Below are 98,941 nucleotides of genomic sequence, written 5' to 3' on the forward strand. Positions count from 1 at the left end.
CAATTAGTTTGCAGCCGATAATTCCGAGATTGTTCTGCCTTTCGGCGAAAGCCAAAATCTTTGTAAAAGTATCTTCTGCAACAACGGTATCAGGATTTAAAATGCAGACGTACTTCCCTTTCGCTTGACGAACACCAATATTATTGCCTTTTGGAAAACCAAAATTTTCTTTATTTTCAATTAGTTTAACGTCAGGAAATTTTTCTTTCAGCATCAAAACACTTCCGTCTGATGAATTATTATCGATTACCATAATTTCTGCATCGATTGCCGCAATCGCTTCCTGAACGCTTAAAAGGCATTGTTCGAGAAAGTAACGTACATTGTAATTGAGAATAACAACCGATAACTGCATGAAAAATGGTTCTGTAGATTTTGGCCGAAGTTAGAAATTTTCAGACAATCCCAAACGCAGCGACCAATCGTTTTTACTAATTCCGTAATCTAGTGCCAAATTACTGCCGTTTCTTTTATTCCATTTTACACGGATTCCGGTTCCAACTGCGGGATTCCATTTTTTAAATTGATAAGTATCTAACTTAGAAACCGAGGAAATATTAGTAAAAAATACGGCGCCGAAGAATCCGTTACGGCTGATATCGGTTCTGTATTCGGTTTCAAAATAAATTAAAGCATTGCTTCGATATCTGTTTTTTGTAAATCCGCGTCCTGTTTTCCCTTCACGATCCCAGCCAATACTTGGTAAATCTAAATAGTGCGGTTTTCCGCCAAATGTTGACCAGTAAAAAGCTCTAGAAGCCCAAACACGATGTTTGGTTTTACTAAAAGAATGGTATTTTCGGGCATCAAAATACAAAGACTGCCATTTATCTCCTTCTACTCCGCTGGTATTTATTCGTAAATCGGCTTCAACATACAAGCCTTCTTTTGGGTTTATTATATTTTTTCTAGAATCGTACAATCCCTGAATAGCAAATCCAAACGAAGTTTCGTTTGAAAAATCGCCATTCATATATTTGTAATAATCGGTTTCTCCGTCAATATAAGATTCTTCAGAAATATTTTGATAATTATCTAAAAGAAAACCAACTCCCAAACGATAATTTCCAACAATCTGCCTCGTAATAAACTGATAAAAACGCCACTGCTGGTAATCGAGTGTTGACATTTCTTTTTCGGAGTTATCTACTCCCAATCCATAAGTATCCTGAGGATAAATCATATAGCGATAATCTCCAATTAAATTCCATTTATTATCCTTAGAATAAATATAAGACTGAATCGGAAATACAAATTGTTTGCTAAAACTAAAATAAGGTGAAAAAGTGACCTGAGACATTTTGGTGGTTTCGGCATCACCTAAATAAAATGTAGTCAGAAAAGAAACAACTAAACCTGTGCTTGAATTAACGCCGACAGGAACTGGCAATAATGAAAAAGTTAGTTTTCTCTTTCTTTCGGGACGAATAGTATCTTGCTTGTCAAAAATTTTATGAATTACATCTAAAATATCTCGTGTACCCACGGCTGTACTATCATTTTGAGCCTGGCAAAACGATCCTATTAAAAGTAAAACGAAGATGTATTTAATTTTTAAACTATTCACTCACAATATCTTAAAAACCTTCTCTTACAAATTTAAATATTTTTAAATGAATTAAGCAGCATTTTTAATTTCTTAAAAAACTATATTTGATTATATGGTAAAAACTCAATTCATGAAGAATTTTTCAATTGTAATGGTCCTAGTATTTGTTTCTGTGCTTAAAATTGAAGGACAAAACAGAACCGATCTTATTAAATCGAACAAATGGTTTATTGCCGGACCGTCGGTTGAAAATGAAGAAGCAATAAATGCTTTACGCTTGAAAAAAGGAATTGTTTTGGTGACAGCAAAAGAAAATCCAAAACGAGAAATAGAGCTAAACGTAATGATTACAAATTCTGAAACCAACGACGGAGTTCCGACGAATATTTCAAACAAATCTAAATATGTAGAGATTACCTATCAGTCGACACAAATTATAAAACTGCAGGCGAGAGAAGGAAATGCCGAAGGAACAGGCTGTGTACACGGAGGTTCGCACCCGAGAGTAAGTCTTCCTGCGTCTCCAAAACATTTTTCTACGATAAAAATTCCTTGGACCGATTTCAAACAAGATGAACTTCCAAACGGAAAAACACTAAACCTCAACAATATTTGTAAGCTTAATTTTGTGAATTACAATCCCGTTTCAGGCTCATTATTAAAGATAAAAAAGGTTGTTTTTTAGTGTTCAGAATCAACAAAACTGATTACTAAAAAACGGAACACTGACCACTAAATTAAAGTTGCATCTGAATTTTATATCTGTTCAAAATTTTCATTACAAAAAGCATAATCGTAGAGAATACCAAAGACCAGATAATTCCTGGAACTCCTTCTGAAAAATATTCTGGCAGAATATGAATGTTAAGTGCTTTATTGAAATAATAAATAACACCTGGCAAAATATAAATCAGTAACGGATTTGCGGCGGCAGGCATAAAAAATTCGCTCCATTTGGTTTGCTTCTTAACTTCCATCAGCCAATACAAAAAGTAAAATAAAACGGTGCAAATTGCTGCCGATAACATTGTCCAAGAAGGTGTTCCTTTTATTTTTGAAATTCCGAAATACGGACGAAGTAAAATAGCAGTCAAAGTGAATAAAACTATAAAACCAATTACAGGCCAATTATTTTTGGAAATTATTTTTCGATCAAAAAACAACAACGAAATTATAACTCCAGCAGTTGCAAGCGATGCATGTGTAAGATGCCCAGCGATAAAACTTATCCAAGAAGTATTTTGGACAAAAGAGTTTTCGGTTAAGTTTAAAGAATTCATTGCAACAGAAAAAATCAAAAATCCGATCATTGCCCAAAGATTTCCATTTACTAGCCAATAATAAATTACAGTAAAGAGATATGCCCATCCGATCAAACCGAGAATTCCCCACCATTTTGGCGTAATGCCAATTTCTCCTGTCTCTTCTTGAACATATAAAAAGTATAAAGCAATTAGAACGAGTATCCCGCCATATTGAAGTACATTTTTTAACCAAAGCGGAAAATTTTTCGGGTATTTATTCCAAATCGGAATTGGCATCAAGTAAGCCAAAAGTCCCCAAAATGCGGGTTCAATTATCATTTTAGAAGCATCGTAACCATATTCGGCATTGACCATAAAAACACCAATTACAATAAGCGCAATTGCCCTCTTTAAAGTATGTGTCCAGATTGTTTTCGGACTGTCTCCTTTTATCAATCTAGCATTAAAAGCAAACGGAATAGACATTCCGACAATAAATAAAAAAGCAGGAAAAACTAAATCAACAAAAGTCATAGCATCTGCATCTGCGGGCATGTGTTTCATCCATTGCGGTACGTTTTTGACACTTGCCAGTTCATTTACAAAAATCATTACAAAAATGGTGATTCCACGCAAAGCATCAATAGAAATAATACGCTGATTAAACAGATTCTCTTTTATTTTCATAATTTTTTACTTTTTTACTAAAAATCAAATATAACATAATTCTAAAATGTCTTATTACAAATTCTAGATTAATTTTGCTCTCTATAAAATTGATTAATACTCATTTGTCCCATGTTATCATTTTTCAAATCAAAACCTGTTTTAAAAGAACTTCTCGACGGTAGTTTTGTAGATATTCATTCGCATGTTTTGTCTGGAATTGATGATGGTGCAAATGACATTACAAAATCAACTGCTCTTGCTAAATCTTTACAAGATCTTGGTGTTTCACAACTTGTTACAACTCCCCATATTAATTACCATATCTGGAATAATTCTCCAGAAGCGATCCAATTAAAACTTGAGGAAACTCAAAAAGCACTAAAAGAAAATAAAATTGAAATCCCGATTCGGGCGGCGGCAGAATATTTTATTGATAATTGGTTCGAAAATCTTTTTAGAGAGCAAAAACTGCTGACTTTAAAAGACAATTATGTCTTGGTCGAAATGTCTTATATCAATGCGCCTATCCAACTTTATAAGGTTTTATTCGAATTGCAAGTCGCAGGTTATATTCCAGTCCTTGCTCATCCTGAAAGGTATTTATTTTATCATAAAAACTTCGCTGAATACGAAAAGTTAAAAAATGCAGGCTGTTTGTTTCAGCTAAATTTATTAGCAACAGTTGGTTATTATGGAGAAAAAATCACAAAAGTTGCAGACGAACTTCTAAAAAAGGGATTATATAATTTTGCAGGTTCTGATGTGCACCATAAAAATCATATTGCAGCTTTCGATCAAAAAATTAAAATCAAAAATGAAACCGCTTTAAGAGAAGTTATTAAGAATAATACGTTTTTTAAGTTTTAAGACTTATGATCTTAGTAAGCGTTATCATCACCTTTTAGAACATTAATAAGAGTACGAACGATAATTTTTATATCTAAGAGTAAGCTCCAATTTTCGATATACCAAATATCACACTCTACTCTATTTTCCATATCTTTTAATTTCTTCGTTTCTCCTCTGTAGCCATTAACCTGCGCCCAACCAGTTATTCCAGGCTTTGCAAAATGCCTTACAGAATAATTATCAATCAATTCGCCATATTCTTTGGCTAGATTAATCATATGTGGTCTTGGTCCAACAACAGACATACTGCCCCAAAGAACATTAAAAAACTGCGGCAGCTCGTCGATACTGGTCTTTCTCATAAAAGAACCAAATTTAGTAACCCTGCTATCACCCTTTTTAGCCTGCTGATCATGAGCTTTATCGTTGAGATACATGCTTCTAAACTTAAAACAAACAAACGATTTATTGTCACGACCCGAACGAGCTTGCTTAAAAAATATCGGCCCCTTAGATTCTAATTTAATAATTAGCATTACAATGGGAAAAAGCCATGGAAAAATAAGCAGTATAACTAATATTGAAAAACAGACATCAAAAACTTTTTTTATAATTCTATTCACCGCTAATTCAAGAGGTTCAGAACGAAGCATTAAAACTGGAGTGTTTTCGTAAAAAGCGATTTCGACCTTACTCGATTTTGTATACAACTGAAAATCTGGAATAATTTTAATACGCACCATATTTTGCTCACATATTTTTATAAGCTTAGTTATAATATCTACCTTATCTATATGCAAAGCCACATAAACCTCATCTACTTTTTCTGTAATAATAAATTCCTGGACTTCATCAAAACCTCCTCGAATGGTCAATGGATTTAGATTTCCTGTTTGGTTTTCATCAAAAAAGCCCAAAAATTTATAGCCATACGTCAGATCCTTAGCTAATATTTTATGTATTTTTTCTCCTGTATTATTTGCTCCAACAATGATAATTTTTTTAAAATTATACCCTTTTGCGCGCATATATTTTAAAACCTTCATTAATACATATCGGGAGATCACTAAAAAGGTAAAGAAAAAAAGATAGAAGCATAATAATCTGAGCCTCGATATATCGTAGTATTTTAAAATAACAACAAAAAAAACTACGAATGCTATATGTATAAAAATTTTCTTTATTGTTCTTTGAAGTATTGTTTCAATATATTCGATTCTGATAATCCTGTGAGAATCTTTGTGCAGTAAAAGTCCTATCCAAATTAAATTTGTAAACAATGAAATTGTTCTTTCGTCTTTTGTCAAAAGATTATCTATAGTTCCAAATCGAACTATAAATGAGAGATAAATTGCAATATTCAGTATAATCAAATCCCAACAAACAAAGAGGACTTTGGAGTAACGCGAAAATCGATAATCTGACAATTTTTGTAAAAATCTCATTACTTTCTTCTTCTGGAAATTGATTGTTTTTGTACTGGCGACGAAAATAAGATTTTAATCACACTTTAATCTTATCTTTAGAACAATTTTCTTAAACTTTTAATTAAGATTTTTCGCAAAAAGAATTCGATCAAAACAAAAAAAGCGACCTATAGCAATAGACCGCTTTAATAACTTTTTAATTTTTAGTTATATTTTTAAAACCATTTCTTTTTCTTTTTTACTTCATTGTACCCATAACCATATCCGTAACCTTTTGAGGAAACCGTGTCATTTAATACAATACACATATTAGGAAGTTTCTTTTCTTTATAAAGGGAATTAGCAAACGAAAGCATTCGTTTATCTAGCTTATTTGCTCGTATAACATAGGCAAATGCATCTGCATTTTTTGCAATAAGCAATGTATCTGCCACTAAAGCAACCGGAGCAGTGTCTACAATAATGTAATCATATTTCTTTTTCAATTGAATAAAAAGCTCATCAATTTTACTGCTCATTAACAATTCTGCAGGATTTGGTGGAATTACCCCTGCTGGTAAAACATATAAGTCTTTGTAGTCTTTATGTTTAACGATATACTCTTGAATATTTTGTTCATTAGAAGACAAATAATTTGTTAATCCAATATTAGTCACAGCCATAAGTTCATTAATTTTTGGGCTTCTAATATCCATACCAATTAATAAAACTCGTTTTCCAGATAAAGCAAAAGTAGCTGCTAAATTTGCAGATAATAGTGTTTTTCCTTCTCCAGCAAAAGTTGAAGTAACAAAAATTGTTTTCGCAACATTTTGAGGGACACTATTTAACATAAACTCCAAATTAGTACGAACAATCCTCAGAGCTTCTGAAGAACTATCTCTGCTTTCCGATTTAATAAGTTCCTTAACATTATCAAAAGTAGGTATGTCTCCTATAAATGGAATTTGTGTATTGCCATCTAAATCTAATTTGCTCTTTATTTTTGTATCGAATAAATCCCTCGTATAAATTATTCCATACGGAATTATAAGTCCCAATAAGATTCCTGCCAGATATACTATTTTTTTCTTAGGACTTATAGGATTTTTTTCTTCTTTCGCAACATCAATTACACGAGCATTGGGTTCTGTTGCTGCTAGAGAAATTGTTGTTTCCTCTCTTTTTTGAAGTAAATAGATATAAAGTTCTTCTTTTACTTTCTGCTGTCTTTCTATTACTCTAAACTGGCGTTCCTGCAACGGAATTTTTTCGATTTTATTTTTTAAAATACCTTCTTGTCCTTTTAAATCGCGAATTTTAATCTGAAGATTAGATTGTGCTTGTTTTAAACTTTGAGAGATATTTGATTTTAAAGACGAAATTTGCTCGTTAAGTTTTAAAACAGCAGGGTTTTCAGCGGTAGCAGATTTTAAAATCCTATTGCGGTCAAGAACAAGCTGATTATACGAATTCATCAGAGAACTTGATTCTCCTTGATCTGAAATTAGGTTTGTTGGAAGTAAATCCGAATTATTGCTTTTTTTTAGAAAATCTAAAAGAGAAGAAACCACATTCAATTGAATTTCAGTTTCTACACCTTTTTTATTATATTCATTAGAGCCATCAATAAACAGCTTAGCTTGAGATTCTATATCAGCCAATTGGTTTATTTTTTTAAAACTTTCAACATGCTGTTCAACTCCGCTCAATTCCTCCGAGATTAAGATTAAACGGTTTGTAATAAAAGTTGAAGTATTTTCAGAAATTAAATTTCTATCCTCTGCAGCATCTCTATTATAAATTTGAACCATTGTATTCAAGAAATCTTTTGCTTTTTGAGAAACAGGATCAGAGACTGATAGACTAACCACGCTGCTCGTCTTGCTTACAGGTTCTACCCTAAGAGATTTTTGAAATGTCATGGCAATATCATCCAATGGCTTGACAGCAATATAAATGGGTTTAAATTTATCGGAAGATTTTTTTTCAAAAAAAACAGTTTTCTCAACAATGAAAGTTCCAATCGAAGTAAGTATTTTTTCACCATATTTATATTCTTTTTTATTAGAAACAAGCATGCTTTCGTCTTCATTTGCCACATCTTCTAAAGTAAATGTATTTGGGCTTAAAAACTTTAACTTTAAGCCCATCTCAGATTCATCAAAAAGATTTGACTTATTTACAAAAAATACTTTTATGGGAGCTTCTCCATAAATATCTTGGTCATTTAAAGTTCTTTTAATATATAGGGTTACATTAAGATTTAATTTTTGAATTGTCTTTTCAACTAATGTTCTAGATTTTAAAATTTCAATTTCGTTGTCTACATTACTTTTCATATTTGATCCAAAACCTAAATCTGAAAACATTGATAATTGAGAAAGCATACTTCCCTTTTTTTCATCTTTTACTAATATAGTAGTAGTAGCCTCATACCGCGATGTTGCATATTGCAAGTACACAAAAGAGCATAAAAGTCCCAATACCACACTCAATAAAAACCACTTCCAGTAAATAATATATTTTTCAAACTGCTCACGGAAATTTAAGCCTTCATTATCTTCGTTTGTAAAATCATCATAGAAATCTTGATTTTGCATTTTTTCTTATTTAAATATTAAAACTGAAAGTGAAACTAAAATGGAAACCGCAGATATTATTACTGAGGTATTTGGTCCTACTGCAGACGAATTCACTTTTGTTTTATTTGGCTCAACATAAACTACATCGTTTTGAGCTAAATAATAAAATGGAGAATTAATAAAATCAGACTTGGTAATATTTACTCTGTTATAAGATTTCTTGCCGTTAGTTTCTCTTATAATTAAGATGTTGTTTCTTTTCCCGTAAACAGTTAAATCTTTTCCCATACTCAATGCTTCTATTAAAGTAATCCTTTCAGAAGCAACAGAATAGGTTCCAGGCATATTGACCTCACCTTGTAAAGAAATTTTAAAGTTGGTAATACGAAGATTGATAATTGGATTTTTGATGTAGCCACTAATTTTATTTTGCAGTAAATGAAGTACTTCAGTACGAGACAATCCTCCTACTTTAATTTTTCCTAAAACTGGAAACTCAATATTTCCCTCAAAATCAACTAGATATTGCTGTACAGTTTCCTGTCCACGTGTTATGTCTAATCTATTTCCAGAAGTACTGTAGGTTTTTAAATTAAATGGTAAAGCCGCTTCGACATCATCTGCAGAAACTATAATCATTAATAAGTCATCAGGCTGTATTTTAACTTCATAGGATTCTCCTCCCTTATCGGTAATTTTATCAATATCCTGATAATAAACAATATTTTTCCGTGAAGCACAGGAGAACAAGAATAATAGTGATAAAAAAACAACGCTTTTTATCCAAAACATTTTAGATTTCATTTTATTAAAAATTTTAATAATCGCATTGCAATTATTTTTTGAAAGTATTTATAAGAAGCTGTACTACACTCAATACGCATTTTTCTCACCATGGAAAATATTTAGAACTGTTTTAATAATGATTCTAAAATCTAGCAGTAAACTCCAGTTTTCGATATACCAAATATCATAATCAACTCTGTTTTTCATATCTACAAGCTCCTTGGTTTCACCTCTATAGCCATTTACCTGAGCCCACCCAGTAATACCCGGTTTTGCATAATGACGAACTAAATAATTATTGATTAGCTCCCGATATTGATTAGTATGATTTACCATGTGTGGTCTAGGCCCGACAACTGACATATCTCCAATTAAGACATTAAAAAACTGAGGAAGTTCATCTATACTAGTCTTACGCATAAAGGCACCAAACTTTGTAACTCTGCAATCCCCTTTGTGAGCCTGCTTAGTGTCTGACGCATTATTTATTTTCATACTTCTAAACTTTAAACATTTAAAAGATTGATTATCTCTTCCAGAACGTTCTTGCTTAAAAAATACTGGCCCACGAGATTCTATTTTTATAATAAACATTACAACGGGAAACAGCCAAGGAAATATTAACAGGATTACAAGTGCAGAGAAACATAGATCGAATACTTTTTTTATAAATCGATTGACTGCGTATTCTAAAGGTTCGGGGTGAAAAATTAAAATCGGAGTATTTTGATAATATGAAACTTGAACTCTATTAGATTTTGTGTACTGCTGAAAATCGGGAACAAATTTGATTCGAACCATATTCTGATCGCAAATTTGTGTCAATTTATTTATTACAGAAATTTGGTTAATGTGAAGTGCAATATACATTTCATCGACTTTTTCGCTTTTAATGAATTCTTCAATTTCATCAAAACCTCCAATGTAAGTCTCCTCTTTTTCAAGTGTTATTGGACTGTCATCAAAAAAACCTAAAAACCGATATCCATTTGTTAAATCCTTAGCTAGAGTTTTTCTAATCTGTTTTCCCGCTACATTTGCTCCAACAATGACAAAATTTCTAAAATTATAGCCTTTAGCCCTAATGCATTTTAATAATTTCATCGATGTATATCTGGAAAACATCAGGAGTATAAAAAAGAATATATAGAAATAACCTAACCTAAATCTAGATATATCAGAATAGTTTAAAAAGAAAACAAATGCTATAATTATTGATGCATGAATTACAATCTTTTTAATTGTTCTTGTTAGCATCGACTCTATAGGTTCGATTCGAATTATTCTATACGAATCATTAAAGAGCAATAAGGAAATCCATACTAAATTACCTAATAATGATATGGTCTGTACTTCTTTTAAATGCAATCTTCCTACATTACCATATCTTGCAATAATAGATAATACAATGCATAAATTGAAAATTGCTAAATCTGAAAGAATAAAAATTAGTTTGAAATAACGGGAAAAGCGATATTGGGCTAATCCTTGCAAAATATTCATGATAATTACTTTAAAATATCTTTAAAATGATTGGCATACTGATCTATAATTATCTTCCAATCATAAAAATCAATTATTTTTCTTTTGTTATTCGCTAACATTTCCTGAAACCATTCTAAATGATAGTCTGTACTTATCAAATGATTTGCGACATCATCTGCATCTAAAAAATAAATTGCATCATCACCTAATATATATTTGTTGAAATCATTGTAATTTGCACATATTAGACTATTAGATGCCATTGCTTCAAGCAAAGATGGATTTGTACCTCCGACGGTATGCCCATGAAAATAAATTCGTGAATAAAACCTCAAATTGTTTAAGATATCTATATCGTAAATACTTCCTAAAAATTGAATTTGTGAATAATTTGAAAATTTAGTTTTTAGATATGTCCCATAAGATGTTTCATAATTCCCTATAACTAGAAAAGGATTTTTTAAGTCTGATTTAGAAACACCCTCTAAAATAATTTCAATACTATTTTCAGGTTCTAATCTTGCAATTAGCATATCAAAATTAAAAGCAGATAACTTGTATTTTTCAAGTACATCTGTCCTATTATTTTCAAAAAGAGTGGCTCCATAAGCAATATAGGTAGACGATACATTATATTTGTTTTTTAGATAATTTTGTATTCCAATTGAATCAGAAATTAAATGATCACTACATTTAACAGCAAGATATTCAGCATACTCTAGAAACTTTTTAACTAGTTTCGAGTACTTGGTTCTTTTCCATTCTAGACCATCCATATTTGTAGTAATCACAGCCTTTCTAGGCATTAACCAACTCCAAATAGAACTACTTGTGTATCCTAACTGCAATACGATATCGCAATTTTGCTTTCTGACATCTAAAATGCAATTTAAATCATAGATAAACTGTCCTGCTGTACCAAGTCTATCTTCTGGATCATAGCAATGGACAATTTGTACACCATTCCATTGTTTTTCCTGATAAGGATGATTATGGGAATTATAAACAATAACTTCAAATCCTTGCTTTATTAAACCTAAAGCAAGATATTCTGCACATTGTTCAAAACCTCCATAATAATTAGGAATCCCTCTAGTTCCTATTATTGAGATTTTCATTTATTTAAAACTAAATTATAAGCCTTTAATGTCTTTTGTGCCGTTTTTTCCCAAACATATTCAGCTAATATTAAATCCTTTAAAGAGTTGTTCTTTTCTTTACTATAAGCAAGCAAAACTGCATTTTTAATAGAGCGAACATCATCAGGTTCACAATAAAAAGCAAAATCCTTAAAATATTCTTCTGTATCACCTTTTCGAGTAATAACAATATTACAATCCATAACAGCAGCTTCTATCGAAATTAATCCAGTGGTTTCGAACCAACTAGGAAGAACATGTACCTTTGACGCTTTCAAAATTGCTGCTAATTCTTTGTGACTAACATGGTCAATCATTTGCATATTTTCATTTTCTTCAACTATTTTTTTACACTCTTTATAATAATCTAAGTGATTGGGCGCAGGCTTTCCTATTATTGTCAAATACAAATCTGATCCCCGTAGTGCTTTTATTAAATTCAATTGGTTTTTTAGTCCTTCAATTCTTCCAACGCAAAGAATATGATTTTTAAAATTTTCGTTTGGAATAATTCCGTCGTTAAAAACTTTTAGATCTATTGAATTTGGTATTTTTAGATATGGTGTCTTAACATTATATTTTTTGACAAATCGTATATATTCGCTATGTGAGTTTGGAAGCAGAAGACTTGCTTTGTCAGCAATATATTTAACTGATTTTCTATGGCCATTTAACAGATAGAATTTGGAATTTATTTTATCCCCATTTTTTAAAAATCTTGCAATAGTTTTTGCATACTCTAATGTATCACTGCTAAATAATTTTGTCAATAGCCCAATAGCACCACTTCGATTTCTTTCAAATTCACTATAATCAACAAATATTGTAGAAACTATAAATGGGAGTCTAGATTTTAAAATGTGGGGCAAAATGTCATCTGGTCGAATGATATTAAAGAAATGTATTAAATCATAAGTAGAATAATCAATAGTGTCAGAGCCAATACATAAGTCTACTATAATACCAAACTCTCTTAGATATTTAGCCGTATTATTTATTTGAACCGTATCGCCACCAGGCACTGTGTTTAGTGTCTTTCTGGCAACCATTAAAACTTTCATTCAATCAATTAGTCAATAACCAGTCTCTTTTAACAGCAAACTGATATTAATTTATAGCTTAATATTTTTATGTTTATTTAAATAACCATCTGCAAATTCACTGATTATGCTTAAATAAACTTTTGTTTTTTTTTGTTTAATAAATTCAAAAAAAAGTCTGTAAATTAAAATTGCAATATGTGATTTTAGAATTTTCACTTTTACTTTTAAACTTGAAACAGAATTATCAATTATTCTTTCGGACCTGCCTAACTCTTTTGCATAATCCAAAACATAATTTTCATTTAACTTGTCATTTATTTTATGGAGAATATTTTGATTAGGATGATAAAACATTTTATACCCTTTTTTATGTGCTCTATTTTGATAATCTATCTCCTCACCTCCGGCAAGTTTTTTCTTCGTACGTCCTAATTCATTATCATAAAAGCCAATATTTAAGGCATCTTTTTTTCTTATAGCAAAATTCCCTCCCATCAAATGTTTAACATATTTTGGCTGATCACCTAAATCAAAAACACTTACCAAAAAATAATATTTTCTTGGAAGCCAATCAGGAATCTTGATTTTAAAAGGTAAAACTTTACCCCCAGCTACAATAATATTGTTATTCGAAAAAATTTCATCACAAGTATTGAAATAATCTTTTACTAGTTCTATATCATCATCTAGATAAACTAGAATTTCTCCCTTAGATTCCTTAATTCCTCGATTTCTAGCATTTGACAAACCTTGGTTAACCTCTAAAAAATACTTTATAAAGCTATGTTTTTCATATTTATACTTAAGACTACTTGTACTATCCGTCGAATTATTGTCTACTATGAGAATTTCTGTATCATTTCTATGTTTTACATCTTTTAAAATAGACTCAATTGTTTCTTCTAGTAAATAAAATCTATTGTATGAGCATATAATTATACTATATTTAATCATGATAGAATATAAATTGTATTGGTGCAACTTCTGCGGCATTATTATAGATACCTCTGTAATAAAACAAAAGCATCGCTATGCAAACTAAAAGCGCAATAGGTTTAATAATTTTTGTTTCAGATTTTTTTAAAACCTTAAAGATGTAAAGCATCAGGAAGGATAATATGATTAGTCTGAAAAATATAAAGTAATCAGAAATTCTTTCAAGTATAAAGTTGCCCTTGAACATTCTCGAAAGTATAACTCCTATAAAAAATAGATTATAATATTGTATAAAATAATATTTTTTAAAACTTTCTTTTAATCTATTATAGAATATGATAATCATAAAATCAATAAAAAAAAACAGAAAAACAGATAAACCTTCACCAACCATATGTTCCTCAGTATAATCACGAAGCATATCTAAATTTTCCATATAATAATTATAACCTAGTAGATTAATCAAAGGGTTTAAGTAATTTAAAAGAATCATAAAAAACTTTGGAAGAATAAAAACTGCTGATAAAAAAAAAACAATTTGCTTTTTTACATTTTTAAACCACTCAATCTTTATTACTGGCAGTAAGATAAATAGTAAGGAAACTGTTTTGTGTATAGACAAGGCTAATATTGCCATCAAAAAAAGCGTGTAGTAATTCTTTTTATTTAATAATTGTATGCAATACATAGATATTAAAAATGCTAATGTCTGTCTCATTGCATTCATGCTTACAAAAAAAAGAAGACTAGTAAAAAAAAAATAAAGATACCAATACCTTATAAAAGGAATACTTTTTAAAAAGAGCATCAAAAAAAGTATTTGTAAAAAAGCAATAACAATGAATAATGAGTAACTCTCAAATCCAAAATTAACAAGAAATTTGTTCAGAAAAACAAATCCAAAATCATTATCAACAGGGAAATTGCCAGTATATTTCAGTTCTTTATACCACTGTGTGTAACCTGCATAATCTCTACCGACATTATACCTTAAACCAATAATTAATGTGTAAAAAAGTACAGGAATAATAAAACCTGGCACATTTAAATCTAGTTCAACCCTATTGTTAATCCTCTTTTCTTTAACGAAAATTTTAAAAAAAACAATTACTAATATTGGAAACAAAGTATAAAATACATATGTAGCTGTATCTTCCAAAATATTTTATTAGTTTAATAAAATTTGTTTTATTAACGAATTTGATCCAAAATTTTAATCTTATTGGAATGATTTACACGCTTTTCCCTTGAAGGTAACGCCATAAAATCTCCATATTCATCTATCAAATATTGATCTACGTCATTAGGTGCATTAAATTCAAAGTCTTCGAACTTGATTTTTCGTACTGGAAAGCATGTCGCTAATTTGTGTGGAGCATAAAAACCAGTTCCATATGCATGAGAAAATCTATTTACAATAAATAATCCAATAAACCTTAATCCAAAAACTACCAACGAAGAGATATAATAAACTAATTTTGAAATTAATTGCCAAAGAATGCCTTTTTTAAACTTGTATTTTAATTCACTATATCTACAATCTAAAGGCTTTTTAATTTTTTCATTTATACAAATTTGTTCAAATGGAAAAATGTCTATAAAAAGACCATTGAATTTATAGCCGAATTCTATAGTGCAATTTTCTTCAATCTCAGAATTTAAATCTCGTATTTTAGCAAAACAATGTTTATAATTAGAATCCGTTTTTCTAGTTTGCAACTTATAATTTTCTGGAAGTTCTTTTTCAAGACAATTTAATAATCTTTGATAATCTTTTTTCTCTACCCCCACATCAAAATCATCATCCCAAGGGATAAATCCTCCATGACGTCTTGCACCCAACAATGTACCAGACATTAACCAATATGTTACATTATGTTTGTGGCAGATACTATCAAATTCTTTCGCAATTTCTAAAATACGTAATTGTCCTTTTCGCAAATCAGACCCAATTGGGTTATATTCAGATAAATCTTCCATCTTAATTTAATCCTAATTTTTTTATTCCTTTAATTCTTAGAGACAATACTGTAAATTCTGTTAAAAAGACCAATACAGCCACCGTTATTACTGTAATATTATTAGTTAAAAACAAAATGGTTAGTCCAGATATATGAAATATAGAAGATATGATCACAGTTTTATTTGTATATTTTGAATGCCCAAAAGCCCCTAGTAAAGGATACCCAAGCAAAATAGACGGTATAGTGACCAAGCACACTCCTAATAAAACTTGGAATACTGTGATACTAATAGATGCCACATTTTTATATATTAATAACATAATAAAATCTGCATAATAAATTGCTATTGGCAAAACAATACTATTAAGTAAGACTACTGCTTTAAAAATTTTACTAAACATCTTCAAATCTTTATGCTTAACCATATAGGGATATATTGCACCATTTAGCGGGCTATATACATTCTGGATCGTACTATATAATTTTTCTGCTGCAGAATAATACCCTGCTGCCATATTTCCTCCAACAAGACCTAAAACAAAAGTATTACTAACTGTATATAGAGATACCGAAATTCGAGACATAAAAAACTGCGAGCTATTTCTTAAATATTCCTCTATTCGTGAAATGGACACGAGCGAATATTTCAAACTTACATTAAACTTTTTCTTTACGATATAAATAGCAATCATCCCTGACGTTATTGAGCCTAACCCATAAAAAAAAGGAACTAATAGATAATCGGAATCAGATTTTACGAGAAAAAAAATTGGAATGATAGCTAGAGTGCGTGTTACAATATTTATTTTAGTGATATATTTCATCTGTTCCATCCCTTGAAAAAACCAAGCTGGCATTAATACTGTTCCAAATACAGTAGTGTATGATAATAAATAAAGCCAGCAATTATGATAAAACTTATCGAAAGAAAAGATTACTAAGACTAAGATTACAAGACCAATTACAAAGAGCAAGATTTGGCTAATTAAAACATTTACAAAAAAAACATCTCTCGCTTGCTTTTCATCTCTATTAGCAGAAATAAACTGTACTCCATATAAATTAAATCCAAAATCGGTTAAAACAATAAAGTACTGTGAAAAAGCAGTTGCAAAACTCGTTAGTCCGAAAACTTCAACACCTAATGTTCTAAATAAATAAGGCACTGTGAGTAAAGGAAAAATATAATTAGCCCCTTGTAAGATTACTAACGAAAAGAAGTTAGAGACTAAGGATGATTTAAAATTGATTAACTTAAAAAACATTTTTTATAATCTATGACATTGCGTATGCACCATCAACAACCAGAATTTCTCCATTTACATAAGTATTCGTAATTAAAAACCAATAAGCATCTGTCAACTCAGTTGGCTCACAAAAACGCCCTAAAGCTATTTTTTTGCGGATATTTTTTTTCTGACTTTCAGGTTTTGATTTTTGCCATCCTGTATTGACAAAACCAGGTGCAATTGCATTAATTCTTATTTCTTGTGGTGCAAAAACTTTTACTAAATTTTTAACTAATGCATGAACTGAAGCCTTGGTCACTCCATAAGATAAAGAAAGAGAATGTGGATAAATCCCCATTAAAGAGCCTGTAAAGATTATTGAACCTCTATATTTTATTTTTTTTGTAATTGCTTGCAACAAAAATGTTGGAAAATGTATATTAACATTAAATACTCTTTGCCAGTTTTCTTGTGTAATATTTTCAAAATCTGACCTACAAGTCAGTCCTGTATTAAAAATTAGTACATCAAGGTAGATATCATTATTAAATAAATATTGAGAAATAATATCTATTTCTTGTAGGTTTCCGCAATCGACTTTTAATAAATTTATTTTACTTTTAGGGAATAAATTCTCAAATTCATCTTTAGTTTTACAAGCCGTTTTATTATCAGATAGATAAATTAAAACTAAATTATAGCCTTCCGCTAACAAACGCATTGCCACTGATTTTCCTATTCCTTTTGTACCGCCTGTTATTAATGCTGTCTTCATTTTACTTTAATTTCAGGATTGCTATGTTTGTCAGTAACGTTTTTTAACTCCTTATATTTATAAAAGATATCTTCTTTCAATTTAGAAGAAGACACACCATCTCCATAAGGAAAATAAAAAACTTCGATTCCTAAATCTCTTAAATAATCATATTTCCCTACCCAATCATCGCCTACCACAAAAGCATCAATATTTAAATTTTTAACAAGTTCTGTATGATCTAATGAGCGTTGCGGAATAACTATATCTGGATATTTCAAAGCTTCTAAAATAGATAAACGCTCTTCAAAAGGAATAATTGGTGCTTTTTTATAAGAACAAACCAATTCATCAGAACTTACACCCACAATTAAAACTTCGCCTAATCCTCGAGCGTATTTAATCATTTTCAAATGATTTGAGTGAAACATATCAAACGTTCCAGATGTATAAATAATTTTTTTCTTTCTATTTGCCATCATATCAATAGATTTTAATTTTAGAATCCTGTTTGCAAATAATAATTCAAGCTGATTGTTTCTTGAAAATCAAATTCTCTAACAATTACAGCACACTCTTCGTATGCTAATCATTTCAATATTTGATATTCTAGAATTAACCCTATTAAAAAATTATTTATCGCAAGCAATATTCCTTAACCGCAGCCCACTACTCCCTGTCATCACTTCTTTTCTTAAACCACTACTAGAAAAACGATGATCACGAGTATTAAAATATATTTCTATACCTTTCTCTTCACAATATTCTCTTCCTGTAAAATTTTTGTTCTTATATTCATCCCCAACTATTCTGATATCAATTTTATAAGAACGTAAAATATCTTCTAAATCCTGTTCTGTAGTGTATGGAATAACTTCATCGACAAATTTGCAACCTTTAAGTTGGATGTATCTTTCTACAACGGTTTGTGTTGGTTTATTTTTTTCGGGTCTATCAATTGTTGGATCGGTTTGTAATCCTGCAATTAAATAATCGCATTTTTGCTTAGCTTCTTCCAACATTTTAATATGCCCTGCATGGAGCAGATCAAAAGCACTAAAAGTTATTCCTATTTTCATAATTATAAATGGCAGATTTCTCATTTCATGGTACAGCTCCGCATCTCCAAGTCACATGAAATTGGAAATTTAGAACCTATTTTTCTCGGTCAACATAAAATAGAGAACTTTCGTTTTTTCTATTTTTTGCAAAAGTATTTAGCATACAGATTAAATAAAAGTTAAAAAGTGAGAATTACCTTATTCTATCACAATTATGGCTTCATGTGTATCCGCTAAAATAGGTCGTAGGAGATATTAAAGTCTTAACTTTACGGTGTCTAAGCAGTATAAAATGAAAGTTGCTCTATTGTTTTTATTAATAAGTATAACCGCACAAAGTCAGGTTTTGGGGTGTACTGATAGTATCTCAAAAAATTTTGATTCGAAAGCTATAATAAATGACGGCAGTTGTTTTTATGAAAATGTAAAATTAAAACCCGAATATTCTTTTCGCTTAAGTGATTCATTAAAAGAAACTTCAGGATTAATTTCCTTTGAGAATTTATTATGGACGCATAACGACGATCACGATACTACAATTTATGGTTTGGATTCATTAGGGAAAATCAAGAAAAAAATTGTTCTTCCTGAAGTTATCAATCATGATTGGGAAGAAATCGCTCAAGACAACACACATATTTACATTGGAGATTTTGGAAATAATTATTCTGGAAACAGAACTGACTTGAAAATACTTAAAATTGAAAAAAAATCATTTTTACACGAAAACCCAAAAATTGAGACTATCTCATTTTCTTATTCCGATCAGACTGATTTTTCTCCTTCAAAACCTAATAAAACTAATTTTGACTGCGAAGCTTTTATTGTTTCCAAAGACAGTATTTATTTGTTTACCAAACAATGGAAATCTTCTAAAACCTCCATTTATTCGCTTCCAAATCAGTCAGGAATGCAGATTGCGAAATTAAATGCGACTTTAGATAGTAAAGGGTTAGTAACTAGCGCCACATATTTGAAAGAGAAAAAACTAATTGCTTTGTGCGGTTACACCAAAGCTGGAAAACCATTTCTATACCTTCTATACGATTTTAAAAATCCGGATTTTTTATCAGGAAATAAAAGACGAATCGATTTAAAACTTCCTTTTCATCAAGTGGAAGGAATTGCAACAAAAGATGGACTTCATTATTTTATTACAAATGAATCTCTTGTTCGAAAACCTATTTTAAACAATCCGCAGCAAATTCATTATTTAGATTTGAGTTCGCTGCTTGGTTTGTATCTTCATAAATAATTCGCAAATGCAAGATAATAGTTTACTTTTGCAGAAAGTTATGTTTTAGAAAATATTCATAACCCATAATTTATAACTTACAATTACAAAGTGAATTACTTATCTGTAGAAAATATATCGAAGTCATTTGGCGAAAGAGTCCTTTTTGACAACATTTCTTTTGGAATCAATAAAGACCAAAAAATCGCTTTTATTGCCAAAAATGGTTCAGGAAAAACAACTATAATGAGCATTATTAATGGTTTGGAAGAGCCTGATACTGGACAAGTTGTCTTACGAAAAGGAATTAGAATGGCATTTCTTTCGCAGGATAATAATCTTCAGGATGAATTGACTATTGAAGAAAGTATTTTTGCTTCAGATAATGAAACGCTTAAAGTTATTGAAGCTTACGAAAAAGCTTTAGAAAATCCTGCTGACGAAGAAGCCTACCAAAAAGCTTTTGATGCTATGGATCAGCATAATGCATGGGATTTTGAAACGCAGTACAAGCAAATTCTTTTTAAATTAAAGCTGGAAGATTTTAAACTTAAAGTAAAAAATCTTTCTGGAGGACAGAAAAAACGTCTTTCATTAGCTATAATTCTAATTAACCGTCCAGATTTATTAATTCTAGATGAGCCGACTAACCACTTAGATCTTGAAATGATCGAGTGGCTTGAAAGCTATTTTGCTAAGGAAAATATTACGCTATTTATGGTAACGCACGACCGTTTCTTTTTGGAGCGCGTTTGCAACGAAATCATCGAATTAGACAACGGAAAACTATATCAATACAAAGGAAATTATTCTTATTATCTTCAGAAAAAGGAAGAACGAATCACTTCTGAAAATGCGAGTATAGATAAAGCGAAAAACTTATTTGTAAAAGAATTAGAATGGATGCGCCGCCAGCCAAAAGCGAGAACGACCAAATCTAAATCTCGTCAGGACGATTTTTATGTTATTAAAGAAAAAGCACAAAGCCGACGTAAAGAAAATAAGGTGGAGCTTGAAATAAATATGGAAAGAATGGGAAGCAAAATTATCGAGCTTCACAAACTTTCTAAAAAGTTCAAAGACCGTGTTATTTTAGACAACTTCAGTTTTGATTTTCAGCGTGGAGAAAGAATTGGAATTATCGGTAAAAACGGGACTGGAAAATCGACTTTCTTAAATCTTTTGACTGGAACAATTCCGCCTGACAGCGGGCGCGTTGTAAAAGGCGACACCATAAAAGTGGGCTACTACACGCAATCTGGAATTAATCCGAAACCGGGACAGCGTGTTATTGATATTATAAAAGAATACGGAGAGTATATTCCATTGACAAAAGGAAAAATTATTTCGGCTTCACAATTATTGGAGCGTTTTCTTTTTGATGCGAAAAAACAATACGATTATGTTGAAAAATTAAGCGGTGGTGAATTAAAACGTTTGTATTTATGTACCGTTTTAATTCAGAATCCGAACTTCTTGATTCTTGATGAGCCAACAAACGATTTGGACATTGTGACTTTGAATGTCTTAGAAAGTTTCCTTTTAGATTATCCTGGATGTTTATTGGTAGTTTCTCACGACCGTTATTTTATGGACAAGATTGTCGATTATTTATTTGTCTTTAGAGGAGAAGGAGAAATCGAAAATTTCCCAGGAAACTATTCTGATTTCAGAGCTTATGAAGATAGTGCTGATGTCGCTCAAAAAGAAGAAAACAAAGCTGAAAAAAAAGATTGGAAACAAAATAATCCAACAGGAAATTTAAGTTTCAATGAGCAAAAAGAATATCAAAAAATAGAAAGGGAAATTAAAGATTTAGAAATTGAAAAAACTAAGATCGAACAATTATTCTCTGACGGAAAAGTAGCCGATGCAGATATCGAGAAAAAAGCCAATGAACTTCAAAATATAATCAATAAAATAGACGCAAAAGAAGAACGCTGGTTTGAGCTTTCTGCTAAACTTGAGGGTTAATTTCCTAAAGACTCACAAAAAACACGGATATACGTCAAGCTTTTTTATGCCTTTTTGAGCATCCTTTGCGAAACAAACATTTTTTTATATATTTCAACACATTAAAACAAATACCACATGAAAAAATTATTAGCTGCTTTATTTACTTTAACGCTTTTTGTTTCATGCTCAAGCTCTAGTCCTGATGATATATTACCACCACCAAAGGACTACACGGAGCAGAATGAAAAAGAGATCGCAGATTATCTTGCTAAAAACAATTTAACCGCAAAACGAACAAGTACGGGATTATACTACATAGTTAATGAAGAAGGCACGGGAAAACAGCCAAGTATATTATCTACTGTAACTGTTAAATACAAAGGATATTTTACATCTGGAAAAACATTTGATCAAAGTAAAGATGCTGGAGCAACTTTCCCTTTAAATAAAGTAATTAAAGGTTGGCAAGAAGGAATTCCATTTTTTAAGGAAGGCGGAAAAGGAGTTTTACTAATACCATCGCATTTAGGATATGGAAGTTATGACGATCCAAGAGGCATTCCAGCAGGTTCTGTACTTCTTTTTGACATCGAACTAATTTCAGTAAACTAATTTTGTAATCTGGAAAGTAGAAAATGCTGTTTCAAATCAAAGCTTATCTAAAATTTCTCTGGTATTCTAAAAACGAACATGCGGTTCATTCGCCCTTTGTTTTTAATTTACTGACAAAATGCTTCTATGATAAGAAGACAAAACCAGAATATGCAATTCTAAAAAAATATAGAAAATCGCTTTTAGGAAACAAAAACTTCATTGAAGTGACCGATTTTGGAGCTGGTTCAAGAGTTTTCAAATCAAATAGAAGGCAAATTTCTAAAATTGCACAAACAGCTGGAATTTCGCCAAAACGAGCTGAATTATTATTTCGTGTAACGAATTATTTTCAGCCTCAAAATATTCTGGAAATTGGAACTTCTTTAGGTTTGGCAACTTCTGCTTTAGCATTAGGCAATCCAAAAGCAAAAGTCATTACTATTGAAGGCTGTCCAAATACGGCAGGAATTGCACAAAATCAGTTAAATGATTTTGATTGTAAAAATGTTGAAAATGTAGTTTCTGAGTTTGAATCTTTTTTAATATCTGAAAACATTCAAGCTACAAATTACAATCTGATTTATTTTGACGGAAATCATTCTAAAAAAGCGACTTTAGAATATTTTGAACTCTTGTTGCCAACTATAGATAATGATTCGATTTGGATTTTTGATGATATTCACTGGTCTGAAGATATGGAAGAAGCTTGGGAAATTATAAAAAACCATTCACAAGTAAAAGTCACGATTGATACTTTCCAATGGGGATTTGTATTTTTCAGATATGAACAGCCAAAACAGCATTTTATTATAAGAACATAAAAAAAGACGATCATTAGTGATCGTCTTTTTTTTTACTAATTCAAAATTTTAAAAGTCTTATTTTTTAGCATCTTTATTTTCTTCAGATTTAGCTCCCATTCTGTTTACAGTATACATTGGTGCAAATTTAACTTTCAAACCAGCGATTTTACGGTTATCCTCTGCAGACAAACCTTCTTTTTCTACTGTATTTTTACGGCTGTCAAGAGCTTCATACATTAATTTGATTTCATCCCAGTCTTCTCTAGAATAACTATCTTTATTGTTTTCTACTGTATGAACAAACTGCTGATAAACGCTATGAATATTCTGAGCATTTACCCAGCTAAAATTCATATCATCACCAATTTTTCCTGCACCAAACAAAGCATCTCTCAATGATTGTTTCGGACTAGAAGCTGGAGGGGCAAATTGGGCGGTAATTTCATTTTTAAATTCCTCGTATTTAATTTTACTTGCATTTACTTTCTCAGTCGCAGCAGCATTGTCTTTAATATCTGCCAAAGCTGCTTGAGCTTCTTGAGATCTTCTATCATACTCTGCTTCAATACTTTGCCAATTATCTTTCAGATCAGCCGTTGCCACATTTTTAACAGAGTCAACATAAACAACATAGCTGTCTACTGTTTTTTGAGCTTTCTCTTGTTTTTCATCTTTACACGATGTAAAACCTAATGCAATTAATGCGATAACGATAGTTATTTTGATATTTTTCATAATTCTGATTATTTAATTAATTATATAACCAAATTTACTCAATAACCAAGTTAATAAATTACATTATTATCATGTTTTTAAAATTAAAAATGTTTTAAAACTATAAAAACCATAAAATAATGATAATTAAATAAAAATTAAACAAAATTATATAACAATATTTGTTCGGGTTTATGAAATTCTATTAACTTAAAAAAGTACTCTACCATTATATGTAACAAAATCCAATTCTGAACTACTTATGGTTTTATTGAAAAGTGTTTTGTACTTTTAAATCCAAAATTGTAAAACGAAATGGCTGAACCATTAATTAAGATAACCGACATTAAACGAAATTTTATTTTGGGCAATGAAACGGTTTATGTTTTAAAAGGAATAGATTTAGAAATCAACAAGGGCGAATATGTCGCTTTGATGGGACCTTCTGGATCTGGAAAATCTACATTAATGAATTTATTGGGCTGTTTAGATACGCCCACTTCTGGCCATTATGTTTTAAACGGAAAAGATGTCAGCAAGATGAGAGATGATGAATTGGCTGAAATTCGAAACAAAGAAATCGGTTTTGTTTTTCAGACTTTTAATCTTTTGCCAAGAACTACTGCTCTAGATAATGTTGCATTGCCAATGATTTATGCAGGTTACGGAAAATCGGAACGAATTGCCCGTGCCACTGAAGTTCTAAAACAAGTAAATCTAGCCGATAGAATGGATCACCAACCCAATCAGCTTTCTGGAGGACAGCGTCAGCGTGTTGCTGTTGCCCGAGCATTGGTCAACAAACCTTCTATTATTCTTGCCGATGAACCAACTGGAAACTTAGACAGTAAAACTTCTGTAGAAATAATGAAGCTTTTTGGTGATATTCATGCGCAAGGAAACACTGTAATTCTAGTAACTCACGAAGAAGATATTGCGGCTTACGCGCATCGTGTAATTCGTTTACGTGACGGTTTGATAGAAAGTGACACAACTAAATAATTTTATATTTCTGATTTTAGACTTTAGATTATTTTTCTAAATCTAAAAATTTTAGACAACAGCTTTTCAATCTAAAATCATAAATCTACAATCTAGAATAAAAAATGAAAGTATATACCAAAACAGGCGACAAAGGAACCACAGCACTTTTTGGTGGCACCCGCGTTCCAAAAGATCATATTCGCATTGACAGTTACGGCACTGTTGACGAATTAAATTCTTATATCGGATTAATTCGCGATCAGGAAATCGATTCGCACTATAAAACCATTTTAATAGAAATTCAAGACCGTCTTTTTACTGTTGGTGCCATTTTGGCAACTCCACAAGAAAAAGAAGTTTTAAAAAATGGAAAACTTCGCTTAGAAAATCTAGGCATAATTGATTCTGATATTGAATTGCTCGAAAATGAAATAGATAAAATGGACGAAAGCCTTCCTCCAATGACACATTTCGTTTTACCAGGCGGTCATCCAACCGTGTCACATTGTCATATAGCACGCTGTATTTGCCGACGAGCAGAGCGTTTAGCTGTACATTTAAGCCATAATGAACACGTTCCAGAAATCGCTATTACATACTTAAACCGACTTTCTGACTACCTTTTTGTCTTGGCACGAAAGTTGTCCTCAGACTTAAAAGCGGAGGAAGTAAAATGGATTCCCAGAAAATAAATTTCTGCAAATTTCAATTTTTCTAAACCCCAAATTCCAACAAAAATCGAAGTTTTACGGGCTGTTTTTGGAATTTGGAATTTGATTTTTGGAATTTTACAAGTGACGTTCTTAATTTTTATTAAAATAAATCAAAATTTACTTGTCTTTTTCAGTAAAAAATTTATTTTTGCACAAACTAAATAGATAACAGATGTATTGGACATTAGAATTAGCATCTTATTTAAGTGATGCGCCATGGCCTGCTAACAAAGACGAACTTATAGACTACGCTATTAGAGCTGGTGCTCCATTAGAAGTAGTAGAAAACCTTCAATCAATCGAAGATGAAGGTGAGATATATGAATCAATGGAAGAAATTTGGCCTGATTATCCAACAGACGAAGATTATCTTTGGAATGAGGATGAATATTAAAAAATAAACCAAATGAAAAAGTCTCTCATCATAGAGACTTTTTTTTTGGTTCAAATACATATATATAATAAAGAAATACAATAAATCATGAGTTTCATAAACAGTATTATTAAAGTCTTTGTCGGCGATAAGTCGCAGAAAGATGTCAAAGCTTTACAACCTTACTTAAATAAAATTAAAACATTCGAAGCTCCTTTAATGAGTCTGTCAAACGACGAATTAAGAGGAAGAACCGTTTTTTTTAAAGACAGAATAAAAGAAGCTAGAGCTGATAAAGATGCTAAAATTGCTTCGCTTAAAGCTGAAGTAGAAAACATCGAAGACATCGATAAAAGAGAAGACATTTATGATGCTATAGATGCTCTTGAAAAAGAAGCTTATGAAATCTCTGAAAAAACTTTATTGGAAATTCTTCCAGAAGCGTTTTCTGTAGTTAAAGAAACGGCTCGCCGTTTTAAAGAAAACTCTCATATTGAAGTTACTGCAACTGCAAAAGACCGCGAATTCTCAGCTGCAAAATCATATATTACTATTGAAGGCGATAAAGCAATCTGGGCTAACAAATGGAATGCTGCTGGAAAAGATATCACTTGGGACATGATTCACTACGATGTTCAGTTAATCGGTGGTATGGTATTGCACGAAGGTAAAGTTGCCGAAATGCAAACTGGAGAAGGTAAAACTTTGGTTGCTACTCTTCCACTTTACTTAAACGCTTTGACAGGAAATGGAGTTCACTTAGTAACGGTGAATGACTACTTAGCAAAACGTGATAGTACTTGGAAAGCGCCTTTATTTGAATTCCATGGTTTATCTGTAGATTGTATCGATAACCACCAGCCAAGTACAGAACAAAGAAAAAAAGCTTACGACGCCGATATCACTTACGGAACCAACAACGAATTTGGTTTTGACTACTTAAGAGATAATATGGCACACTCTCCTAGCGATTTAGTGCAGAGAAAACACAATTTTGCGATTGTCGACGAGGTTGACTCGGTATTAATTGATGATGCTAGAACACCGCTTATCATTTCTGGACCAGTTCCTCAAGGAGATCGTCACGAATTCAACGAATTGAAACCAAAAATTGAAAACTTAGTTGCGCAACAACGTCAGTTAGCGAATGGTTTCTTAGCTGAAGCTAAAAAATTAATCAAAGAAGGAAATACTAAAGATGGAGGTTTCTTATTATTAAGAGCTTACAGAAGTTTACCTAAAAATAAGGCATTAATTAAATTTTTAAGTGAAGAAGGAATTAAACAATTGCTTCAAAAAACTGAAAATCAATACATGCAAGACAACAATCGTGAAATGCATAAAGTTGACGAAGCTTTGTATTTTGTGATTGAAGAAAAAAATAATCAGGTTGAATTAACAGATAATGGTATTAAATACCTTTCTGGAGATACAGATGCAGATTTCTTCGTGTTACCAGATATTGGGACAGAAATCGCTGCGATCGAAAAACAAAAATTAGACAAAGACGCTGAAGCTGAAGCCAGAGAAAGATTATTCCAAGATTTTGGTGTAAAAAGCGAGCGTATCCATACTCTTACTCAGCTTTTAAAAGCATACGCTTTATTCGAAAAAGATGTAGAGTATGTTATCATGGACAACAAAATTATGATTGTCGATGAGCAAACAGGTCGTATCATGGATGGACGTCGTTATTCTGACGGTCTTCACCAAGCGATCGAAGCTAAAGAAAATGTAAAAATTGAAGCTGCTACTCAGACTTTTGCTACTGTTACATTACAGAATTACTTCAGAATGTACAATAAATTGGCTGGTATGACTGGTACAGCGGTTACAGAAGCTGGAGAGTTATGGCAAATCTACAAACTGGATGTTGTTGAAATTCCGACAAACCGCGGAATTGCAAGAATCGACAAAGAAGATTACATCTATAAAACAACACGTGAGAAATTCAATGCTGTTATTGAAGACGTTACTGAATTATCTCAAGCTGGAAGACCAGTATTGATCGGAACAACTTCTGTAGAGATTTCAGAATTATTAAGCCGTATGCTTAAAATGAGAGGAATCACGCACAACGTATTGAACGCTAAAATGCACAAGCAAGAGGCGCAAATCGTTGAAGAAGCTGGTAAAGCTGGAGTTGTAACTATTGCAACAAATATGGCTGGTCGTGGTACCGATATTAAATTATCTCCAGAAGTAAAAGCTGCGGGAGGTTTAGCAATCGTGGGTACTGAGCGTCATGATTCTCGTCGTGTAGACAGACAGTTACGTGGTCGTTCTGGTCGTCAGGGAGATCCAGGAAGTTCTCAGTTCTACGTTTCTCTTGAAGATAACTTAATGCGTTTATTCGGTTCTGAAAGAGTTGCGAAAGTAATGGACAGAATGGGACTTAAAGAAGGTGAAGTTATTCAACATTCTATGATGACTAAATCTATCGAACGTGCTCAGAAAAAAGTAGAAGAAAACAACTTTGGTGTTCGTAAACGTTTATTAGAATATGATGACGTAATGAACTCTCAGCGTGAAGTAGTTTACAAACGTCGTCGCCACGCATTGTTTGGTGAGCGTTTGAAATTGGATATCGCGAATATGCTTTATGATACTTGCGAGTTAATCGTAAGCAACAATAAAGTAACAAACGATTTCAAAGGATTTGAATTTGATTTAATTCGTTATTTCGGAATTACATCTCCAATTTCTGAGGCTGATTTTGCTAAATTATCAGATATCGAAGTTACTGGAAAAGTATACAAAGAAGCTTTAGCTTTCTACACTGAAAAAACAGAAAGAAGCGCAAGAGAAGCTTTCCCAATTATAAAAGGCGTTTTTGAAGAGCCAAATAACCATTTCGAAAGAATTGTAGTTCCATTTACAGACGGAATCAAAACTTTGAATGTGGTTACTGACTTGAAAAAAGCTTACGAAAGCGAAGGTGCTCAATTGATTGCTGATTTTGAGAAAAACATCACACTTTCTATTGTTGATGAAGCTTGGAAAAAACATTTACGCAAAATGGACGAATTGAAACAATCTGTTCAATTGGCTGTTCACGAACAAAAAGATCCATTGCTTATCTACAAATTAGAAGCTTTCAACTTGTTTAGAGGAATGTTGGACAACGTGAACAAAGAAGTAATTTCATTCTTATTTAAAGGTGATTTACCTGCTCAAAACGTACCAGAAATTCACGAAGCAAGAGAAGTTCGTCAAAAAGAAAACTTACAGTTAAGTAAAGACGAAATTCCAAACAGCGAAAGCATCAACCGTGAAGCTGGAGAAACACAACAGCGTCAGGTTACAGAAACTATCGTTAGAGATATGCCAAAAATCAACAGAAATGACACTGTTACGGTTCAAGAAGTTGCAACTGGCAAAACTGAAGAAATGAAGTTTAAAAAAGCAGAGAGCTTAATCGCTTCTGGCGAATGGGTTTTAGTAAAATAATAAACTCTCAATAAATACAAAATCCCCGATTACTGAAGTAGTCGGGGATTTTTTTTATGAGTTTTTTTGCCACGAATTACACGAATTTGCACTAATTTTTTATTTGACAGATTTTAAAAGAAATTCGCGGAAATTCGTGTAATTCGTGGCAAAAAAATTATCTAGGATTATCTTCGTAATAACGAGCTTCGATTCTTTTAATATCTTTTATAGAGTTTTTAGCCCAAAGCAATCGCTTTTCTAAAATTTCTTCCTCAGAAAGATGCCAATTAATATCTGATCTTCTCAATCTATTGGTTATGTTTTGAATAACAATTGCCGCAGAAACCGAAATATTCAAACTTTCTGTAAAACCAACCATTGGGATTTTCAAGAAACCATCGGCATTATCCATAATTTCTTGTGACAAACCTTCTTTTTCTGTTCCGAAGAACAACGCACTTGGTTTTGTAATATCGAAATCTTCCAGCATGCAATCTTTTTCGTGCGGAGTAGTTGCAATAATCTGATATCCTTTATTTCTTAAATCAGAAAGACATCCAGAAACCGAATCAAAACGATTTATGTCAACCCATTTTTGAGCTCCTAAAGCAATTTCTTTATCGATTCGTTTTCCAAAACGCTGTTCGATTACATTCAATTCCTGAATTCCAAAAACTTCACAGCTTCTCATTACTGCGCTTGTGTTATGCATTTGAAAAACATCTTCAACAGCAACAGTAAAATGTTTGGTACGATTCGTCAGTACTTCTAAAAATCTTTCTTTTCGGTTTTCTGTCAATATGTTTTCTAAGAATGCGAGGTAATCTAAATCAATCATTTTTATTTCTATTTGGCGCAAAAATAATAAATTAAAGAGAAAGAAGTCTTCTCGCTAATTTTCATCCTGCCAAATCTTTAATAAAATTGGCGCGAAGCTTTTGGTGCAGTACCTCGACCCGAACTAAATCAACTGGCAAAACATCATCTTTATAGGAATCTCCCATAAAAACGGCGCTTTCATTTTTAGAATGTTTTTTGAGTCGATCCAACATCGCTTTCAATTCACTTTCAGAAAAATTAATACTTATAAAAGTTATAAATCTTTCCATAACATTTTTCATTCCATCATTATAATTCAGCATTATAACGTTGTCATCCGTTTCATAATAATCAAGAAAAGCTTGAAAATATTTTTCCAGAACCAAAGCTTGATACTGTTGAAAACTTACTTGCTCTATTTCATCAGAAGTAATTCCGAAAACACTCGACGGAATTAAATTAGGAACCATGTGCATCCCAGCCATCTTTTGGTGCGATCTTAAAACTTCTCCCGGATTTCGAAACAATAACGCAAAAGGAACTTTCGGAAAAACCGCTCTTAAATAAGAAGCTTTAAAAACACTCCAAGCATCTAATTTTATAATTAAATGCTTCTGTTCTGAAAATCTCTTTTGTCCTAATAATCTCAAAACCGATTTCAGCAAATCTGTTTTGAGATTTTTGTCGAAAGCATCACTTCTCAAAATCTGATCGATAATAGGGGCTTCAGAAACCATAATATTTTCAGACGAAGTGGCCAAAGACTGACTCAACATCGTAGATCCGCATCTTGAAACATGAAAAACCAATCCTTTTAATTCTACACAATCGAGTTCTTTAGACCAATCTATTAGGTTTTCTGCCGTACTTGTAAATTTAAAACGCTTCAAATTATAATTATGGCTTATGCATTTTACAATTGTTTCTTCAAAAAAAGGCTCTGCAAAAGGAATATCCGCGAAATACATCCATTCAAAATAAACTTCATTTTCCTTTTCAATCAACTTAATTGGAATCCAATTTGCAATAAGATTTTTTATATTTTCCATTTTATGAGTTCATTTGTGATTGAAGTTCGGCAATAAGACGAGCATTAATTTCAGACGGATTTCTAGAAAGTTCTGCAATTACTTGCTTTTTTACTTCATCAGAATATTCATTTTTGTGCACATAATTTACATCAAAACCCATTTTAAAAAACAATTCGTCAGACCAATCATTTCTTATACAATCAATAGTTAAGTGAATTCTAGGTTCTAAACTTTTATTCTGCACACTATGAGGTAATTGAAAGTTGGCATACCAGCACTCCCCCATTTTCATCGGAACTAATTTGTGATCTACATAAAAATACACTTCAGAATTGGTGATAATAGGAACATGAATCCTAAAAAATCCATCTTCATACGAAGTATCATTATCAACATGCTCTTTAATCTCGCTTTCAGGTCCGAGTCTTAATAATCGTACCGCTTCTTTTTCGCATTCAAACCAATCCATTACTTCTTTAAAATAAGGACAGCTATCAAGCAAAGGCGTGTTTTTATATTCTTTATCTGGGAAAGAAAAAATATCATTTTCTAAACCCGATTGTGACCGTAAAGAAACGCTTGTCCATTTTCCTTCATACCGATTGGTATTAAAATGCGGTGTCCACAAATTGGTTTCGCAAGTCACTAAATCATTTTGCAATTTTTCTATCGAAAAAGAAATTGGAAGCTGGCAGGAAGAAGGATTCATAAGCCTTAAGAATTTAAATTGCTAATTATAAAGTTGTACAGTTTATGGGCCGAAACAGAAACTGTTTCTGAATCTGTTTGTAATATCAAATCTGCTTTTTCTGGAATTTCAAAAACGTCGCTTATTCCTGTAAATTTTCCAATTTTATTCTGATCATCATCTGGCAATAAAGCTCTTTTGTACAATCCTTTTGGGTCTCTTTCAATCAAATTTTGAATGGCACAATCCAGAAATACTGTTTTTACAAATTCATAAGACCTCAACTCATTTCTCAGATTTTCGTACGGATTGATGACCGACATCAAAACAATTTTCTTTTCTCCAATCAAATCTCGGCCAACATTAAAAAGACGTCTTACATTTTCACAGCGGTCTTCTTTAGAAAATCCCAAATCTTTACAGATTGTCTGACGGTAAACATCGCCATCGACTACTTCGGCTTCATAATTATTTTGAAGCAAAAGATGCCTGACATTTTCTGCCAAAGTCGTTTTTCCAGAACCAGATAAACCTGTAAATTGAATTAAAATCATTTGGAATCGCTTTTATAAAACGCAGCATTAAAACTAACTAATTTAAAAAGAGAGGCAAAGAGTATAAATACCCATTTATTTTCTTTAAAAAACATAGTTAATCCTTACTATTTGCAAGTTATTTGAATCAAGAAATCACTATTTTTATCTTTTAATAAAACTAAGAATGAAAAAGAAACTTGTTGTTTTAACTGGAGCAGGAATTAGCGCTGAAAGCGGAATTAAAACTTTTCGCGACAGTGATGGTTTATGGGAAGGACATGATGTTATGGAAGTTGCAACTCCAGAAGGCTGGCATAAAAATCAGGAATTGGTACTGGATTTTTACAACAAAAGACGCCAGCAATTAAAAGAAGTAAATCCGAATTTGGGTCATATCATTTTGGCCGAATTGGAAAAAGATTTCGACGTACACATCATCACTCAAAACGTTGATGATTTGCACGAACGCGCTGGAAGTACAAAAGTGTTACATTTGCATGGCGAATTGCTAAAAGTAAGAAGCACGCAAAATAAAAACTTAATTTTAGATTGGACAGAAGATTTGATTACAGGAGATTTAGACGCCAATGGCCATCAATTGCGTCCGCATATTGTTTGGTTTGGTGAAGAAGTTCCTGCGCTCGAAGAAGCTATTGACATAACTGAAACAGCAGATTATTTTGCTGTAATCGGGACTTCGCTCCAAGTTTATCCTGCAGCCGGATTAATTTCTTATACTCCAAGCACAACTCCTGTTTTTTACATTGATCCAAAACCGATCGCTATTCCTAATATTAGAAATAAAGTAGAAACAATTGCAAAATTTGCTTCTGAAGGAGTTGCCGATTTAAGAGACCGATTAAATTCAATTTGAATGCACAAATGCGCTTTTTAATTACCTGTAATCGCTAAATTCTGTTTATATTTGCACCTTTCGAAAAAACAACATAACAATGACTACTCTAAACGAACTGAATGCTATATCGCCAATTGATGGAAGATATAGAAATAAAACTCAAAATTTAGCACCTTTTTTCTCTGAAGAAGCTTTAATAAAATATCGCGTTTTAGTTGAAGTGGAATACTTCATTGCTTTATGCCAAATTCCATTGCCTCAATTGCAAGGCATTGACTCAAGCTTATTTGAAAGCTTGAGAAATATCTACAAAAACTTCTCTACAGAAGATGCGCTTTGGATTAAAGAAACAGAGAAAGTAACCAACCACGACGTAAAAGCGGTTGAGTATTTTATTAAAGATGCTTTTGAAAAATTAGGTTTATCTCAATACAAAGAGTTCATTCACTTCGGATTAACATCTCAAGATATTAATAATACTGCTATTCCGCTTTCTACAAAAGAAGCGTTTGAGCAAGTTTATATGCCAACATTAATTGCTGTAATTGCAAAATTAAAAGAATTAAGTGTTGAATGGAAAGACATTCCGATGTTGGCACGTACGCATGGACAGCCGGCCTCTCCTACTCGTTTAGGAAAAGAGATTCTGGTTTTTGTTGAACGTTTAGAAGAACAGATGCGTTTGTTGTTCAATATTCCGTTTGCGGCTAAATTTGGAGGCGCAACAGGAAACTTTAATGCACACCACGTAGCCTACCCGCAAATTGACTGGAAACAATTCGGAAATAAATTTGTTGAGACCGATCTTGGTTTAAAGCATTCTTTTCCAACAACTCAAATTGAACATTACGATCATTTTGCAGCATTTTTTGATGCTTTAAAAAGAATCAACACCATTATTATCGATTTAGATCGTGATATTTGGACGTATGTTTCAATGGATTATTTCAAACAAAAAATCAAAGCAGGAGAAATTGGTTCATCTGCAATGCCACATAAAGTTAACCCAATTGATTTTGAAAATTCTGAAGGAAACTTAGGAATTGCAAATGCTATTTTTGAGCATTTATCAGCAAAATTGCCAATTTCAAGATTACAGCGTGACTTAACAGACAGCACTGTTTTACGTAACGTTGGAGTTCCGTTCGGGCATACAATCATTGCTTTTGAAGCAACTCTAAAAGGTTTGAACAAATTGCTTTTAAACGAAAGTAAATTTGCTGAAGACTTAGAGAGAAACTGGGCAGTTGTGGCAGAAGCGATTCAGACTATTTTACGTCGTGAAGCATATCCGAACCCTTACGAAGCTTTAAAAGGCTTAACGAGAACCAACGAAGCTATCGACAAAAATGCTATTCATAATTTCATTGCAACTTTAGAAGTTTCAGATTCGGTTAGAGCAGAATTATTAGCTATAACTCCTAGTAATTACACAGGAATTTAAGAAAAATACCAAATATTCTACCAAAAAAAAGCTATCTTTATCGAGATAGCTTTTTTTATACCTATTTTTTATTAAAACACTATGCTATGCTTTTTATAAATCCACAATGGCAAGGTTCAGGAATAACTAATGAATTAAAAATTGGCGCAGAAACTTTAAAGTTATTTTTCAAAGATCATAGCTTTAAGGAGATTCCTCTTTATGAAAAAGATCTAGAGTCTCAACACAATATTATTGCATATAATTCTATTTTAAAGCAGGCTGAATTTTTCAAAACAGCCATTATAGAAAGTAAAGCACAAAAAATCCAGACTGTTGGAGGAGATTGTGGAATTGAAATCATTCCAATCTCTTATTTGAATGAAATTTACAAAAATAATTTAGGCATAATTTGGATTGATGCGCATGCAGATTTAAATACTCCAGAAAGCTCGCCAAGCAAGACATTTCACGGAATGCCTTTAAGAACGCTTCTTGGAGAAGGCAATGAAGAAATAAAAAAGATTCTTTTCTCAAACATTAAACCTCAGCAAATATGTTTTGTAGGTTTAAGAGATTTAGATGAACCTGAAATTGAATACATAAAATTAAATAAAATACAATCTGTTTCTAAATGCGATTACGCTGCTTTAGAACATATAATCAAGACTTATAATACTATTTATATTCATCTTGATTTAGATGTTTTGGATGAATCGGAATTTAAATATACTATGTTTCCAACAAGTAATGGTTTTAAAATTGACGATGTTTATCATTTGATCAAAGAAATCAAACAAAAAACAAATGTAGTTGGAATGTGTATTACTGAATCAAAAGCCGCAACATTAGAACAGCTTCAACCCATTAAAAAAGTTCTTGAAGAAATTCTATTTTAATAATTAAAAAATACTACTTATAAAATACCACCTATGATTGCATTAAATGCTGCTGAAACTACACACCATTTACAACCTTTAATTAGTGATTTAGGATTAATCCTAATGACTGCCGGAATTGCTGTTCTATTATTTAGAAGATTAAAACAGCCCTTGGTTTTAGGTTACCTGATTGCAGGATTTTTAGCCGGAAACCATTTTGATTTTTTCCCTTCTATCACCGATATGAAAAGTGTTGAAGTCTGGGCAGAAATTGGGGTTATATTTTTACTTTTCAGTTTAGGACTCGAATTCAGCTTCAAGAAACTAATGAAGGTTGGAGGGACTTCGTCTGTTACCGCCATAACACAGATTTTATTCATGACCGTAATTGGTTATGGTGTCGGACAGTGGATGGGCTGGGGAAAAATGGATAGTATTTTCTTGGGAGCAACACTCTCTATTTCCTCTACAACCATTATTATTAGAGCTTTTGATGAATTGGGTGTGAAAGGAAAAAAGTTCGTCGGAATTGTTTTTGGAGCTTTAATTGTAGAAGATATTGTCGCTATTCTAATGCTGGTTTTATTATCGACCATTGCGGTAAGCGATCAGGTTTCAGGAACTCAATTATTACAATCTGTTTTAAAATTAATTTTCTTTTTAATTATCTGGTTCTTAGGAGGAATATTTATTATTCCAACCATTTTCAAGAAAGCAAAACACCTTATGACAGACGAAATGCTGCTTATTATTTCGTTGGCATTGTGCTTAATGATGGTTATTTTTGCATCAAATGTTGGGTTTTCTCCCGCTTTAGGAGCCTTCATAATGGGGTCTATTATTGCTGAAACTACAATGGCAGAAAAAATCGAACATTTAATTCAGCCTGTAAAAGACTTTTTTGGTGCCGTTTTCTTTGTATCTGTCGGAATGTTAATTAATCCTGTAACGTTGGTTAATTATGCACTTCCAGTTGCCATCATTACATTATTGACCATTTTCGGAAAAGCTTTCAGTTCTTCTATTGGAGCATTGATTTCTGGTCAGCCGTTAAAACAATCTGTTCAAACCGGAATGAGTCTGGCACAAATTGGGGAGTTTTCGTTTATTATTGCAACTCTCGGAATGACTTTAAAAGTAACTAGTGATTTCTTATACCCGATTATCGTTGCTGTATCAGCAATTACCACATTTACTACACCATTCTTAATTAAATATTCAGAGCGATTTGCTTTCTTTTTAGAATCAAAAATGCCTAAAAGATGGGTTAAAAATATCAATCGCTATAGTGTAAATGCTCAAGCGATTAAATCGGTCAGCACTTGGCAGATTGTGCTTCGCTCTTCGATTACACAAATTATTCTTCATACTATCATTATTACAGCTATTATATTATTGTCATCCAAATTTGTAGCACCATTGGTTGCCGATACCAGATTCGGAAATACTTTGGCTGCTTTGCTGACTCTAGTTGTAATTGCACCTTTTTTATGGGCACTTTCGCTTCGTCGTGTAAAAGTTGATGAAGTAGAAGCTCTTTGGGAAGAACGAAAATACCGTGGCGCACTTTTAATGCTTATTTTAATACGAATGAGTCTTGGTTTATTCTTCGTTGGTTTTTTATTGAATATTTTCTTCTCTCCTTTGGTTGCTTTTGTAGCACTTATTATTGCAATTGGAGCGTATCAAATATTCCCTAAAAAACTAAATGAGCAGTACCATAAAATTGAAAATCACTTTTTGAAAAACCTGAACGATCGTGAAAACAAAAAGATCGACAGAAGATATGCTAATTTAATGCCTTGGGACGGTCACATGTCTTTCTTCGAAATTAAAAAAGAATCTAATCTCGTTGGGCAAACTTTACAAGAGCTAAAAATTCGTGAGCAGTTAGGAATTAATATCGCTTATATTAAAAGAGGAGATGTGACCATTCCGATTCCGACCAAAAACGAACGTTTATTTCCTGGTGACGAAATCTGCGTAATTGGAACTGATGCTCAGATTACAGAATTCACAAAATTCTTAACTCAAAATGAAACAGAACCACCTGGTAAAGTGGAAGAAACTGACATTGTTTTACGTCAGCTTGAAGTTTCTCAAGACGAATTCATTAAAAAAAGTATCGGCCAATTTAGAGCTAAAACAGACGGAATGGTTGTAGGAATTGAACGAAACGGAAATCGTATTCTAAATCCAGAATCTAGTTTAATATTAGAAAAAAATGATATTTTGTGGGTTGTTGGAGATAAGAGAAAAATGGCCGCTTTGTTGGCGGCGAAATAAGGTTCTGAGGTGCTGAGATGCTAAGCTTCTAAGGTGCTAAGTTTTTTTTGCCACTAAGACTCTAAGTCACGAAGCTTTGTCAGGCTGAACGAAGTCGAAGCCCGTGCACAGAAATTAAAAAAGCGCTGAGATTAATTTATAATCTCAGCGCTTTATATTTAAAAACTAAGAAGCTAAAAGCCTTAGAAGCTTAGCATCTTAGCAGCTCAAAATCACTTATTCGGCTGCGGTGTTAAACGCAAATAAGGTTTAATCGGCGTGTGTCCTTTTGGGAATTTTGCTGGAATATCGCTGTCTGGAATTGCAGGAGCGATAACCACATCTTCTCCATCTTTCCAGTTTGCTGGAGTTGCAACGCTATAGTTTGCAGTCAATTGTAAACTGTCAATTACACGAAGCAATTCGTCAAAATTTCTTCCTGTAGAAGCAGGATAAGTTAGCGTTAATTTAATTTTTTTATCTGGTCCGATCACAAAAACAGAACGCACAGTAAATTTATCACTTGCATTTGGATGAAGCATATCGTATAAATTAGCTACTTTTTTATCCTCATCTGCAATGATTGGGAAATTTACTTCTGTATTTTGAGTCTCGTTAATATCTTTAATCCATTCTTTGTGCGAGTCTAAACCATCTACACTCAAAGCAATAACCTTAGTATTTCTTTTTTTGAATTCTGGAACATAGTTCGCTACAGTTCCCAATTCAGTTGTACAAACCGGAGTAAAATCTGCTGGATGCGAAAATAAAACGCCCCATGAATCTCCTAACCATTCGTGAAAACTAATTGGTCCTTGTGTCGTTTCTGCCTGAAAATCTGGAGCTATATCGCCTAATCTTAATGTTGACATAATTTATCGTTTTTAGTTCCTCTAAAATTAATTAAAAAATACATTTAGAAAACATCTAAAAATTAAAATAAAGTTAAAATTCTACTTGCTCTATATAATTAATTATTTTGGCACTGAAATAATCGATAAAAAAATATGAAATAAAAGAATCCGAAGGATTCAAATATTTATAGCACTTAATTCCCGCCACAGATATTTGACCCCGTAGGGGTCATACTCAAAGTCAGCATAAAATTCTATAAACATTTGAATCCTTCGGATTCTAAATCAGATAAAATGTAAAACAAAATACCAGAAAGCCAATGTTATAAAAGAAATCGGAATACCGAAACCAATCATCATACTGCTCAATTTTGGTTTTAACCCGTAAGTTGAGGCTAAGATTGCACCTGTGATCATTGGTGCCATAGCGGTTTCCATTATCGTAATTTTTATAACTTCAGAATGCTGGTTAAAAATAACTATATACAATACAAAGATTACAAAGGGAACTAAAAGCAATTTAAAGAAAAGTCCAAGACGTAGAAATTTCCAATGCTGACTTTTTCGATCAAATGTCAATTGCAAACCAACGGAAAGCAATGCCAACGGAGTTACCAAACTTCCGATTTTTAGCAATAGAGATTGCAGATTTTCATTCAAATTATAATCGAAAATATTCATCAGACAAGCCAAAACAAACATGAGGAATGGCGGAAACAAAATAACTTTCTTCAAAATTCCCCAACCATTCGGACTTCCTTTAGAATAAAAAGCGGCAGTAAAAACGCCAAGTGTCGAAACCACCACAAAAGTTCCCGGCTGATCGACCAAAACAGCGGTTTCTAAACCTTTCTTTCCAAACAAAGCCTCAATAATAGGATAACCAAGAAAAGAACTATTGCTTAAACCAGCCGTCAGAATCAGACATCCGATTAATTTGTTGGACCATCCATTTCTTCTTCCTAAAAAATGAAAAAATATAAAAGCCAGAATATAAGTAATCCACCCCGCTCCTATCGGAAACAGCAATTCACTGCTCCATTTTATTTTCGGAATATGATATAAAGTTATCGCAGGAAGGCAGAAATAAATAACGATTTTATTGAGTGTCTTATAAATATGAGTAGGAAATTGTTTTACGTGCTGTAAAACCAAACCTAGCGTAAGAAAGAAAAATATTAAAAGAAAGTTGTTCATATTATAAGATCAACACAAAAATAAGTATTTAAATTTTGAGGTAAAGAATTAATTTTTAGTTAAATTAGTATTTTGTGTTACAAAAAGATGTAAATTTGTAACATATTTTATTACAGTATGATTTCAGGTAAATTTGCCATAACGATTCACATTCTTACTCTACTGCATAAATTCCCAAATGATTATTTGTCATCGGAGTTTATTGCGGGAAGTATCAATCTGAATCCTGTTTTGGTTCGAAAAGAAATTGCCAATTTAAAAGCACATCATATTGTAGAAAGTAAAGAAGGAAAAAATGGCGGTACAAAATTGGCGGTAAACGCTGCTGAACTGACTTTAAAACAAATATTCGAAATGACCTTTGAAACCATTGGTTTAGGTTTTGCTAAAAATCAGCCGAATCCTGATTGCCCTGTTGGAAAAAATATTAATCAGCATTTGGAGAATTTATACAGCGAAATGAATCAAAAAGTGAGTGCACAACTGGAAGGCATTTCATTGGAAGATTTTTCGAATCAATTTTAAAACTATTTTTTTATCTTAAACTGTAACATTTTTTATTACTAAATAAATTTATATATTATGAAAATCGCACTTATTGGAGCTACAGGATTTGTAGGCTCAGCAATTTTAAACGAATTAGCAGACAGAAAACATGAAATTACTGCTATTGCAAGAACTCCAAAAGATACAGCAAATGCAACTTGGATTGCCGCAGATATTTTTAATGTCGATGCTTTGGCAGAAATCTTAAAAGATCATGATGCTGTTATTAATGCTTATAACCCAGGATGGACTAACCCAAATATTTATGATGACTTTTTAGCAGGTTCTAAAGCTATTCAAGAAGCGGTTAAAAAATCGGGTGTAAAACGTTTTATCACTATCGGTGGTGCAGGAAGTTTGTATGTTGCTCCAGATTTGCAAGCGGTTGATACTCCAGATTTTCCAAAAGAAATTTTCCCAGGTGCCAATGCCGCAAGACATTATTTAAATATTATTAAAGAAGAAAAAGATTTGGATTGGGCATTCTTTAGTCCTGCTTTCGAAATGCATGCCGGGACTAAAACAGGTAGAACTGGAAAATACCGTTTAGGGTTAGAAAATCCTGTTTTCAACGATGAACAAAGAAGTATTCTTTCTGTAGAAGATTTAGCGGTTGTTATTGCTGACGAAGTTGAAACTCCAAAACATCATCAAGTTCGTTTTACTGCTGGTTATTAATTTTTTCTAAGCTACTAAGGTACTAAGACGCTAAGGTTCTAAGTTTTTTTTAGCCACAAATTACACAAATTTCCACAAATTATTCTTCTGCTGATTTTGAATATAAAATTTGTGAAAATTTGTGCAATTCGTGGCTAACTTATTTTTCTCCTCATTTTGAACATAACAAATTAGTGGCAATTCGTGTAATTCGTGGCAAACTAACTTTTTGAAACTGTTTTTGTTTTCTTTACTTTTACAAGAGAAAAAAATGCTGTGTCTGATTTAAGAAAACAATCGAGTGCTTTAAATGAAAAAGCTGGAATTTCGCCTCCTGAAATCACCAATATTTCGGCTATTAATGAAATTAAAAACAGACGCAGACAGCAACCCACCTCTCAAGAATTAATTGATGGCATTGTACAAGGAAACAGAACTTCTTTAAGCCGTGCTATTACTTTAATTGAAAGCACTAATCCAGATCATTTTGAAAAAGCCAGCGAAGTTGTTCAAGGCTGTTTATCTCATGCCAATAAATCGATTCGAATTGGAATCACGGGTGTTCCTGGCGTTGGAAAAAGTACTTTTATTGAAGCTTTTGGAAAACATCTGACACAATTAGGAAAAAAAGTAGCAGTTTTGGCAGTTGATCCGAGCAGTTCACTTTCGCATGGAAGTATTCTGGGTGACAAAACTCGAATGGAAGAATTGGTTAAAGATGAAAATGCTTTTATTAGACCAAGTGCTTCTGGCAAAACTCTGGGCGGTGTCGCACGCAAAACCCGAGAAACGATTATTCTTTGCGAGGCCGCAGGTTTTGACACTATTATTATCGAAACGGTTGGCGTTGGACAAAGTGAAACCGCAGTTCACAGTATGGTCGATTTCTTTCTGCTGTTAAAAATTTCTGGTGCTGGCGATGAACTTCAAGGCATTAAACGCGGTATTATGGAAATGGCTGATGCCATCGTAATCAATAAAGCAGACGGCGACAATATAAAAAAGGCCAATCAGGCGAAAGTGGAATTTAATCGGGCGCTGCATTTATTTCCTCCAAAAAAATCAAATTGGCAACCCAAAGTTACCACTTGCAGTTCGCTAACAAAAGACGGAATTCCTGAAGTTTGGAATACTATTTCAGATTATTTTGAATTGACAAAAGAAAGCGGCTTTTTCGAAGAAAAAAGAAATGAACAAAACCATTTCTGGATGATGGAAACCATCAACGAGCAATTGAAGCAAAATTTCTACAATCAACCCGAAATTATTTCACTATTAGAAGAAAGCAAAAAAGCAGTGCAAAACAATGAAATTTCATCATTTGCAGCTGCCCAGAATTTATTACAGTTGTATTTCCGTAAAAAAATTAAACCATATAAGTAATATAAGTTCATTTAATTACTATGACTTTAATTTTCTCAATCCCTCATATGATCATTTTTTTTGATTTTCTTAAAAAAAACAAACCATATAAGTGTCATAGGTCCATTTAGCACTATGGCTTAATTTTCTTACATTACTTATATGGTTTAAAAAACTCATTTTTTCCTCAACTTATACTTGCTTTCCTTGTAAAGATTTCCAGCGGTAATGACGTGTGCTAAAGCGTCTTTTGCAAAATCTTCATTTAATTTTACTGGAACAAGAGTTGTATCGTTTTTAATTTCGAATTGAAGCGGTTTCAAATTCGGTTGCATGATAACAACTTGGTTTTCTACTCTAAAAGCATTGATGTCATTAAACTGCATGATAGATCTTCCTTTTACTTTCGGATCTAATTTCGTTAAATTTCGTCCTACCATTGGCGTTTCAAACGGAATTCCTAAATACCCCAATAATGTTGGCGGAATATCAATCTGACTTGCTAAACGATTGTAAACAGCTCCTTTTGCAACTCCTGGCCCCATAATAAATGCTGGAATATGGAATTTATTTATTGGAACTAAATTCTTACCGTACGTTCTCGTATTATGATCTGCGATAACGATGAAAATTGTGTTTTTGAAATAAGCCTCTTTTTTAGCCATTTCGAAGAATTTCCCAATCGAGAAATCGGCATATTTCATGGCGTTATTTACCGTCGCAGGCTTTTTATCGTAAGGCTTTATTCTTCCTGCCGGATATTCAAAAGGTTCATGATTTGAAGTCGAAAACATTAAAGAGAAAAATGGCTTGTCTCCTTTCGATTTAAAATACTGATTGGCTTTGGTTACTAAATCTTCATCAGAATAGCCCCAAGTTCCTTTAAAGGCATATTTATTTCCATCCGATTCAAAATCTTCCTGATCTACAATATCACTGAAACCATTTCCGTTGAAGAAAGAAGCCATATTGTCAAAATTTGCCATTCCGCCATAAATGAAACTGGTTTCGTAACCTTTTTGTTTTAATGCTTCCGCTAAAGTAAAAAATCCTTGTTGCGAGTTTCCAAGCTTTACAACACTTTCTGATGGCGAAGGCAAAAATCCTGTTACGACAGCTTCAATTCCGCGGACGCTTCTAGTTCCTGTGCAATATAAATTGGTAAACAAAGTTCCTTCTTTAGACAATTTGTCAAATTCTGGCGTTAAGGGTTTACCGCCTAAAATTCCAACATATTCTGCACCTAAACTTTCTTGCAAAAAGATAACCAGATTATACGGTTTCGCTTTAGCAGAATCTGGTTGCTGCACATGCAAAAACGGAATTTCAGCATCGGTAAAATCGTTTGGACCTGCAACCATGTATTTCTTTACACGAGCAATCGCTTCGGCTTCATCCATTTTACCATACATTTTAGTATTCCCTTCATTTTTGATCGAATAAGCCGCAAAGGCAACCGTATAAAATGAATTTAATCCCAAAGTATTGGTTAACTGATCTGTAGAAAAAACAGCATTGCTGGCATTAATTGGTCGTTTTGAAGTCAAGCTCGAGCGCGCTCCAAAAAACAATAAAAAAGCCACTAATGGAAAAACCATTAATTTGAATTTATAATCTGCACTTGTGGTATAGAATAATTGTTTTCCCTTTTTGAAAGCAAAATAAAGTACCACTCCCAAAATAAGGAAAGTCACAATGATAGAAGTCAGATAACTTTTTACAAGCATTCCGACTACTTCTTTTGGATAAATTAGATAATCTAAGAAAATCTTGTTCGGGCGAGTATCGTATTGTTTCACAAAATCTGGCGAAGCCAATTCTACAAAAAGAATTAGAAACAGAAACAGAAAACTATAAATTACCAAAAATTTGTTGGTAAATTTTATCCACTTATTCGGCAGAAAAGTAATCAGTAATGCTGGAAGAAACGACAAATAACAAAGTAATATCAAATCCATTCGAAGACCGATCGGAAAAATATACCAGAAATCTGGCGTCTGCACTACTCTTTCTTTAAAAAGAAAAAATAAAAATATCCGGCTCAGAGTTGTAATCAACAATCCGATTGCAATAAAACTAAAAACCGGTTTTAAAAAACGTAATTTTTTCATTAAAATAGTATAAGAACGTAAAATCAGAAAAACAGATTACTCTTCGTAACGGTTGATTTCTCTGTCATAAAACTCATTTGCTTTTTCAATCAAACCTTCCATTTCGGCGTTTAATTCTGCTTCGTCAAGATCTTCTGCTTCTTCTAAAAACTCAACCTCATCATCTTTCAAATTGATAATAAATCTTGGATAGTCTAGGTGAATGATAAAAATATCATCTGGAAAATCAGTATTATCTCCAAGTAAAAATTTAGGTAATTCCATGTTTATTTTTGTTTTAAATATTTCAAATTTAGCTATTTGAAACTGGATTATTAATTAATTTTTTAGTTAAATAATGAAAGCGGATGTACAATGAAATCGCCGCTGCGGTTAAACCCGCCAAAAGTCCGATCCAAACGCCCTGCGCTTTCAATTCGGTGTGTTCTCCTAAATAATACGAAATCGGAAAACCAATAACCCAATAGGCTACAAAAGTAATGTACATTGGCACTTTTACATCCTGTAATCCGCGGAGCGCTCCTAAAACCACAACCTGAACTCCGTCAGAAATCTGGAAAACTGCCGCAATTAAAAGCAGTTTTGAGGCAATGCCAATTACTTCTTCATTATCTAAAATCTGTCCAGTATTTTCCATGTTCAAGAAAATATTAGGAAGGTATTCGTGGAAAACGATAAAGAAAATAGCAAAAACGGTTTCTAAAATTATAGCAAGCAAAAAGATAGAACGCGCTACAACAATTAGTTTTTTATAATCCATCAAACCTCTTTGGTTGCTGACACGAATCATAGAAGTCACGCTTAATCCCATTGCAAACATAAAAGTAAGCGATGCCAAACTCAAAGCAATCTGGTTTGCCGCTTGACTTGTTTTGCCAATATTTCCGCAAAGCCAGATCGAAGCGGTAAACAATACGACTTCAAAAAGCATCTGCATGGCAGAAGGAAATCCGATGCTGATAATCTTTTTTATGGTAGCTTTTTTAATTTCGTTAAAGCTAAAACCTTTAAAAAAGCGTTTTAAATCTTCTCTTCGCGAAAGCATGATATGCATAAACATGACCAAAAATATTCTCGAAATTACGGTTCCCAATGCGGCTCCGATAATTCCCATTTCTGGAAAAATCCAAATTCCGTAAATTAAAACATAGTTTATAGCCACGTGAAGTACGTTTGCCATGACCATTGCGTACATCGAATATTTAGTTAGCGACATTCCGTCTGCAAATTGCTTATACCCTTGATACATTACTAACGGAATCAAAGAAAAAGCAACCCATCCTAAATAAGGTTTTGCAAGCACAATAACATCTGCCGGTTGGTTTAGCAATTCCATAATCGGTTTGGCAAACATGATTACGGTAAAAAGCACCAAGCCTAAAATAGTGCATAAAAATAAACCGTGATGAAAAGCAGATCGAATTTTAGTATCATTTTTCTCTGCATCTCCTTCGGCAACAATTGGCGTAATCGCTGTAGAAAACCCGATCCCTAAAGACATTGCTATAAAAATCATACTGTTGCCAAGTGAAACTGCCGCCAACTCCGTGCTTCCGATTTTACCAACCATTATGTTATCGACAATACCAATTAATGTATGGCCGACCATACCTAAAATAACAGGATATGCCAGTCTTAAATTATACGAAAACTCTTTGGTGTACTGCTTTAAATTCACTTGTATTCTATTTTAGTCGGCAAAGATAGTCAGAAGCTTCGAATTCTATCCTATCAATAAAAATATATCCCGATTTTAAGACAAAAATAAGACGAACTCAATATTATGTAACGATTTTTAAAAATTGTATAACAAACACCAAACGCCTTCCCTATAATTTTACATCATAGAAATTTCAAAAATATAAGCCATGAAAAAATTACAGATGTTATGCCTAGCTGCGTTCACAATTTTATTTGCCAACACGACTTTCGCTCAAGAAACAGAAGCGACAAATTACGATCAGGGTTTTAGATTAGGTTTCGGAGTAAATGGAGGAATTCCAACCGACAACGATTATGACTGGTCTTTGGGTGGAGATGTACGTTTACAGTACGATCTTTCTAAAAAAACATCATTAACCTTAACAACGGGATTTACAAATTTATTTATGGGGAAAGATGACCTTGGAAATGACATAAAAGATCTTGGATTTATTCCGGCCAAAGCGGGTTTTAAAGCTTTTGTTTTAAAAGATCAATTTTATGTTTTAGGTGAACTTGGAGCTGGTTTTGCAGTAACAAACGGTTACAACCAAACCACTTTTTTATGGGCACCAGGTATTGGATATGCCAACAAGTACATCGATCTAAGTGTTCGTTACGAAGATTATCATGACTTTAGAACCAATCAAGTAGCATTGCGTGTTGCTTATGGTTTTAAACTATAAAAAATAGGTTTAATTTATTATTTTGTTTTTGGTAAAAACCCGACAGTCTGAGGAGTCTGTCGGGTTTTTTAATTTTAGATTTTAGATTATAGAGTGCCAATTCTCGATTAGAAACCTGACATATTTTAAAAACCTGTCAGGTTTAACTATCCACCGATTTTAGAATTTAAAATTCATTTTTACAAAAAGGAATAAATTATCTAATTGCCAAATTATCTCAATTACTCTCTCCCAATTCCTTTTTATACAATTCGATATGTATTGCGGTTTTTTCGTCCAATTCTGGCTCTTTAATATCGGTATGCTTTTTCATTTCTTCCCAAATAATTTTAGCCACAATATAACGCGACATCTCTTTATCATCGGCAGGAACAATATACCAAGGCGCATGTGGTGTCGAAGTGCTGTTGATCGCTTCTTCGTAATATTTCATGTAATCATCCCAATAACCTCGCTCTTTCAAATCTCCAGGCGAAAACTTCCAATTGTGTTTTTCCTCTTCCAGACGTCGCAATAAACGCTGACGCTGTTCTTCTTTGCTCAAATGGAGATAAAACTTCATGACAATTGTTCCGTTTCGGCAAATATGTTTTTCAAAATTGTTAATCTGCTCAATTCTGTTTTGCCAAAATTCTGGCGTAATGTCATCTACAGAATTGATGTCTGGTAAATTTTCTGCCAAAATATATTCAGGATGCACGCGTGTTACGAGAACATTTTCATAATGCGTTCTGTTAAAAATGCCAAATTTTCCTTTTTCTGGAAGCGCAATATAGTGTCGCCACAAATAATCATGTTCCAATTCTGTTGAATTTGGTGTTTTAAAACTATGCACCACCACCCCACGCGGATTAAATTCTTTAAAAACTTCTCGAATCAAACTATCTTTTCCCGAAGTATCCATTCCCTGCAGACAAATCAAAACGCTGTATTTATTGTGAGCATACATGACATCTTGCAAATCGCTTAATTTGGCTTGAACTTTATCCAGTTTTTCTTCCTTTTCTTCATCATCAGCATCTATGTTCAGTAAAGTTGGAATATCTTTCAATTTAATTTTTTCAACAACTTTAAAATCTTTCGGGTCTATTGATTTCATATCTTTTTCATTTTTTGTCTTATAAATATAGTAATTTTACGAATCCCGATTGCTATCGGGACTGCTATTCATTGCAATACTTTTCAAAACAACATTCATGGAAAAATTTACATTAGAAATATTATTTCAAATTATCGGAATCGGTTCAGCATCGGGATTATTTTACAACAATGACGCACTTTACGTAATTGGCGACAACAGCGGATTCTTGTACGAATACAATATGCAGAGTAAACAATTGAATCAGCATGCTTTAATTGATAATCCAACTGCAAACATTCCGAAAAACCTGAAACCTGATTTCGAATCTTTAACACATCATAATGACACACTTTATGTCTTTGGTTCGGGTTCTACCGAAAACCGAAACAAAATGATTGAGTTTGATATTAAATCTAAAACGGTTTTACAAAAAAATAACTTAGTCGATCTGTATGCTGTAATGCAGAATTTTGGAGAAATAAAACCCGAAGATTTTAATCTGGAAGGTGCTATTTTTGATGGCGAAAACTGGTATTTATTCAATCGCGGAAATGGTATTTCTAATAAAAACACGATTTTTACGATTCACGCTAAAAATCTCGGAGAAGAATTTGCACTGATTTCTGTTAATTATAAACTTCCAAAAATAAAAGGCGTTCGCTCTAGTTTTACCGATGCCGTTTTAGTCGACGATAAAATTTATTTTCTTTCAACTGCAGAAGACACTAAATCGACTTACGACGATGGCGAAATCTTAGGAAGTTTCATCGGAAGAATTGATGTAAAAACCATGAAAATAGATTTCACTCAAAAAATTACCTCAACTAATAAATTTGAAGGTCTGACTTTATTCAAAAAAGAAAACAATAAAATTGAGTTTTTGCTTTGTGAAGACAATGATACAGATCTTTTAGAAACTAAGATTTATAAATTGACTTTGCCGGTTAAATAAAATTCCAATAAAAAAATTCCAAATTCCAATTTTTGGGGTTTCGCAGAGATTCAAAGAATAAACACAGAGATGCACAAAGATTTTTACTCTCGCAGATTTCGCAGATCAGACAGATTTTTTATTATCTGCTAAATCTCCAAAATCTGCGAGAATATTTTTTTGAACTCGATAAATTATTTAAAGAAATCGTTTAATCTGTGTCAAATAAAAATTTGTGAAAATTTGTGTAATTTGTGGCAAAAAACATTGCCATTTAAGTAATCTAGAATATGAAAAATTCAATTATTTTATTGCTAATAATTTTTACAATTTTAACTGGCGGTTATTTTTTCTATTCATCTAAAGCAAAGAAAACGGAGAACGAATATTATAAGCCCTTATATGTAAAAGATTTAAATCCAAAATCTTTTATTACAATTCTTAAAAAGAGATATGATAAAACTGCGATAAATAGTGTAACAATGAGTGGCGATTTTCCAGATAATTGGGTAAAGCCAAAGGATGTAGAATACTTAATATCTATAATGCATTCTAAGAAAAAATGTTGCGGATACATGAATATACTTTCTTCTCATCTTTCAACAGAAAATGCTGAAGTTGGTGGCTTTGCTATCCTTTTTTTAAATTCATATATTAATAAAACAAAAATAAATCTAGGATTAAATAGCTACCCAAAAACGGACAAAGAGTCTATTAAAACAATAGAAAAATGGTATAAAACTACCCAAAAGTAATTCGAATTTATTCAAGTCAAATTAATGAAACAACTCTATAAAACTTTAATTATCCTATTTTTTATCAGCCTTAAAATTTATTCTCAAAAACAGCAGGCGGTAATTTACTTTAAAGACGGAGATTCTATTGAAGGATACGCTTATCTTAAATTCAATAAAATAAAATTTAAAGTTGCTCTCGAAGACAAACCCGATACTTGGGATGAGAAATTCGTAAAAAAAATTACATTTATTGATTTTGGCTTTTCAAGAACTTTCGAATATGTAAAATTAAATTCTTTGGACAAACCTAAATTGGTAGAAGTTATTACCAAAGGAGAAGCTACTTTATATAAAAAAATTGGATCAGATTTTAGTCTTATTGATAACATTTATAATCCTTACGACGACCGTCCAACCAGTTCTGGAGGCACAAATTTAAATCCTGACTTTAAATCTCAAGTAAGTTCCGATATGGGGTTACAGTCTTCTTATCCTTATGGGCATTCACCAGACCCTTCTGTTTTTTATTATGTCAAAAAACAAAATGACAAATATCCAACGTGTTTAAACTGTGGTATCATAAATGCATGGCGAAAAAACACTTCTAAAGTTTTTGCTGACTGCGATTTTATAGTCAAAAAATTAAAAGGCGATAAATGGATTTTTGAAGATATTAAAGAAATTGTCGAATTTTATAATGACGTTTGTTTAGGAGAATAATAACTAAAGATGTAATTCTAAAAAAATAAACCAAAAATGAAATTAGCTGATTTTTTAGAATGCAATAATCTAATCCAGATTGGTGCGATCTCGAAATTAACAATTACTAAACGGGGCAAAAGCAATCCAGAAATTATACTGAATTTAGAAGACAAAGAAAAAATCAGTACTTTTCTGGATGAATTTTCGACTGTAAAAAATGACATGCAATTTGTAACGATGATGGCACCTCCCTATGACTTAATTTTAGAAGCATCTGATTTTAATTCTTTATTAATTGGCATATTGCCTGAAGTGAAAAGTTTCCGAATTCCTGATCAAGGCACAGATATAGAATTCGAGCAAGATTTTCTAACCATTCTAAAAAAATACCCTAACTAAATGCAATTCTATTTTAAAGAAGAAAATATCTCAGAAGGAAAAGTTATTGACCTCAAATGTCATAAATGTTCTTTAACAACTTCCTCATTTAATATAGCAGGCAATAGCTGGGCAATGAATTTTCTCGGAATTATTGGAGTATATAATCCTTTAGAAAATGAATTATTTGTCACTTCATTAACGAAACACGAATTTCAAAATTACGCTGTTATTGCTCGAAATGAAGTTAGCGACCGTTTGAAACTTTTAGTAAATCGAGATAATTTGGTTTTCCTAAAGAATGAAAAAGATTCAAATAATAAATTGGTTAAAAATTGTCCGCATTGCAATGAAAAATTAGAAGAAATGAAAGAGCGTTCTTTAGAAGAATTTGTTTTAGAAGGAGGTAAAGTTTATACGATAGCATCTTATTAAAATATTTTTTTCCAAAAAATGCTACAAGATTGCAAAATATTAAGTGAGACGCACTGCAAAGCGTCTCAACATAAAACCTATAAACCTTTGTATCTCTGTATCTTTGAACCTTAAAAAAAATATTTTAATATTTTTTTCACCCCTGTCCCAACCTTTTTATCTTTTTATCTCTCTATATAAGAAAGACAACAATTGTGATAAACGAGACTCAAATAGCAAACTGTAAAAAAATGCACCGCGATGCCCAGCGCGAGGTGTACGAATACATGGCGCCTAAGTTGTACCGCCTTTGCAAAAGATATTTAAAAAAGGAAGAAGAAATTGAAGAAGCCTTAGCCGATGCTTTCTTTACTATTTTCACCAAACTAGATCAGTTAAAAGAGGCTTATGCTTTTGAAGCTTGGGCTCGAAGAATAACTGTAAATCATTGTTTGGCGTCAATTAGAAAAGCAACCAACTTTAATATGTATCTCGACGACGTAAAGCTGATTTCTCAGCCTTCTGTCGACGAATTAAATACATTGGAAGAAGAAGATTTACTTAATTTATTAAACCATATTCCAGACGGCTGTAAAACTATTTTTAACCTTTTTGTTATTGAAGGTTACTCTCATAAAGAAATAGCCGAAATGCTGAAGATTTCTGAAGGCACCTCAAAATCACAATTGAATGCCGCTAAGACCAAACTGAAAGAACTGGTTAATAAACTGTATTATCAAAAAGCAAAATAGTCATGGACAATCAAGATAAATTATTCGATAAAATAAAAGAAGCTTCGCAAAAAGCCGAGTTTCAAGACTTTCCAGGAATGGAAAAGGTCTGGTCGCGCGTTGAAGAAAAACTGGACAAAAAAGAAGATAAAAAAACAATCACTTTATGGAAAAAAATCGCTGTTGCGGCTTCTCTTTTATTACTCATTTCTTTAGGCTATCAGTTTTTACATTCAGATAAAGAATTGGAAAACGAAACTCCAAAAGTAGTTTTAGAAGAAAAAGAAATTAAACAGCCCGAAAAACCAATTTTAAACGATAAAGCTATAACTACTTCTCCAGATTCTGGAATTGTTTCTAACGAAGAAGCGGTTAAGATTTTAGAAAAACAGACCAAAAGCAAAGAACGAGTTGCTGTTCAAGAAGTATTAGTTCCGCAAGCAGAACCTGTTCAATCTGCGCCAGCGCCAAAAATAGACGCAGAAGTTGTCGTAACTGCAAATGCTCGTAAAAATGAATATTATGAAGAAGATAATAATCTTTCAAAAAAAGAAGTAAGTCCAGATATGGGCTATTCAAGTTACCCAGAAAGAGCAGCCACTAAAGTTGCTTATTCTGCTGCACCATCAGCACAAAAAGCGAAGAAAAATGCACCTTTGGTAGTTTTCAACGGAAATGCAATTGCTCATAGTGACGATGCTAAAAAAGACAAAATGATGCAGGCAGAAATGTCGAATTTCCAGCCCGAAAATGTTGATTCTCTAGTTGTTTTAGATGAACCTCTTTACATTATCGATGGCATTTATTATTCTGAACAAGATCTTTTTGGCAAAAACCCTACGAGTCCGTATGCGCCATTAGATAAACAGGAAATAAAAACAATAACCGTTTTGCAAGATCTTGAAGCCACTTCAAAGTATGGCGAAAAAGGTAAAAAAGGAGTTGTCATAATCACTACTAAAAACGGAAAACCAGCTCCGAAAAAATAATCTTACGCTTTGTCAAAGTCTGCAGCTTTGACAAAGCAAAATCAAAACATTAATTTTAAAACTTATTATCATGAAAAGTCTAAAACTTATTTCATCAGCCATTGCTATGCTTATATGTTTCGTAACCATGGCGCAAGAAAGAACGATTACTGGAATCATTTCTGACGAAAATAAACAACCGCTTCCAGGTGTAACTATTATCAACCAGACCTCAAAAGCCAACACTCAAACCGATTTTGATGGAAAATATAGCATTCAGGCAAAAACAGGAGATATGCTGGTTATCACTTTTATTGGCTATAAAACCCAAAGACAAAAAGTTCAAAACTCCAATATCATTAATATAAAAATGCTTCCAGAAATGTCAAGCTTGCAAGAAGTTGTAGTTGTTGGCTATGGCAGAAGTGATTCGGAGTACGAAGATCGAAGTTATGCGCGCACCGAAAGAAAAGCAAAAAAAATGGTTCAGGCAGAAATGGTTCAAGGATATGTGGCTGGAGTTCAAGTGCAAAATAGCGCCAATTATATACCAAGTCCAATTGCGATTCGCGGAAACGCCAATATTACTCCAAAAAACGAACCGATGTATATTATTGATGGAGTACCTGCAAAGGCCAATCAAATGTCAAAAATTAATCCGAATGACATTGATAATGTTTCTGTTTTAAAAGATCAAGCGGCGACATCAATTTACGGAAGCAGAGCCGCAAATGGCGTTGTGGTAATTTCTACAAAAAATGAACTTTACAAAAATCTTACGGAAAAAGAATTGGATAAAAAATTAAATATCATGCCAATTCCGACTGAACCGACTCAGGAAGATTACGACGCTTTTGTTGAAAATGCTTTCGAAAGCCCAAAAACGGCACCGCTTTCTACATTTTCTATAGATGTTGATAATGCTTCTTATACCAATATCAGACGATTTTTGAATAACGGACAACAGGTTCCGAAAGATGCCGTTCGTGTGGAGGAAATGGTGAATTTCTTTAAATATACTTATCCGCAGCCAAAAAATGAGCATCCGTTTTCTATTAATACAGAAACTAGTAATTCGCCTTGGAATACAAATACTAAAATTCTGAAAATTGGTTTGCAAGGAAAAAATATTCCAACCGAAAATTTACCTGCTTCAAATCTTGTTTTCTTAATTGATGTTTCGGGTTCTATGAGCGACATGAACAAATTGCCTTTATTAAAACAATCCTTGAAAATTTTAGTTAACGAATTACGACCAAAAGACAAAGTGGCTATTGTAGTGTATGCTGGCGCAGCAGGAATGGTTTTGCCACCAACTTCTGGCGATGAGAAAAAAACGATTATTGATGCACTAGATAAATTACAATCCGGAGGAAGCACTGCGGGCGGGGCTGGAATTGAACTGGCATACAAAACTGCAACAGAAAATTTTATTAAAGACGGAAACAATCGTGTAATTCTGGCAACTGACGGCGATTTTAACGTAGGAAGTTCTTCTAATTCTGACATGGAAAAATTGATTGAAGAAAAAAGAAAAACAGGCGTTTTCTTGACTTGTTTGGGCTACGGAATGGGAAATTACAAAGACAGCAAAATGGAAATCTTAGCCGATAAAGGAAACGGAAACTATGCCTACATCGATAATATTCAGGAAGCGAATCGTTTTCTTGGAAAAGAATTTAAAGGTTCGATGTTTGCTATCGCGAAAGATGTAAAAATCCAAATCGAATTTAATCCGAAACAAGTTCAAGCGTATCGTTTGATTGGTTATGAAAACAGAAAACTTCGTCCGGAAGACTTTAAAAATGACGCGATTGATGCTGGAGAATTAGGAAGCAATCATACCGTTACAGCTTTGTATGAAATTATTCCAGCTGGTGTAAAAAGTGATTATTTAGCCGAACAGCCAGATGATTTAAAATACACTAAAGCAGAACCTAATTCGAATAATTACAGCAATGAATTGGCAACTATAAAATTCCGCTACAAAAAACCTGACGGAGAAAAAAGTATAGAAATGGTTCAGGTAATCGAAAACAAATCTGTTGTTTTAGAAAAAGCAAGCGATGATATGAAATTTAGCACAGCTGTAGCTTGGTTCGGATTGAAATTGAGAGATTCAAAATTAATTTCAAATAAATCTTCTAATGATATTGCGGTTTTAGCAAAACAAGGTTTATCTAACGATCCTGATGGCTACAAAGCCGAATTTGTGCGATTAGTAGAAATCTCGAAACAATTTAATTAAATTCACATAATCCCGAAGATCTTTGTCAAGGTTTTAAACTTTGACAAAGATTTTTCTTTTTTTTTACTCTGAGTTAGACGCACTGCAGTGCATCTCTACGAAAAAATCTTTGCGATCTCTTCGGTAAAAAAGATTGGGATAAAGACATTGCTTGTCTCTACAGTAAATCTTTAAAACATAAAACTCCTTCACTTTTGCAAGCAGTATGAGGAATCCCTCAAAACATTCCATAAATATTTTTTTACATTTGATTTTTATTTACACAAATTTATTTTACACACGTATGAATCCTATTTTAAGCCAAAATCTATTTTTAGTAAAAGAACATATCGGAATGTTTAAAGCTGCAAACAACTACGATATCTACCATCCAGAAACCAATCAAATCATTATGAATTGCCGAGAAAACAATCTTGGTTTTTTCACTAAAGTTTTCCGATTTACAGATTATAAAAGAGCCACTCCGTTTAATGTTGAAATTACAACTGCTGATGGCGAAAAGTTAATTACGGTAAGAAGAGGCGTTGCCATTTTTAGATCGACCGTAGAAGTTTTAGACGAAAAAGATCGTTTGATTGGAACTTTCAAACAAAAATTCTTTTCTATTGGAGGAAGATTTGAAATTATGGACAAAAATGAAAAACCAGTTGCAACACTTCAAGGAAAATGGACTGGTTGGGATTTTAAATTTTCTCACGAAGGAAAACAGCTTGCTCAAGTAAATAAAAAATGGGCAGGATTAGGAAAAGAGTTTTTTACAAGTGCTGACAATTATGCACTTCAAATTGAAGATACCGTTGCAGCTGACAGTCCGTTGAGACAATTGATTTTAGGAGCTGTTATGTGTATTGACATGGTTTTGAAAGAATAACCGAAAGTTGTTAAACTTAGATTAAGAATATATTTTAAAGCATCATTTTAGTTTTCAAAAGCTTATTTTTGTTAGACTTATAATGATGCTTTCTGCATTTCTAAAAATTACCATCATGACCGACTTAAAAAATAAAAACGCCTTTATTACTGGCGCAGGAAAAGGAATAGGAAAAGCTGTGGCAATTGCTTTGGCAAAAGAAGGTGTAAACCTGATTTTAGTTTCAAGAACTCAAAAAGACGTTGAACAATTGGCTGACGAAGCTTCGAATTTAGGCGTAAAAGCTTTGGCTTTATCTGCTGACGTTTCTGATATTAATTCAATCAACAAAGCCGTAGAACAAGCTTTAGCACAATTTAAACACATCGATATTTTAATTAACAGCGCCGGAATTGCTTCTTTTGGAAAATTCTTAGAACTGGAACCAGAAGCTTGGGAAAGAATTATTCAGGTAAATTTAATGGGAACGTATTACACTACTCGTGCTATTATCCCAAACATGATCGAAAGACAAACTGGAGATATTATCAATATTTCGTCTACTGCTGGTTTAAACGGAAACGCTCTGACAAGTGCTTACAGTGCTTCTAAATTTGCAGTTTTAGGTTTAACCGATTCTTTAATGCAGGAAATGAGAAAACACAATATTCGTGTTACGGCTTTAACGCCAAGTACTGTTGCAACCGATATGGCAAAAGACTTAAACTTGACAGACGGAAACCCAGAAAAAGTAATGCAATCTGAAGATATGGCGGATTTAATTATTGCGCAGTTAAAATTAAACCGAAGAGTTTTTATTAAAAACAGCAGTATTTGGTCGACGAATCCTTAAAAATAAATTCCAAATTTTTAAATTCCAAATTCCAATTTGTCTAACTTTAAGAATTGGTATTTGGAATTTAAATTGGAATTCGGGATTTTAAATAAATTGGAATTTTAAAAAATATGGAACAATATTTAAGACAATTGGTCGAAATAGAATTTCAGGATAAGAAAGAGATCTTTACGGGTTTTCTTATTGATTATTCTGACGAATGGATTTTGCTTCGAAATAATCCGGTAGATTTTATTTTGGATGGTTTCGTGATTTTGAAAAATAAAAATATTGAAGCCGTAAACCGAGATCATGATTTGGCCTTTACCGAAAAAGTAATTCGTTTGAAAGGTCTAAAAATCAATTCAGATGACATTATTCCGATCAAAGATTTGGCTTCAATCATTAAATTTATTTCTGAGAAATACGGCATTTTTCAAATTGCAAAAAAATCGTCTAAATCTGCTTATCTAGGAAAATTAATAGAATTGACAGATGAAGAATTGACGATTAATTTTATTGACATTCGAGGTCAATTTGGCGGAGAATTGGATTTTAATCCAGAAAAAATTCGCGTTATCGAATTTGATACCGATTATATTAATTCTTTGAAATTGGTGGTTGGAGAGAGTGACTGATTTATTTCGCAGAGATAATACGCTAAGTTTCCACAGAGATTCACAGAGGATTTTAAACAAAAACGACAAAGCTCTTTATTAAATTAAAGAGCTTTGTCGTTTCTTGTCATTTCTTCTTTTTTGAAAAATCACAAACTGTATGTCTAAACTTTGCGTGAGACGCACTGCTGTGCGCCTCTACATATTGTAATCTATAATAATCTTTGCAAAAAAACTTAGTGTATCACTGAGAATTCTTTGCGAATCTCTGCGAAACAAAAAACTAAACCTCAGCCAGCTTATTCAAAAATTCCAAGCGAACACTTCCGTCTTCGTCGATTTTCGTTAAGTTGATTTCTTGCAAAGTATTTACTAGTTCCGGATTCCAAGGTGTTTTTACTTTTACGTAATTCTCTGTAAATCCGTGAATATAACCTTCTTTATTTTCTCCTTCAAAAAGAACCGTTCTATTAGTTCCTAATTGGCTTTCATAAAAAGCACGGCGTTTTTTCACTGATAAACCGCGAAGCATTTTACTGCGTTTTGCACGTACATTTGAAGGAACAACGCCTTCCATATCTACAGCTTCGGTATTATCTCTTTCAGAATAGGTGAAAACGTGTAAATACGAAATATCCAATTCGTTTAAGAAATGATAGGTTTCTAAAAAGTGTTCGTCTGTTTCTCCAGGAAAACCAACAATTACGTCAACACCAATACAAGCGTGTGGCATTACTTCGCGAATTTTGTTTACACGATCAATATAAACTTCACGCAAATAACGGCGTTTCATTAATTTTAAAATATCATTGCTTCCCGACTGTAGCGGAATATGAAAATGCGGTACAAAAGTGCGGCTTTTAGAAACGAATTCGATCGTTTCGTTTTTCAATAAATTAGGTTCGATTGAAGAAATTCTCAAACGTTCAATTCCTTCTACTTTGTCTAAAGCTTGAACTAAATCTAAGAAAGTATGTTCGTGTTTTTTATTTCCAAACTCCCCTTTTCCGTAATCGCCAATATTTACACCAGTCAAAACAATCTCACGAATATTCTGAGCTGAAATTTCTTTGGCATTTTTTAATACATTTTCTAAAGCATCACTTCTAGAAATTCCACGTGCTAACGGAATGGTGCAATACGTACATTTATAATCGCAGCCGTCTTGAACCTTCAAAAAGGCACGTGTACGATCTCCAATAGAATAACTTCCTACGTAGAAATCCGCTTCGGCAATTTCGCACGAGTGAACTTCACCCATGTCATTTTTACTCAAATCATGAATATAGTCTGTAATTTTGAATTTTTCTGTTGCACCCAAAACCAAATCAACACCGTCAACGGCAGCCAATTCCTCTGGTTTTAATTGTGCATAACAGCCGACTGCAGCAACAAAAGCTTTTTCGTTAAGCTTCATTGCTTTTCTCACTACCTGCTTAAACTGCTTATCTGCATTTTCTGTTACAGAGCAAGTATTAATGACATAAATATCTGCTATTTCTTCAAAATCGACGCGGTCAAAACCTTCGTCATTAAAATTTCTGGCAATTGTAGAAGTCTCTGAAAAATTCAGTTTACAACCCAGCGTATAAAAGGCAACTTTCTTTCTATTTTCCATAATCTGTCTTAAATTAATGAAATCGTTGTCAAAAAATTTAAGGCTGCAAATTTACAAACAATATTCATCAAAAGAAAGCGATTAATTCACTTCCAATCAATAATTTGCATTAATGTTAATTTAGAAACATTCAAAAGTTAATCTTTTTACTTTTTTTTTCGAATAAGAAAGCACTCGCATTTTTAACATTTTAACATTCTGATAAGAATAAAATGACAAAATAATCGACTAAAAGCAAATTTTATCGATTAAGTACATTTTTTTCGATTATAAATTCAAAATTTCTTACATTTACCATTGTTATGAATCTTGTTAGCAATAAATTCATATTAAAGAATTTTAATAAGCTTTAATTAATTTAATAATAATTCGGGCATAACAATTTTGAATTTTACTCGTTATGTTGTTGTTTTGTGTTACAAAATGAAATGGGAAAGCCGAAAACCAAAGAGAGTAGGCAAAATTAAAATACAAATACCACGCTTTATGAAAGCATTTTTACCCACGATCTGCTTGATGTTCTTAACCCTATTTAGTTCGCAAGCGCAAACTAATGCTCCAGCCGCAAACGCAAATCCGTTCCCTACTATTAGTACATTGACGACTTGGGCAAGCTTTAACTCACAACAGCAATTTGATGTTGCTATTCGTGCAGTTGGGTTTAAGTTTGAAGTTAAAGAACCAGGTGAAGGATCTACAGCTTATACCTACATTCGTAAAGTAACTGTTAACGAAGTAAACTACACGGACAGAATTGTATACAGAATTACAAATAATAATTCTGCAAGTATCATTTCTTTAGTAACAGCTTCTACTGACTTGGTTAGTTTATACACACCACAATTGGCAAGTTTTAAAAACAACAACTGTAAAACAGAAATGTCTAAAGACAAAAACACAACTTGCAGCTGTTACGAAAGTGCAAATTTTGCAATCGATCTTTGCGACGAGCGTGTAAAATTAACTATGGGTGACGGAAATAAATATTTTGTTTCTGTAGCGAAAAAATAATATTTTAACTCTGATTTGTTTCCAAATCTTTACTGACTTTTAAGTATGTAAAGATTTGGAATACATTTCTTAGTTTGAGTTTGGATTTTTGAGTTCGTACCAAACTTCTAATTCTTCCTGATAAGTAAAAGAATTCACAAAATGGAAACCTAATTTTTCGAGAATCTTTCTTGAGTTTTCATTTCCAGCATCTGCGTAAGCATAAAGTGCTTCAACTTTCATTTCATTAAATGCGTAATCTACAAAAGCTTTTCCTGCTTCAGACGCATATCCTTTTCCCCAATGTTTTTCGATAAAACGATATCCTAATTCATAGAAATTTTTGTGATTATTGATTTCGTCTGTAATATATTTAATTCCAGACCAGCCAATAAATTCGTTCGTTTCTTTTAACACAACCGCCCATCTTCCAGTCCCGAAATCTTTGTATTGTTTTTGAACAAACTTGATATATTCAATACTTTCTTCAATATGTTTTACGGGTTTATTTCCAACAAACAAATGCACATTTGGATTCGAATCCAATTCAAACATGCCTTCTGCATCAGAAAGCAACATCTCTCTTAAAATCAAACGTACTGTTTCAATTGGCTTTTTCATCTCTTTTTAATTTAAAATAAAGCGCTGCACAACCTCAGCCACTCCATCATTATTATTTGAAGATACGATTAAATCTGCTTTATCGCGCAATTCGGGTGTCACATTGTCTACCCAAACGCCGAGTCCTGCATATTCGATCATTGTCAAATCATTTCCTGCATTTCCTACAGCTATAATTTCACTTTGATGAATTCTTAGCTTTTCAGCTAAACGTTTCAAACTCGCTGCTTTATCAATGCCTAATTGTGCGACCTCCAGAAAAAAAGGTTTTGATGTCGAAACGCTTAAATGCGGCATAAAATCGATTAAATCTTTTTCAACCATTTTTAAATACTCTGGATCTTGCAATAAAATACATTTAACCGCTGGCCTGTCAACATAATCTTTAAAGCTAGAAACTTTGCGATGCGCCATTCCTGTAATTTCTTTTTCGATTTCTATGTATTCAGAATCTGTTTCGCTAATAATTTCATCATCTAAATACGTGATGATGTGTGTATTCATTTTAACGCTATAATCGTATAAAGCATGAATTTGTTCAACAGTTAATTTCTGTTCGAATAAAATCAAATTGTCTTTTACACGACTTATTATCGCTCCATTAAACGAAAGCATATACGAATCGTTAAGATCTAGCTCCAATTCTTTAGCGTAAGCGATCATTGCAATTGTAGGCCTTCCAGAAGCCAAAACCACATAAACACCTTTCGCCTGCGCTTCTAAAAGTACTTTTTTATTTAAATCTGAAATTCTGTGGTCGTCTGTCAACAAGGTATCATCCATGTCGAGCACTAACATTTTGTATTGCATTTTTTTTTAGTCCTTTTTTTTAGTCCTTAGTACTTAGCTTTTTTTAATCCTTAGCACTTAGCCATTAGTCCTTAGCATTTAGTTGTTAGCATCTAGTTTTAAAAACCAGAACTAAGGACTACTTACTAGGGACTAAACAACTATCTTTTAAATACTCATTCTAAACTGTTCAACAACTGGATTTGCTTTTGCGAAATCTGTTTCTTGAATAAACAATTCGACTGCCAAATCTGTTTGTCCGAATCCGCCCAAGCGAGCCGATTGGATATTATCTTTTTTTACAGTTTCTACTCCAGCTTCCTCTAATCTTTCTTGTAAAGCTATTGCTAATACTTCACTTCCCGAAAACACTTTCATTAGTCCCATAACATTCTATTTTATGATTTATTTTTTATTTTAAAATTGCCTCTAATTGAGTCTGATACTCGGCATTTTCATTCATCCCAATATGTTCCTGATTTTCCAAAAGATAAAGATGTCCTCGCCTATCTATCAATTCATTCAACCTGACAGAATTATTATATTCAATCAAATGATCGTCTTTCCCATGAAAAATATAAATTGGCACTTTAACTTTTGGCAAATAAGTATAAGTCTCCAGTTGAAATTTTTTCATGAAATTCGGAAAAAACGGAACTCTTGTACTTGATAATTCTGTAAAACTATAGTAAGGCGACTGAAGAATTAAAGCTTTTGGTTTGTTTTCTGAAGCCAAAATTGTTGCAAATCCAGAACCAATCGAATAGCCTGCAATTATTATTTTATTTTCGGCATATCTTTTTGCTAATGTCTTATAAGCAATAGAAATATCTTTCTTTAATTGTTCTTCATTTTCAATTTGACCTTCACTTTTGCCAAAACTTCTGTAATCTAAAATAAAAATATCATAACCTAAATTGGTATATGTTTTAGCAATTTTACCCCAAGTTTCAAGTGTACCTGCATTTCCATGAAGATAAAAAACGAGTCCTTTTGAATTCTCTGCTTTAAAAAGCAAACCATTTAACTTAGTTCCGTCAAAAGATTTTATATCGATCTCTTCAAACTTTTGAACATAATCAAATTTATGGTCTTTCGGAAGCGCCGTGCTTTGAAAAACCATTCCTACCTGATTAAAATAAACATAGGAAATAATCAAAACATAAATTACAAGGAAAGCACATAAAAGTACTATTATCAAAAATTTAAGCGTTTTAAAAATCTCCATTTCTGTTCTATCATAAAGCTTTCAGTCCCAGTTTTCAGTATTAAACTAAAACTGGGACTGAAAAATTAAAACTTATTCTTTATTCTTCCTCTTCAATATCATCTTCCTCTTCGTCGAGTTCTTCTTCGCCTTCTTCATCCATATCGAACAAATACGGTTCGATCAGCATTCTGTCTGCTAGAATCTCAACACGTTCTGACAAAGTTTCAGCAAAAATGATTCGCTGTGTTTTAGCAATACTGTTTGAAATACGCATAATTTTAGGTTCGTGACGTAATTTCAAAATTGGATCTGCATCATCTAAAATCAGCATTTTCAAACGATTTACATTGTAACCTGCCGTACTAAACATATCGTTTAATTTTGTCGGCGTTCCAATTAAAACATCAATTCCCGTTGAAACATAATTTTTGTCATAATCCATGTCGCCTTTATCATGCACGCCGTAGACTTCAAGATTGGTATATTTACCGTATTTTTCGAAAAGCTCTTCCATAGCCAAAACCTTTTCTTTGTCTTCTACAATAATCAAGGCACGAGGCGATTCTTCATTTTTTCCTGCCAATTGCTGAATCACATTCAAAACAATTGTAGTCGTTTTTCCGCTTCCGTTTGGTGAAATAATTACACAGTCGGCACCACTTTTTATCGTCGAAAAAGTTTCCATTTGCAAAGCATTGGCTTCCGTCAGACCATTTTCAATTAGACCGTCTTGTAATTTCTCGTTTATTTTTTTTAGTTTCATTTCTAAATTTTAGAGTTTTGATTTTAGATTTTAGATTGAAAAATCTTATCTCAAATCTTATTTGCTTGCGAACATTTTTACGTCGGTTTCAGAGATTTCATTTCCTCCTAAAATAATCAGCCTTTCCACCACATTTCGAAGTTCACGAATATTTCCTGTCCAATCGTATTCTTGCAATAATTTAATGGCTTGCGCCGAAAACGACTTAACCGCATTTCCTTGCTCAGACGCTATTTTTTCTGTAAAATGCGAAATCAAAGCTGGAATATCGTCACGTCTTTCATTCAATGGCGGCACTTTAATTAAAATTACTGCCAAACGATGGTATAAATCTTCACGGAAACGGCCTTCGGCAATTTCTGTTTTTAAATCTTTATTAGTCGCCGCAACCACACGAACATCGACTTTAATATCCTTGTCTGCACCTACACGCGTAATCATACTTTCCTGTAATGCGCGCAATACTTTAGCTTGTGCCGAAAGACTCATGTCTCCAATTTCATCTAAGAAAATAGTCCCTTTGTCTGCAGCTTCAAACTTTCCGGCACGATCTTTAACTGCCGATGTAAAAGCGCCTTTCACATGTCCGAACAATTCACTTTCGATCAACTCGCTAGGAATCGCCGCACAGTTTACTTCGATTAAAGGAAAAGCAGAACGCTCACTTTTTTCATGCAATTGATGCGCCACTAATTCTTTTCCAGTTCCGTTTGGTCCCGTAATTAAAACTCTGGCTTCTGTTGGTGCCACTTTATCAATCATCACTTTGATATGATTAATCGATTCGCTGTCCCCAATCATTTCGTAATTTTTACTGACTTTTTTCTTCAGGATTTTATTTTCAACTACTAATTGTTTTTTATCCAAAGCATTGCGAACAGTATTCAGCAAACGATTCAAATCTGGCGGTTTAGAAATATAATCAAAAGCTCCCAAACGCATGGTTTGAATCGCCGTTTCCATATCGCCATGACCAGAAATCATAACCATCGGAATTTCGGGTTTTATCTTTTTTACTTCTTCTAAAACCTCAACACCGTCCATTTTTGGCATTTTGATATCGCACAAAACCAAATCGTAATCATTGTTTTTTATTTTTTCAAGTCCTACAGCCCCATCTTCAGCCTCATCAACCTGATACAAATCATTTTCTTCTGATAAAATTTTTACCAAAACTCTTCTGATCGCTGCTTCGTCTTCTATAATTAGGATTTTACTCATTTTTTTAAGGTTCAAAGTGACAGAGGTTCAAAGTGACAGAGAGAAAAGCTTTGCCTCTTTGTTACTTTAAAACTTTGCAACTATAAAGTTAATATTTAATCCATTTATACAATTCTTTCCATGTTGGCTTTTTGCCGTACATTAAAATACCGACACGGTAAATTTTTGCAGCGAACCACACAACAAGGAAAAATGTAGCAAACAATAATGATACCGAAATTGCGATTTGCCACCACGGCACGCCAAACGGAATACGCATTAACATTACAATTGGAGAAGTTAGCGGAATCATCGAAAAGATAACGGCAACACTTCCATGAGGATCATTTACTACGGTAAAAAATCCGATATAAACGCTCAAAATAAGCGGCATTAAGATTGGAAGCAGAAATTGCTGAGAGTCAGTCTGATTATCAACCGCGGCTCCAATTGCAGCGTAAAATGAGCTGTAAAGGAAATAGCCTCCAATAAAATAAATTACAAATCCGATTATGATACTTGCAAGTGGCAGATTCCATAATTCGGCGATATACATCTGCGCAGAACCCGATAATTGATGCTGTGCTGATTGCATCATTTCTGGTGAAATTTTCGCTGTTGGTCCAACATTTACTCCAAAAAATGCCGAAGCTGCAAACATTAATCCCAGACCAATTATTGCCCAGATTATAAATTGCAGAATTCCTGCTAGCGAAGTTCCAACAATTTTACCAATCATTAACTGAAACGGTTTAACAGATGAAATAATGATTTCGATAATTCGGTTTGTTTTTTCTTCGATGACGCTTCGCATTACCATATTTCCGTAAATAATAATAAACATCATAATCAGATAACCAAATGCTCCGCCAATTCCGATTTTAATTTCGTTTAATCCTTTCAAACTTTCTTCTCCAGAAGCTTTAACCAAATGAATATTCACATCCGATTGCGCTTTTTGAATTGCTAAAGTATCCAGTTTTGCTTCTTCGAGATTTAGTTTTGTAATTTTATTTCCTATAATATCCTGTATACTTTCGATAAAAGAAATGCTCGGGCTATTATTAGAAATAAACTCAATCTTACTTTCTAAATCTTTTATATTTTTTGTTTTCGGAATAACAATCAGTCCGTTGAAATTTTCTTTTGTAATGCTGTCTTTTAAAGCTTTTACATCAACTTCAGATAAATTGAGATATTTAAACTCGGCACCTTTTTTATTTTCTTTTAAAAAATCGGAAGCAAAAAGTCCAGTTTCATCATGAATTGCAATGCGTTTGGTTTCTGCTTTCATTGAGCTTAAATAACCTATAAAAAAGGCAATAGCGACAAATAAAAGCGGACTCAAGAAAGTCATGACAACAAAAGATTTATTGCGGACTTTGGCAATAAATTCTCTTTTTATAATCAACGAAATTATACTCATTCTTCGTAATTTTCAATTTAAAAATTCCAAAACCCAACAATTGGAATTTGGAATTTATTTTTTGGAATTTTATTTTGTGTTTTCAGTAACCGTTTGAATAAAAATATCGTGAACGCTTGGAATTTTTTCGACGAAATGTGTCACTTGTCCGCGCTGTGTTAGAACATTTAATAATTCATTTGGCACCGCGTTTCCAATCTGGATATTTAATTTCAAATCATCATTTAACGATTTGAAACTAGCTGGAGAAACGGTAAATTTTTGTGTAATATCATACATCAAACCTTCAACATTACTCGTCAAGATTCCAACTTCAAAACTATTGGTTCTAAACTGTCGTTTTACATCGCCAATTTTACCTTCTATTAGTTTATTTGATTTATGAATTAAAGCTATATTTTCGCAAAGTTCCTCTACACTTTCCATTCTGTGAGTCGAAAAAATAATCGTTGAGCCTTGTTCTTTTAATGCTAAAATTTCATCTTTAATCACATTTGCATTTACAGGATCAAATCCAGAAAACGGCTCGTCTAAAATCAACAATTTAGGTTTATGCAAAACACAAACCACAAACTGGATTTTCTGTGCCATTCCTTTAGATAATTCCTGTATTTTCTTGTTCCACCAGCCTTGAATTCCTAATCGGTCAAACCAGTAATCCAATTGCTTTTTAGCTTCTGCTTTAGAAAGTCCTTTCATTTGAGCCAAATACAAACATTGCTCCCCAACTTTCATCGAGCTATACAAGCCTCTTTCTTCTGGAAGATATCCGATAGTTTGCACATGTTTAGGCTGTAATCTTTCTCCATCCAAAATTACTTCGCCACTGTCTGGCAGGGTAATTTGGTTTATGATTCTGATAAGGGAAGTTTTTCCGGCTCCATTCGGACCTAAAAGTCCATATATACTGCCTTTTGGTACATTTAATGAAACTTCGTTAAGTGCTACATAGTCGCCGTATTTTTTTACGACTTTATGTACTTCTAGTAAGTTACTCATGCTATTTTTAAGGATTTACTGCGTCACTTTGCCTGTTACGGTTCAGCGACTGTAAAAGTAAATAATTCGAAGCGAAATTGTGTCATATTACGCAAAAAACCCATTCTAATTTATGCTAGAATGGGTTTTTAATTTATTTATAATTTTAAAAAGTTCCGATTATGAGAACATATCTTTTACTTTTTCAAAAAATGATTTCTCTGATTTCTCTGGACTTGGAGCAAAATGGTCGTCTGTCAAAGCATTTTCAAAGAATTGTTTTTGTTCTTTATTTAATGTTTTAGGTGTCCAAACATTTACGTGAACCAATAAATCTCCGCTTCCGTAACCGTTTAAACTCGGAATTCCTTTTCCTTTTAATCTTAAGATTTTTCCAGATTGAATTCCTTCTTCCAGTTTAATACGAACTTTTCCATTGATCGCTTCAATATCTTTAGAAGCTCCTAAAACTGCTTCAGGGAAACTGATATATAAATCGAAATGAACATTTTCTCCTTCACGCTTCAAGAATTCGTGCTCTACTTCTTCTATCGCTACAATTAAATCTCCTGGAATACTGTTTCCTGGCGCATCGTTACCTTTGTTGGCAACTTTCAACTGCATTCCGTCAACAACTCCAGCAGGAATTTTGATTGATACTGTTTCGTCTTCTTGAACCATTCCTTGAGCATCTGCTTCAGAAGGTTTTTTATCTAAGATTTGTCCAGAACCACCACAAGTATGACAAGTAGATGCAGATTGCATTCTTCCCAAAATAGTGTTAGTTACACGCATTACTTGACCTTGACCGTTACAAGTCGTACAAGTTTTATACGTTACGCCCTTAGCCTGAACTTTACGTTTTACTTTTACTTTTTTCTCAACTCCATTTGCAATTTCCTCTAAAGTCAATTTTACTTTGATTCGAAGATTGCTTCCTTTCGCACGGCGAGGGCCACCGCCTCCACCTCCGAAACCGCCAAATCCGCCACCAAAAATATCACCAAACTGGCTGAAAATGTCATCCATATTCATACCGCCATGATCACCGCCAAATCCGCCAGAACCATCAAATGCTTGATGACCGTATTGATCGTATTTCGCTTTTTTCTGCGGATCACTTAAAACTTCGTAAGCTTCTGCCGCCAATTTGAAGTTTTCTTCTGCCTCTTTGTCGCCTGGATTTTTATCAGGATGGTATTTTAAAGCGCTTTTTCTATATGCTTTTTTAATTTCGGCAGCATCAGCATTTTTTGAAATGCCTAGTATTTCGTAAAAATCTTTTTTCATAATAAGGTTAAATTCCAAATTTTAAAATTCCAAATTCCAAAAATGCATTTGAAATTTTTATCTGCATTTTAGTTTCCAGTTACAACTTTAGGGTAACGAATAATTTTGTCTCCTAATTTGTACCCTTTTTCAATAACGTCAACAATTTTACCTTTTAATTTATCAGAAGGTGCGGGAATTTGAGTAATTGCCTCAGCAAAATCCGCATTAAAATCATCGCCTGCTTTTACATCAACCTGTTCTAAACCTTTAGAAACTAAAGTACTTTTTAGTTTTTCGTGAATTAGCTCCACTCCTTTTTTAAGATTTTCGTCATCAGATTTATTAATTTCTACAGCAGCTCTGTCAAAATCATCTAAAACTGGAAGCATAGCCAATAAAACTTCTTGGTTTGCTGTTTTAAATAATTCAAGACGCTCTTTTGAAGTTCTTTTTTTGTAATTTTCAAATTCGGCGAATAATCTCAAAAACTTATCTTTTTCTTTAGCTAAGTCTTGAGCTAACTGCTCCTCAACACTTAATTCCTCAACAATTAATTGCTCTCCATTAGCGTTAGTCTCTATCGTTGCATCATCTAATTCCTGATCGAATTCTGTATTTTCCGTAGTCATATTACTTTTATTTTTAAAAATATTTTTAAACTTCATTTTTTATTTCTTTCTGTTAGATTGCAAAAGTACTGCCAAATCTTATAAAATGTCAAATTGTCACTTTATTAATTATGAGACATTTAAAAAACATAATTACGCAGAAAAAATTTATTATAATTTTAAGACTATTACGTTTTAGTTTATCTTATCTTTGAGACCAATAAACATTAATTATTACCACCAAAAATTGAATTTAAGGGTTGGCTTCGGCCTCTAAATAATTATTAATTCAAATTTACCTTATATTAAAAAAAGCTTCGCCTATAGAGACGAAGCTTTTTTTTATGCTTGAGCTTTTTTATCTGACAGAAGTGTCATCTACTATGTTTTGCACGGGCGGAGGGATTCGAACCCCCATCAACGGTTTTGGAGACCGCTATTCTACCCTTGAACTACGCCCGTAACTTGAGGTGGCAAATTAAATGCTTTTTTTCTTCTCTACCAAGTTATTTTTCCCCGATTTAAACCGATTTAAGCCAAGTCACTCTGAATCTTTAGATTATAAATTCAAATTAATTTTTCTAAATCTGTAAAATCTACTTGAAACAAGAAAAACATTGCGCTCCCGCGGCTGAAACCCTAGGCTATATTTAAAAAAATTCGCGAAAATTTGTGCAATTTGTGGCTAAAAAAAACTTTTTAATCTGTGGCAAAAAACATTGCGTTCCCACGGTTGAAACCGTGGGCTATGTTTAAAAAAATTCGCGAAAATTTGTGCAATTTGTGGCAAAAAAATCTTTTTAATCTTTTTAATCTGTGGCAAAAAAATTCTTTGCGTTCCCACGTTTGAAACCGTGGGCTATGTTAAAAAAAATCGCGAAAATTTGTGCAATTTGTGGCAAAAAAAATCTTTTAATCTTTTTAATCTGTGGCAAAAAAATTCTTTGCGTTCCCACGTTTGAAACCGTGGGCTATGTTAAAAAAATTCGCGAAAATTTGTGCAATTTGTGGCTAAAAAAATCTTTTTAATCTTTTTAATCTGTGGCAAAAAACTTTGCGCTCCCACGGTTGAAACCGTGGGCTATGTTTTAAATCAATTGGTGAAAATTCGAGCAATTTGTGACAAAAAAAACTTTGCGTCCTTTGCGTAAACCATTGCGTTCTTTGCGGTTAAACTTAAGCTAGCAAAGCATTTTTCAATCCTTCAAAATCAACAGTTACTTGCTCTCCTGAAACTAAATTTTTTAATGCATACGAATTTGAAGCAATTTCCTGATCTCCAACCAATACGGCAAACGGAATCAAACGTTTGTCTGCGTATTGAAATTGTTTTCCAACTTTTACACTATCAGGATACAATTCTACTTTAATGTTTTCTTGTCTCAATTTCTGAATCGCCTGCGAAGCATATAAAGCTTCTTTATCTCCAAAATTCAAAAATATCGCTTTTGAGGTAGCTGCAACAGTTTCTGGGAACAACTGTAATTCTTCAAGAACTAAATAAATTCTATCCAATCCAAAAGAAATTCCGACACCACTCATATTCTTTAAACCAAAAATACCAGTCAAATCGTCATATCTTCCGCCGCCGCCGATAGAGCCCATCGCTACTGTTTTTGGAGCCGCAACTTCAAAAATAGCTCCGGTGTAATAATTTAATCCGCGAGCAAGCGTCACATCCAAATCTAAAGTAGCTGTCGAAAGTCCTACAACAGCAACGTTGTCACAAATAAATTTCAATTCTTCAACACCTTTCATTCCCTCTTCAGAAGATGACAATAATTCCGAAAGCTGTGCTATTTTGTCTGTAAAAGTTCCTGAGAAACTAAAAAGCGGCTGTACCTTTACTAAAGCCTCTTCAGAAATTCCTTTTTCTATCATTTCTTTTTTAACACCGTCTTCTCCAATTTTATCCAGTTTATCCAATGCAACTGTAAAATCAATTAATTTATCTGATGCGCCAATTACCTCAGCAATTCCAGATAAAATTTTACGGTTATTGATTTTGATTGTAACCCCTTCTAAACCTAAAGCCGTAAAAACAGTATCATATAATTGAACCAATTCTATTTCCTGCCAAAGCGATTTTGAGCCCACAACATCGGCATCACATTGAAAAAATTCTCTAAAACGCCCTTTTTGCGGATTATCTGCTCTCCAAACTGGCTGAATCTGGTATCTTTTGAAGGGAAATTCAATTTCACTTTGGTGCTGCACTACATATCTTGCAAACGGAACGGTCAAATCGTAACGCAACGCTTTCTCAGAAATTTTTCCTGTGAATTTATTTAATTCTATTCTCTGTTCTAAAGATATTTTTTCTGCAGAATTCAACTGTAATTCTTCAATTGATTCTGGCAGTTCAATTTTACTTTTATTGTAGAAAAAATTTCCTGAATTCAATATTTTAAAAATCAGACGGTCTCCTTCTTCTCCATATTTCCCCATTAAGGTATCTGAATTTTCAAACGAAGGCGTTTCGATTGGCTGGAAACCAAATTTTTCGAAATTCGCTTTTATAGTTTGAATAATATATTGACGTTTTGACACCTCTGCTGGTGAAAAATCTCTTGTTCCTTTTGGTATACTTGGTTTTGAAGCCATCTTATTTATTTTAGATTGTTGATTTTAGATTTTAGATTTTTTTCTAAATCTTAAATTCTAAATCGCTTTGACATTATTTATTTGATTTTTTGATTTTCTGCAAATGCTAAATCGCCTGCAAATATCTTACTTTTTAAAATAAATATTAACTGTTCGAAAACAAACTTGTAACAAAAAACGTATTTTCGTGACAAATTGGTCATGATGCTAAAATTATTTAAAGAAAATATTCGAATTGCGTTTGGTTCTATAAAAACCCAATTGCTGCGTACTATTCTTACCGTTTTAATTATTGCTATCGGGATTACGGCTTTGGTCGGAATCTTAACCGTTGTTTCAGCCTTGGACAATACCATTTCGAACGATTTTGCTTCAATGGGCGCCAATACTTTCAATATTAACCAATACGAAAATAAAGTTCGAAACCGCGGCGGGAATGAACGCGAAGTAATCAACCCGATTATTTCTTATCCAGAAGCTGTTGCTTTCAAAACAAAATACAAATACCCTTTTACAGAAACTTCTCTTTCTTTTACTGCGACCACAACTGCAGAAGTAAAATATCTAGGAGAAAAAACAGATCCAGAAATTACTGTAGTTGGAGTTGACGAACATTTTATTACCAATTCTGGACTTGAAACTAGCTTAGGAAGAAGTTTTAATCAGTTTGATATTGAAAACAATACTTATTCTTGTGTTGTGGGTTCTGATTTTGAAAAAGGACTTTTAAAAGACATAAATCCGATCGATAAAATCATTTCTATTCGAGGTGCACGCTTTAAAGTTATCGGAGTATTAAAAGAAAAAGGTTCGACGTTTGGAAATAGTCAGGATTTGCGTGTTTTAATTCCGATTCAGGTAGCGAGGTCTTTGTTTACTGCGCCAAACATAAATTATACCGTAAGCGTTATGGTTTCTAAAAAAGAAGTTTTAGACGAAGCCATTGATAATGCCACGAGTACTATGCGAAGAGTTCGCAAGCTAAGCCCTGTGCGCGATAATAATTTTGGAGTGGTGAGAAGCGACGATTTAATTAACCGTATTCTCAGTATAACGCAATATTTAAGCATAGCCGCTTGGACTATTTCTGTAATTACAATTTTAGGATCGTCTATTGCTTTAATGAATATTATGGTCGTTTCGGTTACAGAACGCACTCGCGAAATTGGTGTTCGTAAAGCTTTAGGAGCAAAAAGATCTACTGTTGCTTTTCAGTTTTTTATCGAAACTTTATTGATTGGTCAAATTGGAGGTCTAGTCGGAATCATTTTAGGAATTTTGCTCGGTTTTGCTATAGCAACAGCTATGAGTTTTGCATTTGTAATTCCGTGGATGGCAATTTTCGCTGCTTTTGCAACGAGTTTTTGCGTGGCCTTGGTTTCTGGTTTATATCCAGCTATTAAAGCATCAAAATTAGATCCGATTGAAGCGTTGCGTTATGAATAAACTTCCGACTTTCTCCTGCAAGGTTTCCAAAACCTTGTAGGTATAAACTTGACGCAAAAAATCTAAACCTACAAGGTTTTGGAAACCTTGCAGGAAGTCATTCGATCATTATCATAAATATCTTTTCGAAGTTCGATATCTTTAAATTTCATATTTTCTAAAAGTTCAAACATTTCTTTTCCCAAATATTGATTGATCTCGAAGTATAATTTTCCGTTTTCACGAAGACTTTTATGTGCCAGAGAAGCAATTTTTCGATAAAAAACAAGCGGATCGTTATCTTCTACAAAAAGTGCCAAATGTGGTTCATAATCCAACACATTTTTTTTAATTTCTTCTTTTTCTAAATTTCGAACATACGGCGGATTCGAAACAATTATATCAAACTGACAGGTAAACTCTTCTGTCTCTAAAATATTTAGAAGCATAAAAGTAACATCAACATTATTGGTAATCGCATTTCTTTTTGCCGTTTCAATAGCTTTTTTAGAAACATCAATTCCAAAAACTTCTGCGTTTGGAAGATTTTTTGCCAGCGAAATAGCAATACAGCCACTTCCTGTTCCAATATCGAGAATTTTTATTTTTTTAGATTTTTCTGAACCAGCATTCTCATTAATAATCCATTCGACCAATTCTTCTGTCTCAGGTCGCGGAATCAGCACATTTTCATTTACTTCAAAATCCAAACCGTAAAAATTTGTTTTCCCAAGCAAATATTGAATTGGAACTTCTTTTTTAAGCTGTTTTAGCAATTCCTCCCATATTACAAAATCATTCTCCTCAAATGTTAATTCATGATTTAAAGCCAAATCAATCTGACGAAGCTGGTGTTTATCTTCCAAAATCAGATAAAAAAAGCTCTCCGCTTCGTACGCATCGTAAAAAGGAGCTAATTCTTTAATAAACTGAGTACGATATTGTTTAATCTTCATTTTTAGTTTTTGAGCATTTTATATCAGCAGAAAACTGGCATTTTTATCTTCAATAAGTCTTGCTAGCTTAAAATTGTTACATTTTAATTACAAAACTTTCAGCATCCATACAGGGCAAGAACAATGTCCAGTCGAACCTAACGGAGCATCTAAATATTCAAAACCAGATTTTACATATAGCTTTTGTGCAGCATGCATAAATGGCATGGTTTCGATATAACATTTTTTGAAACCAAAAGCTCTGGCTTGATCTAAACATTTTTCCATCATTTGCGTTCCAATTCCCAAACCTCTTGTTTTTGGAAGAAAATACATTTTCTGCAATTCACAAATTTCGCGATCTCCATTTTCCAAAGGCGCAATTCCAGCACAACCTACAATTTCTCCTTCATTTTCGACAACAAAATAAATCGATTTGGGCTTGCTGTATTCTTCAAACATCAAATCCAGATACGGATCTTCGTATGCAGTTCCTACTTTTGGAATTTCCATTTCATCAAAAACAGATCGTATCAAACTTGCAACTGCCTGATTGTCTTGTTTTTTAATTGCCCTTATTAGCCAATTTACCATTTTTTTATTCTAATTCATTATAAATACAAAAATAAAGATAGTTTTTTGATACCGTTACAACTTTTGAGATTGTTTCATAACTAGATTTTTTTACGCTAGCGATCAACTCAAAATTAACTACTTTTGCACTGTGAATATACATGAAAAATACATAAAACGCTGTATAGAGCTTGCTCAAAATGGTTTTGGAACAACTTACCCAAACCCAATGGTTGGCAGTGTAATTGTCTATGAAAATCAGATTATTGGCGAAGGCTGGCATAAAAAAGCGGGCGAACCGCATGCTGAAGTAAACGCAGTTAATTCTGTCAAAGATAAATCTTTGCTAAAAAAAGCAACTATTTATGTGAGCTTGGAACCTTGCAGCCATTTTGGCAAAACTCCTCCTTGCTGCGATCTGATTATTGCCAATAAAATTCCGAATGTTGTTGTAGGAACGGTTGATCCTAACGAAAAAGTTGCTGGAAGAGGAATAAAAAAACTGATTGAAGCCGGTGCTAATGTTACGGTTGGGATTTTAGAAGACGAATGCAACGAATTGAATAAACGTTTTTTTACTTTTCACCAAAAAAAGCGACCTTATATTATTTTAAAATGGGCAGAAAGTCTAGATGGCTTTTTGGCTCCAGAAAAAACCATCGGTCAAGATCGTAAACCGATTTGGATTACAAATGAGTATTCGAGACAATTGGTTCACAAATGGCGAACGGAAGAACAAGCTATTTTAGTTGGAACAAAAACTGTTGTTGATGATAATCCGAAGCTGAATGCTAGAGATTGGTTTGGAAATAGTCCGACTCGAATCGTTATCGATCAAAATAATCGAATTGACGAAAGCAGTTTTATTTTTGATGACACGGTAAAAACAATTATTTTTTCTAAAATTTCAAAACCTTCAAAAGGAAATACGCAGTTTGAAGTAATTGATTTTGACAAAAATATAATTCCGCAGATTTTGGATGTCTTATATCAGAATCAGATTCAATCTGTAATTATTGAAGGCGGAAGACAAACGCTGCAATCTTTTATAGATGAAAATCTTTGGGACGAAGCCCGAATTTTTATCGGAAAGACAAGTTTTTCAACAGGAACAAAAGCGCCTGTCATTTCGAGAAAAAATAGTTCAAAAACCAATATTTTAAGTGACGAATTAATACTGATTAGAAATTATGATTAATGCTATAATTTTTGACTTTGGAGATATTTTTATCAACTTGGATAAACCTGCCACAATTTCTGGTTTGCAAAAACTAGGAATGACGGAATGGAATTCTGATTTTGACCAATTAAATCTTTCGTTTGAAGTTGGAGCAATTTCGCCAGAAGATTTTGTTGGCGGTTTTCAAAAACAATTGCCAAATGCTTCTAAAGAAGAAATCTTAAAAGCTTGGAATGCTGTTCTAGCAGATTTCCCTTTTTATAGATTGGAGTTTCTTCAAGAATTATCAAAAAAATATCGTTTATTTCTGCTCAGCAATACCGATTCTATTCATATCAATACATTTGAAGAAAAAAGTGGCGTTTCTTTTTACAAAGATTTTTATGCTTGTTTCGAAAAAGTATATTTTTCATTTGATATCGGAATGAGAAAGCCAGATCCAAAAATCTACAAATTTGTATTAGACGAAAATAATTTGACTGCCGAAAATACTCTATTTATTGATGATAAAACCGAGAATACCGACTGCGCTGCTGCTTTAGGAATCAAAGTCTGGAATCTTCAAGTCGGAAAAGAAGATGTGGTTGATCTTTATAAAAAAAATATACTTTAAGAAAAAATAAAGCCACAGATTAAAGATTTACACAGATTTTTAAAAAAAGGAATCCTTTAAAATCCTTTAATCTTTGGCTAAAAAATAAAATACAATTAAGATTATCTCTTTTGGAAATTAACGACACTTATCAAACTATTGCAACGGCATCTGAAGAAATACTGTTTAAAGAAAAAGGCAGTAAATTCTTTGGCTATGCATTTCCGATAGATCATGAAGACGAAGTAAAACCCATTATAGAAGAACTCAAAAAACAGCATCCGCATGCTGTGCATTATTGTTACGCTTACCAAATTGGTGTTGGAAATAAAATTTCGTATCGTGCCAACGATGACGGCGAACCAAGCAATACGGCTGGCGCGCCAATTTACGGGCAAATACAATCTTTTGGATTAACGAACGTTCTTGTTGTAGTGGTTCGTATTTTTGGAGGAGTAAAATTAGGCGTTGGCGGTTTAATAAGCGCTTACAGAACTACAGCCCAAGAAACATTACAGATTTGTGAAATTGTTGAAAAAACAATCGATGTAGAATTTTTAATTTCTTTTGATTACAAAAACATGAATAAAGTAATGCGAGTAATTAAAGAAAAGAAATTAGAAATCGTATCTCAGGAAATGGAAATGGATGAAGATTCTGGTTTGCCAATTGGCAAAATTGTGACAAAAACACGAAAAAAAAATGCCGAAACGGTGTTCAGCATTTTTGATTTAATGTTCGAAATCGATATTAAATTAGTATAAAACGTTAGAAAAAAGCATTGCATTTTAACAATTATTCAAGCGTTTTAAATATATCTAAAATGTATTCTGGAGGAGCTGTTGGACGACCCGTTTTTAACGCAACAAATACTAAAATAAACGTCGCCGTTGTTAATAACTCATTTGCTTCATTATAGATTGCGCAGTCAAATTCAATCTTGACAGAAGAGTGACTTTTAAAAGTCGTATGAATTGTTAAAAGTTCGTCATATCTTGCCGACTTTTTATAATTGATATTCATGTTCACAATCGGAAGGCCAATTCCGCTTTCTTCCATGCTTTTATACGAAACCCCTTTATTTCTAAGCCATTCCACGCGTCCAATTTCAAAATAAGGAACATAATTGCCGTGATAAACGACTCCCATTTGGTCAGTTTCTGAGTAACGAACTCGTACTTGAGTCTGGTGATTTTTCATTGATAAAATATTAAAAAAATTCGAATTTAAAAAGCCTCTTTACAACTTTTTTTTATAAAATTAGATACCAAAATATTTTTTTTTACAGAAATTTGTTCACATATTTGTTATCCCGAAATACGGAATAAAATTGCTCCTCTTTTATTAGGAGAATCTTTATAACAATAATAAAAATTTATCTGAATCTATGACTAAAACTGCTCAATCGGTATGGGAAAACTGTTTGTCCTTTATAAAGGATAATATTCAAGACCAAGCATATAAAACTTGGTTTGAACCAATCAAATCAGTTGAGCTAACCGATAACGCATTATACATTCAGGTTCCAAGTAAATTTTTCTACGAATGGCTCGAAGAGCACTACGTAAAATTATTGAAAGTTGCGCTTACCAAAGAACTGGGAAAAAACGCAAAGTTACTCTATAAAATTAAAATGGAGAACACTTATGGCAATAAACAGCCGTTTACCGAGCAGCTGCCAAGTGCCAACAGAGTGCCAATGAAACCGCAAGAGGTTGACGCTCCGTTTAAAAACTTAAATCCTGAACTAAAAAATCCGTTTGTAATTCCTGGAATTAGAAATTTAAAAATTGAGTCTCAGTTAAATCCGAACTACAGTTTTGATAATTTCTTAGAAGGAGATTCTAACCGTTTGGCTCGTTCTGCGGGTATGGCGGTTGCCAACAAACCGGGAGGAACTTCATTTAACCCATTATTGATTTTTGGTGGAGTTGGTTTAGGAAAAACGCACTTAGCGCATGCTATAGGCGTAGAAGTAAAAGATAAGTATCCGGAAAAGACCGTTTTATATATTTCTGCTGAGATTTTTACACAACAATATATTGATTCTGTTAAAAAGAATAATCGTAATGACTTTATTCACTTTTACCAGTTAATCGACGTATTAATCATTGACGACGTTCAGTTCTTATCTGGAAAATCTGGAACTCAAGATGTATTCTTCCATATTTTCAACTATTTACACCAAAACGGAAAACAAGTAATTCTTACTTCAGACAAAGCGCCTGTTGATATGCAGGATATTGAACAAAGATTATTGTCTCGTTTTAAATGGGGATTATCTGCAGAATTACACCAGCCTGATTACGAAACTCGTATCTCAATCTTAAAAAACATTTTATATCGTGATGGTGTAGAAATGCCAGAAGATATTTTAGAATATGTAGCGAGAAACATCAAATCTAATGTTAGAGAATTAGAAGGCGCAATCATTTCGTTAATCGCTCAATCTTCTTTCAACAAAAAAGAAGTTACGATTGAATTGGCGAAAAGTGTTGTCGAGAAATTTGTTAAAAACGTAAAGAGAGAAATCTCTATAGATTATATCCAGAAAATTGTTTCAGACTATTTCCAATTGGATATTGAAACACTTCAATCTAAAACCAGAAAGAGGCACGTTGTTCAAGCAAGACAATTGGCGATGTTCTTTGCAAAAAAATTCACTAAAGCTTCTTTGGCAAATATTGGTTCACAAATTGGAGACCGCGATCACGCAACTGTTCTTCACGCTTGTAAAACAGTAGATAATTTAGTCTCTACAGACAAACAATTCAAAAAGTTTGTTGAAGATATCAATAAAAAGCTAACGCTGTAAACGCAACTCATGCCAATAAAAGTTTTAATGGTTTGTTTGGGGAATATCTGCCGATCTCCTTTAGCAGAAGGAATTTTAGCTTCTAAATTACCTCAAGATAAATTCTTCGTTGATTCGGCTGGAACAGGCTCTTGGCACGTTGGCCATTGTCCCGACAAACGTTCTATAGAAGTTGCCAGAAAAAACGGAATTAACATCAGCGCTCAAAAAGGCAGACAGATACAAGTTACTGATTTTGATGAATTCGATTATATTTATGTAATGGATGGTTCGAATTTTCGCGATGTGCTACATTTAGCCAAAACTCCAGAACATAAAAACAAAATCCGAATGATTTTGAACGATTTATTTCCAGACGAAAATGTCGATGTTCCAGATCCATATTATGGAAGCGTAAATGGTTTTGACAACGTATATCAAATGCTAGATGAAGTAACCGATATCATTGCAGATCAACTTCTTAAAAAACATTCTTAATACAATTCAATTGTTTCTTAAAAAGAGATAATTGAATTTTTTAATTTAAAACAAAAACACATTATGAAATCTTTCGGAAAACTATATTTAATTCCAACCACAATGGGCGAAAGCGATCCGATGGATGTTTTACCTCAAACTGTTAGAAGAACGATAGAAGTTATCGACCATTATATTGTTGAAAATGACAAAACTGCCAGAAAATCTATAAAAGCAGTTTATCCAGAGAAAAAACAATCAGAATTGGTTCTTTTTACTTTAAATAAAAGAACGGAAACAAGCGAGCATTTAGACTTTATTAAACCTTTATTAGAAGGAAAAAATATGGGATTAATGAGTGAAGCAGGCTGTCCAGGTGTTGCTGATCCTGGTGCTGTAATTGTAAAACTGGCGCACGAAAAAGGAATTCAGGTTGTGCCGTTAGTTGGGCCTTCTTCTATCCTATTGGCTATGATGGCTTCTGGAATGAATGGACAGAGTTTTACTTTCAATGGTTATTTACCAATTGATAAAGACGAGAAAAAATCGGCAATTCGTCATTTTGAAAGATTATCTCAGGATAAAAATCAATCGCAACTATTTATAGAAACTCCCTATAGAAACAATAAATTGATTGAAGATCTATTGCAGATTTTAAATCCGTCCACACATTTATGTATCGCAACCGATATTACTTTGCCAACAGAATTTATTAAAACCTTGAAAGTATCCGATTGGAAAAAATTGAAAATTGATATTGATAAACGTCCTACTATTTTTATTATTCATAAAATGTAAACTAACTTTACAACCATCATCTATGAAAAAGTTTTTAATTCTGATTTTAATTTGCATTACACAAAATACATTTTGCCAATCTAAAAATACTAAAACCAACATCCCTGATGATGAGGATATGGTTTACAATACTGCTGGAATAGATATTAAACCTGAATATCCAGGAGGCTTGAATGAATTTTACAAGCTTATCGCTCAGAACTATGTTACTCCAAAAGAAAAACCTGTTAACGTAAAAGGGAAAGTAGTTGCTACTTTTATTATTGAAAAAGATGGATCGTTAAATGAAATAAGAATCATAAAAGATGTTGGTTTCAATACTGCTAATGAAGCAATTAGAGTTTTAAATTTATCTCCTAAATGGTCTCCAGGAAAATTACAAGGAAAAGAAGTTAGAGTTTTATATGCAATTCCCATAACTATTAATTAAAATTTAATTGTTTCTAATTTCATCAAACAAGCTCCTCCTAATCAAACTTCATCATGAGCAAACTCCCACACGTAACTACAAGCATTTTCACTGTCATGTCAAAAATGGCAGCCGAATACAATGCGATAAACCTTTCGCAAGGATTTCCAAATTTTCCTGTTGATGAAAGACTTACAGATATTGTGGCGAGATTATCTAAAGAAAACGTACATCAATATACACCGATGGCTGGTTATCCGCCATTGATGAATAAAATTGCCAAACTAACTTTTGATTCTTATAAACGAACCATAAATCCAGAAACTGAGCTTTTGGTTACGGCTGGCGCTACTCAGGGAATTTTTACCACAATTTTAGCTTTAGTAAAAGAAAATGACGAAGTAATTATTCTCGATCCAAGTTACGATTCTTATGAATCTCCGGTTTTATTATGCAATGCAAAACCAGTTCGTGTTGCTCTAAACGACGATTACACTCCAAATTGGGAAAGAATTGAAAAAGCCTGTTCTGTAAAAACAAGGCTTATGATTATCAATAATCCGCATAATCCAACTGGAAAAATTTTAACCGAAAATGATTTTATTCAATTAAAAAATCTTCTTGAAAAATATCCTGACATTATCATCTTGTCTGATGAAGTTTACGAATACATCACTTTCGAAGAAAAACATATTTCAGCTCATACCAAAGATTTTCTTTTAGACCGATGCGTAATGGTTTCTTCTTTCGGAAAATCATTTCATATTACGGGATGGAAAATCGGCTATACGATTGCTCCCGAACATTTGATGAAAGAAATCAAGAAAGTACATCAGTTTTTGGTTTTCAGCGTAAACAGTATTTCGCAATTTGCGATCAACGAATATCTGGATGTTGTTGATGTTAATTTACTTGGAAAATTCTATAAGGAAAAACGAGATTATTTCCAGAAACTGCTTCAAAACAGCCGTTTTGAATTAAAACCTTGCGAAGGAACTTATTTTCAAGTTGCTTCTTATGCCAGCATTTCAAATGATGACGATGTAACTTTCTGCAAAAATCTGATTATAGATCATGGAGTTGCTGCAATACCAATTTCAACTTTCTATTCTGATCATAAAGACCAGAAATTAATTCGTTTTTGTTTCGCTAAAGATAACTTCACGCTTGAGTCTGCAGCAAAAAAATTATCTGATATATAAAATTTCTCAAAATTTTATAACATTATTATGCGTGCATCCTATTTTATTTAACTAATATTGTAAAAAAGAAAAAGTATGAGCTATACAGATAAAATGTTACGTGACGATGCTTTACAAGGCAAAGTTATTGTCGTTACAGGCGGCGGAAGTGGTTTAGGTAAAGCTATGACCAAATATTTTCTCGAATTAGGAGCTCAAGTAGCGATAACTTCTAGAGATCTAGAAAAGTTAAAAACTACAGCTGCCGAATTGGAAAGCCAAACTGGAGGCAAATGTCTTCCTCTCCAATGTGACGTTCGTCATTACGAAGAAGTAGAAAATATGCTTCAGGAAACTTTAAAAGTTTTTGGTAAAGTAGATGTTCTTTTAAACAATGCGGCAGGAAATTTTATTTCGCCAACAGAAAGATTGTCGGCAAATGCATTTGATACTGTGATAGATATCGTACTTAAAGGTTCTAAAAACTGTACACTGGCTTTTGGAAAACACTGGATAGACACCAAACAAACATCGGCTACGATTTTAAATATCGTTACTACTTATGCTTGGACAGGTTCTGCTTACGTTGTTCCTAGTGCTACTGCAAAAGCTGGAGTTTTAGCTATGACTAGAAGTTTGGCTGTAGAATGGGCAAAATACGGAATCCGTTCCAACGCCATTGCTCCAGGACCATTCCCTACAAAAGGAGCTTGGGACAGATTATTGCCAGGCGATCTTTCAGAGAAATTTGATATGGCTAAAAAAGTGCCATTAAAAAGAGTTGGAGATCACCAAGAATTAGCCAATTTAGCTGCTTATTTAGTTTCTGACTTTTCATCTTACATCAACGGAGATGTAATTACGATTGACGGAGGCGAATGGCTAAAAGGCGCTGGACAATTCAACTTATTAGAAGCAATTCCAGAAGAACTTTGGGATCAGCTTGAAATGATGATTAAAGCAAAAAAGAATAAATAATTACAAGTGCTTACTAAATTCAGAATATTTTTTTAAACTATACTGATTGCACGAAATCCCGAAGGTTTACTTTCGGGATTTTTTTTAGTTTTTTTTTCACCATATAAGTTCATATAAGAAATTATAAGTTTAGAGCTTATTTTTAAGTTCATTTAAGCTTAAAGAATTACACAGCATATTATTAAAATATCTATTCTTTTCTCATTATATATGATATAAATTCAGTGAAAACTATTTTCATTATCATCCAGTGACTAAAATTAACTTACATCACTTATATGGTTTAAAACAAACAAATATGTTTATTCGCTTCCTGTGAGGACTTTTTGATTTTTCACCAATAAGTTCATATAAGGAATTATAAGTTTAGAGTTTATTTATAAGTTCATTTAAGCTTAAAGAATTACACAGCTTATTATATAAATATGCAATAGAAATTATCTATTCTTTTCTCATTATATGTGCTATAAATTCAGTGAAAAACTATTTTCATTAGCATCCATTGACTAAAATTAACTTACATCGCTTATATGGTTTAAAACAAACAATATGTTTATTCAATTCAGTTAAATTATTATTTTTGCGGAACAAATTATAACATCAAATTTATGCTCATTATAGGAATTGCAGGAGGAACAGGAAGTGGAAAAACAACGGTAGTACACCAAATCATGAACGAATTGCCACATACTGAAGTTGGGGTCATTTCTCAGGATTCTTATTACAAAGAAACTACCAATTTGTCTTTTGACGAAAGAGCATTAATCAATTTCGATCACCCGAGAGCAATTGATTTCGAATTGTTGGTAAAACATTTAAAAGCGCTAAAAGCAGGAGAAACAATTGACCAGCCGGTTTATTCTTTCATTCAGCACAATAGAACCGACGATACCGTTTCGACACATCCACGAAAAGTAATGATTGTAGAAGGAATTTTAATTCTAACAAATCCAGAATTAAGAGATATGTTTGACATTAAAGTTTTTGTGCATGCGGATTCTGACGAAAGATTAATTCGTCGTTTAAAAAGAGATATTTCAGAACGTGGACGTGATATTGACGAAGTTTTAAATCGTTATCAAACAACTTTAAAGCCTATGCATGAGCAATTTATCGAACCGTCTAAGGCTTTTGCAGACATCATTATCCCGAATGACAAATACAATACGGTAGCAATTGATGTAGTTCGCGCTGTAATTAATCAGAGAATTTCATAATTTTTATCGTAAATTTAAACCATAATAATTAGGAGCTGATTCTCGCTTTCGCCTTTATTCCCGATAAAGAAAAAACTACGGCAAAAGCCTTGTTTTTCTAAATCGGGAGATACCGGCTCTATCGAGGCTAGGGACAACACTCAAATTCAAAAGAAATATTCGTTTAGAAATGAAATTTAAAAATCCATACAAAGACAAAAAATGGTTTAAATACCTTGGTAACAAATACGTTTGGGTTTTGCTATTTTTTATAGTTTGGATGTTATTTCTAGACAATTACTCCTATTTTGACCATCGTTTTTTAGATGGACAAATCAATGAACTTCAGGATAATAAAAAGTATTATCAAGAAGAAATCAAAAAAGATCAAGAGCAGATCAAGTTGCTCAAAAATCCGGAACAAATTGAGAAATATGCACGCGAAAAGTATTTTATGAAAAAAGATAGCGAAGATATTTACATCATTCAATTTGAAGGAGACACGATTCAAGAAAAAGAATAATCAAACAACAAAAAATGGCCACTAACCTATTCGACGATTTTAATCCGATTTCATCCAAACAATGGAAACAAAAAATTCAGTTTGAATTGGATGGAGCCGATTACAATCAGACTGTTATTTGGAATTCGCCAGAAGATATTCAGGTAAAACCTTTTTATCATAGCGATGAATTTACAAAAGCAGCAAATGTAAATACGCAAGCCTCAGACTTTAAAATCTGCCAGAATATCTTTGTTTTCGATATAGAAAAATCAATCGAGCGCGCTTTAAACACTTTAGAAAGAGGTGCAGAAAGTCTTCGTTTTGCTATTCAAAACGAAAAAATCGACATTGAGAAATTATTGGAAAATCTTCCTTTAGAAAATAGAATCGTTTATTTTCATTTCAGTTTCATTTCAATCGATTTCGTAAAAAAATTAGATACTATTTCGCTTCAGAAAAAAGCACATTTTTACTGCAATTTTGATCCAATTGGACAATTGGCACGTGAAGGAAATTGGTTCTCTACTTCTGAAAAAACAAATTTTGATACTTTAAATCTGGTTTTTAAAAATACAACTAACTTAAATATACTAAGTGTAGATTTAGGATTATATCAAAATTCGGGAGCAAATATCACACAACAAATTGCTTACAGTTTAGCGCATGCAAACGAATATCTAAATCGTTTTGCTGATAATGCAAAATCAATTGTTTTTCAAGTTTCTGTTGGAACAAATTATTTCTTTGAAATTGCTAAACTGCGCGCACTTCGAATGCTTTTTGATTTAATTGCTGCAGAATATAATTCAGAAATTAAATGCCATTTATTGGTAACACCAACCAAACGCAACAAAACGATTTACGATTATAACGTAAATATGTTGCGTACAACAACTGAATGTATGTCGGCAATTTTGGGTGGTGCAGATGCAATTGCCAATTTGCCATATGATGCTTTATATCATAAAGACAACGAGTTTGGCGATCGAATTGCTAGAAACCAGCTTTTAATTTTAAAGCACGAAAGTTATTTTGATAAAGTAAATAATCCAGCTGACGGAAGCTATTATATTGAAAGTCTAACCATGCAATTGGCCGAAAAAAGTTTAGCTTTATTTAAAGATATTGAAGCAAACGGCGGATTTTTAAAACTTCTAAACGACGGAACAATAAAAAAGAAAATTCAGGAAAGCGCCAATAAAGAGCAGGAATTATTTGATACTAAAAAAGAAATTCTTTTAGGCACAAATAAATACCCGAATAAAGAAGATCGAATGAAACATGATTTAGAATTGTTTCCTTTCGTTAAAATAAAACCAAGAAAAACATTAATTACACCAATAATTGAAAAAAGATTGGCGGAGAAAATGGAGCAAGAAAGATTGGAATTGGAATAATCTCCTAAAAGTAATTAATTAAAAAATTCAAAAAAGTGTCTCAATGATTAGAAAAGACCTTAAAAATATAAAGTTAGAAGTTAAAAGTCAGAAGTTAGAAGTTGATTCTGCTTTTGAAAACTTTACAACTGCAGAAGGAATTGAAATTAAAAAAAACTATTCGGAGAAAGATATCGAAGATTTAGAATTTCTTGATTTCGGAGCTGGTTTTGCGCCTAACTTACGTGGCCCATACGCGACGATGTATGTGCGACGCCCTTGGACAATTCGCCAATATGCTGGATTTTCTACAGCAGAGGAGAGCAATGCTTTTTACAGAAAAAATTTAGCCGCGGGACAAAAAGGACTTTCCATTGCTTTTGATCTTCCTACACATCGCGGTTATGATTCAGATCATGAAAGAGTTGTGGGCGATGTCGGAAAAGCAGGCGTTGCGATAGATTCTGTAGAAGACATGAAAGTGCTTTTCGATCAGATTCCGCTGGATGAAATGTCTGTTTCCATGACTATGAATGGTGCTGTTCTTCCAATTATGGCTTTTTATATTGTTGCAGCTGAAGAACAAGGCGTTAGTCCAGAAAAATTAGCAGGAACCATCCAAAATGATATTTTAAAGGAGTTTATGGTTCGAAATACCTATATCTACCCTCCAACTCCTTCCATGAAAATTATCGCTGACATTTTTGAATTTACGAGCAAAAAAATGCCAAAATTCAATTCGATATCCATTTCTGGTTACCACATGCAAGAAGCTGGCGCAACTGCAGATATTGAATTGGCTTATACATTGGCAGACGGTTTAGAATATATCAGAACTGGATTATCTACAGGAATGACGATTGACGATTTTGCTCCAAGGTTATCTTTCTTTTGGGCAATCGGAATGAATCATTTTATGGAAATTGCCAAAATGAGAGCTGGACGCATGATTTGGGCTAAATTACTAAAACAGTTCAATCCCAAAAGCGATAAATCTCTGGCGTTAAGAACACATTGCCAAACTAGCGGATGGAGTTTAACCGAACAAGATCCTTTTAATAATGTTGCGAGAACTTGCATCGAAGCTTCTGCAGCAGTTTTTGGCGGAACACAATCTTTGCATACCAATGCTTTAGACGAAGCAATTGCACTTCCAACAGATTTCTCTGCCAGAATTGCACGAAATACACAAATATTTCTTCAGGAAGAAACCAAAATCACTAAAACGGTAGATCCTTGGGCTGGCAGTTATTATGTAGAAAGCTTAACCAATGATATCGTTGAAAAAACTTGGAAACTCATTGAAGAAGTAGAAGAACTCGGTGGAATGACAAAAGCCATTGAAGCTGGAATTCCGAAACTTCGAATTGAAGAAGCCGCGGCAAGAAAACAAGCAAGAATTGACAGCGGACAAGACATTATTGTAGGCGTAAATAAATATCGTTTAGAAAAAGAAGATCCGTTAGACATTCTGGATGTCGACAATCAATTGGTTCGCAAACAGCAAGTCGAGCGTCTTGAAGAAATAAAGCGAACACGAGATTCTGAAAAAGTAAATAAGTCACTAGAAAAATTAATCCTTTGTGCTCAAACAGGTCAAGGAAACTTATTAGAAAATGCTATTGAAGCCGCCAGAAACAGAGCGACGCTAGGCGAAATAAGCAATGCATTGGAAACAGTTTTCGGCCGTTTTAAAGCGCAAATTAAATCTTTTAGCGGAGTGTATAGTGCAGCAATAAAAAATGACGAAAATTTTGAGAAAGCAAAACAGCTAGCAGATATTTTTGCCAAACAAGAAGGAAGACGTCCTAGAATTATGATTGCCAAAATGGGACAAGACGGGCACGACCGAGGAGCAAAAGTTGTAGCAACAGGCTACGCCGATGTAGGTTTTGATGTTGACATTGGTCCACTATTTCAAACTCCCGCAGAAGCCGCAAAACAAGCTGTAGAAAATGATGTTCACATTTTAGGCGTTTCATCACTTGCAGCGGGTCATAAAACATTGGTTCCGCAAGTTATAGAAGAGCTAAAAAAACACGGACGAGATGATATAATGGTAATTGTGGGCGGTGTAATTCCGTCTCAGGACTATCAGTTCTTGTTTGACGCTGGAGCATCGGCTGTTTTTGGTCCAGGAACTAAAATAAGTGAAGCGGCTATAAAAATCTTAGAAGCTTTAATAGATTAAAAAAAAATCCCTTTTAAAGGGATTTCTTTTTTTAGTTTAGTCATTAACTGTTGCGTTACTATCGGCTTCTATAAAAGAAAGATCGTAACCAGCAAAATCTTTCATATAGCTTTTCAAAGAAGTTCCAAAAGCATCTCTAAAATGTCTGCTTCCTTTGTTTTTGAAAAAGTTCTTTACAGAACCTGCCCCGCCTAAATGCGCTGCAGCTAAAATTCCAGATTCGGTAATTTCAATACCACTGATGATTTTGCCTTCATACTTTTCGATTTCATTTCTTAAAATCCATTTGTTTTTGGCTAACAAAGCCATGAAAGCTTTTTCTTGTAATGCAGGATCTTTTAAAAAGGCTTTGTTATCATTAATTCCGATTGCTCTTAAAGCTTTAGAACCAAATTGATATTTGCCCATATAACCAAGAGAATTTACTAATCTGTATTTCCCTTGTGATTCTTTAAAAGCTACTGCTTCTTTAAATCCTATAAGATGATTGCCTGTGTATGGGACGTTGGTGTTCGGATAATCATCCTTTTCTTTCGATGGAAAAATATATTCTGATCCATCTGTTTTTTCAATTAAAAACCAAGGTTTGGTTTCGTGACTAGAGGGAATAAATCCCAAACTTAAAAATGTAATAATAACGACTAAACTCGCATAAAAATACCATTTCTTTATCATAAATTGTTTTTCTTCAAGACACTGTCACTCTCTTGAAATTTCTACGGTGCAAAGATAAGACATTTTCAAAATATACTAAAAACCAGTGCTTTAGCGTTTTTAAGAGAATTTCTAAAATCGCTTTCATCCCAAGTATACTAATAGATTCCGAAAGATTTTGGTAACGATTTTTTAACCTTAAAAATCAATTTTTAAGGCAAAAAAAATTCTAATTTTATATAAATTTTAAGCATTTTTTATTAAAAAGAAAGAATTGACTTACGAAACAAGAGCGCTTTTTTTATGCAAATCTTGAAATTCAGTTTTTGAATTTTATAAAATTCAACTTCGCAAATTGCTTATTTTTTTATTAATAAAGATCAAAAAACACACAAATTAACAATTCCATATTTTTTGCGTTTTCGAAAGTATTTTGCAATAAAAAAACCGAAGCTAAAATTCACTTCGGTTTCTAATATTTTATTTAATGCAAACTTATCTTGTCACTCCTTGACTCGCGATCCAATCTGAATATTTTTTCGCATTTACATTATGTTCTGCCAACGTTGCTGCAAATTCGTGATATCCGAAACGTTCAACACTTGCACAGAAATAAATATAATCGTTTTTCTCTGGGTTTAAAACTGCTTCTAATGCTGTAATATCAGGCATCGCAATTGGCCCTGGAGGAAGTCCTTTATTTATATAAGTATTATACGGAGATCTCATTACCAAATCATTATAAAAAACTCTTTTAATCACTTGATCAAAATTATTATCTCTTAGTTTCAAAGCATAAATAACCGTTGGGTCTGCTTGCAATGGCATTTCTAAACGTAAACGATTCAGATAAACACCCGCAATACGAGGTCTTTCGTCTTTTTTAACCGATTCTTTATGAACGATTGAAGCTAAAATTGTAGCCTGAACTGGAGTTAAACCTTGTGCTTTCGCTTTAGCAATCCTTTCATCTGTCCAGAAATTATGATATTCTTTAATCATTTTATCACGAAACTTCTCTGCAGAAGTATTCCAATAAACTTCATAAGTGTTTGGAATAAACATTGCAAAAACATTTTCTTCATTAAAACCATTTGCAGCTAAAAAAGTAGAATCTCTAAATGCTTTTACTAAAGATGTGCTGTCAGCTTCGATTTCTGCACCAATTCTTCCTGCAAAATTTTCTAAACGCTCTTGATTATTAAAAACCAATTTAACTGGAATATTAGAACGCATGGCACGAACCAAATCAATATTGTTCATGTCTTTCTTTAAAAGAAAACGACCCGATTTTACATTTTCAGGGTAATCTCTTTTTTCTGCAACCATTTCAAAATTGTCAAAATTCTTGACATAAGGTGCTAAAATCTTTTTTACATCAGCATAATTCGCGTCTGTTGGCACATAAACGTATACTTCTTTTTCTTCAAATTTAGTATTAGAACTAAATATTTTACTGATTAAAATAAAACCATAAATCAGTAGAGCTGAAATTATGGCTACGGCACTTATTGTGATTATTTTTTTTAGACTCAAAGCTTAAGTTTTAAATTTGTTTATTAATTAGCTGAAAAATTGCTTCATCTTGATAGTGGTTATGATACAAAATCCAGTCTTTTTTTATTCCGATTTTCTTAAAACCAAATTTAGTAAAAAGTGCAATACTGGCTACATTTTGCACACCAATATTTGCATACAATTGATGAAGATTTAAATTATAAAAAGAATATTTAATTAAAAGTTCTAAAGCCTCAGAACCAATATTTTTCCCTTGATTTTCCTCTTTTTGAATTACAATACCGATTCCTGCCCTATTGTTTCTAGGATCAAAATCAAACAAATCAATCAATCCGACAGCAGGAAAATCTTCGTCTTGACAGATTGCCAAACGAAGCTGTTTTGCCTCATAAATATCTTGATGGGCATTTTCTAAATATTGTTTAATCAAAAAACGGCTATAAGGACTCTGCGTATTACTGACTTCCCAGATATTCTCATCATTTTCTATAGAATAGATGAACTCTAAATCTTGAGGTTCGAGTGCACGCAAATAAATGTTTTCGCCTTTGAGTGTGATCATTTACAATTTTAGATTTTAGTCCCGATAGCTATCGGGATTGGAATTTGTGATTTTAAAAAATTGGAATTTTTATATTTATATCTCAATTGTTCCTTTAAAAACAAATTTTGCAGGTCCTGTCAAGAAAACATTCGTGTAACCATCATTATCTTTATCAAAAGAAACTACCAATTTTCCGCCTTCAACATTTAAATTTATCGAAGTTTTATCGGTTTCTCCAATTGCATTCATAGCAATTGCAACGGCTGTAGCGCCCGTTCCGCAAGCAAGAGTTTCGTCTTCTACTCCTCTTTCGTAAGTTCTTAAAGAAAAAGTATCATTATCTACTTTTTTCACAAAGTTGATATTACTTCCTTTTTCGCCATATAATTCGCCATAACGAATTGCAGCTCCATTTTCTTTCACATTATAGTGTTCTAAATCGTCTACAATTTGAACATGGTGAGGCGAACCTGTATTTAAAAAAGTATAAGAATCTTTTTTCTGAATTTCGTTCACATCAATCATTTGAAGAGAAACAATCGAATCGGCATTAACAGAAGCATGGTGTAATCCATCAGTTGCAATAAAAGTCGTTTTATCATCAATTACGCCCAATTGATTGGCAAAAGCAACCAGACAGCGTCCGCCGTTTCCGCACATCGAACTTTGGTTTCCATCAGAGTTATAATAAACCATTTTAAAATCGGTTTCAGAATCATTTTCTAAAAGAATTAATCCGTCAGCTCCAATTCCGAAACGTCTGTCACACAGTCGTTCAATAAGTTTTACATCCTCTTTTGGAAAGAAATTTGTACGATTGTCAATCATTACAAAATCGTTTCCTGTGCCTTGATATTTATAAAATTCTACTTGCATTTTTTAGTTGTTAGAAGTACAAAAGTACGAACTATTAATTAATGAAATGTTAATCATTGTTAAAGAGCGTTAAACCGTTTTTACAAATAATTTTTTGAAGTAATTTTACGTTAAATAAAACATGAAACGTAAATCCTAATAACTTAATTACAAATTCTAATATGAAAAGATTTTCAGCCTTATTTTTAGTGTCATTATTAAGTGGTGCTATTACTCTTGGTGCTTACAAGTTATTATTTGAAAGCAACAATTCTTTTTTTGGCAAAGGAAATTCTGTTGTAACTCTTGCCCCTAATTCTTACGGAAAAAATGTTGGTTTAGGTGCCGAAATACTAGATTTTACTGAAGCCGCAGACAAAACAATTCATACTGTTGTTCACGTAAAAAATGTTTCTAGAAGAACTGTCAGCAACCCAATGCTAGAGTTTTTCTACGGATATGGTGGACAGCAACAGCAAGAACAAGTAGGAACTGGTTCTGGTGTAATTATTTCTGAAGACGGGTATATCGTTACGAACAATCACGTAATTAAAGACGCTACAGAAATTGAAATTACTTTAAACAACAAAAAATCATACAAAGCGAAGTTAATCGGTACTGATTCGAAAATGGACATTGCACTTTTGAAAATCAATGCTGACGAAAAACTTCCTTACACTGCTTTTGCCAATTCTGACAGTGTAAAAGTAGGAGAATGGGTATTGGCAGTTGGAAATCCATATAACTTGACTTCGACTGTAACTGCCGGAATTGTTTCGGCGAAAGCCAGAAATTTAGACCAAAGCGGAATCCAGTCTTTCATTCAGACTGATGCTGCTGTAAATCCAGGTAATAGCGGTGGAGCGTTAGTAAATGCTCGCGGTGAATTAATTGGAATTAATACCATGATTTCGTCTATGACTGGATCTTATGTTGGGTATTCTTTTGCTGTTCCTTCTAATATTGCCCGCAAAATTATTGAGGACATTATGGAATATGGAAATGTTCAAAGAGGAATCTTAGGCGTTGAAGGTGGTGAATTAAACAGCATGGCTTCTAAAGAATTGGGCATTACCGAAACTCAAGGTTTCTATATTAATAGAGTTTCTAAAAATTCTGGCGCAGAGAAAGCTGGTTTAACTAAAGGAGACATTATTGTAAAACTTGATGAGCAGAATATTTCAACTTATGCCGATTTATCAGGTTACATCAATACAAAACGTCCAAACGATGTGGTTAAAGTAACTTATATTAAAGACGGTAAAACAAAAACTGTCCCTGTAACTTTAAGCAAAAATGAATTTTACAGCGCCGAAGTTAAAGGAATTGAATTAGAAAACATTGATGCTGCTGACAAGAAAAAGTTTAGAATTGATTATGGTGTAAAAATTAAAAACATCACCAACGAGAATTTAATGCAATATCAAAACGAATTGTTAGGAAACATCATTTTGAGTATTGATAACGTTAAAGCAACAAATGTTGAAACAGTTTCAAAACTTTTAAGTAAAAAAGACGAAGGACAAAGTGTTCGAATTGAAATGATCAACAGAAACGGAGAGATCTTCAGAATAATTATTTAAGTTCCGTTTACAGTTCTTGAACTGAAACTAAAAAACTTCAAAAAGCCATCTTAAGAAATTTAAGGTGGCTTTTTTATTTTCGAAAATAAATGCTAAAATAGTTTACGAAATCGATTGAAATAGATACTTTTGCGCCAAATTTTAAAATAGTGAGCATTTTATTTTTTCAATTATGAGTAACAAAACATTGTACCAAAAAGAGGTAACATTACAAGTCGACCGACGAAAAGCCGGAGTCGAATTAATCAAAGCCATAAGCGATTTATGGTATGACAAATCAATCGAAATGGTTTTATTCAAAAATCAATTATTGGATAAAAACGTAAGCGATATTATCAATCTTCATCAATATGCTGGTGAATTTGTTGGAAAACCGATAACCATTTTTGATTCGGTTGAAATCGCAAAAGTGGTTTTGTCTTTAGATCTTCCGCCAGCAAAAATAGATCTCGGAAAACTAACTTACGAGTATCGTTTAGAAGATGAAAAATATCCTGACGCTAGATATTTTGTTATTGAAAAATTGAAAAAAGCAAAATCTTCAAAAGAAATTCAGCCGAAAGATGTTGTTTTATACGGTTTTGGAAGAATCGGACGTTTATTGGCAAGAGAGCTAATGTCTAAAACAGGAAAAGGAAGTCAATTGCGATTGAGAGCAATTGTAACCCGTGATAAAAATGACGCATCAAGTTTAGAGAAACGAGCTTCTCTATTGCGATACGACTCCATCCACGGAGATTTTCAAGGATCTGTAATAGCCGATTCTAAAAACAATGCCCTAATTATCAACGGAACAACGGTTCATATTATTACTGCAAATTCTCCTGAAGAAATTGATTATACTACGTACGGAATTAATGATGCTTTAGTGATTGATAATACAGGAGCTTTTACAACAGAAGAAGCATTAAAAAGACATTTAACCTCAAACGGAGCAAGCAAAGTTTTATTGACTGCTCCTGGAAAAGGCGTACCGAATATTGTTCACGGTGTAAATCATAATGATTTTAATCCTGACGAATTAAATATCTTTTCTGCTGCTTCTTGCACAACAAATGCCATTACTCCTATTTTAAAAGTAGTTGAAGAAACATTTGGTGTTGTAAAAGGACATTTAGAAACCATTCATGCATATACAAACGACCAAAATTTGGTTGACAATATGCATAAAAAATACCGTCGTGGCAGAGCTGCAGCTTTAAATATGGTTATTACCGAAACTGGAGCAGGAAGTGCTGTGGCAAAAGCTTTACCAACATTAGAAGGAAAATTAACTTCCAACGCTATTCGAGTTCCTGTTCCTAACGGATCTCTGGTTGTTTTAAATTTAGAAGTTAAAAAAGCAACTTCAATTGCGGGGATTAATAAAATCATGAAGAAATATGCTCTTGAAGGAGAATTGGTAGAGCAGATTAAATATTCTTTAAACAACGAATTGGTTTCGTCTGATATCGTTGGAACCTCTGCTCCATCAATTTATGACAGCAATGCTACAATTGTTTCAAAAGACGGAAAAAATATCGTACTATACATTTGGTACGATAACGAATACGGATATAGTCATCAAGTTATTCGCTTAGCAAAATATATTGCCAAAGTAAGACGTTATACTTATTATTAATTCAACCAAACTAACTTTTTTTTAAAACCATCAAGTCAAACTTGGTGGTTTTTCTTTATATCGGAAGTACAGTTGTACTTTTCACTTCAGAAATAACAAAAACAGTATTTATTAAAGAAACTTCAGGCAGGACCGATAGTTTTTTCTGATGAAAATGATGATAACTTTCCATATCAGGAATTATAATTTTAAGCATATAATCAAAATTTCCAGAAACGTAATTGCATTCCACAACTTCAGGCAAATCCAAAATCGACTGATTAAATCCTTCAGAAGTATCATAGGTTTGTTTTGTGAGCGTAACTTGACAGTAAACAGTCAAATTATTTCCCAGTTTTTTCTTGTCTAAAAGGGTTACGTATTTCTCTATAATCCCATCTTTTTCAAGACGTTTCACTCGATCGTGAACAGGAGTTAAGGACAAATTTATTTTGTTTGCGATGTCTTTTAAAGTATAATGTGCATCTTCCTGTAAAAGACGTAGGATTTTTTTGTCAATTTCATCTAAAGCCATAACGAAAACGTTTTATTAAAATTAGTCCGATTTAGTCTTTTTTTCTTTTTAAAGAATAAATTCTAAGTCAAAACAGAATATTTTTCTGTAAAAGTAAAAAATAAAATAATATTTTCTTATTTATCAAGCATTAAACCATAATTTATTCTCTATCTGTAGATTTGTAAAACAATTTCAATAAATAACAAAAAATATAACAAAATGATAATAGGTGTTCCTAAAGAAATAAAAAATAACGAAAACAGAGTTGCCTTAACTCCTGCAGGTGTTTCCGAAATGAAAAAACACGGACATACAGTTTATGTTCAAGCAACTGCTGGTTTAGGAAGTGGTTTTGCTGACGCGGAATATGCTGAAGCTGGAGCAGTTGTTTTACCAACAATTGAAGAAGTTTATGCTATTGCAGAAATGATCATCAAAGTAAAAGAGCCAATTGCTTCTGAATATCCATTGATCAAAAAAGATCAATTATTATTCACTTACTTCCACTTTGCTTCTTCTGAAGAATTGACTCATGCAATGTTAGAAAAAGGAGCTGTTTGTTTAGCTTACGAAACTGTAGAAAAAACAGACAGAAGCTTACCATTATTAGTTCCAATGTCTGAAGTTGCAGGTCGTATGGCAATTCAACAAGGAGCTAAATACTTAGAAAAACCACTAAAAGGAAGAGGAATTCTTTTAGGAGGTGTTCCAGGTGTTCCACCAGCAAAAGTATTAGTTTTAGGTGGAGGAATCGTAGGAACTCAAGCTGCTAAAATGGCTGCCGGATTAGGTGCTCAGGTAACTATCATGGACTTAAGCTTACCACGTTTACGTCAATTAGATGATATCATGCCTGCAAACGTAAATACAGAAATGTCAAACCACTACAATATTACAAGAGCAATTAAAGATGCTGACTTAATTGTTGGAGCAGTTTTAATTCCAGGAGCAAAAGCACCTCACTTAATTACTCGTGATATGCTTAAATTAATGCGTCCAGGAACTGTTGTTGTTGACGTAGCTGTAGATCAAGGAGGATGTATCGAAACTTGTACTCCAACTACTCACGAAAACCCAACTTTTATTATTGACGATATCGTTCACTATTGTGTTGCTAATATGCCAGGAGCTGTACCTTACACTTCTACTTTAGCTTTAACAAACGCAACTTTACCTTATGCTGTACAACTAGCAAACAAAGGATGGGAAAAAGCGTGTGCAGAAAATGAAGAATTGAAAAAAGGATTAAACGTAGCTAATGGAAAAATCCTTTACAAAGGAGTTGCAGAAGCTTGGAATCTTCCTTTTAACGAAGAAATAGTGTTAGCAAACGCATAGGCTAATACTTAAACAAGTGCTTACTAAATCACTTTTACAAAAGGCTTTTCAATAAAGAAAAGCCTTTTTTTTTGCATAAAAAAACCTGTCGCGAAGACAGGCTTTTAAAATATAGTTGATGCTTATTTTTTGTTATCTAAAACTTCAGTCATTACTTTAGCTTCAGTTCCATTCGGAAAAGTAACTTTAATTTTCTGAGCTATAGTGGGAGCGATTTCTGTAATTGCTTTTTTATCATAAGATTCACCTTTTTTAATGTGCCATCCGTAAAAAATTGCTGGAACATGTGTATCATAACTATAAATAGTTCCATGAGATGTACCTGTAGCTGTATATTCAATAACTCCAGGTTTATCTACAATAACCAAATCTCCGTTTTGCGTAACGTCATAACCTTTCGCTACAAAATTTAAAGAATAATCATTTCCAGCATTCGCCAAAACTTCTTCTTCTGTATAAACCTTCTTAACTTGCGGTTGAGTAATTAAAAACTCTTTAAAAGCTTTCTTAACATTCACTAAATCTAAACCTTTATCTTTAATAATCTGCTTATTAAAAAACACATTAAAATTAGAATAGTTTTGAATCAAATCTACACCAAAAGTTTTAGTTGAAAAATCTTGTAAACTTTTCTTAACCTCTTTAGAAGGATAATTGTCTACATTGTATTTTCGATCTTTTAAATAAATTACGTTTTCTGCTCCAGCATGATCTGCAGTTAAGAAAAGTAAATAATTCCCTTTACCAACTGTTTTGTCCAGATAAGCCAAAAAATCAGCAATTGTTTGATCCAATCTCAAATAAGTATCTTGAAGTTCCATCGATCTTGGTCCAAGCAAGTGACCTACATAGTCTGTAGAAGAAAAACTAACTGTAAGGAAGTCTGTAATATTATCTTTTCCTAATTCTTCTTTTTCAATTGCTTTTTTTGCAAATTCAGCTAGCAAATCATTTCCGAAAGGAGTAGCTCTAATAACTCCAGCATCATTCTTCTCATACATTGATTTCAAATCGTATGGAAAAACTGGGGCAGCACTTCCATATAATTTTCCTTCATAAGGATTATTATCTGGAAGGCTTTCATTATAAACAGAAGCCGGTTTATACAAATCCCAGCCTTTATTAATATATTTTAGGTAGTTTTTCTCATTATTGAATTCTGTAACCCAATCAGGCAATTTTTCGCCGTAAAAACTACTGGAAATAAAAGATCCTGTTTTACTAAACCAAAAAGCCCAATTAGCAAAATGACCTGCTGGTAATATTGCTCCACGATCTTTTAAACTCATCCCAATAACTTTTCCGTTAAAACTGGTAGCCATTCTAACTTCGTCAGTAATTGTAGTACTTTGAAGGTTTTTTGGAGACATTGCACCTTCTTCTGCAGTACCGTCACCTACAGTTTTAACTCCTGCATCATCTGTGCAATACATTTCTTTTCCAAGAGTTCTACTAAACCATTCATTACCAACAATTCCGTGAGTAGCAGGTGTAGTACCTGTGTAAATTGAAGCATGTCCTGGAGCTGTGTAAGTTGGCATATAATTATAATGCATATTCTGGAAAGTAAATCCATCATTCATTAACCTCTTAAAGCCATTTGGAGAAAAATCATCTGAAAAACGATATAAATATTCCATTTTCATCTGATCGACAACTATACCCACAACTAACTTTGGACGTTGTTGCGCACTTAAACCTGTTACAGCTAAAAGTGCTAACAATAAAATATTTTTCTTCATATTTAAATAAATAATTTAAACGCAAAAATACTCATTCAAATCCAAAAAGTCTAAAGTATCAATATTTACCTCAAACAATTGACTATAATTTAACACTTATAAAACTAGTGAGAGCATAATATAATTGTATCCTTTATTAAACCATTATAAAACAGAAAACCCCATCCGGTTCGGATAGGGTTTTCAAAAGAAAGGCGACGACATACTCTCCCACATAACTGCAGTACCATCTGCGCAGGCGGGCTTAACTTCTCTGTTCGGGATGGGAAGAGGTGAGCCCCGCCGCAATAACCA

95 protein-coding genes, 1 tRNA gene and 1 rRNA gene (1 of these 97 running past the window's edge) are annotated in these 98,941 nt (G+C 32.9%); 47 read left to right on the plus strand and 50 right to left on the minus strand.

Annotation, left to right across the window (positions count from 1 at the left end; genetic code table 11):
- Together Q9Q97_RS08450 and Q9Q97_RS08455 are read right to left on the minus strand one after the other, a co-directional pair.
- Window positions 1–355: the 5' portion of a glycosyltransferase family 2 protein gene (locus Q9Q97_RS08450; protein WP_306156150.1), read on the minus strand. 809 nt of this gene lie to the left of the window's left edge; the window shows 355 of its 1,164 coding nt (coding positions 1–355); the start codon lies at window positions 353–355; its stop codon lies off the left edge, out of view.
- Between the two features lie 30 nt (window positions 356–385).
- Window positions 386–1,567: a hypothetical protein gene (locus Q9Q97_RS08455; RefSeq protein ID WP_306156151.1), complete on the minus strand. Its 1,182-nt coding sequence runs from the start codon at window positions 1,565–1,567 to the stop codon at window positions 386–388.
- Window positions 1,568–1,679: 112 nt separating this feature from the next.
- Between Q9Q97_RS08455 and Q9Q97_RS08460 the strand changes: the two genes are divergently transcribed.
- Complete coding sequence (locus Q9Q97_RS08460) at window positions 1,680–2,234, plus strand: hypothetical protein (RefSeq protein ID WP_306156152.1); 555 nt, start codon at window positions 1,680–1,682, stop codon at window positions 2,232–2,234.
- Between the two features lie 52 nt (window positions 2,235–2,286).
- Here Q9Q97_RS08460 and Q9Q97_RS08465 read toward each other — a convergent pair whose 3' ends face one another.
- A complete protein-coding gene (locus Q9Q97_RS08465) occupies window positions 2,287–3,480 on the minus strand; it encodes a DUF5009 domain-containing protein (RefSeq protein ID WP_306156153.1) in 1,194 nt (397 codons plus the stop codon).
- Between the two features lie 111 nt (window positions 3,481–3,591).
- Between Q9Q97_RS08465 and Q9Q97_RS08470 the strand changes: the two genes are divergently transcribed.
- Window positions 3,592–4,329, plus strand: a complete 738-nt coding sequence (locus Q9Q97_RS08470) for a tyrosine-protein phosphatase (RefSeq protein ID WP_306156155.1) — start codon at window positions 3,592–3,594, stop codon at window positions 4,327–4,329.
- A gap of 11 nt (window positions 4,330–4,340) precedes the next feature.
- Here the strand turns inward: Q9Q97_RS08470 and Q9Q97_RS08475 are convergent, their stop codons facing one another.
- From Q9Q97_RS08475 to Q9Q97_RS08535, 13 genes are all read right to left on the minus strand, one after another.
- Window positions 4,341–5,756, minus strand: a complete 1,416-nt coding sequence (locus Q9Q97_RS08475; protein ID WP_306156157.1) for an undecaprenyl-phosphate glucose phosphotransferase — start codon at window positions 5,754–5,756, stop codon at window positions 4,341–4,343.
- 197 nt (window positions 5,757–5,953) lie between these two features.
- Window positions 5,954–8,320, minus strand: a complete 2,367-nt coding sequence (locus tag Q9Q97_RS08480) for a polysaccharide biosynthesis tyrosine autokinase (RefSeq protein ID WP_306156158.1) — start codon at window positions 8,318–8,320, stop codon at window positions 5,954–5,956.
- A 6-nt stretch (window positions 8,321–8,326) separates the two neighbouring features.
- Window positions 8,327–9,106, minus strand: a complete 780-nt coding sequence (locus tag Q9Q97_RS08485) for a polysaccharide biosynthesis/export family protein (RefSeq protein ID WP_306156160.1) — start codon at window positions 9,104–9,106, stop codon at window positions 8,327–8,329.
- Between the two features lie 69 nt (window positions 9,107–9,175).
- Window positions 9,176–10,591, minus strand: coding sequence for an undecaprenyl-phosphate glucose phosphotransferase (locus Q9Q97_RS08490; protein WP_306156161.1), 1,416 nt, complete (start codon window positions 10,589–10,591; stop codon window positions 9,176–9,178).
- A 5-nt stretch (window positions 10,592–10,596) separates the two neighbouring features.
- Window positions 10,597–11,691, minus strand: a complete 1,095-nt coding sequence (locus Q9Q97_RS08495) for a DUF1972 domain-containing protein (RefSeq protein WP_306156162.1) — start codon at window positions 11,689–11,691, stop codon at window positions 10,597–10,599.
- Complete coding sequence (locus Q9Q97_RS08500; protein WP_306156163.1) at window positions 11,688–12,773, minus strand: glycosyltransferase family 4 protein; 1,086 nt, start codon at window positions 12,771–12,773, stop codon at window positions 11,688–11,690. Before Q9Q97_RS08500 ends, Q9Q97_RS08495 begins: the two co-directional genes overlap by 4 nt.
- A gap of 51 nt (window positions 12,774–12,824) precedes the next feature.
- Window positions 12,825–13,709 carry a glycosyltransferase family 2 protein gene (locus tag Q9Q97_RS08505; protein ID WP_306156165.1) on the minus strand — a complete coding sequence of 295 codons (885 nt, stop codon included), beginning with the start codon at window positions 13,707–13,709 and terminating at the stop codon, window positions 12,825–12,827.
- A complete protein-coding gene (locus Q9Q97_RS08510; RefSeq protein WP_306156166.1) occupies window positions 13,702–14,850 on the minus strand; it encodes an EpsG family protein in 1,149 nt (382 codons plus the stop codon). Before Q9Q97_RS08510 ends, Q9Q97_RS08505 begins: the two co-directional genes overlap by 8 nt.
- Window positions 14,851–14,882: 32 nt before the next feature.
- Entirely contained in the window at window positions 14,883–15,671 is a 789-nt protein-coding gene (locus Q9Q97_RS08515; protein WP_306156167.1) for a phosphorylcholine transferase LicD, read from the minus strand.
- Window position 15,672: 1 nt separating this feature from the next.
- Window positions 15,673–16,920, minus strand: coding sequence for an oligosaccharide flippase family protein (locus tag Q9Q97_RS08520; RefSeq protein ID WP_306156168.1), 1,248 nt, complete (start codon window positions 16,918–16,920; stop codon window positions 15,673–15,675).
- Window positions 16,921–16,930: 10 nt separating this feature from the next.
- Window positions 16,931–17,659: an SDR family NAD(P)-dependent oxidoreductase gene (locus Q9Q97_RS08525; protein ID WP_306156169.1), complete on the minus strand. Its 729-nt coding sequence runs from the start codon at window positions 17,657–17,659 to the stop codon at window positions 16,931–16,933.
- The gene (locus tag Q9Q97_RS08530) at window positions 17,656–18,120 is read right to left on the minus strand and encodes an adenylyltransferase/cytidyltransferase family protein (protein ID WP_306156170.1); all 465 of its coding nucleotides are present in this window, start codon (window positions 18,118–18,120) and stop codon (window positions 17,656–17,658) included. The genes Q9Q97_RS08525 and Q9Q97_RS08530 overlap by 4 nt, the downstream gene beginning before the upstream one ends.
- Before the next feature lie 150 nt (window positions 18,121–18,270).
- The gene (locus Q9Q97_RS08535) at window positions 18,271–18,717 is read right to left on the minus strand and encodes an adenylyltransferase/cytidyltransferase family protein (RefSeq protein ID WP_306156171.1); all 447 of its coding nucleotides are present in this window, start codon (window positions 18,715–18,717) and stop codon (window positions 18,271–18,273) included.
- Between the two features lie 274 nt (window positions 18,718–18,991).
- On the opposite strand from Q9Q97_RS08535, the gene Q9Q97_RS08540 reads away from it, so the two are divergent.
- From Q9Q97_RS08540 to Q9Q97_RS08555, 4 genes are all read left to right on the plus strand, one after another.
- Entirely contained in the window at window positions 18,992–19,954 is a 963-nt protein-coding gene (locus Q9Q97_RS08540; protein WP_306156172.1) for a T9SS C-terminal target domain-containing protein, read from the plus strand.
- Window positions 19,955–20,044: 90 nt separating this feature from the next.
- Window positions 20,045–21,907 (plus strand): ABC-F family ATP-binding cassette domain-containing protein, encoded by a 1,863-nt coding sequence (locus tag Q9Q97_RS08545; protein WP_125723215.1) that lies wholly within the window; start codon window positions 20,045–20,047, stop codon window positions 21,905–21,907.
- 117 nt (window positions 21,908–22,024) lie between these two features.
- Window positions 22,025–22,501: an FKBP-type peptidyl-prolyl cis-trans isomerase gene (locus Q9Q97_RS08550; protein WP_306156175.1), complete on the plus strand. Its 477-nt coding sequence runs from the start codon at window positions 22,025–22,027 to the stop codon at window positions 22,499–22,501.
- A 23-nt stretch (window positions 22,502–22,524) separates the two neighbouring features.
- Entirely contained in the window at window positions 22,525–23,304 is a 780-nt protein-coding gene (locus Q9Q97_RS08555; protein ID WP_306156176.1) for an O-methyltransferase, read from the plus strand.
- Window positions 23,305–23,361: 57 nt separating this feature from the next.
- Here the strand turns inward: Q9Q97_RS08555 and Q9Q97_RS08560 are convergent, their stop codons facing one another.
- Window positions 23,362–24,021 (minus strand): DUF6565 domain-containing protein, encoded by a 660-nt coding sequence (locus tag Q9Q97_RS08560; RefSeq protein ID WP_306156177.1) that lies wholly within the window; start codon window positions 24,019–24,021, stop codon window positions 23,362–23,364.
- A gap of 294 nt (window positions 24,022–24,315) precedes the next feature.
- Between Q9Q97_RS08560 and Q9Q97_RS08565 the strand changes: the two genes are divergently transcribed.
- From Q9Q97_RS08565 to secA, 4 genes are all read left to right on the plus strand, one after another.
- The gene (locus tag Q9Q97_RS08565; protein WP_306156179.1) at window positions 24,316–25,002 is read left to right on the plus strand and encodes an ABC transporter ATP-binding protein; all 687 of its coding nucleotides are present in this window, start codon (window positions 24,316–24,318) and stop codon (window positions 25,000–25,002) included.
- Window positions 25,003–25,106: 104 nt separating this feature from the next.
- Window positions 25,107–25,676, plus strand: coding sequence for a cob(I)yrinic acid a,c-diamide adenosyltransferase (locus Q9Q97_RS08570; RefSeq protein ID WP_306156180.1), 570 nt, complete (start codon window positions 25,107–25,109; stop codon window positions 25,674–25,676).
- A 193-nt stretch (window positions 25,677–25,869) separates the two neighbouring features.
- Complete coding sequence (locus Q9Q97_RS08575; protein WP_007138072.1) at window positions 25,870–26,091, plus strand: DUF2795 domain-containing protein; 222 nt, start codon at window positions 25,870–25,872, stop codon at window positions 26,089–26,091.
- Window positions 26,092–26,178: 87 nt separating this feature from the next.
- Complete coding sequence (secA, locus tag Q9Q97_RS08580; RefSeq protein WP_306156185.1) at window positions 26,179–29,520, plus strand: preprotein translocase subunit SecA; 3,342 nt, start codon at window positions 26,179–26,181, stop codon at window positions 29,518–29,520.
- A gap of 157 nt (window positions 29,521–29,677) precedes the next feature.
- Here the strand turns inward: secA and Q9Q97_RS08585 are convergent, their stop codons facing one another.
- From Q9Q97_RS08585 to cysC, 4 genes are all read right to left on the minus strand, one after another.
- Window positions 29,678–30,340: an RNA methyltransferase gene (locus tag Q9Q97_RS08585; protein WP_306156186.1), complete on the minus strand. Its 663-nt coding sequence runs from the start codon at window positions 30,338–30,340 to the stop codon at window positions 29,678–29,680.
- Window positions 30,341–30,401: 61 nt separating this feature from the next.
- On the minus strand, window positions 30,402–31,370 hold the full coding sequence (locus tag Q9Q97_RS08590; protein ID WP_306156187.1) for a sulfotransferase family protein: 969 nt from the start codon (window positions 31,368–31,370) through the stop codon (window positions 30,402–30,404).
- Window position 31,371: 1 nt separating this feature from the next.
- The gene (locus Q9Q97_RS08595) at window positions 31,372–32,061 is read right to left on the minus strand and encodes an aspartyl/asparaginyl beta-hydroxylase domain-containing protein (protein ID WP_306156188.1); all 690 of its coding nucleotides are present in this window, start codon (window positions 32,059–32,061) and stop codon (window positions 31,372–31,374) included.
- Between the two features lie 5 nt (window positions 32,062–32,066).
- A complete protein-coding gene (cysC, locus tag Q9Q97_RS08600; RefSeq protein WP_306156189.1) occupies window positions 32,067–32,594 on the minus strand; it encodes an adenylyl-sulfate kinase in 528 nt (175 codons plus the stop codon).
- Window positions 32,595–32,760: 166 nt separating this feature from the next.
- On the opposite strand from cysC, the gene Q9Q97_RS08605 reads away from it, so the two are divergent.
- The 4 genes from Q9Q97_RS08605 (at window position 32,761) to Q9Q97_RS08620 (ending at window position 38,022) form a co-directional block, all read left to right on the plus strand.
- The gene (locus Q9Q97_RS08605; protein ID WP_306156190.1) at window positions 32,761–33,450 is read left to right on the plus strand and encodes an NAD-dependent deacylase; all 690 of its coding nucleotides are present in this window, start codon (window positions 32,761–32,763) and stop codon (window positions 33,448–33,450) included.
- Window positions 33,451–33,529: 79 nt separating this feature from the next.
- The gene (gene purB / locus Q9Q97_RS08610) at window positions 33,530–34,876 is read left to right on the plus strand and encodes an adenylosuccinate lyase (protein WP_306156191.1); all 1,347 of its coding nucleotides are present in this window, start codon (window positions 33,530–33,532) and stop codon (window positions 34,874–34,876) included.
- A gap of 86 nt (window positions 34,877–34,962) precedes the next feature.
- Window positions 34,963–35,754: an arginase family protein gene (locus Q9Q97_RS08615; RefSeq protein WP_306156192.1), complete on the plus strand. Its 792-nt coding sequence runs from the start codon at window positions 34,963–34,965 to the stop codon at window positions 35,752–35,754.
- 33 nt (window positions 35,755–35,787) lie between these two features.
- A complete protein-coding gene (locus tag Q9Q97_RS08620) occupies window positions 35,788–38,022 on the plus strand; it encodes a cation:proton antiporter (protein WP_306156193.1) in 2,235 nt (744 codons plus the stop codon).
- A gap of 212 nt (window positions 38,023–38,234) precedes the next feature.
- On the opposite strand, the gene Q9Q97_RS08625 is transcribed toward Q9Q97_RS08620, so the two are convergent.
- Window positions 38,235–38,873, minus strand: coding sequence for a peroxiredoxin (locus tag Q9Q97_RS08625; RefSeq protein WP_290967008.1), 639 nt, complete (start codon window positions 38,871–38,873; stop codon window positions 38,235–38,237).
- 267 nt (window positions 38,874–39,140) lie between these two features.
- Window positions 39,141–40,052, minus strand: a complete 912-nt coding sequence (locus Q9Q97_RS08630) for an AEC family transporter (protein WP_306156194.1) — start codon at window positions 40,050–40,052, stop codon at window positions 39,141–39,143.
- A gap of 117 nt (window positions 40,053–40,169) precedes the next feature.
- Between Q9Q97_RS08630 and Q9Q97_RS08635 the strand changes: the two genes are divergently transcribed.
- From Q9Q97_RS08635 to meaB, 3 genes are all read left to right on the plus strand, one after another.
- Entirely contained in the window at window positions 40,170–40,577 is a 408-nt protein-coding gene (locus tag Q9Q97_RS08635; RefSeq protein ID WP_113679775.1) for an Rrf2 family transcriptional regulator, read from the plus strand.
- A 57-nt stretch (window positions 40,578–40,634) separates the two neighbouring features.
- A complete protein-coding gene (locus tag Q9Q97_RS08640; RefSeq protein WP_306156195.1) occupies window positions 40,635–41,276 on the plus strand; it encodes an NAD(P)-dependent oxidoreductase in 642 nt (213 codons plus the stop codon).
- Between the two features lie 255 nt (window positions 41,277–41,531).
- A complete protein-coding gene (meaB, locus tag Q9Q97_RS08645; RefSeq protein ID WP_306156196.1) occupies window positions 41,532–42,638 on the plus strand; it encodes a methylmalonyl Co-A mutase-associated GTPase MeaB in 1,107 nt (368 codons plus the stop codon).
- A gap of 155 nt (window positions 42,639–42,793) precedes the next feature.
- Here the strand turns inward: meaB and Q9Q97_RS08650 are convergent, their stop codons facing one another.
- The 3 genes from Q9Q97_RS08650 to Q9Q97_RS08660 are packed head-to-tail and all read right to left on the minus strand — an operon-like array spanning window position 42,794 to window position 46,406.
- Entirely contained in the window at window positions 42,794–44,728 is a 1,935-nt protein-coding gene (locus Q9Q97_RS08650) for an LTA synthase family protein (protein ID WP_306156197.1), read from the minus strand.
- Window positions 44,729–44,764: 36 nt separating this feature from the next.
- Window positions 44,765–44,992 (minus strand): hypothetical protein, encoded by a 228-nt coding sequence (locus Q9Q97_RS08655; protein WP_072973177.1) that lies wholly within the window; start codon window positions 44,990–44,992, stop codon window positions 44,765–44,767.
- 28 nt (window positions 44,993–45,020) lie between these two features.
- On the minus strand, window positions 45,021–46,406 hold the full coding sequence (locus tag Q9Q97_RS08660; RefSeq protein ID WP_306156198.1) for an MATE family efflux transporter: 1,386 nt from the start codon (window positions 46,404–46,406) through the stop codon (window positions 45,021–45,023).
- 190 nt (window positions 46,407–46,596) lie between these two features.
- On the opposite strand from Q9Q97_RS08660, the gene Q9Q97_RS08665 reads away from it, so the two are divergent.
- Window positions 46,597–47,115 (plus strand): hypothetical protein, encoded by a 519-nt coding sequence (locus Q9Q97_RS08665; protein WP_306156199.1) that lies wholly within the window; start codon window positions 46,597–46,599, stop codon window positions 47,113–47,115.
- Window positions 47,116–47,332: 217 nt separating this feature from the next.
- Here Q9Q97_RS08665 and Q9Q97_RS08670 read toward each other — a convergent pair whose 3' ends face one another.
- The gene (locus Q9Q97_RS08670; protein WP_306156200.1) at window positions 47,333–48,214 is read right to left on the minus strand and encodes a PPK2 family polyphosphate kinase; all 882 of its coding nucleotides are present in this window, start codon (window positions 48,212–48,214) and stop codon (window positions 47,333–47,335) included.
- A gap of 97 nt (window positions 48,215–48,311) precedes the next feature.
- Between Q9Q97_RS08670 and Q9Q97_RS08675 the strand changes: the two genes are divergently transcribed.
- The 11 genes from Q9Q97_RS08675 to Q9Q97_RS08725 all read left to right on the plus strand — a co-directional run bounded on the left by Q9Q97_RS08675 (window position 48,312) and on the right by Q9Q97_RS08725 (window position 57,628).
- A complete protein-coding gene (locus Q9Q97_RS08675) occupies window positions 48,312–49,148 on the plus strand; it encodes a hypothetical protein (RefSeq protein ID WP_306156201.1) in 837 nt (278 codons plus the stop codon).
- Window positions 49,149–49,417: 269 nt separating this feature from the next.
- The gene (locus Q9Q97_RS08680) at window positions 49,418–49,882 is read left to right on the plus strand and encodes a hypothetical protein (RefSeq protein WP_306156202.1); all 465 of its coding nucleotides are present in this window, start codon (window positions 49,418–49,420) and stop codon (window positions 49,880–49,882) included.
- 24 nt (window positions 49,883–49,906) lie between these two features.
- On the plus strand, window positions 49,907–50,584 hold the full coding sequence (locus tag Q9Q97_RS08685) for a hypothetical protein (protein WP_306156203.1): 678 nt from the start codon (window positions 49,907–49,909) through the stop codon (window positions 50,582–50,584).
- Between the two features lie 36 nt (window positions 50,585–50,620).
- Window positions 50,621–50,965: a hypothetical protein gene (locus Q9Q97_RS08690; RefSeq protein WP_306156204.1), complete on the plus strand. Its 345-nt coding sequence runs from the start codon at window positions 50,621–50,623 to the stop codon at window positions 50,963–50,965.
- Window positions 50,966–51,379: a hypothetical protein gene (locus Q9Q97_RS08695; protein ID WP_306156205.1), complete on the plus strand. Its 414-nt coding sequence runs from the start codon at window positions 50,966–50,968 to the stop codon at window positions 51,377–51,379.
- A gap of 230 nt (window positions 51,380–51,609) precedes the next feature.
- Window positions 51,610–52,110 (plus strand): RNA polymerase sigma factor, encoded by a 501-nt coding sequence (locus Q9Q97_RS08700; protein ID WP_306156206.1) that lies wholly within the window; start codon window positions 51,610–51,612, stop codon window positions 52,108–52,110.
- A 2-nt stretch (window positions 52,111–52,112) separates the two neighbouring features.
- Window positions 52,113–53,078: a hypothetical protein gene (locus Q9Q97_RS08705; RefSeq protein WP_306156207.1), complete on the plus strand. Its 966-nt coding sequence runs from the start codon at window positions 52,113–52,115 to the stop codon at window positions 53,076–53,078.
- Window positions 53,079–53,148: 70 nt separating this feature from the next.
- Window positions 53,149–55,305, plus strand: coding sequence for a von Willebrand factor type A domain-containing protein (locus tag Q9Q97_RS08710; protein WP_306156208.1), 2,157 nt, complete (start codon window positions 53,149–53,151; stop codon window positions 55,303–55,305).
- 283 nt (window positions 55,306–55,588) lie between these two features.
- Window positions 55,589–56,176, plus strand: a complete 588-nt coding sequence (locus tag Q9Q97_RS08715; RefSeq protein ID WP_125723372.1) for a phospholipid scramblase-related protein — start codon at window positions 55,589–55,591, stop codon at window positions 56,174–56,176.
- Between the two features lie 115 nt (window positions 56,177–56,291).
- On the plus strand, window positions 56,292–57,008 hold the full coding sequence (locus Q9Q97_RS08720; RefSeq protein WP_306156209.1) for a 3-ketoacyl-ACP reductase: 717 nt from the start codon (window positions 56,292–56,294) through the stop codon (window positions 57,006–57,008).
- 113 nt (window positions 57,009–57,121) lie between these two features.
- Window positions 57,122–57,628, plus strand: a complete 507-nt coding sequence (locus Q9Q97_RS08725; RefSeq protein ID WP_306156210.1) for a hypothetical protein — start codon at window positions 57,122–57,124, stop codon at window positions 57,626–57,628.
- 262 nt (window positions 57,629–57,890) lie between these two features.
- Here the strand turns inward: Q9Q97_RS08725 and mtaB are convergent, their stop codons facing one another.
- Window positions 57,891–59,225 carry a tRNA (N(6)-L-threonylcarbamoyladenosine(37)-C(2))-methylthiotransferase MtaB gene (mtaB, locus tag Q9Q97_RS08730; protein WP_306156211.1) on the minus strand — a complete coding sequence of 445 codons (1,335 nt, stop codon included), beginning with the start codon at window positions 59,223–59,225 and terminating at the stop codon, window positions 57,891–57,893.
- Between the two features lie 486 nt (window positions 59,226–59,711).
- Here mtaB and Q9Q97_RS08735 point away from each other — a divergent pair, with 486 nt between their 5' ends.
- Window positions 59,712–60,236, plus strand: a complete 525-nt coding sequence (locus Q9Q97_RS08735; RefSeq protein ID WP_125723368.1) for a hypothetical protein — start codon at window positions 59,712–59,714, stop codon at window positions 60,234–60,236.
- Between the two features lie 69 nt (window positions 60,237–60,305).
- Here Q9Q97_RS08735 and Q9Q97_RS08740 read toward each other — a convergent pair whose 3' ends face one another.
- From Q9Q97_RS08740 to hisS, 12 genes are all read right to left on the minus strand, one after another.
- Complete coding sequence (locus Q9Q97_RS08740; RefSeq protein WP_306156212.1) at window positions 60,306–60,836, minus strand: GNAT family N-acetyltransferase; 531 nt, start codon at window positions 60,834–60,836, stop codon at window positions 60,306–60,308.
- A gap of 6 nt (window positions 60,837–60,842) precedes the next feature.
- Complete coding sequence (locus tag Q9Q97_RS08745; RefSeq protein WP_306156213.1) at window positions 60,843–61,646, minus strand: Cof-type HAD-IIB family hydrolase; 804 nt, start codon at window positions 61,644–61,646, stop codon at window positions 60,843–60,845.
- A 147-nt stretch (window positions 61,647–61,793) separates the two neighbouring features.
- Entirely contained in the window at window positions 61,794–62,012 is a 219-nt protein-coding gene (locus tag Q9Q97_RS08750) for a putative signal transducing protein (protein WP_125723365.1), read from the minus strand.
- Window positions 62,013–62,037: 25 nt separating this feature from the next.
- Window positions 62,038–62,826, minus strand: a complete 789-nt coding sequence (locus Q9Q97_RS08755) for an alpha/beta hydrolase (protein WP_306156214.1) — start codon at window positions 62,824–62,826, stop codon at window positions 62,038–62,040.
- A 106-nt stretch (window positions 62,827–62,932) separates the two neighbouring features.
- Window positions 62,933–63,598 carry a DEAD/DEAH box helicase gene (locus Q9Q97_RS08760; RefSeq protein ID WP_306156215.1) on the minus strand — a complete coding sequence of 222 codons (666 nt, stop codon included), beginning with the start codon at window positions 63,596–63,598 and terminating at the stop codon, window positions 62,933–62,935.
- Between the two features lie 57 nt (window positions 63,599–63,655).
- Window positions 63,656–64,819, minus strand: a complete 1,164-nt coding sequence (locus Q9Q97_RS08765) for a sigma-54 dependent transcriptional regulator (protein ID WP_306156216.1) — start codon at window positions 64,817–64,819, stop codon at window positions 63,656–63,658.
- 88 nt (window positions 64,820–64,907) lie between these two features.
- Entirely contained in the window at window positions 64,908–66,224 is a 1,317-nt protein-coding gene (locus tag Q9Q97_RS08770) for an ABC transporter permease (protein WP_306156217.1), read from the minus strand.
- 69 nt (window positions 66,225–66,293) lie between these two features.
- Window positions 66,294–67,223 carry an ABC transporter ATP-binding protein gene (locus tag Q9Q97_RS08775; protein ID WP_306156218.1) on the minus strand — a complete coding sequence of 310 codons (930 nt, stop codon included), beginning with the start codon at window positions 67,221–67,223 and terminating at the stop codon, window positions 66,294–66,296.
- A gap of 159 nt (window positions 67,224–67,382) precedes the next feature.
- On the minus strand, window positions 67,383–68,492 hold the full coding sequence (gene dnaJ / locus Q9Q97_RS08780; protein WP_306156219.1) for a molecular chaperone DnaJ: 1,110 nt from the start codon (window positions 68,490–68,492) through the stop codon (window positions 67,383–67,385).
- Between the two features lie 68 nt (window positions 68,493–68,560).
- On the minus strand, window positions 68,561–69,139 hold the full coding sequence (locus Q9Q97_RS08785; RefSeq protein WP_306156220.1) for a nucleotide exchange factor GrpE: 579 nt from the start codon (window positions 69,137–69,139) through the stop codon (window positions 68,561–68,563).
- 334 nt (window positions 69,140–69,473) lie between these two features.
- Window positions 69,474–69,544: transfer RNA gene (locus Q9Q97_RS08790), tRNA-Trp, on the minus strand.
- Window positions 69,545–70,258: 714 nt separating this feature from the next.
- On the minus strand, window positions 70,259–71,686 hold the full coding sequence (gene hisS, locus Q9Q97_RS08795; RefSeq protein WP_306156221.1) for a histidine--tRNA ligase: 1,428 nt from the start codon (window positions 71,684–71,686) through the stop codon (window positions 70,259–70,261).
- Window positions 71,687–71,887: 201 nt separating this feature from the next.
- Between hisS and Q9Q97_RS08800 the strand changes: the two genes are divergently transcribed.
- On the plus strand, window positions 71,888–73,132 hold the full coding sequence (locus tag Q9Q97_RS08800) for an ABC transporter permease (RefSeq protein WP_306156222.1): 1,245 nt from the start codon (window positions 71,888–71,890) through the stop codon (window positions 73,130–73,132).
- A gap of 68 nt (window positions 73,133–73,200) precedes the next feature.
- Here the strand turns inward: Q9Q97_RS08800 and prmC are convergent, their stop codons facing one another.
- Window positions 73,201–74,067 (minus strand): peptide chain release factor N(5)-glutamine methyltransferase, encoded by an 867-nt coding sequence (gene prmC / locus Q9Q97_RS08805; RefSeq protein WP_306156223.1) that lies wholly within the window; start codon window positions 74,065–74,067, stop codon window positions 73,201–73,203.
- A gap of 87 nt (window positions 74,068–74,154) precedes the next feature.
- Window positions 74,155–74,640: a GNAT family N-acetyltransferase gene (locus Q9Q97_RS08810; protein WP_306156224.1), complete on the minus strand. Its 486-nt coding sequence runs from the start codon at window positions 74,638–74,640 to the stop codon at window positions 74,155–74,157.
- 130 nt (window positions 74,641–74,770) lie between these two features.
- On the opposite strand from Q9Q97_RS08810, the gene ribD reads away from it, so the two are divergent.
- From ribD to Q9Q97_RS08825, 3 genes are all read left to right on the plus strand, one after another.
- The gene (ribD, locus tag Q9Q97_RS08815) at window positions 74,771–75,817 is read left to right on the plus strand and encodes a bifunctional diaminohydroxyphosphoribosylaminopyrimidine deaminase/5-amino-6-(5-phosphoribosylamino)uracil reductase RibD (protein WP_306156225.1); all 1,047 of its coding nucleotides are present in this window, start codon (window positions 74,771–74,773) and stop codon (window positions 75,815–75,817) included.
- Entirely contained in the window at window positions 75,810–76,412 is a 603-nt protein-coding gene (locus Q9Q97_RS08820) for an HAD family phosphatase (protein ID WP_306156226.1), read from the plus strand. Before ribD ends, Q9Q97_RS08820 begins: the two co-directional genes overlap by 8 nt.
- 110 nt (window positions 76,413–76,522) lie before the next feature.
- Window positions 76,523–77,155 carry a YigZ family protein gene (locus Q9Q97_RS08825; RefSeq protein ID WP_306156227.1) on the plus strand — a complete coding sequence of 211 codons (633 nt, stop codon included), beginning with the start codon at window positions 76,523–76,525 and terminating at the stop codon, window positions 77,153–77,155.
- 31 nt (window positions 77,156–77,186) lie between these two features.
- Here Q9Q97_RS08825 and Q9Q97_RS08830 read toward each other — a convergent pair whose 3' ends face one another.
- Window positions 77,187–77,591 carry a thioesterase family protein gene (locus Q9Q97_RS08830; protein WP_306156228.1) on the minus strand — a complete coding sequence of 135 codons (405 nt, stop codon included), beginning with the start codon at window positions 77,589–77,591 and terminating at the stop codon, window positions 77,187–77,189.
- Between the two features lie 187 nt (window positions 77,592–77,778).
- Between Q9Q97_RS08830 and dnaA the strand changes: the two genes are divergently transcribed.
- From dnaA to scpA, 10 genes are all read left to right on the plus strand, one after another.
- The gene (gene dnaA / locus Q9Q97_RS08835) at window positions 77,779–79,206 is read left to right on the plus strand and encodes a chromosomal replication initiator protein DnaA (RefSeq protein ID WP_095931847.1); all 1,428 of its coding nucleotides are present in this window, start codon (window positions 77,779–77,781) and stop codon (window positions 79,204–79,206) included.
- Between the two features lie 9 nt (window positions 79,207–79,215).
- The gene (locus tag Q9Q97_RS08840) at window positions 79,216–79,683 is read left to right on the plus strand and encodes a low molecular weight protein-tyrosine-phosphatase (protein ID WP_306156229.1); all 468 of its coding nucleotides are present in this window, start codon (window positions 79,216–79,218) and stop codon (window positions 79,681–79,683) included.
- Between the two features lie 63 nt (window positions 79,684–79,746).
- Window positions 79,747–80,460 carry an SAM-dependent methyltransferase gene (locus tag Q9Q97_RS08845; RefSeq protein ID WP_306156230.1) on the plus strand — a complete coding sequence of 238 codons (714 nt, stop codon included), beginning with the start codon at window positions 79,747–79,749 and terminating at the stop codon, window positions 80,458–80,460.
- 22 nt (window positions 80,461–80,482) lie between these two features.
- Complete coding sequence (locus Q9Q97_RS08850; RefSeq protein ID WP_306156231.1) at window positions 80,483–80,890, plus strand: energy transducer TonB; 408 nt, start codon at window positions 80,483–80,485, stop codon at window positions 80,888–80,890.
- A gap of 53 nt (window positions 80,891–80,943) precedes the next feature.
- Window positions 80,944–82,071 carry a methionine aminotransferase gene (locus Q9Q97_RS08855; RefSeq protein ID WP_306156232.1) on the plus strand — a complete coding sequence of 376 codons (1,128 nt, stop codon included), beginning with the start codon at window positions 80,944–80,946 and terminating at the stop codon, window positions 82,069–82,071.
- Window positions 82,072–82,146: 75 nt separating this feature from the next.
- A complete protein-coding gene (locus Q9Q97_RS08860; protein ID WP_198858279.1) occupies window positions 82,147–83,028 on the plus strand; it encodes an SDR family oxidoreductase in 882 nt (293 codons plus the stop codon).
- A 608-nt stretch (window positions 83,029–83,636) separates the two neighbouring features.
- Window positions 83,637–84,245 (plus strand): uridine kinase, encoded by a 609-nt coding sequence (gene udk, locus Q9Q97_RS08865; RefSeq protein ID WP_111289226.1) that lies wholly within the window; start codon window positions 83,637–83,639, stop codon window positions 84,243–84,245.
- A 169-nt stretch (window positions 84,246–84,414) separates the two neighbouring features.
- On the plus strand, window positions 84,415–84,747 hold the full coding sequence (locus Q9Q97_RS08870) for a septum formation initiator family protein (RefSeq protein WP_125723347.1): 333 nt from the start codon (window positions 84,415–84,417) through the stop codon (window positions 84,745–84,747).
- A gap of 14 nt (window positions 84,748–84,761) precedes the next feature.
- Window positions 84,762–86,126, plus strand: a complete 1,365-nt coding sequence (locus tag Q9Q97_RS08875) for a methylmalonyl-CoA mutase subunit beta (protein WP_306156233.1) — start codon at window positions 84,762–84,764, stop codon at window positions 86,124–86,126.
- Window positions 86,127–86,169: 43 nt separating this feature from the next.
- Window positions 86,170–88,296: a methylmalonyl-CoA mutase gene (gene scpA / locus Q9Q97_RS08880; protein ID WP_306156234.1), complete on the plus strand. Its 2,127-nt coding sequence runs from the start codon at window positions 86,170–86,172 to the stop codon at window positions 88,294–88,296.
- A 36-nt stretch (window positions 88,297–88,332) separates the two neighbouring features.
- Here scpA and Q9Q97_RS08885 read toward each other — a convergent pair whose 3' ends face one another.
- The 4 genes from Q9Q97_RS08885 to dapF form a co-directional block, all read right to left on the minus strand.
- On the minus strand, window positions 88,333–88,971 hold the full coding sequence (locus Q9Q97_RS08885) for a peptidoglycan-binding protein LysM (RefSeq protein WP_306156235.1): 639 nt from the start codon (window positions 88,969–88,971) through the stop codon (window positions 88,333–88,335).
- 474 nt (window positions 88,972–89,445) lie between these two features.
- Window positions 89,446–90,486, minus strand: a complete 1,041-nt coding sequence (mltG, locus tag Q9Q97_RS08890; RefSeq protein WP_306156236.1) for an endolytic transglycosylase MltG — start codon at window positions 90,484–90,486, stop codon at window positions 89,446–89,448.
- 10 nt (window positions 90,487–90,496) lie between these two features.
- Window positions 90,497–91,030: a GNAT family N-acetyltransferase gene (locus Q9Q97_RS08895; RefSeq protein ID WP_306156237.1), complete on the minus strand. Its 534-nt coding sequence runs from the start codon at window positions 91,028–91,030 to the stop codon at window positions 90,497–90,499.
- Window positions 91,031–91,105: 75 nt separating this feature from the next.
- Window positions 91,106–91,888: a diaminopimelate epimerase gene (gene dapF, locus Q9Q97_RS08900; protein ID WP_306156238.1), complete on the minus strand. Its 783-nt coding sequence runs from the start codon at window positions 91,886–91,888 to the stop codon at window positions 91,106–91,108.
- A 161-nt stretch (window positions 91,889–92,049) separates the two neighbouring features.
- Between dapF and Q9Q97_RS08905 the strand changes: the two genes are divergently transcribed.
- A complete protein-coding gene (locus Q9Q97_RS08905) occupies window positions 92,050–93,450 on the plus strand; it encodes a trypsin-like peptidase domain-containing protein (protein ID WP_306156239.1) in 1,401 nt (466 codons plus the stop codon).
- 172 nt (window positions 93,451–93,622) lie between these two features.
- Window positions 93,623–95,071, plus strand: coding sequence for a glyceraldehyde-3-phosphate dehydrogenase (locus tag Q9Q97_RS08910; protein ID WP_306156240.1), 1,449 nt, complete (start codon window positions 93,623–93,625; stop codon window positions 95,069–95,071).
- A 55-nt stretch (window positions 95,072–95,126) separates the two neighbouring features.
- Here the strand turns inward: Q9Q97_RS08910 and Q9Q97_RS08915 are convergent, their stop codons facing one another.
- Entirely contained in the window at window positions 95,127–95,585 is a 459-nt protein-coding gene (locus tag Q9Q97_RS08915) for an Lrp/AsnC family transcriptional regulator (RefSeq protein WP_306156241.1), read from the minus strand.
- A gap of 201 nt (window positions 95,586–95,786) precedes the next feature.
- On the opposite strand from Q9Q97_RS08915, the gene ald reads away from it, so the two are divergent.
- On the plus strand, window positions 95,787–96,905 hold the full coding sequence (gene ald, locus Q9Q97_RS08920; protein ID WP_306156242.1) for an alanine dehydrogenase: 1,119 nt from the start codon (window positions 95,787–95,789) through the stop codon (window positions 96,903–96,905).
- Between the two features lie 122 nt (window positions 96,906–97,027).
- Here the strand turns inward: ald and pafA are convergent, their stop codons facing one another.
- A complete protein-coding gene (gene pafA, locus Q9Q97_RS08925) occupies window positions 97,028–98,647 on the minus strand; it encodes an alkaline phosphatase PafA (RefSeq protein ID WP_306156243.1) in 1,620 nt (539 codons plus the stop codon).
- 189 nt (window positions 98,648–98,836) lie between these two features.
- Window positions 98,837–98,941 (minus strand): 5S ribosomal RNA (gene rrf / locus Q9Q97_RS08930); the annotation flags it as partial.

Source organism: Flavobacterium sp. DG2-3 (genome assembly GCF_030730925.1).
In the GTDB taxonomy this organism is placed as follows: Bacteria; Bacteroidota; Bacteroidia; order Flavobacteriales; family Flavobacteriaceae; genus Flavobacterium.

Excerpts from the sequence above, each read along its gene's own strand:
- Q9Q97_RS08735 (WP_125723368.1), top strand. The coding sequence starts at position 59,712 with ATGAAAGCATTTTTACCCACGATCTGCTTGATGTTCTTAACCCTATTT.
- Q9Q97_RS08675 (WP_306156201.1), top strand. The coding sequence starts at position 48,312 with ATGGAAAAATTTACATTAGAAATATTATTTCAAATTATCGGAATCGGT.
- dapF (WP_306156238.1), bottom strand. The coding sequence starts at position 91,888 with ATGCAAGTAGAATTTTATAAATATCAAGGCACAGGAAACGATTTTGTA.
- Q9Q97_RS08895 (WP_306156237.1), bottom strand. The coding sequence starts at position 91,030 with ATGATCACACTCAAAGGCGAAAACATTTATTTGCGTGCACTCGAACCT.
- Q9Q97_RS08915 (WP_306156241.1), bottom strand. The coding sequence starts at position 95,585 with ATGGCTTTAGATGAAATTGACAAAAAAATCCTACGTCTTTTACAGGAA.
- Q9Q97_RS08630 (WP_306156194.1), bottom strand. The coding sequence starts at position 40,052 with ATGAACAACTTTCTTTTAATATTTTTCTTTCTTACGCTAGGTTTGGTT.
- Q9Q97_RS08555 (WP_306156176.1), top strand. The coding sequence starts at position 22,525 with ATGCTGTTTCAAATCAAAGCTTATCTAAAATTTCTCTGGTATTCTAAA.
- Q9Q97_RS08635 (WP_113679775.1), top strand. The coding sequence starts at position 40,170 with ATGATTTCAGGTAAATTTGCCATAACGATTCACATTCTTACTCTACTG.
- Q9Q97_RS08500 (WP_306156163.1), bottom strand. The coding sequence starts at position 12,773 with ATGAAAGTTTTAATGGTTGCCAGAAAGACACTAAACACAGTGCCTGGT.
- Q9Q97_RS08820 (WP_306156226.1), top strand. The coding sequence starts at position 75,810 with ATGATTAATGCTATAATTTTTGACTTTGGAGATATTTTTATCAACTTG.
- Q9Q97_RS08540 (WP_306156172.1), top strand. The coding sequence starts at position 18,992 with ATGAAAGTTGCTCTATTGTTTTTATTAATAAGTATAACCGCACAAAGT.
- Q9Q97_RS08710 (WP_306156208.1), top strand. The coding sequence starts at position 53,149 with ATGAAAAGTCTAAAACTTATTTCATCAGCCATTGCTATGCTTATATGT.
- Q9Q97_RS08765 (WP_306156216.1), bottom strand. The coding sequence starts at position 64,819 with ATGAGTAAAATCCTAATTATAGAAGACGAAGCAGCGATCAGAAGAGTT.
- pafA (WP_306156243.1), bottom strand. The coding sequence starts at position 98,647 with ATGAAGAAAAATATTTTATTGTTAGCACTTTTAGCTGTAACAGGTTTA.
- Q9Q97_RS08625 (WP_290967008.1), bottom strand. The coding sequence starts at position 38,873 with ATGTCAACATTAAGATTAGGCGATATAGCTCCAGATTTTCAGGCAGAA.
- Q9Q97_RS08720 (WP_306156209.1), top strand. The coding sequence starts at position 56,292 with ATGACCGACTTAAAAAATAAAAACGCCTTTATTACTGGCGCAGGAAAA.
- Q9Q97_RS08605 (WP_306156190.1), top strand. The coding sequence starts at position 32,761 with ATGAAAAAGAAACTTGTTGTTTTAACTGGAGCAGGAATTAGCGCTGAA.
- Q9Q97_RS08885 (WP_306156235.1), bottom strand. The coding sequence starts at position 88,971 with ATGATAAAGAAATGGTATTTTTATGCGAGTTTAGTCGTTATTATTACA.
- Q9Q97_RS08490 (WP_306156161.1), bottom strand. The coding sequence starts at position 10,591 with ATGAATATTTTGCAAGGATTAGCCCAATATCGCTTTTCCCGTTATTTC.
- Q9Q97_RS08530 (WP_306156170.1), bottom strand. The coding sequence starts at position 18,120 with ATGATGGCAAATAGAAAGAAAAAAATTATTTATACATCTGGAACGTTT.
- Q9Q97_RS08745 (WP_306156213.1), bottom strand. The coding sequence starts at position 61,646 with ATGCAATACAAAATGTTAGTGCTCGACATGGATGATACCTTGTTGACA.
- Q9Q97_RS08550 (WP_306156175.1), top strand. The coding sequence starts at position 22,025 with ATGAAAAAATTATTAGCTGCTTTATTTACTTTAACGCTTTTTGTTTCA.
- Q9Q97_RS08715 (WP_125723372.1), top strand. The coding sequence starts at position 55,589 with ATGAATCCTATTTTAAGCCAAAATCTATTTTTAGTAAAAGAACATATC.
- Q9Q97_RS08785 (WP_306156220.1), bottom strand. The coding sequence starts at position 69,139 with ATGAAGTTTAAAAATATTTTTAAAAATAAAAGTAATATGACTACGGAA.
- Q9Q97_RS08810 (WP_306156224.1), bottom strand. The coding sequence starts at position 74,640 with ATGGTAAATTGGCTAATAAGGGCAATTAAAAAACAAGACAATCAGGCA.
- Q9Q97_RS08650 (WP_306156197.1), bottom strand. The coding sequence starts at position 44,728 with ATGAAAAAATTACGTTTTTTAAAACCGGTTTTTAGTTTTATTGCAATC.
- Q9Q97_RS08615 (WP_306156192.1), top strand. The coding sequence starts at position 34,963 with ATGCTTTTTATAAATCCACAATGGCAAGGTTCAGGAATAACTAATGAA.
- udk (WP_111289226.1), top strand. The coding sequence starts at position 83,637 with ATGCTCATTATAGGAATTGCAGGAGGAACAGGAAGTGGAAAAACAACG.
- Q9Q97_RS08700 (WP_306156206.1), top strand. The coding sequence starts at position 51,610 with ATGCACCGCGATGCCCAGCGCGAGGTGTACGAATACATGGCGCCTAAG.
- Q9Q97_RS08905 (WP_306156239.1), top strand. The coding sequence starts at position 92,050 with ATGAAAAGATTTTCAGCCTTATTTTTAGTGTCATTATTAAGTGGTGCT.
- Q9Q97_RS08485 (WP_306156160.1), bottom strand. The coding sequence starts at position 9,106 with ATGAAATCTAAAATGTTTTGGATAAAAAGCGTTGTTTTTTTATCACTA.
- Q9Q97_RS08845 (WP_306156230.1), top strand. The coding sequence starts at position 79,747 with ATGAAATCTTTCGGAAAACTATATTTAATTCCAACCACAATGGGCGAA.
- Q9Q97_RS08670 (WP_306156200.1), bottom strand. The coding sequence starts at position 48,214 with ATGAAATCAATAGACCCGAAAGATTTTAAAGTTGTTGAAAAAATTAAA.
- Q9Q97_RS08770 (WP_306156217.1), bottom strand. The coding sequence starts at position 66,224 with ATGAGTATAATTTCGTTGATTATAAAAAGAGAATTTATTGCCAAAGTC.
- Q9Q97_RS08665 (WP_306156199.1), top strand. The coding sequence starts at position 46,597 with ATGAAAAAATTACAGATGTTATGCCTAGCTGCGTTCACAATTTTATTT.
- Q9Q97_RS08495 (WP_306156162.1), bottom strand. The coding sequence starts at position 11,691 with ATGAAAATCTCAATAATAGGAACTAGAGGGATTCCTAATTATTATGGA.
- Q9Q97_RS08860 (WP_198858279.1), top strand. The coding sequence starts at position 82,147 with ATGAGCTATACAGATAAAATGTTACGTGACGATGCTTTACAAGGCAAA.
- Q9Q97_RS08910 (WP_306156240.1), top strand. The coding sequence starts at position 93,623 with ATGAGTAACAAAACATTGTACCAAAAAGAGGTAACATTACAAGTCGAC.
- hisS (WP_306156221.1), bottom strand. The coding sequence starts at position 71,686 with ATGGCTTCAAAACCAAGTATACCAAAAGGAACAAGAGATTTTTCACCA.
- Q9Q97_RS08590 (WP_306156187.1), bottom strand. The coding sequence starts at position 31,370 with ATGGAAAATATAAAAAATCTTATTGCAAATTGGATTCCAATTAAGTTG.
- Q9Q97_RS08775 (WP_306156218.1), bottom strand. The coding sequence starts at position 67,223 with ATGAGTAACTTACTAGAAGTACATAAAGTCGTAAAAAAATACGGCGAC.
- Q9Q97_RS08840 (WP_306156229.1), top strand. The coding sequence starts at position 79,216 with ATGCCAATAAAAGTTTTAATGGTTTGTTTGGGGAATATCTGCCGATCT.
- Q9Q97_RS08705 (WP_306156207.1), top strand. The coding sequence starts at position 52,113 with ATGGACAATCAAGATAAATTATTCGATAAAATAAAAGAAGCTTCGCAA.
- Q9Q97_RS08680 (WP_306156202.1), top strand. The coding sequence starts at position 49,418 with ATGAAAAATTCAATTATTTTATTGCTAATAATTTTTACAATTTTAACT.
- Q9Q97_RS08470 (WP_306156155.1), top strand. The coding sequence starts at position 3,592 with ATGTTATCATTTTTCAAATCAAAACCTGTTTTAAAAGAACTTCTCGAC.
- mtaB (WP_306156211.1), bottom strand. The coding sequence starts at position 59,225 with ATGGAAAATAGAAAGAAAGTTGCCTTTTATACGCTGGGTTGTAAACTG.
- Q9Q97_RS08750 (WP_125723365.1), bottom strand. The coding sequence starts at position 62,012 with ATGGGACTAATGAAAGTGTTTTCGGGAAGTGAAGTATTAGCAATAGCT.
- Q9Q97_RS08800 (WP_306156222.1), top strand. The coding sequence starts at position 71,888 with ATGATGCTAAAATTATTTAAAGAAAATATTCGAATTGCGTTTGGTTCT.
- Q9Q97_RS08565 (WP_306156179.1), top strand. The coding sequence starts at position 24,316 with ATGGCTGAACCATTAATTAAGATAACCGACATTAAACGAAATTTTATT.
- Q9Q97_RS08855 (WP_306156232.1), top strand. The coding sequence starts at position 80,944 with ATGAGCAAACTCCCACACGTAACTACAAGCATTTTCACTGTCATGTCA.
- secA (WP_306156185.1), top strand. The coding sequence starts at position 26,179 with ATGAGTTTCATAAACAGTATTATTAAAGTCTTTGTCGGCGATAAGTCG.
- cysC (WP_306156189.1), bottom strand. The coding sequence starts at position 32,594 with ATGATTTTAATTCAATTTACAGGTTTATCTGGTTCTGGAAAAACGACT.
- Q9Q97_RS08480 (WP_306156158.1), bottom strand. The coding sequence starts at position 8,320 with ATGCAAAATCAAGATTTCTATGATGATTTTACAAACGAAGATAATGAA.
- Q9Q97_RS08475 (WP_306156157.1), bottom strand. The coding sequence starts at position 5,756 with ATGAGATTTTTACAAAAATTGTCAGATTATCGATTTTCGCGTTACTCC.
- Q9Q97_RS08515 (WP_306156167.1), bottom strand. The coding sequence starts at position 15,671 with ATGGAAGATTTATCTGAATATAACCCAATTGGGTCTGATTTGCGAAAA.
- purB (WP_306156191.1), top strand. The coding sequence starts at position 33,530 with ATGACTACTCTAAACGAACTGAATGCTATATCGCCAATTGATGGAAGA.
- Q9Q97_RS08655 (WP_072973177.1), bottom strand. The coding sequence starts at position 44,992 with ATGGAATTACCTAAATTTTTACTTGGAGATAATACTGATTTTCCAGAT.
- Q9Q97_RS08690 (WP_306156204.1), top strand. The coding sequence starts at position 50,621 with ATGAAATTAGCTGATTTTTTAGAATGCAATAATCTAATCCAGATTGGT.
- dnaJ (WP_306156219.1), bottom strand. The coding sequence starts at position 68,492 with ATGAAAAAAGATTTTTACGAAATACTAGGCATTTCAAAAAATGCTGAT.
- Q9Q97_RS08830 (WP_306156228.1), bottom strand. The coding sequence starts at position 77,591 with ATGAAAAATCACCAGACTCAAGTACGAGTTCGTTACTCAGAAACTGAC.
- Q9Q97_RS08620 (WP_306156193.1), top strand. The coding sequence starts at position 35,788 with ATGATTGCATTAAATGCTGCTGAAACTACACACCATTTACAACCTTTA.
- Q9Q97_RS08535 (WP_306156171.1), bottom strand. The coding sequence starts at position 18,717 with ATGAAAATAGGAATAACTTTTAGTGCTTTTGATCTGCTCCATGCAGGG.
- Q9Q97_RS08595 (WP_306156188.1), bottom strand. The coding sequence starts at position 32,061 with ATGAATCCTTCTTCCTGCCAGCTTCCAATTTCTTTTTCGATAGAAAAA.
- ald (WP_306156242.1), top strand. The coding sequence starts at position 95,787 with ATGATAATAGGTGTTCCTAAAGAAATAAAAAATAACGAAAACAGAGTT.
- Q9Q97_RS08640 (WP_306156195.1), top strand. The coding sequence starts at position 40,635 with ATGAAAATCGCACTTATTGGAGCTACAGGATTTGTAGGCTCAGCAATT.
- Q9Q97_RS08525 (WP_306156169.1), bottom strand. The coding sequence starts at position 17,659 with ATGAAGACAGCATTAATAACAGGCGGTACAAAAGGAATAGGAAAATCA.
- Q9Q97_RS08850 (WP_306156231.1), top strand. The coding sequence starts at position 80,483 with ATGAAAAAGTTTTTAATTCTGATTTTAATTTGCATTACACAAAATACA.
- Q9Q97_RS08695 (WP_306156205.1), top strand. The coding sequence starts at position 50,966 with ATGCAATTCTATTTTAAAGAAGAAAATATCTCAGAAGGAAAAGTTATT.
- Q9Q97_RS08560 (WP_306156177.1), bottom strand. The coding sequence starts at position 24,021 with ATGAAAAATATCAAAATAACTATCGTTATCGCATTAATTGCATTAGGT.
- scpA (WP_306156234.1), top strand. The coding sequence starts at position 86,170 with ATGATTAGAAAAGACCTTAAAAATATAAAGTTAGAAGTTAAAAGTCAG.
- dnaA (WP_095931847.1), top strand. The coding sequence starts at position 77,779 with ATGACTAAAACTGCTCAATCGGTATGGGAAAACTGTTTGTCCTTTATA.
- Q9Q97_RS08585 (WP_306156186.1), bottom strand. The coding sequence starts at position 30,340 with ATGATTGATTTAGATTACCTCGCATTCTTAGAAAACATATTGACAGAA.
- Q9Q97_RS08760 (WP_306156215.1), bottom strand. The coding sequence starts at position 63,598 with ATGAAACTAAAAAAAATAAACGAGAAATTACAAGACGGTCTAATTGAA.
- Q9Q97_RS08870 (WP_125723347.1), top strand. The coding sequence starts at position 84,415 with ATGAAATTTAAAAATCCATACAAAGACAAAAAATGGTTTAAATACCTT.
- Q9Q97_RS08740 (WP_306156212.1), bottom strand. The coding sequence starts at position 60,836 with ATGAAAAAGCCAATTGAAACAGTACGTTTGATTTTAAGAGAGATGTTG.
- Q9Q97_RS08520 (WP_306156168.1), bottom strand. The coding sequence starts at position 16,920 with ATGTTTTTTAAGTTAATCAATTTTAAATCATCCTTAGTCTCTAACTTC.
- Q9Q97_RS08575 (WP_007138072.1), top strand. The coding sequence starts at position 25,870 with ATGTATTGGACATTAGAATTAGCATCTTATTTAAGTGATGCGCCATGG.
- Q9Q97_RS08505 (WP_306156165.1), bottom strand. The coding sequence starts at position 13,709 with ATGATTAAATATAGTATAATTATATGCTCATACAATAGATTTTATTTA.
- Q9Q97_RS08465 (WP_306156153.1), bottom strand. The coding sequence starts at position 3,480 with ATGAAAATAAAAGAGAATCTGTTTAATCAGCGTATTATTTCTATTGAT.
- Q9Q97_RS08725 (WP_306156210.1), top strand. The coding sequence starts at position 57,122 with ATGGAACAATATTTAAGACAATTGGTCGAAATAGAATTTCAGGATAAG.
- Q9Q97_RS08570 (WP_306156180.1), top strand. The coding sequence starts at position 25,107 with ATGAAAGTATATACCAAAACAGGCGACAAAGGAACCACAGCACTTTTT.
- Q9Q97_RS08685 (WP_306156203.1), top strand. The coding sequence starts at position 49,907 with ATGAAACAACTCTATAAAACTTTAATTATCCTATTTTTTATCAGCCTT.
- Q9Q97_RS08460 (WP_306156152.1), top strand. The coding sequence starts at position 1,680 with ATGAAGAATTTTTCAATTGTAATGGTCCTAGTATTTGTTTCTGTGCTT.
- prmC (WP_306156223.1), bottom strand. The coding sequence starts at position 74,067 with ATGAAGATTAAACAATATCGTACTCAGTTTATTAAAGAATTAGCTCCT.
- Q9Q97_RS08875 (WP_306156233.1), top strand. The coding sequence starts at position 84,762 with ATGGCCACTAACCTATTCGACGATTTTAATCCGATTTCATCCAAACAA.